This is a genomic window from Nocardia sp. NPDC049707 (genome assembly GCF_040674855.1).
GTDB lineage: Bacteria > Actinomycetota > Actinomycetes > Mycobacteriales > Mycobacteriaceae > Nocardia.
Genome location: NZ_JBFANN010000023.1, coordinates 321 through 111,155, shown reverse-complemented (window position 1 = coordinate 111,155; position 110,835 = coordinate 321). Strand labels below are relative to the sequence as shown.

At 65.0% G+C, this 110,835-nt stretch carries 110 protein-coding genes, 3 tRNA genes, 1 pseudogene and 1 riboswitch; of the genes and pseudogenes, 41 read left to right on the top strand and 73 right to left on the bottom strand.

Features of this window, described 5'->3' with window-relative positions; translation table 11 throughout:
* Positions 1–206: 206 nt before the first annotated feature.
* The 9 genes from AB0J29_RS21430 to AB0J29_RS21390 form a co-directional block, all read right to left on the bottom strand.
* A complete protein-coding gene (locus tag AB0J29_RS21430) occupies positions 207–965 on the bottom strand; it encodes an adenylate/guanylate cyclase domain-containing protein (protein ID WP_364788776.1) in 759 nt (252 codons plus the stop codon).
* A 477-nt stretch (positions 966–1,442) separates the two neighbouring features.
* On the bottom strand, positions 1,443–2,201 hold the full coding sequence (locus AB0J29_RS21425) for an ABC transporter permease (protein WP_364788748.1): 759 nt from the start codon (positions 2,199–2,201) through the stop codon (positions 1,443–1,445).
* Entirely contained in the window at positions 2,201–3,217 is a 1,017-nt protein-coding gene (locus AB0J29_RS21420) for an ATP-binding cassette domain-containing protein (protein WP_364788745.1), read from the bottom strand. Before AB0J29_RS21420 ends, AB0J29_RS21425 begins: the two co-directional genes overlap by 1 nt.
* Positions 3,218–3,670: 453 nt before the next feature.
* Entirely contained in the window at positions 3,671–3,856 is a 186-nt protein-coding gene (locus AB0J29_RS21415; RefSeq protein ID WP_364788742.1) for a hypothetical protein, read from the bottom strand.
* A complete protein-coding gene (locus tag AB0J29_RS21410) occupies positions 3,856–4,134 on the bottom strand; it encodes a hypothetical protein (protein WP_364788739.1) in 279 nt (92 codons plus the stop codon). The genes AB0J29_RS21415 and AB0J29_RS21410 overlap by 1 nt, the downstream gene beginning before the upstream one ends.
* Positions 4,131–4,256: a hypothetical protein gene (locus AB0J29_RS21405; RefSeq protein ID WP_364788736.1), complete on the bottom strand. Its 126-nt coding sequence runs from the start codon at positions 4,254–4,256 to the stop codon at positions 4,131–4,133. Before AB0J29_RS21405 ends, AB0J29_RS21410 begins: the two co-directional genes overlap by 4 nt.
* A 199-nt stretch (positions 4,257–4,455) precedes the next feature.
* Positions 4,456–5,676 carry a helix-turn-helix transcriptional regulator gene (locus AB0J29_RS21400; protein ID WP_364788733.1) on the bottom strand — a complete coding sequence of 407 codons (1,221 nt, stop codon included), beginning with the start codon at positions 5,674–5,676 and terminating at the stop codon, positions 4,456–4,458.
* A 497-nt stretch (positions 5,677–6,173) separates the two neighbouring features.
* Positions 6,174–6,659, bottom strand: coding sequence for a hypothetical protein (locus AB0J29_RS21395; RefSeq protein ID WP_364788730.1), 486 nt, complete (start codon positions 6,657–6,659; stop codon positions 6,174–6,176).
* Positions 6,626–6,847, bottom strand: coding sequence for a hypothetical protein (locus AB0J29_RS21390; RefSeq protein ID WP_364788724.1), 222 nt, complete (start codon positions 6,845–6,847; stop codon positions 6,626–6,628). Before AB0J29_RS21390 ends, AB0J29_RS21395 begins: the two co-directional genes overlap by 34 nt.
* 420 nt (positions 6,848–7,267) lie before the next feature.
* Here AB0J29_RS21390 and AB0J29_RS21385 point away from each other — a divergent pair, with 420 nt between their 5' ends.
* Positions 7,268–7,975: a DUF3800 domain-containing protein gene (locus AB0J29_RS21385; RefSeq protein WP_364788721.1), complete on the top strand. Its 708-nt coding sequence runs from the start codon at positions 7,268–7,270 to the stop codon at positions 7,973–7,975.
* A gap of 348 nt (positions 7,976–8,323) precedes the next feature.
* Here the strand turns inward: AB0J29_RS21385 and AB0J29_RS21380 are convergent, their stop codons facing one another.
* From AB0J29_RS21380 to AB0J29_RS21330, 11 genes are all read right to left on the bottom strand, one after another.
* Complete coding sequence (locus tag AB0J29_RS21380) at positions 8,324–8,770, bottom strand: hypothetical protein (protein WP_364788718.1); 447 nt, start codon at positions 8,768–8,770, stop codon at positions 8,324–8,326.
* A gap of 117 nt (positions 8,771–8,887) precedes the next feature.
* Complete coding sequence (locus AB0J29_RS21375) at positions 8,888–9,877, bottom strand: hypothetical protein (RefSeq protein WP_364788715.1); 990 nt, start codon at positions 9,875–9,877, stop codon at positions 8,888–8,890.
* Positions 9,877–10,050 carry a hypothetical protein gene (locus tag AB0J29_RS21370; protein WP_364788712.1) on the bottom strand — a complete coding sequence of 58 codons (174 nt, stop codon included), beginning with the start codon at positions 10,048–10,050 and terminating at the stop codon, positions 9,877–9,879. Before AB0J29_RS21370 ends, AB0J29_RS21375 begins: the two co-directional genes overlap by 1 nt.
* A gap of 55 nt (positions 10,051–10,105) precedes the next feature.
* A complete protein-coding gene (locus AB0J29_RS21365; protein WP_364788709.1) occupies positions 10,106–10,438 on the bottom strand; it encodes a hypothetical protein in 333 nt (110 codons plus the stop codon).
* A 607-nt stretch (positions 10,439–11,045) separates the two neighbouring features.
* A complete protein-coding gene (locus AB0J29_RS21360) occupies positions 11,046–11,363 on the bottom strand; it encodes an HNH endonuclease signature motif containing protein (RefSeq protein WP_364788706.1) in 318 nt (105 codons plus the stop codon).
* A 102-nt stretch (positions 11,364–11,465) separates the two neighbouring features.
* Entirely contained in the window at positions 11,466–11,840 is a 375-nt protein-coding gene (locus AB0J29_RS21355) for a hypothetical protein (RefSeq protein ID WP_364788703.1), read from the bottom strand.
* Between the two features lie 11 nt (positions 11,841–11,851).
* On the bottom strand, positions 11,852–12,064 hold the full coding sequence (locus tag AB0J29_RS21350; RefSeq protein WP_364788700.1) for a hypothetical protein: 213 nt from the start codon (positions 12,062–12,064) through the stop codon (positions 11,852–11,854).
* A 283-nt stretch (positions 12,065–12,347) separates the two neighbouring features.
* Positions 12,348–12,698, bottom strand: coding sequence for a hypothetical protein (locus AB0J29_RS21345; RefSeq protein WP_364788697.1), 351 nt, complete (start codon positions 12,696–12,698; stop codon positions 12,348–12,350).
* Between the two features lie 25 nt (positions 12,699–12,723).
* Positions 12,724–14,589 (bottom strand): AAA family ATPase, encoded by a 1,866-nt coding sequence (locus AB0J29_RS21340; RefSeq protein WP_364788694.1) that lies wholly within the window; start codon positions 14,587–14,589, stop codon positions 12,724–12,726.
* 366 nt (positions 14,590–14,955) lie between these two features.
* Complete coding sequence (locus tag AB0J29_RS21335) at positions 14,956–15,675, bottom strand: hypothetical protein (RefSeq protein ID WP_364788691.1); 720 nt, start codon at positions 15,673–15,675, stop codon at positions 14,956–14,958.
* Positions 15,676–15,784: 109 nt separating this feature from the next.
* Positions 15,785–15,979, bottom strand: coding sequence for a helix-turn-helix domain-containing protein (locus AB0J29_RS21330; protein ID WP_364788688.1), 195 nt, complete (start codon positions 15,977–15,979; stop codon positions 15,785–15,787).
* Positions 15,980–16,079: 100 nt separating this feature from the next.
* On the opposite strand from AB0J29_RS21330, the gene AB0J29_RS21325 reads away from it, so the two are divergent.
* The 3 genes from AB0J29_RS21325 to AB0J29_RS21315 all read left to right on the top strand — a co-directional run bounded on the left by AB0J29_RS21325 (position 16,080) and on the right by AB0J29_RS21315 (position 19,639).
* Positions 16,080–16,679 carry a helix-turn-helix transcriptional regulator gene (locus tag AB0J29_RS21325; RefSeq protein ID WP_364788685.1) on the top strand — a complete coding sequence of 200 codons (600 nt, stop codon included), beginning with the start codon at positions 16,080–16,082 and terminating at the stop codon, positions 16,677–16,679.
* A 136-nt stretch (positions 16,680–16,815) separates the two neighbouring features.
* Entirely contained in the window at positions 16,816–17,994 is a 1,179-nt protein-coding gene (locus AB0J29_RS21320) for a tyrosine-type recombinase/integrase (RefSeq protein WP_364788682.1), read from the top strand.
* Positions 17,995–18,640: 646 nt separating this feature from the next.
* Positions 18,641–19,639, top strand: a complete 999-nt coding sequence (locus AB0J29_RS21315; RefSeq protein WP_364788679.1) for a hypothetical protein — start codon at positions 18,641–18,643, stop codon at positions 19,637–19,639.
* Between the two features lie 853 nt (positions 19,640–20,492).
* Here AB0J29_RS21315 and AB0J29_RS21310 read toward each other — a convergent pair.
* Genes AB0J29_RS21310 through thiO form a run of 3 tightly spaced genes read right to left on the bottom strand, consistent with a single transcriptional unit; the run spans position 20,493 to position 22,565 of the window.
* Complete coding sequence (locus AB0J29_RS21310) at positions 20,493–21,254, bottom strand: thiazole synthase (RefSeq protein WP_364788773.1); 762 nt, start codon at positions 21,252–21,254, stop codon at positions 20,493–20,495.
* 4 nt (positions 21,255–21,258) lie between these two features.
* On the bottom strand, positions 21,259–21,471 hold the full coding sequence (gene thiS, locus AB0J29_RS21305; RefSeq protein ID WP_364499641.1) for a sulfur carrier protein ThiS: 213 nt from the start codon (positions 21,469–21,471) through the stop codon (positions 21,259–21,261).
* Positions 21,468–22,565 (bottom strand): glycine oxidase ThiO, encoded by a 1,098-nt coding sequence (gene thiO, locus AB0J29_RS21300; RefSeq protein WP_364788676.1) that lies wholly within the window; start codon positions 22,563–22,565, stop codon positions 21,468–21,470. The genes thiS and thiO overlap by 4 nt, the downstream gene beginning before the upstream one ends.
* 57 nt (positions 22,566–22,622) lie before the next feature.
* On the opposite strand from thiO, the gene thiE reads away from it, so the two are divergent.
* The gene (gene thiE, locus AB0J29_RS21295; RefSeq protein WP_364788673.1) at positions 22,623–23,330 is read left to right on the top strand and encodes a thiamine phosphate synthase; all 708 of its coding nucleotides are present in this window, start codon (positions 22,623–22,625) and stop codon (positions 23,328–23,330) included.
* A 405-nt stretch (positions 23,331–23,735) separates the two neighbouring features.
* On the opposite strand, the gene AB0J29_RS21290 is transcribed toward thiE, so the two are convergent.
* Positions 23,736–24,440: an NUDIX hydrolase gene (locus AB0J29_RS21290; RefSeq protein WP_364788670.1), complete on the bottom strand. Its 705-nt coding sequence runs from the start codon at positions 24,438–24,440 to the stop codon at positions 23,736–23,738.
* Between the two features lie 115 nt (positions 24,441–24,555).
* Between AB0J29_RS21290 and AB0J29_RS21285 the strand changes: the two genes are divergently transcribed.
* Genes AB0J29_RS21285 through AB0J29_RS21275 form a run of 3 tightly spaced genes read left to right on the top strand, consistent with a single transcriptional unit; the run spans position 24,556 to position 29,275 of the window.
* Positions 24,556–25,935 carry a hypothetical protein gene (locus AB0J29_RS21285; RefSeq protein ID WP_364788667.1) on the top strand — a complete coding sequence of 460 codons (1,380 nt, stop codon included), beginning with the start codon at positions 24,556–24,558 and terminating at the stop codon, positions 25,933–25,935.
* Complete coding sequence (locus tag AB0J29_RS21280; protein WP_364788664.1) at positions 25,932–26,909, top strand: glutamate ABC transporter substrate-binding protein; 978 nt, start codon at positions 25,932–25,934, stop codon at positions 26,907–26,909. The genes AB0J29_RS21285 and AB0J29_RS21280 overlap by 4 nt, the downstream gene beginning before the upstream one ends.
* A 5-nt stretch (positions 26,910–26,914) precedes the next feature.
* Positions 26,915–29,275 carry a tetratricopeptide repeat protein gene (locus AB0J29_RS21275; protein WP_364788661.1) on the top strand — a complete coding sequence of 787 codons (2,361 nt, stop codon included), beginning with the start codon at positions 26,915–26,917 and terminating at the stop codon, positions 29,273–29,275.
* A gap of 412 nt (positions 29,276–29,687) precedes the next feature.
* On the opposite strand, the gene AB0J29_RS21270 is transcribed toward AB0J29_RS21275, so the two are convergent.
* On the bottom strand, positions 29,688–30,896 hold the full coding sequence (locus AB0J29_RS21270) for an acetate kinase (protein ID WP_364788658.1): 1,209 nt from the start codon (positions 30,894–30,896) through the stop codon (positions 29,688–29,690).
* A 112-nt stretch (positions 30,897–31,008) separates the two neighbouring features.
* Positions 31,009–33,081 (bottom strand): phosphate acetyltransferase, encoded by a 2,073-nt coding sequence (gene pta, locus AB0J29_RS21265; protein ID WP_364788655.1) that lies wholly within the window; start codon positions 33,079–33,081, stop codon positions 31,009–31,011.
* A gap of 93 nt (positions 33,082–33,174) precedes the next feature.
* Here pta and AB0J29_RS21260 point away from each other — a divergent pair, with 93 nt between their 5' ends.
* A complete protein-coding gene (locus AB0J29_RS21260; protein ID WP_364788652.1) occupies positions 33,175–33,678 on the top strand; it encodes a nitroreductase family deazaflavin-dependent oxidoreductase in 504 nt (167 codons plus the stop codon).
* A gap of 113 nt (positions 33,679–33,791) precedes the next feature.
* Here AB0J29_RS21260 and fgd read toward each other — a convergent pair whose 3' ends face one another.
* Together fgd and AB0J29_RS21250 are read right to left on the bottom strand one after the other, a co-directional pair.
* Positions 33,792–34,802 (bottom strand): glucose-6-phosphate dehydrogenase (coenzyme-F420), encoded by a 1,011-nt coding sequence (fgd, locus tag AB0J29_RS21255; RefSeq protein WP_364788649.1) that lies wholly within the window; start codon positions 34,800–34,802, stop codon positions 33,792–33,794.
* Positions 34,803–35,143: 341 nt separating this feature from the next.
* Complete coding sequence (locus tag AB0J29_RS21250) at positions 35,144–36,070, bottom strand: type II CAAX endopeptidase family protein (RefSeq protein ID WP_364788646.1); 927 nt, start codon at positions 36,068–36,070, stop codon at positions 35,144–35,146.
* Between the two features lie 301 nt (positions 36,071–36,371).
* On the opposite strand from AB0J29_RS21250, the gene AB0J29_RS21245 reads away from it, so the two are divergent.
* The 3 genes from AB0J29_RS21245 to AB0J29_RS21235 all read left to right on the top strand — a co-directional run bounded on the left by AB0J29_RS21245 (position 36,372) and on the right by AB0J29_RS21235 (position 39,240).
* Positions 36,372–37,598, top strand: a complete 1,227-nt coding sequence (locus AB0J29_RS21245) for a sensor domain-containing protein (RefSeq protein ID WP_364788643.1) — start codon at positions 36,372–36,374, stop codon at positions 37,596–37,598.
* On the top strand, positions 37,589–38,221 hold the full coding sequence (locus AB0J29_RS21240; RefSeq protein WP_364788640.1) for a response regulator transcription factor: 633 nt from the start codon (positions 37,589–37,591) through the stop codon (positions 38,219–38,221). The genes AB0J29_RS21245 and AB0J29_RS21240 overlap by 10 nt, the downstream gene beginning before the upstream one ends.
* A gap of 263 nt (positions 38,222–38,484) precedes the next feature.
* Positions 38,485–39,240: an HAD-IIA family hydrolase gene (locus AB0J29_RS21235; RefSeq protein WP_364788770.1), complete on the top strand. Its 756-nt coding sequence runs from the start codon at positions 38,485–38,487 to the stop codon at positions 39,238–39,240.
* 156 nt (positions 39,241–39,396) lie between these two features.
* Here AB0J29_RS21235 and AB0J29_RS21230 read toward each other — a convergent pair whose 3' ends face one another.
* From AB0J29_RS21230 to AB0J29_RS21220, 3 genes are all read right to left on the bottom strand, one after another.
* On the bottom strand, positions 39,397–39,849 hold the full coding sequence (locus AB0J29_RS21230) for a MarR family transcriptional regulator (RefSeq protein WP_364788636.1): 453 nt from the start codon (positions 39,847–39,849) through the stop codon (positions 39,397–39,399).
* Between the two features lie 94 nt (positions 39,850–39,943).
* Positions 39,944–40,585 carry a DJ-1/PfpI family protein gene (locus tag AB0J29_RS21225; protein ID WP_364788633.1) on the bottom strand — a complete coding sequence of 214 codons (642 nt, stop codon included), beginning with the start codon at positions 40,583–40,585 and terminating at the stop codon, positions 39,944–39,946.
* 40 nt (positions 40,586–40,625) lie between these two features.
* Complete coding sequence (locus AB0J29_RS21220) at positions 40,626–41,072, bottom strand: RpiB/LacA/LacB family sugar-phosphate isomerase (protein WP_364788630.1); 447 nt, start codon at positions 41,070–41,072, stop codon at positions 40,626–40,628.
* Between the two features lie 261 nt (positions 41,073–41,333).
* Between AB0J29_RS21220 and AB0J29_RS21215 the strand changes: the two genes are divergently transcribed.
* A complete protein-coding gene (locus AB0J29_RS21215) occupies positions 41,334–42,227 on the top strand; it encodes a hypothetical protein (protein WP_364788627.1) in 894 nt (297 codons plus the stop codon).
* A 205-nt stretch (positions 42,228–42,432) separates the two neighbouring features.
* Positions 42,433–42,926, top strand: a pseudogene (locus tag AB0J29_RS21210) (DUF456 domain-containing protein).
* Between the two features lie 12 nt (positions 42,927–42,938).
* Here the strand turns inward: AB0J29_RS21210 and AB0J29_RS21205 are convergent.
* The 7 genes from AB0J29_RS21205 to AB0J29_RS21175 form a co-directional block, all read right to left on the bottom strand.
* On the bottom strand, positions 42,939–43,982 hold the full coding sequence (locus tag AB0J29_RS21205; protein ID WP_364788624.1) for an aminotransferase class I/II-fold pyridoxal phosphate-dependent enzyme: 1,044 nt from the start codon (positions 43,980–43,982) through the stop codon (positions 42,939–42,941).
* A complete protein-coding gene (locus AB0J29_RS21200; RefSeq protein WP_364788621.1) occupies positions 43,976–45,022 on the bottom strand; it encodes a 3-oxoacyl-[acyl-carrier-protein] synthase III C-terminal domain-containing protein in 1,047 nt (348 codons plus the stop codon). The genes AB0J29_RS21205 and AB0J29_RS21200 overlap by 7 nt, the downstream gene beginning before the upstream one ends.
* Positions 45,019–45,651: an ATP/GTP-binding protein gene (locus tag AB0J29_RS21195; RefSeq protein ID WP_364788618.1), complete on the bottom strand. Its 633-nt coding sequence runs from the start codon at positions 45,649–45,651 to the stop codon at positions 45,019–45,021. The genes AB0J29_RS21200 and AB0J29_RS21195 overlap by 4 nt, the downstream gene beginning before the upstream one ends.
* Complete coding sequence (locus AB0J29_RS21190) at positions 45,632–46,030, bottom strand: DUF742 domain-containing protein (RefSeq protein WP_364788615.1); 399 nt, start codon at positions 46,028–46,030, stop codon at positions 45,632–45,634. Before AB0J29_RS21190 ends, AB0J29_RS21195 begins: the two co-directional genes overlap by 20 nt.
* Positions 46,031–46,042: 12 nt before the next feature.
* Positions 46,043–46,447 (bottom strand): roadblock/LC7 domain-containing protein, encoded by a 405-nt coding sequence (locus AB0J29_RS21185; RefSeq protein WP_364788612.1) that lies wholly within the window; start codon positions 46,445–46,447, stop codon positions 46,043–46,045.
* A 14-nt stretch (positions 46,448–46,461) separates the two neighbouring features.
* Positions 46,462–49,128, bottom strand: coding sequence for a nitrate- and nitrite sensing domain-containing protein (locus AB0J29_RS21180; RefSeq protein ID WP_364788609.1), 2,667 nt, complete (start codon positions 49,126–49,128; stop codon positions 46,462–46,464).
* A 205-nt stretch (positions 49,129–49,333) separates the two neighbouring features.
* Positions 49,334–49,966 (bottom strand): hemerythrin domain-containing protein, encoded by a 633-nt coding sequence (locus AB0J29_RS21175; RefSeq protein ID WP_364788606.1) that lies wholly within the window; start codon positions 49,964–49,966, stop codon positions 49,334–49,336.
* Positions 49,967–50,299: 333 nt separating this feature from the next.
* Between AB0J29_RS21175 and AB0J29_RS21170 the strand changes: the two genes are divergently transcribed.
* Both AB0J29_RS21170 and AB0J29_RS21165 read left to right on the top strand, forming a co-directional pair.
* On the top strand, positions 50,300–50,947 hold the full coding sequence (locus tag AB0J29_RS21170; RefSeq protein ID WP_364788603.1) for an SRPBCC family protein: 648 nt from the start codon (positions 50,300–50,302) through the stop codon (positions 50,945–50,947).
* 13 nt (positions 50,948–50,960) lie between these two features.
* Complete coding sequence (locus AB0J29_RS21165) at positions 50,961–52,637, top strand: thiamine pyrophosphate-binding protein (RefSeq protein ID WP_364788600.1); 1,677 nt, start codon at positions 50,961–50,963, stop codon at positions 52,635–52,637.
* Positions 52,638–52,726: 89 nt separating this feature from the next.
* On the opposite strand, the gene AB0J29_RS21160 is transcribed toward AB0J29_RS21165, so the two are convergent.
* Both AB0J29_RS21160 and AB0J29_RS21155 read right to left on the bottom strand, forming a co-directional pair.
* Positions 52,727–53,611: an amidohydrolase family protein gene (locus AB0J29_RS21160; RefSeq protein WP_364788597.1), complete on the bottom strand. Its 885-nt coding sequence runs from the start codon at positions 53,609–53,611 to the stop codon at positions 52,727–52,729.
* Positions 53,612–53,735: 124 nt separating this feature from the next.
* A complete protein-coding gene (locus AB0J29_RS21155) occupies positions 53,736–55,145 on the bottom strand; it encodes an FAD-dependent oxidoreductase (protein WP_364788594.1) in 1,410 nt (469 codons plus the stop codon).
* A gap of 364 nt (positions 55,146–55,509) precedes the next feature.
* Between AB0J29_RS21155 and AB0J29_RS21150 the strand changes: the two genes are divergently transcribed.
* The 3 genes from AB0J29_RS21150 (at position 55,510) to AB0J29_RS21140 (ending at position 57,789) form a co-directional block, all read left to right on the top strand.
* Complete coding sequence (locus tag AB0J29_RS21150; protein WP_364788591.1) at positions 55,510–55,965, top strand: hypothetical protein; 456 nt, start codon at positions 55,510–55,512, stop codon at positions 55,963–55,965.
* A gap of 65 nt (positions 55,966–56,030) precedes the next feature.
* Positions 56,031–56,147: riboswitch (SAM riboswitch) on the top strand.
* A gap of 14 nt (positions 56,148–56,161) precedes the next feature.
* Positions 56,162–56,578, top strand: a complete 417-nt coding sequence (locus AB0J29_RS21145) for a rhodanese-like domain-containing protein (RefSeq protein WP_364788588.1) — start codon at positions 56,162–56,164, stop codon at positions 56,576–56,578.
* Positions 56,575–57,789, top strand: coding sequence for an O-succinylhomoserine sulfhydrylase (locus tag AB0J29_RS21140; RefSeq protein WP_364788767.1), 1,215 nt, complete (start codon positions 56,575–56,577; stop codon positions 57,787–57,789). The genes AB0J29_RS21145 and AB0J29_RS21140 overlap by 4 nt, the downstream gene beginning before the upstream one ends.
* Before the next feature lie 254 nt (positions 57,790–58,043).
* On the opposite strand, the gene AB0J29_RS21135 is transcribed toward AB0J29_RS21140, so the two are convergent.
* Positions 58,044–58,715, bottom strand: coding sequence for an ammonium transporter (locus AB0J29_RS21135; protein ID WP_364788585.1), 672 nt, complete (start codon positions 58,713–58,715; stop codon positions 58,044–58,046).
* Between the two features lie 250 nt (positions 58,716–58,965).
* Entirely contained in the window at positions 58,966–59,709 is a 744-nt protein-coding gene (locus AB0J29_RS21130) for a hypothetical protein (protein WP_364788582.1), read from the bottom strand.
* Between the two features lie 374 nt (positions 59,710–60,083).
* Here AB0J29_RS21130 and AB0J29_RS21125 point away from each other — a divergent pair, with 374 nt between their 5' ends.
* Both AB0J29_RS21125 and AB0J29_RS21120 read left to right on the top strand, forming a co-directional pair.
* Complete coding sequence (locus tag AB0J29_RS21125; protein WP_364788579.1) at positions 60,084–60,539, top strand: hypothetical protein; 456 nt, start codon at positions 60,084–60,086, stop codon at positions 60,537–60,539.
* A gap of 190 nt (positions 60,540–60,729) precedes the next feature.
* Positions 60,730–61,827, top strand: coding sequence for a CaiB/BaiF CoA-transferase family protein (locus tag AB0J29_RS21120; protein WP_364788576.1), 1,098 nt, complete (start codon positions 60,730–60,732; stop codon positions 61,825–61,827).
* Between the two features lie 10 nt (positions 61,828–61,837).
* Here the strand turns inward: AB0J29_RS21120 and AB0J29_RS21115 are convergent, their stop codons facing one another.
* Both AB0J29_RS21115 and AB0J29_RS21110 read right to left on the bottom strand, forming a co-directional pair.
* Positions 61,838–62,539 (bottom strand): CoA pyrophosphatase, encoded by a 702-nt coding sequence (locus AB0J29_RS21115; RefSeq protein ID WP_364788573.1) that lies wholly within the window; start codon positions 62,537–62,539, stop codon positions 61,838–61,840.
* Positions 62,540–62,559: 20 nt separating this feature from the next.
* Positions 62,560–64,062, bottom strand: a complete 1,503-nt coding sequence (locus AB0J29_RS21110; RefSeq protein ID WP_364788570.1) for a PLP-dependent aminotransferase family protein — start codon at positions 64,060–64,062, stop codon at positions 62,560–62,562.
* A gap of 11 nt (positions 64,063–64,073) precedes the next feature.
* Here AB0J29_RS21110 and AB0J29_RS21105 point away from each other — a divergent pair, with 11 nt between their 5' ends.
* Genes AB0J29_RS21105 through AB0J29_RS21095 form a run of 3 tightly spaced genes read left to right on the top strand, consistent with a single transcriptional unit; the run spans position 64,074 to position 65,281 of the window.
* On the top strand, positions 64,074–64,487 hold the full coding sequence (locus AB0J29_RS21105) for a hypothetical protein (protein WP_364788567.1): 414 nt from the start codon (positions 64,074–64,076) through the stop codon (positions 64,485–64,487).
* 4 nt (positions 64,488–64,491) lie between these two features.
* Complete coding sequence (locus tag AB0J29_RS21100; RefSeq protein WP_364788564.1) at positions 64,492–65,064, top strand: methylated-DNA--[protein]-cysteine S-methyltransferase; 573 nt, start codon at positions 64,492–64,494, stop codon at positions 65,062–65,064.
* Entirely contained in the window at positions 65,045–65,281 is a 237-nt protein-coding gene (locus tag AB0J29_RS21095; RefSeq protein ID WP_364788561.1) for a cupin domain-containing protein, read from the top strand. The genes AB0J29_RS21100 and AB0J29_RS21095 overlap by 20 nt, the downstream gene beginning before the upstream one ends.
* Here AB0J29_RS21095 and AB0J29_RS21090 read toward each other — a convergent pair whose 3' ends face one another.
* On the bottom strand, positions 65,282–65,611 hold the full coding sequence (locus AB0J29_RS21090; protein ID WP_364788559.1) for a hypothetical protein: 330 nt from the start codon (positions 65,609–65,611) through the stop codon (positions 65,282–65,284).
* Complete coding sequence (locus tag AB0J29_RS21085) at positions 65,611–66,957, bottom strand: Rieske 2Fe-2S domain-containing protein (RefSeq protein WP_364788556.1); 1,347 nt, start codon at positions 66,955–66,957, stop codon at positions 65,611–65,613. The genes AB0J29_RS21090 and AB0J29_RS21085 overlap by 1 nt, the downstream gene beginning before the upstream one ends.
* A 198-nt stretch (positions 66,958–67,155) precedes the next feature.
* Here AB0J29_RS21085 and hsaA point away from each other — a divergent pair, with 198 nt between their 5' ends.
* From hsaA to hsaB, 4 genes are read left to right on the top strand one after another with little or no spacing between them, the layout of a single operon-like run.
* Positions 67,156–68,319 (top strand): 3-hydroxy-9,10-secoandrosta-1,3,5(10)-triene-9,17-dione monooxygenase oxygenase subunit, encoded by a 1,164-nt coding sequence (gene hsaA, locus AB0J29_RS21080; RefSeq protein WP_364788553.1) that lies wholly within the window; start codon positions 67,156–67,158, stop codon positions 68,317–68,319.
* Positions 68,320–68,321: 2 nt separating this feature from the next.
* The gene (gene hsaD / locus AB0J29_RS21075) at positions 68,322–69,200 is read left to right on the top strand and encodes a 4,5:9,10-diseco-3-hydroxy-5,9,17-trioxoandrosta-1(10),2-diene-4-oate hydrolase (RefSeq protein WP_364788550.1); all 879 of its coding nucleotides are present in this window, start codon (positions 68,322–68,324) and stop codon (positions 69,198–69,200) included.
* Entirely contained in the window at positions 69,200–70,105 is a 906-nt protein-coding gene (gene hsaC / locus AB0J29_RS21070) for an iron-dependent extradiol dioxygenase HsaC (RefSeq protein ID WP_364788547.1), read from the top strand. Before hsaD ends, hsaC begins: the two co-directional genes overlap by 1 nt.
* A gap of 23 nt (positions 70,106–70,128) precedes the next feature.
* Positions 70,129–70,704, top strand: a complete 576-nt coding sequence (gene hsaB, locus AB0J29_RS21065) for a 3-hydroxy-9,10-secoandrosta-1,3,5(10)-triene-9,17-dione monooxygenase reductase subunit (protein ID WP_364788763.1) — start codon at positions 70,129–70,131, stop codon at positions 70,702–70,704.
* A 42-nt stretch (positions 70,705–70,746) separates the two neighbouring features.
* Here the strand turns inward: hsaB and AB0J29_RS21060 are convergent, their stop codons facing one another.
* Complete coding sequence (locus AB0J29_RS21060; RefSeq protein WP_364788544.1) at positions 70,747–72,255, bottom strand: MFS transporter; 1,509 nt, start codon at positions 72,253–72,255, stop codon at positions 70,747–70,749.
* 125 nt (positions 72,256–72,380) lie between these two features.
* Between AB0J29_RS21060 and AB0J29_RS21055 the strand changes: the two genes are divergently transcribed.
* Entirely contained in the window at positions 72,381–72,950 is a 570-nt protein-coding gene (locus tag AB0J29_RS21055) for a TetR family transcriptional regulator (protein ID WP_364788541.1), read from the top strand.
* A 99-nt stretch (positions 72,951–73,049) separates the two neighbouring features.
* Here the strand turns inward: AB0J29_RS21055 and AB0J29_RS21050 are convergent.
* The 4 genes from AB0J29_RS21050 to AB0J29_RS21035 form a co-directional block, all read right to left on the bottom strand.
* A tRNA-Lys gene (locus AB0J29_RS21050) sits at positions 73,050–73,122 on the bottom strand.
* 4 nt (positions 73,123–73,126) lie between these two features.
* Positions 73,127–73,217, bottom strand: a tRNA-Arg gene (locus AB0J29_RS21045).
* Positions 73,218–73,259: 42 nt separating this feature from the next.
* Entirely contained in the window at positions 73,260–73,511 is a 252-nt protein-coding gene (locus AB0J29_RS21040) for a hypothetical protein (RefSeq protein WP_364788538.1), read from the bottom strand.
* A gap of 26 nt (positions 73,512–73,537) precedes the next feature.
* Entirely contained in the window at positions 73,538–73,723 is a 186-nt protein-coding gene (locus AB0J29_RS21035; protein ID WP_364788535.1) for a hypothetical protein, read from the bottom strand.
* A gap of 297 nt (positions 73,724–74,020) precedes the next feature.
* Here AB0J29_RS21035 and AB0J29_RS21030 point away from each other — a divergent pair, with 297 nt between their 5' ends.
* Positions 74,021–74,926 (top strand): helix-turn-helix transcriptional regulator, encoded by a 906-nt coding sequence (locus AB0J29_RS21030; RefSeq protein ID WP_364788532.1) that lies wholly within the window; start codon positions 74,021–74,023, stop codon positions 74,924–74,926.
* Complete coding sequence (locus AB0J29_RS21025) at positions 74,916–75,113, top strand: DUF397 domain-containing protein (protein WP_364788529.1); 198 nt, start codon at positions 74,916–74,918, stop codon at positions 75,111–75,113. Before AB0J29_RS21030 ends, AB0J29_RS21025 begins: the two co-directional genes overlap by 11 nt.
* Positions 75,114–75,214: 101 nt before the next feature.
* Here AB0J29_RS21025 and AB0J29_RS21020 read toward each other — a convergent pair.
* Positions 75,215–75,276 (bottom strand) — tRNA-Phe (locus tag AB0J29_RS21020).
* 223 nt (positions 75,277–75,499) lie between these two features.
* Between AB0J29_RS21020 and AB0J29_RS21015 the strand changes: the two genes are divergently transcribed.
* Positions 75,500–76,897 (top strand): DUF4041 domain-containing protein, encoded by a 1,398-nt coding sequence (locus AB0J29_RS21015; protein WP_364788526.1) that lies wholly within the window; start codon positions 75,500–75,502, stop codon positions 76,895–76,897.
* A gap of 26 nt (positions 76,898–76,923) precedes the next feature.
* On the opposite strand, the gene AB0J29_RS21010 is transcribed toward AB0J29_RS21015, so the two are convergent.
* From AB0J29_RS21010 to AB0J29_RS20975, 8 genes are all read right to left on the bottom strand, one after another.
* A complete protein-coding gene (locus AB0J29_RS21010; protein ID WP_364788523.1) occupies positions 76,924–78,039 on the bottom strand; it encodes a toll/interleukin-1 receptor domain-containing protein in 1,116 nt (371 codons plus the stop codon).
* Positions 78,040–78,969: a PfkB family carbohydrate kinase gene (locus AB0J29_RS21005; RefSeq protein ID WP_364788520.1), complete on the bottom strand. Its 930-nt coding sequence runs from the start codon at positions 78,967–78,969 to the stop codon at positions 78,040–78,042.
* Positions 78,945–80,210, bottom strand: coding sequence for a TIR domain-containing protein (locus AB0J29_RS21000; RefSeq protein WP_364788517.1), 1,266 nt, complete (start codon positions 80,208–80,210; stop codon positions 78,945–78,947). The genes AB0J29_RS21005 and AB0J29_RS21000 overlap by 25 nt, the downstream gene beginning before the upstream one ends.
* A gap of 89 nt (positions 80,211–80,299) precedes the next feature.
* Positions 80,300–80,746, bottom strand: coding sequence for a DUF4231 domain-containing protein (locus AB0J29_RS20995; RefSeq protein ID WP_364788514.1), 447 nt, complete (start codon positions 80,744–80,746; stop codon positions 80,300–80,302).
* Between the two features lie 722 nt (positions 80,747–81,468).
* The gene (gene dmpG, locus AB0J29_RS20990; RefSeq protein WP_364788511.1) at positions 81,469–82,503 is read right to left on the bottom strand and encodes a 4-hydroxy-2-oxovalerate aldolase; all 1,035 of its coding nucleotides are present in this window, start codon (positions 82,501–82,503) and stop codon (positions 81,469–81,471) included.
* Positions 82,504–82,515: 12 nt separating this feature from the next.
* Complete coding sequence (locus tag AB0J29_RS20985) at positions 82,516–83,427, bottom strand: acetaldehyde dehydrogenase (acetylating) (RefSeq protein ID WP_364788508.1); 912 nt, start codon at positions 83,425–83,427, stop codon at positions 82,516–82,518.
* A 10-nt stretch (positions 83,428–83,437) separates the two neighbouring features.
* On the bottom strand, positions 83,438–84,223 hold the full coding sequence (locus AB0J29_RS20980; RefSeq protein WP_364788505.1) for a 2-keto-4-pentenoate hydratase: 786 nt from the start codon (positions 84,221–84,223) through the stop codon (positions 83,438–83,440).
* A gap of 1 nt (position 84,224) precedes the next feature.
* Positions 84,225–85,937, bottom strand: a complete 1,713-nt coding sequence (locus AB0J29_RS20975; RefSeq protein ID WP_364788502.1) for an FAD-binding protein — start codon at positions 85,935–85,937, stop codon at positions 84,225–84,227.
* Positions 85,938–86,051: 114 nt separating this feature from the next.
* Between AB0J29_RS20975 and kstD the strand changes: the two genes are divergently transcribed.
* On the top strand, positions 86,052–87,767 hold the full coding sequence (kstD, locus tag AB0J29_RS20970; RefSeq protein WP_364788498.1) for a 3-oxosteroid 1-dehydrogenase: 1,716 nt from the start codon (positions 86,052–86,054) through the stop codon (positions 87,765–87,767).
* A gap of 97 nt (positions 87,768–87,864) precedes the next feature.
* Entirely contained in the window at positions 87,865–88,725 is an 861-nt protein-coding gene (locus AB0J29_RS20965) for a MaoC/PaaZ C-terminal domain-containing protein (RefSeq protein ID WP_364788495.1), read from the top strand.
* Between the two features lie 78 nt (positions 88,726–88,803).
* On the opposite strand, the gene AB0J29_RS20960 is transcribed toward AB0J29_RS20965, so the two are convergent.
* The 6 genes from AB0J29_RS20960 to zapE all read right to left on the bottom strand — a co-directional run bounded on the left by AB0J29_RS20960 (position 88,804) and on the right by zapE (position 94,287).
* Positions 88,804–89,262 (bottom strand): hypothetical protein, encoded by a 459-nt coding sequence (locus AB0J29_RS20960; RefSeq protein ID WP_364788492.1) that lies wholly within the window; start codon positions 89,260–89,262, stop codon positions 88,804–88,806.
* Positions 89,259–90,545: a DUF58 domain-containing protein gene (locus AB0J29_RS20955; RefSeq protein WP_364788760.1), complete on the bottom strand. Its 1,287-nt coding sequence runs from the start codon at positions 90,543–90,545 to the stop codon at positions 89,259–89,261. Before AB0J29_RS20955 ends, AB0J29_RS20960 begins: the two co-directional genes overlap by 4 nt.
* Positions 90,546–90,654: 109 nt before the next feature.
* Positions 90,655–91,617 (bottom strand): MoxR family ATPase, encoded by a 963-nt coding sequence (locus AB0J29_RS20950; RefSeq protein ID WP_364788489.1) that lies wholly within the window; start codon positions 91,615–91,617, stop codon positions 90,655–90,657.
* 148 nt (positions 91,618–91,765) lie between these two features.
* On the bottom strand, positions 91,766–92,263 hold the full coding sequence (locus AB0J29_RS20945) for a hypothetical protein (protein ID WP_364788486.1): 498 nt from the start codon (positions 92,261–92,263) through the stop codon (positions 91,766–91,768).
* Positions 92,260–93,177, bottom strand: coding sequence for a DUF4129 domain-containing protein (locus tag AB0J29_RS20940; RefSeq protein ID WP_364788483.1), 918 nt, complete (start codon positions 93,175–93,177; stop codon positions 92,260–92,262). Before AB0J29_RS20940 ends, AB0J29_RS20945 begins: the two co-directional genes overlap by 4 nt.
* Positions 93,178–93,333: 156 nt before the next feature.
* Complete coding sequence (gene zapE / locus AB0J29_RS20935) at positions 93,334–94,287, bottom strand: cell division protein ZapE (protein WP_364788480.1); 954 nt, start codon at positions 94,285–94,287, stop codon at positions 93,334–93,336.
* A gap of 40 nt (positions 94,288–94,327) precedes the next feature.
* Here zapE and AB0J29_RS20930 point away from each other — a divergent pair, with 40 nt between their 5' ends.
* On the top strand, positions 94,328–94,930 hold the full coding sequence (locus AB0J29_RS20930) for a TetR family transcriptional regulator (protein WP_364788477.1): 603 nt from the start codon (positions 94,328–94,330) through the stop codon (positions 94,928–94,930).
* 65 nt (positions 94,931–94,995) lie between these two features.
* Here AB0J29_RS20930 and AB0J29_RS20925 read toward each other — a convergent pair whose 3' ends face one another.
* From AB0J29_RS20925 to AB0J29_RS20895, 7 genes are read right to left on the bottom strand one after another with little or no spacing between them, the layout of a single operon-like run.
* On the bottom strand, positions 94,996–95,436 hold the full coding sequence (locus AB0J29_RS20925) for an NUDIX domain-containing protein (protein ID WP_364788475.1): 441 nt from the start codon (positions 95,434–95,436) through the stop codon (positions 94,996–94,998).
* Positions 95,437–95,481: 45 nt separating this feature from the next.
* Positions 95,482–96,669: a lipid-transfer protein gene (locus AB0J29_RS20920; RefSeq protein WP_364788757.1), complete on the bottom strand. Its 1,188-nt coding sequence runs from the start codon at positions 96,667–96,669 to the stop codon at positions 95,482–95,484.
* Complete coding sequence (locus tag AB0J29_RS20915; protein ID WP_364788472.1) at positions 96,669–97,079, bottom strand: MaoC family dehydratase; 411 nt, start codon at positions 97,077–97,079, stop codon at positions 96,669–96,671. Before AB0J29_RS20915 ends, AB0J29_RS20920 begins: the two co-directional genes overlap by 1 nt.
* Positions 97,076–97,993 carry an OB-fold domain-containing protein gene (locus AB0J29_RS20910; protein ID WP_364788754.1) on the bottom strand — a complete coding sequence of 306 codons (918 nt, stop codon included), beginning with the start codon at positions 97,991–97,993 and terminating at the stop codon, positions 97,076–97,078. The genes AB0J29_RS20915 and AB0J29_RS20910 overlap by 4 nt, the downstream gene beginning before the upstream one ends.
* A gap of 59 nt (positions 97,994–98,052) precedes the next feature.
* Positions 98,053–99,213 carry an acyl-CoA dehydrogenase family protein gene (locus tag AB0J29_RS20905; protein ID WP_364788469.1) on the bottom strand — a complete coding sequence of 387 codons (1,161 nt, stop codon included), beginning with the start codon at positions 99,211–99,213 and terminating at the stop codon, positions 98,053–98,055.
* On the bottom strand, positions 99,198–100,262 hold the full coding sequence (locus tag AB0J29_RS20900; protein WP_364788466.1) for an acyl-CoA dehydrogenase family protein: 1,065 nt from the start codon (positions 100,260–100,262) through the stop codon (positions 99,198–99,200). The genes AB0J29_RS20905 and AB0J29_RS20900 overlap by 16 nt, the downstream gene beginning before the upstream one ends.
* A 25-nt stretch (positions 100,263–100,287) precedes the next feature.
* Entirely contained in the window at positions 100,288–102,507 is a 2,220-nt protein-coding gene (locus AB0J29_RS20895) for an acyl-CoA dehydrogenase (protein WP_364788463.1), read from the bottom strand.
* Positions 102,508–102,657: 150 nt separating this feature from the next.
* On the opposite strand from AB0J29_RS20895, the gene kstR reads away from it, so the two are divergent.
* The 6 genes from kstR (at position 102,658) to AB0J29_RS20865 (ending at position 110,525) form a co-directional block, all read left to right on the top strand.
* Positions 102,658–103,317, top strand: a complete 660-nt coding sequence (gene kstR / locus AB0J29_RS20890; RefSeq protein WP_364788460.1) for a cholesterol catabolism transcriptional regulator KstR — start codon at positions 102,658–102,660, stop codon at positions 103,315–103,317.
* A 276-nt stretch (positions 103,318–103,593) separates the two neighbouring features.
* Positions 103,594–106,164, top strand: a complete 2,571-nt coding sequence (gene otsB / locus AB0J29_RS20885) for a trehalose-phosphatase (protein WP_364788456.1) — start codon at positions 103,594–103,596, stop codon at positions 106,162–106,164.
* Positions 106,165–106,356: 192 nt separating this feature from the next.
* Positions 106,357–107,238 (top strand): zinc ABC transporter substrate-binding protein, encoded by an 882-nt coding sequence (locus AB0J29_RS20880; RefSeq protein ID WP_364788452.1) that lies wholly within the window; start codon positions 106,357–106,359, stop codon positions 107,236–107,238.
* A 53-nt stretch (positions 107,239–107,291) separates the two neighbouring features.
* Positions 107,292–108,194, top strand: a complete 903-nt coding sequence (locus AB0J29_RS20875) for an ATP-binding cassette domain-containing protein (RefSeq protein WP_364788751.1) — start codon at positions 107,292–107,294, stop codon at positions 108,192–108,194.
* Positions 108,191–109,060, top strand: coding sequence for a metal ABC transporter permease (locus tag AB0J29_RS20870; RefSeq protein ID WP_364788449.1), 870 nt, complete (start codon positions 108,191–108,193; stop codon positions 109,058–109,060). The genes AB0J29_RS20875 and AB0J29_RS20870 overlap by 4 nt, the downstream gene beginning before the upstream one ends.
* Before the next feature lie 292 nt (positions 109,061–109,352).
* The gene (locus AB0J29_RS20865) at positions 109,353–110,525 is read left to right on the top strand and encodes an acyl-CoA dehydrogenase family protein (RefSeq protein WP_364788446.1); all 1,173 of its coding nucleotides are present in this window, start codon (positions 109,353–109,355) and stop codon (positions 110,523–110,525) included.
* Positions 110,526–110,835: the final 310 nt, after the last annotated feature.

Here is a 110,835-nt window from a genome sequence, read left to right as displayed (position 1 = left end):
GTCCACTTGTTAGTCGCCATGTCCACAGCAAGGCGGATTGGCATCGCGCATGCGACGAAGTCGCGAGTCTCGACGGCTCGGACGCGAGACAGAAGGGGGCCGCGAACACGCCGCGCCCGCGCGGCCAAAAACACAGGCGCGAGTCTCGACGACTCGGACGCGAGACAGCAGGGGGCCGCGAACCCGCGGCGCCGCAGGCGCCGCAATCAAACACAGCGGAAGATCCGCAGATCCTCCGGCACGCCATTCAGCGGTGCGGCGAAGAAACTGCGCCGATACGGCCTGACCGAGAACCCGAGTTCCGCTAGCGTCTCCGGCCCGAGTGACTGCAATGACGCATCCGAAAGCATGGTGTTGCCATTGCCACCGGCTTCCATCACCCGAGCGGCAATCGTCACGTCGACACCGAGCCAGTCGCCGCCGATCTCGCGCGGTGTGCCGGTGTGCAGACCGATCCGCATCTGCGGGCGATAACCGTGCACACTGACATCGGCAAGATTCCGTTTGGCCTGTGCCGCGGCGCGCAGCGCACCATCGGCCGAGGTGAACACGGCCATCACACCGTCGCCCATGCGTTTGACCACCTGACCGCCGCGATCGGCGATCGGCGGTTCGATGGCCTTGGCAACCCCACGCAACAATTCGAGGGTCGCCTCATCGCCCGCTGAGAGCGACCAACTGGAGAACGCCACCAGATCGGTGAACATCACAGTTATTTCTTCGCTATCTCGACCGCCGCCGACACGCTCCACCATGGCCTGCCAGACCTGCAGTGCACCGAACCCGATTTCGCGCGCCGCGCTCGGCGTATCGCCGACCAGCTTATCCGCCGCGCGCGCCACCGCGCGGGCGCCGCCGGGACCCGAAACCGAAAGTGGGTCACCGAAAGACGGGTCACCCGGCAGTTGTTCGCGTGCCTTCCGCAGCGCACCGATGATGTCGGGCCGCTGGCTCGCGGCATTCATCAGTGCGGAGAACTGGCCCCGTCGAATTCCCGAACCGCGACGAGCGGATCTGTCCTCGTCACCCGGCCCCGTCCCCGGCTCAGCACCGTGGGAAGGTGTTTCGGTCACGCCCCGAGCGTATCTAAGCCGACCAACCGTCGGCGGGTTACTTATTGTCGCCACCTGCGCCCCCTCGATCAGACTGAGCGGGCACTACATCGGGTCCGCCAATGGGTAACTCACTGGTTGCTGTCCCCGAGGGTAGTCAGCGCTGATTTCGGATGGAAGCGGAGCCGGTCATAGTTTCCGGGATGTTCACTTGCCGCCCGGATTGTCCCCATACACACATCGGCCCGGTGTGGAAGGAGATTCACACACCGGGCCGATGTCACATCGTCCGCCGGGCAGTGGCAGACGATGCGCGGGGTGCTCGGACCTCCCGACAAGGTCGGCACCCATCACCCGAGTGGCGAGGGAGGGCAACTCGGGCGGTATCCATCATGCGTCGCGTTGGTTGACCATAACCAGCGCGGCGCCGAAGACAATCGCGACAAAAGCCGTGAAGTAGAGCAGGCTCCCCCACGGTCCCCAGTGCCAGTTCGCCGGCGATTCGGTGGCGCTGTAGAAGTGGCTCGCATTCGCGAAAGGCAGGAACGGTTGCACATTGCGCCCGAAACTGCCGAATGCGCCGAGCAGCGGCTCGATCAGCAGCGGCCAGAGCACGATCAGCGAAATCGCCGCGGCCGACTGCCGGACCAGCACCCCGATGCCGACCGCGAGGATCACGCCGAGCAGGGCATAGATCGGAATGCCGTAGATCTCGCGCCAGGCAGCACCGCCGGAGAGCGTCAGGTTTTTGCCCGCATCGCCGCCGACCGCCTTGGCGATCGCGAAGGCGGCGAAGGCCAGCACGGTGGTGAGCACCGCGCCGTATACGCCGACCAGCCCCGCCTTGGTGGCGATCACCTTGGCGCGATGCGGCGTCGCTTGGAAGGTGGTCCGGATGATGCCGAAGCGGTATTCGCTGGTCACGGACAAGGTGGCCATGATCATCAGGACCATCACGCCGAATCCGCTGATCCCGCCGACCGCCGTGGCGACGGTCAGGTCGAGCACGTTCTCCTGGCCCGATGACGAGCGGGCCACCACCGCGAAGAGCGCGGCCAGGCCGAGGGCGAGCGCAATCACGATCGCCGAGCACCACCATGGCGACTTGGTCGAGGTGAGTTTGATACGTTCCGCTGCCAGCACGCCCATCAGAGCGCACCTCCCATCGCTGTGTAGGACGCGGCGTCCGCGGGGCCCTGCGTGGTTACGCGAGCTGCCGCCTCCGGGCCTGACGCTCCCGCCGGCTCGAAGCCTTCGCCGTGGTACTGCACCGCGCCACCGGTCATCCGCATGAAGGCCTCCTCCAGCGAGGCCCGCTGCGGTGCCAGCTCGAACAGGGTGATGTCGTTCGCGCCGGCCAGCTTGCCGACCGCGTCACTGGTCACTCCGGCCACGACCAAGGCGGCGCCGTCCTGGCCCGCACCGTCCTCGCGGACGGTCATGCCATTGGAGGTGAGCAGGCTGCGCAGCTGTTCGAGCTGCGGACTGCGCACGCGCACCGACTGCTCCGAGGCACGCTCGATGAATTCCTGTGTGGTCGAATCGGAAATCAGCTGACCACGTCCGATGACGACCAAATGCTCTGCGGTCTGGGCCATTTCGGAAAGCAGATGGCTGGAGACCAGCACGGTCCGTCCCTCGGCCGCGAGCCGCTGCATGAAGCGACGGATCCAGAGGATGCCCTCGGGGTCCAGGCCGTTCACCGGCTCGTCGAACAGCAGCACCGGCGGATCGCCGAGCAGTGCCCCGGCCAGGCCGAGCCGCTGCGACATACCGAGGGAGAAGCCACCGGCGCTCTTACCCGCCACCTCGGACAGGCCGACCAGCCGCAACACCTCGTCCACGCGGGCGGAGGCGATGCCATTGGAGGCAGCCATCCACTGCAGATGCGCGCGGGCCGAACGGTTCGGATGCACCCACTTGGCATCCAGCAGCGCACCGACGGTCCGTAGCGGATGATCCAGCTCATGATAGGGCTTGCCCTGGATCAATGCGGTGCCCGCGGTGGGCTTGTCCAGGCCGAGGATCATCCGCATGGTGGTCGATTTTCCGGCGCCATTCGGCCCAAGAAACCCAGTCACCTGTCCGGGGCGAACAGTGAAAGAGAGATCTTGAACCGCGACGGTCTGCCCATAATGTTTGGTCAGGCCTCTCAGCTCGATCATGGTGACCAGCTTTCCTCATCGCGCGGCCACGCGCGTCATTAAATGGTGCCTAGTTCGATCATCCTCGAGGATGACACACGGGCGTCCACATGGGTGCAAGCCCGTACGGGTATGTCCAGCGACCAGGCACTTTGGACTCCTGCGTACTCCTGCGAACACCCCTGAACGAATCGAATTGTGACAAGTAGGTGACACGAAAGCGCCCCGCCCGGTTCGTCCAATTTGAATTCACCAGGCGGGGCGCTGCAACTGTTGCCCTGGGGGCTACCGTCCCCAGGGATGGATCACGTCGTCCGCCTTGTCCTCGCGCGGATCGGTATTCCAGTTGTCATGGTTGCTACCATCCGGTCCAGGGCCAAGCAGAAACGCCATTGATCTACTCCCTACTCGCGGTTGTGTTAAATCCATCCCGGCCGGTGCCGGGACATCTATGCGGCGGCGGCATGAAGGCGCTCACCGGAACTCGTCTTCGATCCGGATGCGTTCGAGTGCGGCGGCCAAGCGGCGGCACGTCTGGGCGGTGCAAATGCCTTTGTCGCGGTGGACGACGACGATGCCGTGGGCGTGCTCGTAGCTGAGGCCCAGGGGGACCCTGTCGCACTTGTCCATCTCGCGGGCCTGTGCCGGGGTGAGTGCCATCAGGATTCCCCCCATGCGCGGACCGCGTCAGCGACCCGTCCGACAAGCTCGACGAACTCGACCGACGGCGCTATCGGGCGTGGCGGCCCGACGAACGCGGCGCGTTGCGGCAACTCGGTGTCGACCACGGTGGTGGCGTCGACGTCGATGAACGCCGCCCCGAGCTTGGGAGTGGTCTCCAGTTCGGGAGTGACCTCGATGGCGTCGAATTCGTCGACCCATCCGTCGTCGGCGACGAGTCCGACTGTGCCGTCGCTGAACTCGATGTAGCCGCTCATGACTCGCCCTGCTCGGGGTTTTCGCTGGGGCCGAGTTTGGGCGGGCGGCCGAGCGCCCACACGGCCCACAGCATGTACAGGGCCGGGATGACGACAACGGTGACGATGACTGGAGCGGGCATTGGGCGCTCCCCCTTGGTGTGCGTGGTCCGATGTTTGGAGGCACGCAGCGCCGAGGGCTCTTGACTGGCCAGGTTGTCAGGGCGGAAACCTGGCCATCATTTCGGGATATCAAGGGGGCTCACCCCGGCGCTACGTGCTTCTATCAGCGTCAGGGTGGAGCCCAACAGCATTTGTCCTGAAAGGACAAACCGGGACAACTCAGTTAGGGGCGATACCCAACCGCCACGCCAGGCCTCGCAGATTCCGCCCACCTGCGTCCCTGCGGGCCGTTCGCAAGTGATCGGCTACAGCCTCACGCGTGAACACGTCGGCATGTACCCGTTGGGGCGCAAGGGTTTCGGCATGCATCAACACCTGCACGCCCTCGTCTCGACGGCTCGAGTCAGTGAGCAGGGCACGGCCCATCTCCATGTAGAACTCCGCCTGCCTCGACTTGCTCGGCAATGCCTCGACATGCACCTTGCGCCCATGCTCGGCGACCTTCACTCCGTCGCCGAACTCGTTGCCGATGCTCGCACGCCACACACCAACGTTCGTCGCCCCGAACCACATTCGCCCGAAAGTGCCAACCTCTACGTCGAGCCGATTCGCGATCGCAGCGGCTTCATCGAGGTGGGTATCGGTCGTGGTGCGATCACCTTGCACAGCACACGCCAGAGCCGCGGACAAGTGAAGCATCCCGTACGCCTGAACAACTTGCGGATCGTCCAGATACGAAACGAGCTCATCCGCGGTGCGCACCGCACGCCGGTACTGATCAGGGCGGGACAATCCGCCGGTAGCGTCGCCACGCAGCCACGCTGTAAAGCCCCGCCATTCCGGGGATTCCAGCATCTCTGCGCACTGCTGTGCAGCTCGGGCAGCCAGTAGCGGTAGACCGCGACCGCCGAGACGCTTGGTCGTCCACACCGCCGAGCTGTAGCAGGTGATCATCCCCAGCAATGCCTCGCGGCGTTGGCGCGGGTCGCGGGCATAGACCGCGTGCAATTCGCCAAGCAGTCCTGGCATCAGTGCCGCCTGCCCTGCGTAATCGCCGGTGCCCTGAGCGAGTTCACCGAGGCGCTTGAGATCTGCGGCGACCAGCGGCCATTCACGAACCTCTATGCCCGGATCGTCGCCGAGTTCGTAGGCGTCCAGTGCGCTCTCGACGGCAACCAACCCGCCGTGCGCCGACTCGGTCGAGGCGGGCGCGGCCGATTGCCAAGGCGCTGGCGAGAACTCGCTCGGGGCAACCCTCAGTGCACGAGCTAACGCCTCGAGGGTGCGTCGGTTCTCCAGCGGCTTCTCGCCCCGCTCGAGCTTTCCCAGATATCCAAAGCTGATACCGGCTAGACCGGCTACGACATCGAGACTCTGCCCTCGCCATACGCGGATTTCTCGAAGTCTGCGCCCTACGTCGTTGGGTGGAATTTCCGTCATGATGTCTCGCTTGCAACCACACTCATGTGTTCCACGCTACGACTGATCGGCTCACGCGGACAGGGAGTTGACGCAAACGTTGCGGCGGTAGAATCGCGTGCGCGCGACCACACTCAAACCGCGCACCGAAACCGCTCCGGCGCCCGGGGCGGTTTCCTCGTTCCGAGGCCGTACCCGAATTGGGGCACCCCCGAACCATGACCACAACCCACAGTTCGGCCCCGAAAAGGCGTAGCTGCCTGGGTTTTTGTCGGCTCCGACAAGATGATCCGGGGTTACTCAATTCTGAGTACCCCGGGATTTTGCGGGGGTTCCGCACAATCTCGGACCCGCGAACTGTGGGCCACTGCCCGTCTACTGACACGAATGTGTCAGTAGGTCAGATCACGGGGCGTCAATGGCAAGACCTATGTCGGCACTGACTCCGATGTGCAGCGCGCCAGCGGTTCCACTCAGGTCCCAGAAGAACCCCGGTGGATCCCGCCGATATCTGGGGGTCATCTCGAATGGATAGTGAATACCATCTGAAAGTCGGCGTGACCGGGAGCGGTCGTGTGGCCGTTCTGTGCGGTAAACGCGCAGCTCATGACGAGTTTGTATTGCTTGTCGAGTTGGAGATTCGGCACCACCGAATGCCACCGATAGTCTGCGGGGATGGCGCTGTGGTTGTCCGAGTATCCGGTCTTGCCCTCGACGTAGGCACCGCACGCCATCGTGTTACCGACGATGAGCCCCTGCACGTACGGCGACAGCTGCAACGACCAGATGAGCCGGTTACCACCGTCGGGTTGCTGGCTCGCATAGACGGCGTCCCCCGTGAACGTCCCATGCTCGCCGTCATACCGATAACTCTGGGCACCGGGCCGGAAATCGGCATAGCCGGGGACGGCATTCGCCGCGCCCACCGACGTGGCGAGGATGCTCGCAGCGGCGGCCAGGGCGGCAAGGATCACTCTCTTCGGTGCACCGACTTTGCGCGACATGTGTACTCCCCCTGCGGGATCGGTTCGACATCGACATCGACCGGTAGCCCCTCGGCGATCGTGGTGATATCGAGATCCCCGCGAGCATCCGACAGGTGGAACCAAACGAGCGTGCTGTCGGCGTCATCGAGTTTGATCACGCCGGTACCGTTGCGCGGTTTCCAGCGCCACACTGTGCCGGTTTCCATCCTTTGCCCCTCTCCTGTCGCGGCCTACTCGGTCGCATTCAATGATCACTTGAAAGCACCTCACGCCGAGGCGGTTTCGTAACTACTCACAAGCCTATGACGCCAAGTCACCCGGCGCCCGGGGCGGTTTCGTCGTTCCGATGCCAATGGAAACCGTGGTTTCCACGGTTAGAAGTATCCCGGGGCACTCAGGTTCCGGCAGGACCCGAGTAGCCGGGGGCTACTGCACCACAGTCCACTCCGAAAAGGCGTAACTGCACCGCCGACAAGGTGATTCCGGGTACTCAAACCTGAGCCCCCGAACTGTGGGCCAGTGCCCCCTAATTCAGATTAGGGTCGCCGACAGACCGATGGTCTGCTTGCCCCACGACGATATGAAATCCGACTACCTCAGATGGCCGCGGCGGATAGCATCGGCCGGTGCTCCTGGCGTACATCGACGAAACCTATAAGCGCGGCAACGAGTTCTGGGTTTCCGCGCTGGTCTGCCCGGCTGACTCCATACCAGCGATCACGGATGCCTTGGACAGCGTCGTTGAAAGTGCTGTTGCCAAGTTCCCGGAGGTCGGTGAGGATGCCGAACTCCATGGGTACGAGTTAGACGCTGGGTCCGGCCACTGGGAACCGCTGAAGCAGAAGCCCCGCGCCCGGGTAGGAGTCTACCGGGATGCCGTCGAGACGATTGCGTCGTTCGACGATTTCGCGTGGTTCCGGGGCGGGCTCATTGAGAGCAAGGTCGCTTGGGGTGACAGCAACGACCCGCACGAGTGGTCGCTGAAATTCCTGTTGGAGCTGATCAATAACTACGCGACGAGCAATGATCAGCACGTGCTATGCATCTGCGATGAGGTGCAGAACAGGGATATCTACCGGGAGAAGCTCCAGCACTACCGCAAGCAGGGGACGGGTGGCAACAACCCGTCGAAGCTGCCGCGGATAGCGGACACCTTGCACTTCGCTCCGTCCTGCCACAGCAGGATGGTTCAAGCGGTCGACATGGTCACATACGTCCTCAACAGAAACAGGCATCCAGCGGAGAACGAAAGAACCAGGGCGTTCTATGCCGATCTCTGGGACGTCCTGAAGGGTCTACGACACCGCGGCGCTTCACGTCACTGGCCGTATTGAGCGGCTTTCTCCAGATGCACGTCGACCCCGCACTCTGGCGGGGTCGAAGGCCGGTGGGAATCCCCTTGAGGGGATGTCCTATCAACGAGCGTAACGGGTTACAGCTGAATCCGTGGGGCGATATCGGTAACGATCCCAGAACTGTCATGGCCGAGCCTTCGCTTCGGCCGCCCTCACGGTGTCATCAGGGCCAACTACATACGCCGCAGCACGGACAGCACGGTCATGCGGAATGACCCCCTCGAACCGCCCGCGCGCTGTGCCCGTCCAGCATCTACACCGGAACCAACACGTCCCGACCAGTGAGCATCGATCCGCCGAAGCCCGGTCTCGCGGCTGAGTACTGCATCATCGACTCACCCCATTCAGATCAGCGAAAGCCTGCCGGGGATCCGGGCCGCTCGAACGCCTACGCTCCGTCCGCTCAACCGCCTCGGTGGCCCGGCAGATCTCCCACTGCAACGTGCGCCGCGACATCGGCGTAAGACCACACTCACGCAGCAGCAACCGCACCTCCGACGCCGCATTCGAACGCGGAGTCGAGGCAACATCATCCGACCACACCAGTTGCATAAGCCGAGCGGCCATCACGAGCGTGTGCCGGTCGGATTCGGTCCACTCCGGAACCATCGGCGACGACCACGCATCGGTCCACCAGTCCAGAACCGCCGGATGCCAGTCGCAATAGTCCGGCAAATCCGGGACAACCGGGTCGGGAACCGGCGTCAGAATCGCCCGCGTAGCCGTCCGATTCTGGCGTGCACGCACCGAAGGGTGCTTAGGAAGTGGTGGCATGGACCACCTCCGCCCGAGACCTGGGGACCCGTAGGCAGGAGAATCTGCAGGCCGTTCCGATGCATCCCATGCCCCGGGGGGAGGGGTGGGTGGCCCTGGTGTCGGTCATCGGCGGGCTCATCGGTTGTTCCCGAACATCTCGACGGGCGTGGGATGCTGGCGCCGGTCGCGGAGCTTGTGCTCTGGTCCACGCTTGGGCTTGAGCCCGGCTCGGTCGCGCTCGAGTTGTTCGCGCTGGTACGGGGTGAGGGTGAGTTCGTAGGCGAGCTGGTTGTTGTGCCACATACGACTGGTGTGCAGTTGCTCGAGTTGCTGTTGGGTGGGCACCCAGAACTTGGCGCCGTGGTCGATGAACCACTTGAGCTGCATCGGTCCACGCTCCGGCCAGGGGGCATCGGAAGGATTCGCGCGGACGCCTTCGGCGGTGATGATTGTTCGCTGTGGCTGGCCGGGGCGTTCGCGCCATTCGGGGAACACGTCATCGAGGTTGGCGAAATTGGCGTCGCTGGCGGCTTCGTCGTTGCATAGGTGCGAGCGGCAGTTCTTGACCGTCTCCTGCTCGACGTAGTTGAGCATGATGCGGCTTTGTGCCTTGCGGATGTCGAGGTAGCCGGTCCAGCACTGGTCGAGGGTGTTGAAGGCGTTGACCGCGGCCATGCCGGCGCGTACGACGTCTTCGGCTTCGGTGATCTGGCCGAGTTCCTTGACGGCGGGTCGGGCGCGGTCGATGAGGTCGGCGAGTTGCTGGTGCAGGTGCCCGAGGAGTTGCGGCGTGTGGGACAGGACAGCGCTCCAGCACGCTCCGGCGGCCCTGTCGCGCAAGCCTTGCAAGGCTTGGCGTTCGGCATCGTGCTGGGCTTGGGCGTTGCTGTAGATGGTGAGCCAGGCGCGGAAGTCGTCGGGCATCTCGCCGGTGGTGATGATCTGCTGGACTGCGTCGTTGTAGTTCGCCGGTGGGGTGAGTGCCATGAGTCGTTGCTCGGCCTGCTCGGCGACGTTGAACGCGCGGTTGTACTGGTCGCCGATGGTGTCGGCGAATGCAGCGTCGAGCGACGGGATTTGGCGCAGGTGTTTGAACACTGCGAGGGAGGGGATGGCGTCGCGCATCAGCGGCCCCCTGTCGTCCGGTTGCCGGGGTGCTGCGGGTCGGCGGGTGGTCGGGCTTGGGCGACGAGCGCGGCAAAGTCCTTCGCGGACAAGGAAGCAAGGAATGCGATCACCCCGTCGACCAGGTAGTCGACGGGTGCGACCGGCATCGTGAGGGGTGCCTGGGTTGCCATATACGGAGTGTGTGCCCGGCACCCTGGGGCAGCGTTCCGCAGAGGGAATCGATGGTCAGGCGGCGTCGCGGCCTGCGGCGTACGTCTCGACGACTGCGCGGCTGAACACCCACGTTCGGCCGACGCGTACGCCGTCGAGGTCGGCGGCGATCTTGCGTATCCACCTGGTGGTGCAGCCGAGGATCGCGGCCGCGGTGTCGGTGCCGATCTCATCGCCGTGGATCCGGGGGTCTGGTTCGTCGTCGGTGCCGATGCGGATCTCATGGTCGAGGCGTTGGAACAAGACCCTGATCGCGTCGGGGATCGGTTCGCCGGTACGCCTGCGTCTGCGCATGAGCTCGGCGACGGCGTAGTAGGCGGCCCTGGTTTCGAGGTCACCGATTTTCACGGCGACTCCCTTTTGCCCCTCGAGATTGGAGAGCCGATTGGGCGACGCGGAAGCCGAGATTGGTTCGAAGGCAGTGGAGGTCGGGCACGGGCGGTACCCAATGCCGTTTGCGGCAACGTGGGCAGCGGACCCTGATGCGGGGTGGACCGGTCTTGTTCTTGCCCCACTCCAGGATCGCCGCGTAAGGCGCGGATTCGTTCATGCGCTCTCGCCTTTTTCTCCCGTACTCGGTTGCAGCTCGCCATCGGAACGGATCACCGGCCAGCCTCCCGACGATTTCGCGCGGGGAGAGAAGGGGCGCTATGTGCTGCGATCGCCCGCTTGAGCCGGAGTTGGACCCCTCCCCCACCTCCCCGTACCGCCTCACGCATGGCCGAGGCGGGCTTCCTATCCCGTACGGGCTGGCTGGCGCTATGCGGTACCGACCGACGAGGGACTACGAAGGGGGTACCGCCCCACCCCTTCGCCTGACCGAGGATCGCTGTGCGTCCTGCTGCGGGCCGATCGGCGGGTCCCATGGACGGTTGGGTGGTCGTGAGCGCATCGGGGCATACAGCGGCATTCACTCCGCATATCGTGACAATGCCCAGGTCAGGGAGTCGGCTGGTCACAGCAGACCCGGGTGTCGTCGGGTGGGGAGCTTGGCTCGCTGGGCACGCTGCCGTCGCTGTTCGTTGCTGGCTGCCGCGCCCTCGAGGGCCGTCTTCCTGGCGTGGCAACGATGGCAGGCGGCTTGCATGTTGCTGTCGTCATCGCTGCCGCCCGCTTTGACGTTGACCTTGTGGTCCATCTCGGTGGCGATGCCGATGCAGATATCGGCGTAGCGGAGCTGGCATTGCCGTTGGTCACGGCGCAGGATGCGTAGGCGTTGCTTCTGATGTCGGGCGGTGTGGGTGCGGTCTCGGGCGCCGGTTCCCCAAGCCATGATGTGGTGTCCTTCCTGCTGGTCGGTCAGGTTTTCGGCGGCGGCAACCTGGGTTGCCCCGGTGCGCGCTATCGCCAGTCAGCGTTAGCGCGCACCGGACGCTCAGCCCAGTTCGCGTTGGACGACGTCGCCGAGGTCGACGGGATCGCCGGATTGGCCGGTCTCGGCGCGGTACCGTCCGCCAGCGAGCATCTGCCGGTACGTCGACTCGATCTCGTTGAGGCTGGCATCGCGCATGTCGACGCGCTGGGTGGGGTGGACTTCCCGGTTGTGGCGTTCGATGCCTCGCTTGACGATGCGGTCGGCGTTTGCTTGGGCCATGGCGATGAGGGTGTTGCGTTCGCGTTCGTCGATGGGGTTGCCGTCCGCGTCAACCGCGACCACCTTGCCGTCGACGTTGATGACGTCGGGTCGGGAGGCGCGCTCACGCTCGCTCAGTTCTTCAATGCGTTGCATATCCGCGATGGCTGCGAGCACTCGACTGTCGATCATGCTGGTTCTCCTTCTTCCTCAAGTTGCTGGCGGATCTTCGCCAGGTGTTGCTGATGAATGGACGGCGCCCACTGGGTTTCGCCGGGAAATTGCTGTTCGTAGGTGCCGTCGCCCTTGGCGCGCTTGCGGCGTTGGGCGTCGTCGCCTACGTCAAACCAGTCGAACGGCCGCCCTCCGCCGACCAGCCGGTCTAGCCGGTCCTCGTCCATCTGTGTGCTCCTTCCTCTAGGGGTGGGGCGGGGGCCCCTTATCGCTGTGGCGTCGGTCGGTTCAGCAAAGCTGTTCGGGCTCCCTACAGGTCTGGGGCTTTCGGCGTGGCCGGCGGTGTGCGCCGTCCCTGGGGCCGGTAAGGGTGCCCAGTGACCGGACATCGGCAGGTTGGTTGAGGCGGGTGCCAGTGCCTGCGCCCGCACCATGGGCAGCGGACGCGGATCCGCGGTTTGCCGTAGCGGTTGGTGCCGCGCTCGGTGACGGGCACGGTGGGCGTGGTGGTCATGCCGCGGACTCCGGGGTCGGTTTGGCGATCAGGTCCGGCGTCCACGGTTCGAAGTCGCGGGGGCCGCTGCCGACGAGTCGCCGGTATTCGATCGGCTTGCGTGGCGGTCGGGCGGCGACGATGGGGACGGCTCCGGCGAGTGCGGCGACGCGGAGTAGTTCGGCGCGTTCGCTGGGTGGGCATCGGCCGTCGAGCTTGCATTGGACGAACACCGTGTGGCGCGGCTTGAAGCCGATAACGTCGATGGGGCTGCGGCTACCTGCCGATCGGAAGGTCTCGTAGCCCTCGGCTTGTAGGTGGTCGCGGACGGCGTACTCGAGGTCGCGGCCTCGGCGGTATTGGGTCATGCTTCGGCCCACACGTTTCGACTGCTCATGATGCTGTGCCCTCCTGGGGAATTGGGGTACCTGCGAGGCGATACAGCACCTTCCGGTGCCCCTTGTCGCCAACCGTTCGCGAGACGATCTCGCCGGATCCGAGGAGCTGTTCGAGAGCCGCGGGGAGGCCGACAGCGGACTCCTTGGACATGCGGCGCCTGCCCATGAATCGCTCGGTCAGTTCCGATCCATCGGCGAGGATCTGGAGTACCTTGACGCGGGCGCGGGCGACGGCGGTGACGTTCGGACAAACGGACACAGGCGATTCGGATGTGTCCGTTTGCGATTCACACTCTGAGCTGGGCGTATCGACGCTTTCGGACACACGGACACTTCGGACAACAGGTTGTATAGGTGGAGTTGCCGCCACCTCCACCTGGTTCGCGTAACCGGATGTGTCCGAAGTGTCCGCGTGTCCGTTTGAAGGTAATTTCAGCTGGTCAGGATCGGTTTCCGTTTCGGACACATGGCTGTCGTTCAGTGTCCGAATGACCGCCGCCGTGTCCGTTTGCTCTGACGTCGCTGGCATATAGATTCCGCGGGTCCGCTTGTCGATAAGTCCGCCGTCGTGCAGTCGCCGGAGGTACTTGCCGGCGTCGTCGGCGGAGATGCCGAGTTGCTGCGCAAGGTCGGTGGCGCGGGTGCCCATCGGCCGGGAAGCGACGAAAGCCAGGACGCTCGCCGAGCGGTCGCCGAGCCTGTCTCGCTGCTGTTCCTGCTGTCTGGTCGCGACCGTGGCAGCGGCGTCCATGAGGTCCTTGCCGTCCAGCGACCAACGCCCCTCGTCGGTGACGAGTGCGTATTCGTTTTCCGGGACATCGCGTCCGGTAACGGAGAGCACCGCCTGATCGGACTTGCGTTTGCGATTGAGGACCAGCACGAAATCGGCGCTCCCCGCAATGCCCTGGGTGCCGCTCACGGCGTCGATGAAGTCCGCGGACTCGGCTTTGCGGGTGTGGTGTACGACGAGCAAGGACGCGCCGGTCACGCTGTCGGCTACGTTCTTCAGCTTGGTGCCGAGGGCGTAGTCCTGGGCGTAGCTGTCTTCACCGCGTAGCTTCGGCGGCCGTGCCTTGCCCAAGGTGTCCAGGATGACCAGCGGTGCCGCGTCCTGGTGGCGGACCATGTACTCGGCGATCATCGCGACGACTTGGCCCTGCTCAGCCTTGATGACGACCGATATCCCCTTCGGGATGGGCTGACCTTCCATGAGGGTGCGGAACCGGGATTGCAGTCGCCGGTGACCGTCCTCGAGCGCCAGGTACAGCACGGGGCGTTGTTTGACCGGGATGCGCCCCAGCGCCATACCTCCGGTGGCGCAGGTCAGACCGATAGCGGCGACAAGCCAGGATTTGCCTGCCTTCGGCGGGGCGACGATTAACCCGAAGCCTTCGGGGACGATGCCCTCGACCGACCACGACAGCGGCGGGAATTCCTGCGCGTCGAGCCATTGGCCATCACGGAGACCGTGCAGCAGGTCGCCGGATCGGCTCGGCTGTTCCTGCCGCTTGGCGTCGGCGACTGCACGGAGGAACGATGCGCGGTTCTCCCATGCCTGGTCGCATTCGCCGCAGTCGTTGAAGTACTCGTCGTGAGCCGTGCAGTGCTGGGGTGGGGCTTCGCGTGCGAGCCAATCGCGCAGCGCCGAAGCGGGATCCGCGCCCGTAGGCGCAGCCGTGGTGGCCGCGCCTCGATCACGCAGCCACTCGGCACGCTCGTCGTCATAGGCGCGGCAGCCCAGGCATGCTCTGTCGAACTCCGGATGCCGTGGACACGATCCCGGCGGGCCACCATCAACACGGTCACGGCCCGAAGGCCCTGCCGAATCGGCAGAGCCCCGGACATCATCATGGTCACTCAAGCGGCCACACCTCCAGCTCGATGGATACGGTCGGCAAGTTCGCGCTCTCGCCCACCACGCCGGTACATCGCACGCAGCACCTCGACGGGGATAACGGGCGTAACCCCGTCTGCCGCAATGTGTTTCGCGGCCTGACACCATGCCTCGAGCTGGTGTGCGGTCGGTTGCGAATCGTCATGCGACGGCAACCATGGGTCACCGCCCCACAGTCGGTGTGCCGCTTCCGCGCGGCGTCGCAGCACTTCCGGAGAGTCGGTCATGCCCGACCCTCCCGGCATGCCCAGCAGACGACCCGCACAGCAGGCAGCGACGCCAGATAGCGGCGCAAGTTGGTGAATTCGAGGCGCACAGGCTTCGGTTCGACGCTCATCCGCGCGCCCCCTGCTCGACGGTCTCCTCGAGCCCGAGCCACACCCACACCGACACACCCAGCAGGCAGGAGAGGACGACCAGATCGGTGATATTCCACGGCTTCTTGCCCGTGAGGCGCTGCTTCAAGGCTCGGGTTGTCATGCCCAATGAAGCGGCCAAGGTGTCCAACGAACGATGGCGGGACAACCAGTGGACGTGCACCGAGGCAGCGGCCGCCTTGGCGACCTTCATGGACCAAGAGACATCGGGCGTATCGGTCTCGCAGGCAGCTCCGACCGGATCAAGCTCCGCCACCAGCTCAAGGTCTACAGGGGCGCACACCACAGGCAAGCCGATGCCGTCGAAACGGACACGGACGTAGCCGTCCGGTGCGTCGACCGAGGAGACGACCCCACGACGCTGGCCGTCACCCAGCACCGACCGCACATAATCGCCAGGGCTGAGCGCTCGACCGACGACGGCGGCACCCTGTGCAGTGGCCTGCGGGTCGCATGGGCCGCACACGAAAACGTGTGAGACCGGTCCGAACCCGGCGACGTAGAACCCCAACTCCGGGTCGGGGTCGGTCAACTGGTTGTGGCTGCATTTCACACACGCCCACCCCTGGTCCTGGTCATCGGTGAGTGTGGTTGTGGCCAGGTAATCTGCCCACCGAGCGATTCGGTCGTAGAACTCGACCTTGCGGGCATCGGCCTCGTTGATAGGGTTGTTCACGAACACTTCCTTGTGGTGAGGACTGGGTGTTTCTCGGCCCGGTGGGCGGTATGCGATGGGCGTCGCTCCGCTCCCCGGGTCGCTGCATGTCGGGGGGCAGGGGGTTGCATCAGGCAACATCCGCCCGTTCGGTCAGCCGCTCGATGAACTCGACGATTGCGGTCTCTGGGATGAGACGCCGCTTGCCGACCTTGACCGAGTTCAACTGGCCAGTGCGGATCAGGTCGAACAGCAGCGACCGACCGATGCCGAGTCGCTCGCACGCGGTCGGGATCTGATGCAGTCGAGCCTGTTGGTGCGACATTCCTTACTCCTTGCATGTTCGGTAATGCGACATTTTGTGTCGTTACTCGACACATCACGAACCGTAGCGCACGTTCCGGTACGTGTGCAAGACTGTCGCAATGCCGAACATTGACGAACAGGCCAAGCAATGGCAGCAGGACATGGCCAAGCGAGTGGGCATTGCCGTTCGCGACCTACGGCAGGACCGAGGACTAAAAGCCGCGCAGCTTGCCGAGCGAACGAAGGAACTCGGGTATCCGATCCATCGGGTGGCAATCACGAAGATCGAGACGAACGCTCGCGCCGGGAAGCTCGATCTCGCCGAGGTGATCACACTCGCCCTAGCGCTCGGCGTCCCGCCAGTCCAGTTGTTGTATCCAGACTTGCCCGCTGGTCCAGTGGAAGTCTGGCCAGAAGCTACTGCAACCAGTATCGAAGCGCTGCAATGGTTTTCGGGCGAGATTGCAGCCTTTCGTATCAAAGATGATGAGACGACACGGCACAGCACAATCGCGTACGTCCAGGGCGCGCGGCGATATTCACGGCTACGCGAGACGCTTCGGCTAGCCCGGTCGGCACTACTCGAAGCACAGTTGACGCCCGACCACTCGCCGATGACGAAAGAGCAAGCGACGCAAGCCGTAGCAGATGCTCAACGTGAACTAGCCAAGCTCAAGGAAGATTTCCAAGCACAGGGAAGAACGGTGCACGATGGCTAGGAAGAAGGCGTTACCATCGTCGATCACCTACAAGCCTGCGGGGCCGCGCGCCCCGGAGCGGTGGGTATTCCGGGGCCGCAACGGCACCGACCCAGCGACAGGCAAGCCACAGTGGACCGTCGTCACCTTCTACGCCATGGACGAGGCGATCGAGTACGACGCACAGCACAGTTTGAAGTCTGCGAAAGGATCGTTGTCGGGCCGCTCGCCGCGGTTCACTGTCGCCGAAGCTATCGATGAATGGGCCGAAGTGCAGGCGGCCGACGAGGGGACCGTCTCCGTGTACTTGGGCCTCCTTCAGCCCGTGAAGGACGCCCACGGCGACCTCCCGGTGCGGAAGCTTCATGACGTCCAGATATCGCGGCTGGCAAAGCAATTGCACGCCGGAACATTTCCCTACGTCTCGCCTGCGGGGAACAAGCGGGATCCTTGGTGCGCCGCCCTGGTCAACAAGATGCTGTCGCGGCTGACCGCGGTATTGGAACGGCTGCGCAATCAGGGCTTCACGGATCACAATGCGGCGGCATCGGTTCCACGGATGAGCACCAAGCGCACCGCCGTGGCGTCGGCCACCAAGCGCGAGACGTTCACGCTCGACGAGGTTGCCGTCATTCTGAACGCTGCCGTAGCCCGGGGCCTGAATCTGTTCATCGTGTGCCTACTGGCCTTCCTCGGCCTGCGCAAGGGTGAAATCGGCGGACTGGAGTGGGACCGCGTCGACCTCAAGAACGGCCGCATGTGGGTCCTCGAACAACGAAAGCGCAACCGCCGCAATAAGAGTGAACGCGCCGAGGGGGAAGGCGCGACCCTGACCGACGCAGTCAAGACCGAAGCGTCTGCCCGTGAGCTACCGATTCCACCGACCGTTGTGGCCGTGCTGAAGCTGGTCCGCCAGTGGCAACGAGAAATGCACCTCGCGACCGGCAAGCGATGGGGCGTCGACGGCGGACTACCGACTCACGTGGTCGTCAACCAGCGGACCGGCGGACCAGTGTGCTCTGACTACGCCTGGTACCGGTGGGCGGAACTGGTTACCAAGCTGCCGGTGGTCTATCTGACCCTGCACAAGGCACGGAAGACGTGCGGCACGCAGCTGGCGCTACAGCCGGGCATCGGTCCACACCACGTTGGCGCATGGCTGGGGCATGAGGCCCAAGGGTCGATCGCTTCACCGGTCACGGGCGTCTATATCGACGCCGACGATGAGTTCCGACAGGCGGCCTGCGAGGCCTGGGAGGTGGTTTTCGGGCCGATTGTGACATTGTGTGACACACCCGGGGTGTACCAGAGGGTTAAAGCCCAGCTCAGCGCATGAAATTAGGGGCCGCATAACAGTGGTTGTTGTCATCCTCGAGGATGACGAAGGATCCCCTCGTCCCCGAGCCTCATCAGGGAATTACCCTGACCGATGTCCCCGTTAACGAGCCGGGGCTCCGATCGGCCCGCCACATACTAGCCGCTGGACGTGAGCCGCGGCTGTGGTCCGCAAACCCATCGCTGTGTCCGGAGTAGTTGAACTCGTGAGGATCGACCACACCTGTAGCGGGGTATTTGAGTGTCGATTGCCACCGCCGAGGGACCGCAGCGTTGCCAGTTGTGGGACCACCGACGACAGCACAGAAGTGGAACAGGTTATCGCACTGTCGATCGTTCGAAGCCGCGTTACTGAACGACCGGCATGCGGCAATACAGGATGTTCTCGCTCAGATGAAGGCTGCCTAGTTGTCCTACGAAACCAAAAGCAGGACACCGACCGTCAAGAACAAACTCAGATGCGCTGGCCCCGTTGATCTTCCGGGTATCTCGCTGGCCGGTTCGGTCAGCGCGATCAGCGGCAGTAGCGGATGCTCCCTCGCCGCGTCGGTCCCGCCGCCTAGCCCTCGCTGGGCGGGTCCGAGATCGGTTGGTATCGGCAGGAACTGACACCGGAGTGTGTCGGCCCCTGCCGTTATGGTTCGCCCATGGCAGACCTACCGAGCAAATCAGTCCTCGTCCGCACGTGGTTCGGTGATGACACCGCGTGGGGTTCTCTGGTCCGAGAGACCCTGACGCCCAGCAAAGAGGGGTTCCTGGCCTATACGACTCTGGTGAACGACCCGGTGTTCGAGGGCCTGAGCCCCGAAGCGCTGAAGGCGAAGCATCCGGGCGGGGCGATCGTGTCCTTCCTCGCCGACGAGATCACCCTCACCGACCCCGAGCATCCCATCCTGGCAGTTTGGGTCCTGCCACCCCAGGATTACGACCAAGGCGACTACAAGCCGTTCCGGGTCGTGCCCGCCGAGCTGTCGAGCGTGGACACCAACATCAACGACGCGAACCTGGACTGGGAGGACTTCGCGAACAGGGTAGACACAGACGGCATCTACCGCGGCCAAGCGGTTGTAAAGGAATCGGATTTCGAGTTCAGCGTGCGGGCCATCATGGCGCAACGACTGGCACACCTCACCCCGGGTGCCGCCGAATGGGTTCGCGACGCCGAACCTCTAGACGGGATCGCGGGTATGGCGATCATCTCCCGCGAGCAGGATCCCCAGTCTGTACGCGAGCAGTTGGCATCGCTGAGCTCCTATCCCACGGCGCTGCCCTGGGATTGGTTCGCCGCCTTCGACGCCGAGCATGCCGACAACGGTCGAGCCGACTACATCAAAGCGTTCCTCGAAGAGATCGGTGAGCACGCCTTTGCCCTCGGAGCTGTCCTGGCATCGCTGGCTTCCGGCGAAGACTACTACCTGGTCTTCGTGACACCGACCCAGTTTCAAGAGCTCTCACGGCTTTTCATCGCACACGGAATGGGCGCTGAAAGCGTGCGGCGTGGCTGCTGGACGCAGCGCATCAATCCGGAACAGAGCGCCGCGATCAGAGCCTGGGCTAGGGCCCACAGCGGGAGGGTCAACGCCCGCGGGATGATCACGGCGATGGTCGCTAGCCCCGAGGAGACCGAACCGGACCCACTCGCCTGACACATTGGTTCGGCGCCCGGAAATCCCCACCCCGAGGCGGGAGTGGGTGGCAGCGATCCGCATCTGGGCCTCAGCCCAACCGCCCACGAAGGCATCTACCGCAACATTCAGGGACGATGACCATCCCATATTCGGCACTACAGGATGCCCGGCTGCTGTCGCCATGCTCAGCTCGCACAGCAAATCTGGAACATGTTCCCCGGGAGCATTACTTGTTGCCGGTGGTCCCACGACTGGCAACGTGATGGTCCCTTCACGCTGGCAGGCGACATTTGAGCCGTCACGACAGTGATGCTGGCGGTGGGACGCCGGATCTGACCCGACGCCTCACCTGATGGTTTATCTAGCCCGCATCAGCCAGCGGACCATAACGAGCGCCCCGGCGATCACGGCAGCTGCTGTCAACATGATGTCGTAGCCGACCGGGGCCTTGCTCTTCGGTCGGCGATGTTTCGCCATCCCCACCACCTCCCTCCTGGGTGCGGTGTGTGGAGCAAGTCCACCGCCCTCGGCCGGAGGTGGCACCACCCTACGTCAGTCCACCAACCGGAATTGTTGAACCCCAGCCGATTCCAGGAAAAGCGGGAGACAGGCACGTACCGAAGCCCGGTGCTCCGCTTCGTCGGCAGCATCGTTCCCGGCTTCCTGCCGTGCCTCACGAACGCAGCGGACTACTGCCGAATTCACCGGTCGTCCCGTTAACAAATTGCCGGGTCTACTCGTCCTCGTCATCGCGGGCATCGGCCGGCCAACGCACTTCGCCCGATGGCCAACGTCAAGATCTGAACTCGGCGTCAACCACAGCCGACCGTACGACCTGCGAGCGCCGATCCTGATGGGAGATGCCCCCGACTCAGCGATCCGGTGAAGAAGCCTGGGCCCAAAAGCGTTTGGGAATGCGGCCCGCGCGGCGGGCGAGGTGACCTGCGTCGACCGCCGAGCGCATGGCCGCTGCCATGAGTGCGGGGTGCTGAGCGCGGGTGACGGCGGTGGCGAGCAACACGGCCGAGCAGCCGAGTTCCATGGCCAGCACAGCATCGCTGGCTGTGCCGATGCCCGCGTCGAGGATCACAGGTACGCCCGCACCGGCCACGATCATCTCGATATTGTGCGGATTGCCGATGCCGAGTCCGGTGCCGATCGGGGCGCCGAGTGGCATGACGGCGGCACAGCCCGCATCCTCCAGGCGGCGGGCCAGGATCGGGTCGTCGGTGGTGTAGGGCAGGACGACGAATCCGGCGTCGACCAATTGTTCTGCCGCGGTGAGCAATTCGATCGGGTCCGGGAGCAGCGTGCGCTCGTCGGCGATCACCTCGAGTTTGACCCAGTTGGTGTCGAGTGCCTCCGCGGCCAATTGCGCGGTGAGCACGGCCTCGGCGGCGGTACGGCAGCCAGCGGTATTGGGCAGCGGCATGATCTCGAGGCGTTTGAGCAGGTCGAGCACGCCGGTGCCGCCGACGGCATCGACCCGGCGCATGGCGACCGTGGTCAGCTCGGTGTCGGAGGCGACCAGCGCCTCCTCCAGGACGGCGAGATTCTCGGCGCCGCCGGTGCCCATGATCAGGCGGGAACCGAACCGCTTGCCCGCAATCTCCAGTGCCTCGGGGGTTTCCAGTGCATCAGCCACCCTGAACCGCCGTCAGCACTTCGATCTCCCAGCCGCGGCCGACCGGCTCGTCCCAGCGGGACTTCGGGAAGACCGCACCGTCCACCGCGAGCGCCACCCCCTGGCACGGCAACCCGAGACGATCGAGAAGTTCGCGCACCGTGAGGGATCGGTCGAACTCGTGGTCCTGCCCGTTCACAGTGACACCGATGGGGACCGAGGTCATCGAACTCCTCCTACAGGTATGGCGACCGACAGCGGGTGCGCCGTCGAAAAACGTTGGGTGTCGGCGGCCTTCGCAGCCTCGAGCGGTGCGCCGTCGAGCAGGCTCAACACCGCGTCGACGGTGAGCGCGACCGCGAGCATGCCATTGCGGCCGTGGCCGGTGGCCGCCACGATCCGATCGGTGAGCCGCCCGATCAAAGGCAGGTTGTCGGGGGTGCCCGGCCTGGATCCGGCACTCGCCTCGGCCAATTCGTATTCGCCGATACCGGGCAGCACCGCCTCGGCGTCGGCGATCAGGTCGCGGACTCCGGCGACGGTCACCGTCGTGTCGTAGCCGGCCTCGTATTGTGTTGCGCCGACGACGATTCCGTCCGCACGCGGCACCAGGTAGACCTGCCTGCCGTGCACCCGCGCGCGAATCACGCGCCGCGGCGGTGGTGTCGCACCCGGACGATGACGCAAGCGCAGGATCTCACCCTTCACCGGGCGGACCGGGAGTCCGGGCCACAGCCGCGACGATGCCGCGCCAGCGGCGAGCACGATCTGGTCCTGCGGCAGCGCGTCCATCGCTTCGACCGTTTCCGCGCGCACCTCGACTCCGGCTGTGCCGCAAGCCTTGTGGAGGGCATCGAGCAGTTTTCGATTATCGATGGCGGGTTCGGCGGTGGCGCGCAGACCGGCGCGCACGGTGCGTGCCAGCTCGGGTTCCAACGCGCGCACCCCGGCTCGGTCGAGCACCTCGAGCTCATGGCCGCGCGCACCCACCCATTCGGCCACCGTGCGCAGGTCGGCGGCGTCCGCGCCATCCAGCGCGACGGTCAGGGTTTCTTCGGCGACGAACACCGACACACCGGTCGTCGATTCGAGTCGCGCGGCGAATTCGGGCCAGCGGGCCAGCGAAGCGGCACCGAATTCCAGCACCAGGTCCTCCCCGGGCCAGCCCTCGGACAGTGGTGCGAGCATCCCCCCGGCAACCCAGGAGGCGCCGGATCCGACGGCGGGATCGAATACGGTGACCGACCAGCCCGCCTCGGCCGCCCGCCAGGCGGTGGCGAGTCCGATGGCGCCGCCACCGACGACCGCCAGAGTCCGCATTTGTTCCACCTGCCTCACTATTCGCATCCCCACCGTAGCGCGACTACGGTCGAGCACGTGCAACCCTCCCACCTGTCCCGGTCCCTATCGCCCAGGGAGCGTTTGGCTACCGCTCGGCTGTACCTGTGCACGGACGCGCGCAGGGAGCGGGGCGATCTGGCCAAGTTCGCCGAGGCCGCACTCGCTGGCGGTGTCGACATCATTCAGCTCAGGGATAAGGGTTCACCCGGTGAGGCGAAGTTCGGTCCGCTCGAGGCCAAGGCCGAGATCGGCGCACTCGCCGAATTGAAGGCCGCGGCCCGCAGGCACGGCGCACTGGTCGCGGTGAACGACCGCGCCGATATCGCGCTCGCCGCCAGCGCCGATGTGCTGCATCTCGGACAGAACGATCTGCCGCCGTGGTATGCGCGGCGCATTCTCGGCCCCGAGGTGGTGATCGGGCGCTCCACCAACAGCCGGGCGCAGGCCGGGCTCGCGGCGATCGACGAGCACATCGACTACTTCTGCACCGGGCCGGTCTGGGCGACGCCGACCAAGCCCGGACGTCAGGCGGCCGGCCTGGATCTGGTGCGCTCCACCGCCGACGCCCACCCGATCCGGCCGTGGTTCGCGATCGGCGGCATCGATGCCGAGCGGCTACCCGAAGTGCTGGCGGCGGGAGCGGAACGCGTTGTCGTGGTGCGCGCGATAACCGAGGCGCGTGATCCGGAGGCGGCGGCGCGGCATCTCAAGGCAGCGCTGCTGGAGAACGCGCACCGCGGCTGAGAGTCCCCGCGCCCGTTCACTGCTCGACTCGGCTGCGATTGCCGAGCGCGATCTCAGCCCGGCGCTGCTCGAATCGGCCGATGTGCTGCGCGATCTCGAGGTGACGCTGCTCTGCTCAGCCCGACCGACACTTGCGCGAGCGATCTCGAAATGACGCTGCTCGCCAATGCTCAGCCCGACACAGACTTGCCGCGCGCAATCTCGAAATCACGCTGCGCGCCAATGCTCAGCCCGACACAGACTTGCCGCGCGCGATCTCGAAAAGACGCTGCCCGCGAATGCTCAGCTCAGCCGAGGCCTGCTCAGCGCGATCTCCAAGCGGTGTTGCTTCATGATCACGCTGCGGTGAGCGCATGACCTCAGCGAAATCTGACGTTTCTGCGACGCACAGGCTGAGAGCCGCCTTCAGGACAGCAACTGAACACGGGTGAGCGACAAGATCGAATCGGCCGCTGCGGTCTCCGCATTCGCATCGGGCGCGGCATTCGTCGCATCCATCTGCGCGTCGACGATACGGGCGTAGGCACCGGGTCCATCGGGATCCGCGTGCAACCAGACGAAGCCCTGATCGGCGAGGTCGACGGTGCGGGGCAGCGCGGCCGCCACCGTATCGGTGTCGTCCACAGCTATTTCGTCGAGGCGGACGCGTGCCGGAGCCGCGCGCAGCGTCGGCCAGGAGGCGGCGAAGCCGGGGTGCAGCGGATGACTGTCGACCTCATCCTCGGGGACCCAGGCCAGCGCACTGCTCTCCCGATTGCAACTCGTCGGCAGCGTCATCAAGGCATCGGCCACGACAGTGGTGTACGTCCAGCCGCTCGATGCCGTCGTGGTGACTCGCTCGCCGCGCACCCGAACATCGGCGGGATCGATGCCCGCTTCCTCCCATGCCTCGCGGACCGCCGCGTGCACCGGGGTCTCGTGGCTGTCGCGGGCGCCGCCGGGCAGCGCCCAGGTACCGCCCTGATGACTCCACAGCGCGCGGTGCTGCAATAACACCGCCGAACCGCCGCCCGCGAGCGGGGCGCGCAGCAGCAGTCCGGCGGCGCCGAAGCGGCCCCAATGCCGTAATCCGTCCGAATCGTGTGACCAACCGTCACCGTCACCACGCATCTGGTTACCATCCTCATCCAGCCGTAGCGAAGGTATTCCACACGCCACGGCGCCGGTAAGACCACAATAAGCTCCCAGCAAGAGCACCACGTGCGCACCAACCGGGGAGGTGGAGATGGCAGCGCTCGAGTCGACGACGGCCCCGCGGCCGCCGTCGGTCACGGCCGATGGCGGACCCGAGCGGGTGGACGTCCCGCGCGAAGCAGGGTTACGCGCCCATCTGGACCCAGCCAACCTACGATCCTTCGCACTGTCGACCCCAGGCCGGCTCATTGCCATCGGCCTACTGCTCATCGGTGTGTGCCTGGCCGCGGGCACGATGACCGCCGCGACAGTGAGCGATCGCCAACAGGCACTCGACATCCTGCTCGACAACACCGAGCCGGACGCGAACTCGTCCCATCACCTCTACACCTCGCTGTCCATCGCCGACGCCGCGGCGAGTACCGCATTCATCGCGGGCGGCCTGGAACCGGAGGCCGTGCGCGATCGCTACAGCCAGGCGCTCGGCGAGGCTTCCGCGGAATTGGTGACGCAAACGGGTCATACGGGCAGCAACGGCACCGACGATGGTCCCGATGCCCGACTGCGCACCGGCATCGCCACCGGCCTGCCGGTCTATTCTGGTCTGGTCGAAACCGCCCGAGCGAACAATCGCAACGGGTACCCGGTCGGCGCCGCGTATTTGAGCGAGGCATCGAATCACATGCAGACCGTCCTGCTGCCGATGGCCGCACAGCTGCAGGGCCATCGATCCGATGCCGTCAGCGCGGCGCAGCGGCATCACGTACAGCCGCCGTGGGGCCCGATCGGCTTGCTGATCCTGGCGCTGGGCGCGCTGGTCTGGGCGCAGTTCGATCTGTCGAAGCGCTGGCACCGCGTGCTCAACCCGGGACTGCTGCTCGCCTCGGCCGCGATGCTGATCCTCTTGGCCTGGACGGTGACCGCCGGATCCGTTTCGGCCACGGATATGATCGCTGGCCGCGACCACGGCGCGGTGCCGAGCTCCCGTTTGACCGAAAGCCGCATCCTGACCCAGCAGGCCCGGGCGGCGGAGACGCTGAAGTTGGTGCGCCGCGACGCCACCGGCGACTACGACCGGACCTACGAGTCGAGTGTCACCCGGCTCGACGAGCTACTCAGCGGCTATCCCTCGGATGCGCCGGCGTCCGAGGAGATCACGCAGGCCCGTGCGGCACTCACCCGTTGGCGAGCGGCCCATCAGCGCATGAACGATTCTCTCGCGCGCGGCGACTTCGTCGGGGCGGCGACGGTGACGACCGGGCCGGGCGCGGCGGATGCCGCGGCACAGGTGGACTCGCTGGACCGCGCCCTTGGAGTGGGTTTGGACGCGACGCGCAAAACGTTGCGCGACAACATCTCCGGTGCGGCTCGAGCACTGGACTTCCTGGCACCGGGCGCGATGGTGCTGGGGATACTCGCCGCGGGCTATGTCGGCCTCGGTATCTGGCCGCGACTTCGGGAGTACCGATGAACCGTGTGCGCGGGCTGCTCGCCGCGCTCGCCGCAATCACCCTGCTCGCCGGGTGCGCCGCGGGCGCGGACACGATCGATGCCAAGACCGCCAAATACACCGAACCACCGCTGCCCGCCAAGGCCGTTTCGATTCCGACCGACGCGCCGATTCCACCGGTGCGCGACGAGTACTGCGGCGATCCGACCGCGAGCCTGCGGCCCACCGGGGCGGGCGCGGCCGCCCGCGGACCGACCATCGATGCGATTCGCGCCCGCGGTCGGCTGGTGGTCGGCTTGGATACCGGAAGTAACCTCTTCAGCTTCCGGGATCCGGTCAGCGGCACGATTATCGGTTTCGATGCCGATATCGCCAGGGAGGTCGCCCGCGATCTGCTCGGCAGCCCGGACCAGGTCGAGTACCGCAGTCTCGGATCGGCGGAGCGTGAGTCCGCGCTGCAGAATCATGTCGTCGATATCGTCGTAAAAACGATGACGGTCAATTGTGAACGGCGACAGAAGGTCAGCTTCTCCACCGTCTATCTCCACGCGAATCAGCGCGTGCTGGCCGTGAAGAACTCCGGCATCCGAAGTCTGGCCGATTTGGCGGGTAAGCGGGTGTGCATCGTATCCGGCACCACCTCGTTGGACCACATGCGCCGCGAACAGCCCGCCGCGACCATCCTCACCGTACCCACCTGGGCCGACTGTTTGGTGGTACTGCAACAGCGTCAAGTCGACGCGATCAGCACCGACGACGCCATCCTGGCGGGTCTCGCCACGCAGGACTCGTCGTACACCGAGTTGGTCGGCCCCAGCATCAGCGTCGAGCCCTACGGCATCGGAATACCCAAGGGCAAGGACGATCTCGTCCGCTTCGTCAACGGCACGCTGGAGCGTATCCGCACCGACGGCACCTGGGTTCGGCTATACCAGCAATACCTGATCGCTCTTGGGCCGGTCCCCACCCCGCCCGCCCCGACCTATCAGGACTGACGGCGATGACATCACGACACGATGCCGCCGATTCGACCGAAAGCGAGCCGCAGGAAACCACCGAATACACCGTGACAACGGCGCGGCAGTACCGCGCCGCCGCCGAGACGATCCGCCAGCAATCCACCTACCGCGAAACCATTCGCCGCGATGATATGGCCGCCGAATTCACCGTCGGCGCATGGAATGCCCCGGAGCCGACCTCGGCCGCCACCATGCGCACCTCCGGCCGCAGCGTGCGCACCGCACGCTCGCGACCGACGACGCGCAAACTCGGCGCCGGACTGGTCACGATTCCGAATATCGCGCCCGCCGATCCACGCACCGCGGTGCTCGCCGATCCCGTTGTCTCCGAGGGCAGGCGCTTCTGCTGGCGCTGCGGCAACCCGGTCGGCCGCGCCACCGCGACCCGCCCCGCGACAACCGCGGGGACCTGCGAAACCTGCGGTGCGCCATACGATTTTCGCCCGTCGCTGCACGAGGGCGATATCGTGTCGAGCCAGTACGAGGTCCAGGGCTGTATCGCGCACGGCGGGCTCGGCTGGGTCTACCTCGCGATCGACCGCAATGTCAGCGACCGCTGGGTGGTGCTGAAGGGATTGCTGCATGCGGGCGATACCGAGGCGCAGGCCGTGGCCGTGGCCGAACGGCAATTCCTCGCCGAGGTGGCACATCCCAGCATCGTCAAGATCCACAACTTCGTCGAGCACACCGGCCCGGACGGCGAGTCGATCGGCTACATCGTCATGGAGTACGTCGGCGGCCGCTCACTGCGCGATATCCTCTACACCTACCCGCGGCCGCAGCGCATGCCGGTGCCCGAGGCGATCGCTTATCTCCTGGAAATCCTGCCCGCGCTGGAGTATCTGCATTCGATCGGATTGGCCTACAACGACCTCAAACCCGACAACATCATGGTCACCGAGGATCAGGTCGAACTCATCGACCTCGGTGCCGTCACCACCCTCGATGCCTACGGAAACCTCTACGGCACCAGGGGTTTTCAGGCACCTGAGATCGCCAGGACCGGACCGACGGTGGCCTCGGACATTTACACCGTCGGACGGACGCTGGCCGCGCTGACGCTGAGCATGCCGATGGAACAGGGCCGCTATCTCGACGGTATTCCCGACCCCGCCGACCATCCGGTACTCGAACGCTACGAGTTCTTCCATCGCCTGCTGCTGTGCGCGACCGATCCGGATCCCGAGCGCCGCTTTCCCTCCGCACGGGTCATGTCGGCCCAGTTGGCCGGGGTACTGCGCGAGATCCTGTCCGCGGAGACCGGTGTCGACCATCCACAGTTGTCCACAGTTTTCAGTCCACAGCGCGGCAGCTTCGGCACCGAGGAGTTGATCAGCCAGACCGACGCGTATGCCGATGGCATTGCCAGGAGCAACCTGCTGCGCGCCCGCGAAGTGGCTGTGGCACTCGCGGTTCCGCTCATCGATCCAACAGACGCGTCGGTGCCGGTGCTCGCGGCCCTGGCACATCCGCAGCCGCGCGACGCGCTGGCGGCGTTGCAGGAGGCACATGAACGCACTGTGACCGATCCCGAAAAGGCCCCGGAGAAACGGGATCTGGAGCTGACACTGGCCGAGGCCAGGCTACGGCTCGAACTCGGCGAATCGGCGGAGGTGCTGGATATGCTGTCGCGGCTGCCCGACGATCACGATTGGCGCATCGACTGGTACCTGGGCCAAGCCCGGCTGCTGGAGTTGGATTATCAGCGGGCCTATGACAGCTTCGACGCGGTGCTGCGGGTACTTCCGGGCGAGATCGCACCGAAGCTCGCACTCGCGGCGACCGCGGAACTCGTTCTACAGCACTGGGATTCGGCCGATCCGGAGCAATGGCGAACGCATGCGGAGAAGTTCTACGCCACCGTCTGGCGCACCGACCGCGCCGCGGTGAGCGCGGCATTCGGCCTGGCCAGACAGTCGGCCGCGGTGGGGCGGGTCGACGAGGCGGTGCGTGCACTCGACGAGGTGCCCGCCGCCGCCCGGCACTACACAACGGCCCGGATGACCGCGGTGTGGCTGCTGCTGACCGCCGCCCCGATCGCCGAACTCCCCGAATCCACCCTGCACATCGCGGCCTCGCGCGTCGCCGGCCTGCCCAGCGGGGAGGGCCGCGCGACCCAGTTGCGCGTGCTCGTTTTCGGCGCCGCCCTGGCCTGGCTGCAATCGGGCAATACGCCCGCCAACGACGAGGCGACCCTCTTCGGCGCGCCGTTCACCGAGCGCCAGCTGCGCGCGGGCACCGAGGCCGGACTGCGCGCACTGGCCCGCAGCGCCCCCGGCCGCAATCACCGCTACGCCCTGGTCGACCTGGCGAACTCGATCCGCGCCAAGACCTGGATCTAGATTCGCGGCCGGAAAACTGGTCTCGTATGAGCATGGGTAACTCATCGGGTACCCCGGAGAACCGAGCGACACTCGCAGCCGCCGGCCCGCGACGACAGGTCCCGCCTCGCAACGACCGGCAAAGGCCTGGGGAGGCGGGGAGCACCCGGCCGGGAGGGAAGGCCGGCCGGGCTCGGATCCGGCTTCGCGCAGCAGTCGAAACGCCACTGAATCCCCCGGGTTCCGCGCGCTCGCGGCCCGCACCGGGGGCAGCCAGCGCGGGCATATCGAGAGTGGCGAGGGCATCGCGGTCCCGATAGCGGCGGTTGGACCGGCACCGGTTTCGGCGTCCGGCGCGAACCCGATCCGACACCAATGCTGCCGCACCGTCTGTGAGGATTCCGTGAGGTTTGCCAAGGGCGCTCCCCTAGCCTCAGCCAGCGCCCTGAGCTGTGACAACACGGTGCGCGGCCTGCGCGATCGCCAATTCCTCATTGGTCGGCACCACCAGCACGGCGATCTCGGCACCCGGTGCCGAGATATACCGGGCAACACGGTCCTCGGCGACATTGCGGTCCGGATCGACGTCGATACCGAAGCGGGACAGCCCGGCGAGCGCGTCGGCGCGGACCTGCGGGCTGTTCTCACCGACGCCCGCGGTGAAGGTGATGGCGTCGACACCGCCGAGCTCGATCAGGTAGGCGCCGAGATAGCGGCGCATGCGGTGGATGTACACGTCGTAGGCCAGGCGGGCCGCGGCGTCGCCCGCGTCGATGAGCCGCTGCAACTCACGGAAGTCGTTGACCCCGGATAGGCCCTTGAGTCCGGCATTGCGGTTCAGCATTTCGTCGATCTGGTCGATACTCAGCTGAGCCGAGCGGGCCAGATGCGCGATGATCCCGGGATCGAGATCGCCGCCCCTGGTGCCCATCACCAACCCCTCCAGCGGGGTGAGGCCCATGGTGGTATCGATCGGGTGTCCGCCGCGGATGGCCGATGCCGATGCGCCGTTGCCGAGGTGGAAGATGATCTGGTTCAGCTCGGCCGGATCTCGCTCGAGCAGCGCGGCGACCCGGCCCGAAACGTACTCATGCGAAGTGCCATGGAATCCGTACTTCCGAATGCCATGCGCGGCAGCGAGTTTCGCGTCGATGGCATAGGTCTTGGCGGCACCGGGCAGGCCATGGAAGAACGCGGTATCGAAGACCGCCACCTGCGGTACGCCGGGCAGCAGTGCACGCGCGCTCTCGATGCCCGCCACATTCGCCGGATTGTGCAGCGGTGCAAGCGAAGACAACTCGGAGATGGCCGCGACAACAGCGTCATCGATCAGCGTCGGCTGGTAGAACACCTCGCCGCCGTGCACCACCCGGTGCCCGACCGCGCGCACACCGGCCGCGGCCAGATCGTGGCCGGATTCGGCGAACATCTGGAAAACCAGCCGCAGCCCCGCGGCGTGATCGGCGATCGGCCCGCGATGTTCGAAGATTCGGCCATCGACCTGATGCTCGATCCCGGCGTGCTCCTCGCCGATCCGATCGACCATGCCGGACGCGGCGACCACACCCGACTCCGGGTCCAACAGTTGGTATTTGATCGACGACGAACCGGAATTGAGCACCAGCACCATGTCATCGTTCATACCAGTACCTCCTGCATCGCGCGCGTCGCCCGCACTCGATCAGCAACCGCGGATCGGGCCGCATTGTTCCGCTCTGTGCCGCACGACACCGACACCCGGCACCCCGCGCACATCAGCCCTCCTGCGCCTGGATCGCCGTGATGGCCACCGTATTGACGATGTCGGCGACGAGGGCACCGCGGGACAGATCGTTGACCGGTTTGCGCAGCCCCTGCAGCACCGGGCCGATCGCGATCGCACCGGCGCTGCGCTGGACCGCCTTGTAGGTGTTGTTACCGGTGTTGAGGTCCGGAAATATGAAGACCGTTGCGCGCCCGGCCACTTCGGAGTCCGGAAGTTTGGTGGTGGCCACGGCGGGTTCGATCGCGGCGTCGTACTGGATCGGGCCCTCCACCAGCAGTTCCGGCGCGCGCTCGCGGACCAGTTTGGTCGCTACCCGCACCTTGTCCACATCGACGCCGCTGCCGGATTCACCGGTCGAATAGGACAGCATCGCGACGCGCGGGTCGATGCCGAAGCGGGCCGCGGTGTGTGCGGAGGAGATCGCGATATCGGCCAGCTGCTCCGAGGTCGGATCGGGCACGACGGCGCAGTCACCGTAGGCGAGCACGCGATCGGCCAGGCACATGAGGAACACACTGGAGACCGTGGAGACACCGGGCACGGTCCTGATGATCTCGAAGGACGGCCGGATGGTGTGCGCCGTGGTGTGCGCGGCACCGGAGACCATGCCGTCGGCTATGCCCTTGTGCACCATCATGGTGCCGAAATACGAGATATCGGCGATGGTTTCGCGGGCGCGCTCCAGTGTCATGCCCTTGTGCTTGCGCAGTTCGGTGTATTCCGAGGCGAATTCGTCGAGGTAATCGGAGGTGCGTGGATCCAGTACCCGCGCGGCCGAGATATCGACGCCGAGTTCCGCGGCACGGGCGCGCACCGCCGCCTCGTCGCCGAGAATGACCAGATCCGCGATCTTGCGCTGCAATACGCGTCCGGCAGCGCGCAGAATTCGGTCGTCGTCGCCCTCGGGCAGCACAATGGTCTTGCGGTCGGCCCTGGCGCGTTCGATCAGCTGATATTCGAACATCTGCGGTGTCACCACCGACGTACCCCGAATCTCGATGCGCTGCAACAACTCCGACGCATCGACATGCTGTTCCATCAGGGCAAGCGCGGTATCGACCTTGCGCGGGCTGCCCGCCGACATGCGGCCCCGGGTGCGGTAGGCGGCGCTGGCGGTGTCGTAGGTGCCCAGGTCGGTGGTGAGGATCGGCAGCTTGGGTTTGAGGCCGTCCATCAGCCTGGCGACGGCCGGATGCGGCAGCATGCCACCGTTCATGATGATGCCCGACAGCGACGGAAAGCCTTCCGCCTCATGCGCATTCACGACACTGAGCAGCACGTCGGGTCGATCGCCCGGCGCGATGACGACGACACCGTCGACCAACCGCTCCAGAATATGTTCGGCCGTCATGCCACCGACCATGACTTTCAAGGCCTCACGCTGCAGCAATTCCACATCGCCGCTGTACATTTCGCCGCCGATCGCGGTACACAGCTCGGCCATGGTCGGCGAAATCAGCAGCGGCACTTCGGGTAGCGTCCAAGACGGGACGTCGAAGCCGGTCAGCGCGGCACCGACCGCATCCAATTGCTCCGGTACGCAACGGTTCGCGATGATGGCCACCAGGTGCGCGTGTTCGAGGGACAGCTCGTTCGCGCACAGCTCGGCCAGCTGTTTGACCTCGTCCGGGGTCCGGCCCGCACCGCGCAGCACCAGCAGTACGGGCGCGCCGAGGTTCACCGCGATACGCGCATTGAAGCGCAGCTCGCTCGGACTGGCCACATCGGTGTAGTCGCTGCCGACGATCACCACCGCATCGCACTGCTTCGCGACCTCGTGGAAGCGCATCACGATCTCACTGATCGCGGCATCCGGATCCGCGTGCACCTGCTCGTAGGTGACGCCGACGGCTTGCGCGTAATCGATATCAGCGGTGCTGTGCTCGAGCAGCAGTTCCAGGATGTAATCCGGCTCGGTGGTCGAGCGGGTGATCGGCCGGAATACGCCGACCCGGGCGGTCGTCGCGCACAGCATCTGGAGCATGCCGAGGGCCACCGTCGATTTTCCGGTGTCACCCTCCGGAGATGCGATGTACACAGCGGATGGAGCGGAATCGGCCATGTTCGAGAGCTTAGTAAACCCGCGGCTACGTGGACCGGGCGGCGAGACGCGATCAGGAATTCCTATTCGCACCGATCCGGATATAGTCCGGGGATGGCTGAGGAGTTCCCGAAACGGCAGTGGGGTTCGAACACCAATTTTCTTGCCCGCCTGGCGACCGAACTCGCGTCCACCAAACCCGGTTCGTGGCTGATTCGGACGGTCGCACCGCTGGATCGGGTCATCCTCGAGCGCACTGCCGCCAAGTACACGCTGCTCGGCCCGATCGGCGCCCCGGTCATGCTGCTGACCACCACCGGCCGCAAATCCGGTGAACCGCGCACCCAGCCGCTGCTCTGCCTGCACGACGGCGACACGATCTACGTGATCGGTAGCAACTTCGGTCAACACCACCATCCGGCCTGGACCGCCAACCTGCTGGCCAACCCGAATGCCACCGTCGCGATCGCGGGCCAACGCATCCCCGTACGCGCCACCCTGGTCGAATCCGACAAGGACGCCGTCTTCGCCCGCTTCGTCGAGATCACCAGCGCCTACCGCGTCTACCGCACTCGCACCACCCGAGACCTCCGCATCTTCGCCCTCACCCGCACCTGACCAGCCGCATCCTGCCGACCGGCGGACTGGCCGGGCTGCGGCGTCCGGCCGAGTGTCGGCGGGCGGGCCCATCGATACTCGGCCGGAACGACCGAGGCAGGAACGATCCCGACTCAGCCCAGGGCGCGCAGGCGCGGAGCCAGATCGCGCTGGAAGAGGTCGAGGAAGCGGGACTGGTCATGGCCGGGGGCGTGGAAGACCAGATGGTTGAGGCCGGCGTCGAGGTACGGCTTGATCTGTTCGACGGCCTGGTCCGGATCATTGGCGACGATCCAGCGCTTGGCGATCTGCTCGATCGGCAGGGCGTCGGCGGCGGCCTCCATCTCGATCGGGTCGGTGATGGAGTGCTTCTGCTCAGCGGTGAGCGAGAGCGGGGCCCAGAAGCGCGTATTCTCCAGGGCCAGTTCGGGATCGGTGTCGTAGGAGATCTTGATCTCGATCATCCGGTCGATCTGCTCGACAGCGCGGCCGGCCTTGGCGGCGCCCTCCGCGACGGCGGGCATCAACTTCTCGGTGTAGAGGTCCATACCCTTGCCGGAGGTGCAGATGAAACCGTCACCGGCACGGCCCGCGTAACGCGCGACCAGCGGTCCGCCCGCGGCGATATAGATCGGAATGCCGCCCTTGGGCACGTCGTAGATCGAGGCGCCGACGGTCTTGTAGTACTCGCCATCGAAGTCGGTGCGCTCACCGGTCCACAGTGCGCGCATGAGGTCGACGGATTCGCGCAGCCGAGCGAAACGCTCCTTGAATTCCGGCCATTCGCCGGTGTAGCCGGTGGCGATCTCATTGAGCGCCTCACCGGTGCCGACACCGAGCATGATGCGGTCCGGGTACAGACACCCCATGGTCGCGAAGGCCTGCGCGATCACGGCGGGGTTGTAGCGGAAGGTCGGGGTGAGCACCGAGGTGCCGAGTTGGATGCGCTTGGTGCGCTCACCGACCGCGGCCATCCAGGCCAGCGAGAACGGCGCATGTCCGCCCTTGTGCCGCCACGGCTGGAAATGGTCGCTCACGGTCGCGCTGTCGAGGCCGTGTTCCTCGGCCAGCACGGCGATTTCCACCAATTCCCGCGGCCCGAACTGTTCTGCCGACGCCTTGTATCCGAGCTTGAGATCACCCATATGCGCCACTCCTGTCACTTCGCTCAACGGTCCGTGCGGGAGGGTTCCGCACACCTTCGGCCGCCTGAATCCCACGACCGCAACCCGGTACAACCGCAAGCGCGACACCGGAGTTCCCGCGCCTCGATCGGCCTACCTGAGCGCTGCGCGATCGTTCCTCACACGGCCTCCCCTTGACCATAGTCAGCGCACCACCTCGACGTGTGCATGGTCACCTCCTGCTGTCGCATACCCCGCGAACACGGCAGCAAGCCTCTGCTCCATCGTGACTACTTTCTGGCCTATCGAGACACACTCACCGACAGGCCGGTCAGTGTCCGGGATGTCCTGTCACCGGTGTGTCAGGGATTGCGCTCGCCGCCCCGGCGGAGCCGTTTCCTGTCACTGATGGTGTACAAGGCCACACCGGCGACGATCATCAGGATCGGCCAGGTGATCAATCCAAGGGGACCGACGAACAGCGGATCGGGCACGTGATCGGCGGCAGAGATGAGCCGAGGCAACGGTAGCGCGAACTCGTTCAGCCCCAGATGGGCTGCGACTGCGGGCCACACCGAATGTGTCCGTATCCGGATCACGGCGATCACGGCGCCGGTGCCGACTGCCACTGCCACGGCCATCGGCACCGCAAGGTACAGCGGGTGGCCAGGATAGCTGCCGCCAAGGGCGGTCATCGGAAGATGCCACAAACCCCACAGCACGCCGCCGAGGCAGATACCGGCCACCGGGCCGAAGCGTAATGTCAACCGCGGCATCATGTATCCCTGCCAACCGATCTCCTCGCCGAGGTACAGCGGCAGCGAGATCACCGCCGACAGCGGCAGGACCAGCAGCGACCACCACGACTGCGGCCACGCCGGGTGGTACGCACCGAGCAGCGCGGCGGCTATCAAGCCCAGGGCCGTGATCGCAGGGAGCGTCGCGGTCGCGCGGAGACTTTGAACAAGTACACGCCGCCGGGAACCGGAATCGGGCACACCCAGTGACAGCAACCGGGGCACGCTCCGCCACGGATGGCGCAGACGGGTCAGCACGATCGCCACCACGGCGGGCACCACCATCATGGTGAACAGGCAGGCCGCCACCAGCGGTCCCGCGTGCTGTGCAGGTGCCGCCCGCCGAAATCCCGTCAGCCACAGCGGCGCTGCCACCAGCCACGCTCCGATATATGTCGCGGGGAGGAAATACCACAGTTCCCGGACGGCCCGACTGCGCGCATCGTGCCGGTGATGTGTTGCGGGCGAACGTAATCCATTGCTCTGTGTCACAGTCCGCAACGGTAGGCACGTCACCGCGGGGGCGCGGTGGGGCGATTACCCCGATCGATGGTGTAGCTCACTACACCGCGCCACCTTGACAGATATGCGTGCCGACAGTTGTATCGGCCCGACCGGGCGGAAGCCGGGCACGCCTAAGGGACACCCGGCCGATGCCGAGCGTGATCCATTACTGTTCGTCACGCCCGGCAACGTAGGTGCCGCACCGCGCCTACACAGTGTGATCATCACCCCGGTCGATGGTGGAGCCTGCTACACCGTCTCGGTATGTCGGGGATGAGAGACTCACGGGGTGGCTGGTGGCTGGTGGTATCGGGTGTGGGGAGCAGCCCGGTCCAGCCTCGTCACGTTCGGGTTGGGGTTGTACGCGATTATCGCGATACCGCTGCTGGTCTACAGCGCCGTTAGCTGCGTCGTGGGCATCGGATTCCTGCTTGTACCACCCCAGCTGTGGCTGCTCGGCCGGGTCGCGGATGCCGAACGGGTCCGTCTGAGCCACTCGTTGGGCAGCACACTCGAACCGCCGACGAACCGGCCTTTCCGATGGCTTCCCGCGCTTATTGTCGACCGAACTGTATGGCGCGAACTGCGCTGGGCTGTCGTCATGCTGTTCGGCGGAACATTGCTCGGTGCGGTGGGAATCGCCCTCGCCGTACTGCCGCTGCTCTGCTTCGCAGCGATATGGCTGTGGTGGTTGTTCCCCGCCGACGACCCGATTCGGATCGTCGCCAATGTGCCGATCACCGGATGGCTGTCCGCGTTCACGGTGGGAGTCGCCCAGTTGACGATCACCACGGCGGCGGCGATCGTGTGCGGGCCGTTCCTCGCTCGCTCGGGGTTGTGGATATCGCGGTCGGCCATGCGGGCAAGTGCGCGAATTCAACTGGCACAACAGGTCGCCGCGTTGCAACGCACCCGCTCGGGGGCGGTCGACGCGCACGCTGCCGATCTGCGCCGTATCGAGCGCGACCTGCACGACGGCACCCAGGCGCACCTGGTAGCCCTCGCGCTGCGGCTGGGTCTGGCCATGCGTGTGCTGCAACGGGATCCGGCAGCGGTCGCTCCGCTGCTGGAACAGGCCCGCGAGGGCGCGGAGGCCGCGATGAGCGACCTGCGGACGGTACTGCGATCCACCTATCCACCGATCCTGTCCGATCAGGGCCTCGACGGTGCGCTCGCCGCTGTGGCGGCGCGCTGCACCGTTCCGACCCGAATACTGGTCGCGATCGGCGACGGCATCCCCGCACCAGTGGAGGCGGCGGTGTATTTCGTTGTGACCGAGGCGCTGACCAATATCGACCGGCACTCGGGGGCCACCAGAGCACACGTCGACGTACGGATGGCCGACGACCACATCGTGGTCGAGATACACGACAACGGGCGCGGCGGCATCGATGAGTCAAGGGGCACCGGCGTGGCCGGCATGCGGCGCCGCCTGGAGGCGCTCGACGGCGTTCTCACCGTGGACAGCCCACCGGGGGGACCGACAATTCTGCAGGTAGCGTGCCCATGCGGATAGTGATCGCCGAGGACAATGCCGTTCTCGCCCAAGGGCTCGTGCTGCTGTTGCGTGCGGAAGGCCATGAGGTCGCCGCGGTCACCACCGACGGCGACTCGTTCGTCGACGCCGTGGTCGAACATCGGCCAGACGTCACCATCGTCGACGTACGACTGCCACCCACCTTCCGCCACGAGGGCATCCGTGCGGCGCTGCGAGTGCGTTCCCGCATCAGGGGACAACCGGTGCTCGTCTTCTCACAATATGTCGAGCACAGTTACGCGCGCGATCTGCTACGCGACGGTGGTGGTGTCGGCTACCTCTTGAAGGACCGCGTCGCACGAGTGGATGACTTTCTGCGTGCGTTGCACCACATCGCCGAAGGCGGCACCGTCATGGATCCCGAAGTGCTGGAACAACTCATGACCCGCCACGACCCGGTCGCCACCCTCACCGCCAGAGAACGCGAAGTCCTGGAACTGATGGCCCAGGGCTACGCCAACGGCGAAATCGCCCGCCTGCTGACCGTCACCGAGCGCGGCATCCACAAACACATCGGCAATATCTTCGCCAAGCTCGACCTCTCGACCGAGGACACCGGTCACCGCAGAGTCCTCGCCGTACTCGCCTACCTCAGGCGCTGACTGATTGATGTGCATTGGGTCCCCTACCTGCGCACGCGATGGAACGAGGGCTGCACCAATGCCACCGAGCTGTTCCACGCGTGCCGTTGACAGCGCACTGGATATGTGACCAGAAGTTCTGGTGCTCGAATTGGTGCGGGTGTGAGCAGCGCGGTGTGGGGATGGTCGCATCGAGGTCGGTATTCGCGCGCTGAGCGCGGGGATAGCTGACAATTTGACTTGTGAGCACAGCAAATGACGTGATTCTGTCCTACCTCACCGATATGGACGGGGTGTTGGTGCACGAGGACCATCTGGTGCCCGGCGCCGATAAGTTCCTTGCCGAACTGCGTAGCAAGGAGATCCCGTTTCTGGTGCTCACCAATAACTCCATCCGCACGCCGCGCGATCTGCAGGCCCGGCTGCGGCACACCGGACTCGATATTCCGGAGGAGGCGATCTGGACCTCGGCGCTGGCCACCGCGACCTTCCTCAACGACCAGCGCCCCCATGGCACCGCCTACGTGGTTGGCGAATCCGGACTCACCACCGCACTGCACGAAATCGGCTATGTGCTGACCGATAGCGACCCGGATTACGTGGTGCTCGGCGAAACCCGCACCTACTCCTTCGAGGCGATCACCACCGCGATCCGCCTGGTCGATCGGGGCGCGCGCTTCATCGCCACCAACCCGGACGCGACCGGACCGTCCCGCGAGGGTCTGCTCCCCGCAACCGGTTCGGTCGCCGCGCTCATCACCCGCGCGACCGGCAAGGAGCCGTACTACGTCGGCAAGCCGAACCCGCTGATGATGCGCTCGGCACTGCGCCGGATCGGCGCGCATTCGCAGTCGACCGTCATGATCGGCGACCGCATGGACACCGATATCGTCTCGGGCTTGGAGGCGGGCATGCGCACCGTCTTGGTCACCACCGGCATCTCCACCCGCGAATCCGTCGAGCAATTCCCCTACCGCCCAACCCTCGTCGTCGACTCCGTGGCCGACCTGGTCGGCCGAACCGACAACCCCTTCGCCTGACCGGCACGGATTCGCATGCCCACAAGCTGATGAGGGCGAAGTGGGTCGAGTGAGCGGATTCGCCCCCGCCTCGGTCCCGCAATGCTTACGGGCGCCGAGTATGAATCCTGAGAACCGGGTCGGGCGATCGTCGACGGGCGGGACCGCAGCCGGTGATCAGGTTTCTTCGGTGATTGCGTCCAGGGCAGCTGAGAGTCGAGTCAAGACCTGGACGGTCAGGGCGAATTGTTCGGGGCCGAGTTCGTCGGCGAGCCGTTTCGCCATGACCGCGTGGTGTGGGTTGATGCGTTTGATCGCCGCGCGGCCCGTGTCGGTAACCGCGACGAGTTTGGCGCGGCGATGGGCCGGATTCGGTTGGTATTCGGCAAGTCCCTTGTCCACCAAAAGGTCCGCGATGCGCTGCACGCTCTGCCGGGTGATTCCCATGGCTCGGGCGATTCCGGCCACCGGCAGCGGTTCGCGCAGCACCGCGCCGAGCACCTGCCACCACGCCGCGGTAATTCCGCCGGGAGCGGCCAATTCCTCTGCGATGGCAAGGAATTGACCGTTCAACTGGAATGAGGTGATAGCGACCGTCGCGAAGAGTTCCTGTTCGGGTGTGTCACTCATGTGACTTCCTTCTCGGCCGCACTACGTTCCATGACGATCGGAACTCCTCTTCTCCGTGCCCTTCCCGGATCGGCGGGTTGCCCCGGATTCTTCCTTACCTGGAAGCGGTGGCCCTTTGCGCCTCGTATTCGGAAAGTGCGGCGAAGCCCGCCGGATCGCTCTGGCCGAACAAGCGGTACCACGCATCCAGCACATGCGGCTCATAGACGTCGAGCCTGCGCAGCACCTCGCGGGCGAATTCGAAGGGCGCGGTCGGGCCCGCAGTAATGAGATCGCCGTCCAGTACCGCCGCCTGGTCGAGATAGCTATTGCTGCCCGAATATCCGCTGTAGGCAAGGTATTCCGCGGCGGCGCTGGTGTGCGCGTGCTTATCGAGCAGCCCTTCCTTCGCCAATCCGAAGGTGGCGCCGCAGATCGCCGCGACCGGAACGCCCGCGTCCAGGAACTCCCGCGCCTTGTGCGCGAAGGGCGCGAGTTCGCCCGTCTCCCAGGTGTCGGCGCCGGGCAGAATCAGCATTGCGCTCGCGGCGGGGATGAGATCGGCGAGCACCACATCCGGCACAATGCGCATCCCGCCGGTCGTGATGATCGGATCGGCAGTGCGCCCGACGGTCCGCACTTGGAAGGTTCCAGGCGCTTTCTGCCAGAGGGGCCTATTGATATGCGCGGTCGCGGCGCCGACCTCCCAGTCGGCCAGGGTGTCGTAGACGGCCATATGAACGATTTTCGAAGACATGACAGCATGCTGTCTTATTTGACAGCAGACTGTCAAGTGCTCAGCGTACCCGCTCGATTTTCGCCAAATGCGCGATATTCGCGCGATCCTCCACATCCGTACTCGGCTCACCACCGAACCACGCGTCCAGAATCTCGGTCAGCTCCGCCCTGGAAGTCGAACGCAGGCTCAGCGCAAGCACATTCGCGTCATTCCACTTCCGCGCACCAGCCGCCGTCACCGCATCACCGCACAGCGCGGCCCTGACCCCCGCGACCTTATTGGCGGCAATGGACGCACCCGTCCCGGTCCAACAGCACACCACCCCCTGCTCCGCCCGCCCCTCGGCCACATCCCGCGCCGCCGCCTCACTGGCCCAAGCCCAGTCGTCCCGCTCACTGTCCGACAGCGCGCCGTGCACCAGCGTCTCCAACCCGCGCCGCCCGAGCTCCTCCACCAGCTCCTCGGCCACCCCAACCCGCTCATCCGCCGCAACCGAAATTCGCATACCCCAAGCGTAATAACGCCCCTACTGCACAGCCCCGAAACCAGCGAGCGGCTCGTCCTCATGACCGTTCTTCGTCGCTTATCGCGCCAGTCGTGCTGTCCTCGAGATCAATTGCTATCGGGTTGCGATCGGCGGCAGTAGTTGGACAGTCCGCACACAGCCATAGTCTTCAGCGCCCCTGCGAGGAGTGCTGCACCATCCAAGATGCCCCCGTGATCCGAATGCGAATCAACAAGGTCTCTGCACGGTGAAAGGTTATCGATGGGCAAGCACAGAAAAGTCAGTCCGCGTCAACAGAAGGTGGGGTCGATGGTTGCGGCGGGCGCGGTTCCCGTTGTTCTCACTCTGGTGGGTAGCAACGGTACCGCGAACGCCGAGCCCGACATTGCGGTGAGCCAGACCGAGCGCGTCGCCCACGCTGCCCTCGTGGCCGACGACACGGATTCAGGCGAGGGGACCGTGCAGACAGCGCAGTCCCCGAACTGGCCCGCGGCCCAAGCGCCGAATGTGCGCCCCTACCGTGGAATGCGAATCCCGGACGACACGGATAGTTCGCTGCAGTGGGCGCGGCCGGTACCGAAAAGCGAGTATCTCTCGCCGGTCGAGTTCCTGCACGGACCGGTCCCGGTCGCGCCGGTGCCGCCGATCGCACCGCCGCCGGGCATGCTGCGGTTCGGCGACGTGCAGGTCGAGGCGCCGGATTGGCTGCCACGGGAGCCCGCCATCCAACTCAACGACGCCGCGGCGGTTACCGAGGCCGATCTCGCGACGTTCTTCGACTCGGTCGGTATGGAACGCACTCGCTCCGATCGTATTGCGAGTCAGACCGTCGGCTCCGCGGCGCTCGGTGCTGCCGCAGGCGCAGCGGTGGCGAGCCCGTTCGCACTGATCGGCGCGGGTGTCGGCGGTGCGCTCGGACTGGCGATCGGCTTGCCGTTCGCACCGATCGGTCTGGCCGCGGCGCCCGCCGGCGCGGCATACGGCGCCGCCCTGATGGCGGCACCGCTCGCCGCCATCGGCGCGGGAATCGGCGCAGGCCTCGGCGCGACGCAGGCCCTCACCGCACCCCCACGCGCCCTCGGCCCAGCTCCCGATGCCGCCACAGACGAATCCGCGACCGATGGACAGATGTTCACTGTGTCGAACAGGTGGTGATACCAGCTGAGATGGACCGACAGATAGCTCGGCTGCGGCAGCCGGCCCCCTTTGGCCTGTCGATTTGTGACACGTCAAAGGGGCCGAGGCCGAGCGGAGAAATCGCAGGCGCGCCTAGTCATCGACCCAGTGATTCGACTGAGACGTATCGAGGGTTGCGTACTCGGCTCGCGGCTCGGCTCGCGCGCGCATAGGGTTTTGACCCGTGGAAACGTACGCCCACCAGGGGTGGTTTTTAGTACTCGTCGGCCTGGTAATTCTGGTCGGGCTGGTCGGGATCATCATCCCGATTCTGCCGGGGGTCATCTTGATCTTCGGGGCCATTGCCGTGTGGGCGTTCTTGACCGGGGTGCGACGGCGTGGATCGTATTCGCCATCAGCACAGCGTTTCTGGTGCTCTCCGGCATCATCAAGTACATCTGGCCGGGGCGGAAGATGAAGGATGCGGGTGTATCCAATCGCGCGCTGTTCGTCGGCGCGATCTTCGGCATCGTGGGCTTCTTCATCATCCCGATAGTCGGGTTGTTGGTGGGATTCGTACTGGGCGTTTACCTTTCGGAGCTGCACCGGCTGCGCGACAACCAACCCGCTTGGCAGGCAACGGTGCACGCGCTCAAGGGTGTCGGCCTGTCCATGCTCATCGAACTCTGCGGCGCGCTACTGGCCGCCGGGGTGTGGGTCATCGGTGCGATAGGCTAGGCCGGGTTTCACTCAACTAGTGACACTTGCGAGGCTGGTGATGACGGCATCGTTGGCAGCGCCATCACCGACTGTTATACGCATACCCGTCGAATACCGTTTGACTCGGATCTCTGCACGGTTGAATGCGTCGGTGATGCGACGAGCCTGCACGAGATCGCCCAGCGGAAGAAATATGTGGTTCGCGGAACTGCTCGGTACCGCATATCCGAGTCGCCGTAGCGCGACCAAGAGTCGATCTCGTTCGCTCGTGATCGCGTGGATGCGTTCATTCAGCTCATCTTCGGCCTCATAGCACGCATGCACGCCGACTTCGGCGAGCATGTTCATGCCGAAAGGTACCTGCCAGTGGGCGATACGGGCAGCGGTCTGCCGACTGGCAACGGCATATCCGACTCGCAGGCCCGCCAAACCGAATGCCTTGGAGAACGTGCGCACCACGATGACATTCGGGTATGCCGCCAGTATTGTCGCCGTGTCGATGCGCTGATCGGCCGGGACGAACTCGATGTAGGCCTCGTCGAGTATGACGGCGATCCGAGGGTCGAGCCGGTCGAGAAATTCGACCAGTTCGAGATATCGCAGCCGCGTGCCGGTGGGATTGTGTGGATTGCACAACACAACTACCTTGGTGTGTTCCTCGACCGCTGCCGCCATCGCGTCCAGATCCTGCGATCCGTCTGGCATCAGCGGGACCATCACCGGTTGGCCACCGACTGTTGTGGTCAGCAGCGGATAACCGTCGAATGTCGGCTCCGCCAACACCACCCGAGCACCACCGAGCCTGCGAGACTGTTTCGAGTCACCGGTCGACGCGACGAACGCCTGCAGAATGTGCATGATTACGCCGGTGGCCCCGGCACCAACAACGATCTGATCGGGCAAACAACCGATACGTGCTGCGATGAGCTGCGGCAGCCGGTGCGGCAGAAACTCCGGATAGCGATTCGCCGACCCCAGTGCCATCGTCAAGGCTCGGCGAACCGACGGGAGCGGACCATACGGGTTTTCGTTGAGTGCGAGTGGGAACCGCACGGAATTGCGCGTGCTCAGCATGACGCGCCACGAGGCGAGACCCGTCCGCCCCATCGAACGGCAGCCGCGGCGGCGAAGTCTCCTGCATGCGCGAAACCTGCGAACATGACTACGGCTCCCTCCGGTACCAGCCCGGATGTCACGGCATAGTCGAAGGTCAGCGGCATAGCGGTGCCAAATAGGTTGCCACACTCTTCGAAGGTGTCCGGGTGGCGCTGCGCGGGCACCTCCAATGAGTCGCGCCAGTTCTGCAGAAACGTCCGGTTGGGTTGATTGGTCACCAGCAGATCCAACTGACTCGGCTGCATATCGATCCGCTCGCAGACGGTGCGAACGACTTCCGGGACGATCTGGTTTCCTCGGTGCAGCACCTTGGCGATATTCGATTCGGTGAATCCGATGTGATGCTGGCCGGTGCCTGCCTCCCAGTATCGGCGTGGCGGGTCGGCGACCGATATCATTTCACCCGCATATTGGGGCAAGTGCCGCGTCTCGATGTCGAGTATCGGGGATTGGTCCGATTTGGTCAGCCAGGCCACGCCCGCACCATCTCCGGGAATGGCGGACTGTGGCATGGCCAGCACACGGTCTTGAGCGAACATCTGTCCGGCCGTGTTCGTCACGTTGACGACAAGAGCGCTGTTCGCCTTGGTGCTCTGCAGAATCTCTCGTGCCAATTTCATCCCGTGGATGAAACTGGCGCAGCCGCCATTGCTCAGATCTATCAGCCATTCCGGCACGATGCCGAATCGGGCGGCGATCTCACCGCCATTGCCGACGAACCAGTTCTCGGGCAGTGGTGTGTTCACAATCAAGACATCCACGTCGTCCAATAGGTCCGCCCCGTGGCGTGCGAGCATCGGTGCGATTGCCCGCTCGGCCATGTCGGCCGGGGTTTCGCCCGCACCGACATGGTGCCGGAAGCGGGGCGGATTGAACATGACAGCCGATGCGGTATCGGCGGCATCGCGGAACTGGGCGAAGTACTCGGCCGGAATAGGTTCTCCGGGACGGTAACTGGACACGTCGGCCAGACTGACGGTGACGGTCACGTCGATCATCCAATCGGATCTGTGGCGGGGCTGGTTTCGGACATCGGCCGGTCGTCGACGTCATCGAACCGTTCGAGCAGGTGCTCGGTCAGCCCGAGAAGCAGCCGTTTGGCCGAGTCGCGATTGCGCGCGTCGCAATATCTCAGCGGCACATCGTCGTCGAGATCGAGCGCGGCCCGTAGGTCCGCGAGGCGATAGCGATGTGCACCCTCGAAATAGTTGACCCCGACCACGAACGGCAGCTTCCTGCGTTCGAAGAAGTCGATCGCGGCGAAGGATTGGTCGAGGCGGCGGCTATCGACCAGGACTACGGCACCGAGTGCCCCAGTCGCGAGTTCGTCCCAGAAGAACCAGAACCGATCCTGTCCAGGGGTGCCGAACAGGTAGAGGATCAGATTCGGGTTTATCGTAATTCGCCCGAAATCGAGGGCGACCGTGGTGGTCACCTTCGATTCCACACCGGAGAGATCATCGACTTCGCTGCTCTTGTCGCTGATCAACTCTTCGGTGGACAGCGGCGCGATCTCGCTGACCGCGCCGACCAAGGTGGTCTTGCCGACACCGAATCCTCCTGCGATGAGGATCTTTGCCGACGTGATCTGCGGCGGTGCCACAGTGTCAGAGTCTGAGAAGGCCATCACGTATCGCCCTTAGCAAATCCGCGGTTTCACGGTTCTTGTCGTAGTTGTCTGCGGCGTTTCTGGCCTGCGTCGAGCTGATGCTGAGATAGCCGTCCGCAATCAGGTCGCCGATCAGAATCCTGCTCACCCTCAGCGGAAGTCCAAGCCTTGCCGCGATTTCGGCTATCGCCCGTGGTTTTCGCGCCATCGCAAAGATTCGCCGGTACTCCGGATCCATTTGGCGTAGCCGGGTATCCGCGGTGCCGGGGATCGCGACCACGATCGTGATCATGCTCAGTTCGGGCGTGACATCGCGGGTGCGTCCGCGCGTGACGCCATACAGGCGGACAAGCGGGCCTGCCGCCTCGTCGTACCAGGAGTTCCGTTCGCGAACCATGACGGCGTCACATCATTTGACTTGTTTGCTGTGGCGCGGTTTGGTGGAAAGCCAGGTGCTCATGCGCTGTACTGTCAGGTTCATCTCGTGCGCGATCAAGCCCCAGTCCGCGGTGGCTTCGCCGAGGACCGCTAGCGAGGCATTCGCACCCGCCGAGGTGACGAATAGCATCGCCTCGTCGAGTTCCACCATGACCTGTTGCAGATTGCCTGCCGAGAACTGCCTTCCCGCACTGGCTCCCAGGCTGTGCAATGCCGACGCCAGCGCACTGAAGCGTTCGGCGTCTTCCCGGCGAATTTGCGCGCAGTGTCCGAGCATCAATCCGTCGTTGGACAGCATCACGACGTAGCGAACACCGTTCAGGCGCTCCGCCAGTTCGTCAAGGATCCAGCTGAACTTACCGAAGCCGTCGTTCATTCCATTGTCCTTCATCATCGGTCGAGGTCTTCACTGCGCGTTCCGGCCGGGACGCCTGAGCGACCGAGTTTGGTTCCGGCCTGCAACGCGGTCCAAAGGTCGACTGGCCGCCCCTGCCCCGATACTCGGTCCCGCTGAATACGGACGCTGGGGTGGTCGTCGGGCATGGGGGCCGGAGGTTCGGAGAGCTGGGGGACTATATGAGTCTGTCGCTTGCGCTGCGGAAGCGGAGGTCCGTCGTCATACGGGATGTGCTCCAGCTCAACGTCATTGGAGTGCGCTCTCGCTGTCTCGGCCAATGTTCGGCTTCTGAACGCATCGACGTGAGCAACCGGTTGTGCACTCGGTGACACCAGTACCTCTGCCGGCTCGCCCGGAGTGTCCACCGCAACCGACTTGTGCTCCCGGTTGAGCCGTTCCGACCAGCGCCGCACCTCACCGAGGTCGTCATCGAGGGTGTCATCGTCGGGCTCGGCCTGGGAAATCGCCTCGTCGCCATCCTCCGACTCGGCCGAACTGGGCCGCCGAATGACCTTGCGCGACCGGTGCCTCAGGTCACCGGCGTCCTCTTCGACGGTTTCGTCGCTGGCCTCGGCCTGCGAAGTCGGCTCAACGGGCTGGTCCTCGGCAACCAGTTCGTAAGGCAGTCGCACGACGCTGCGGATACCGCCATAATCGGACTCGTTCAGGCGCACCACGACGTCGTGGCGCTTCGCCAGCTGCGCCACCACGAACAGACCGAGCCGCGGGTCACTGGAGAGCGCAGCGACATTGAAGTCCGGCGGGTTGGTCAACGTCTCGTTGATCTGGGCGATTTCATTTCTGGTCAAACCCACCCCCAGGTCGGAGATCTCGACGATCACGCCGGACCCTCCCAAGGCCCCGCTGATTTCAACGCGGGTTTTCGGCGGCGAGAAGGTCGCTGCGTTGTCGATCAGCTCGGCGATGAGATGGATAAGGTCTGCCACGGCCGAACCGGCAATGGCTACGTCGGGCAGCCGGACGGTGTGGATCCGCGGATAGTGTTCGGTCTCGGTAACTGCGCTCCGCACCAGATCACGCAGCGGCACCGGGTTACGCCACTGCCTGCCGGGTTGTTCGCCGCCCAGGATCACCAGGTTCTCGGCGTTGCGCCGCTCCCGCGTGGCGAGATTGTCGAACTCGAACAGCATTTTCAGCGTATCCGGATCATCGTGGCGATGCTCGGCAGTGTCCAACAGCGATAGCAATTGGTGCATCGTCACCTGACTCCGGTGGGCGATGTTGACAAAGACCGCACGAACACCCTGCCTGGTTTGAGCCTCGTTCACCGCAGCGGTCGTAGCGGCCATGTGTGCCCGATTGAACGCATCAGCGACTTGCCCGATTTCGTCACGGCCGAAGTCGAGCTTCGGCAAATCCCGGCTCAGGTCGACCGGTTCGGCTCGTCCGAGTTGAGCCATGATCTTGGGCAATCGTGTCTCGCTGACCGCCAGGGTTTCCGCCCGCAGCCTGCGCAGCCGCCCGATCAGCCGCTGCGACAGCCACGCTGCGGCGATGAATGCGATCAGCGACAACCCCAACACGGCCACGCCACCCTCGATGGATTGACGGGATAACCGATTGCCTTCCCGCTCGGCCACGCCTCCGGCATAGCGCAAGTGCGAGTTCCACAACCCGCGCAGCTCAGAGCTGACCTCCTCGGCCGCATCCTTCCACCCGGCGAGGGGCGGCATCGGTGGCGTCGACGCGGGTCCGGTGGCATTCACCGAGGTTCCAACTTGGTTTGTGCTGCCATTCGAGGAATTCCCCGTCGCGGACGCAGTCCCTTGACCAGTGGAATTCCCTGTCGACGAGGAAGGCCCCGGAGCGGACAAAGTCCCTGGAGCGGTCGCAGTCCCAGGAACAGACGCAGCCCCAGGAACAGACGCAGCCCCAGGAACAGACGCACCCGCTGGAACAGAAGGAATCTCAGTCACGATCGCGCGTCGGAGCAGGCCGTCCTCGAGCGTTCCCATCCGCAGCCACGCTGGACTCGACACCAGCGCTTGATATTTGGCCATCTCGTCTGGGGGCAACTGAACTTGCCGATTGTCGAGTTCTGCGCGGTAGAACCCGACGAGTTTGCTGTACTCCACTTGTTGCGAAGGAGCGAATCCGCCCTGGATCGCCGCCGCAGCCGCCAAAGCGCTACTGCGGGACATCGCCTCGGCGCTTTCGAAAAGGCCTACCTGCGTGTCCTGTTCATTGGCGGCCTCGGGCACCTTGGCCGTGCGCGCTGCCAGTCGCCCAGCGACGATGACCGTTTGGATGACCTTGTTGTAGTAGTCGTAGACCTCGTCGACCTGAGCTGCCTTCAGGTCGACGCGCTGCCGTATCAGCGGTAGCTGACCGAACGTCGCCTGCATCTGCACAACGGCATCGCCCACCGACCCCTCGAACAGTTTGATCAAGGCGTCGCCTGCGACCATCATCGGGGGAATCGCGCCGTCGAGTCGACCCCGCTCGGCCGCAAGGCCCGCGGCGGCCGACTCATCGCCTGCCAGCACAAGCATGCTGGTGCGGCGCTCCTGCTGCACCGCTTCGACGAAGTTCAATGCAGGACCGGCTGTTTGGGTGGCGGCGGTCGACCAGGACTTGATGTCGTTGGCTTTGTTCAACAGGTATCCGGCCGTGCCGCCGCCGACAAGCAGCAGCGACAAGCTGGGTATGAGCGCTATCGCGAGAACGCGGAATCGCACACTTGGCGTAAACCGGATGGCGCGATTGACTTTGTGCATAGTCTGTCCACAAATCATCTATTCCCATCCCCGGAAGGGCTTGGGATGCTGTCGGATTCGGTAATGGACCCGCGGGAGCGGGCTCGGCCTTGGTGTCGAATTGTGGTGCGAGATGCCGTCGTACGGCCTAGCCGAGGGCGGCGCGCTGCTGGCGTTCGAGCCAGCCGCGGAAGAGCCGCGCCACCGGCAGGGCGGGCACTCCGGTCTGTTCGTCCGGTGCGGCCACGGTCAGTAGCCAGGCAGGCATGAATCGCAGCGTCCAGAGCGGGGCCGTCTTGCGCATGTGGGTCTCGAAGCCCTTCCACACGGCATTGTCGAGAACCGGGGCGAGCCTGCCTGCCAACTCCTCCTCCTCGTCCGCGGCATGGACGACCAGTCGTTGGTGCACCTCCAGTGTGCGGCGAGCCAGCTCGGTCGCCGCAGTACCACCGTCGCCCAAATGCTCTGCCGCCCGGTGCCATTCGACAAGAAACTTGTCCAACTCTTCGTGCTCGGCAGTGAGGCGGCCGATCGCGTCCTCGTCGGCACCGAGGCTTCGCAACCGGGGCCAGAGGAACCCATCCTCGCCCTCGTGGTGGTGGGCGATCAGTGCATGCACCCGATCGACATAGCCACGCAGTGCGGCGGCACGCGTCGGATCCGGGGTCTCGGCCAACCGCGAAGCGGAATCGGCGATCCGTGGTAGATCGGTCACCATGGCACGGTGAGCCAACAGCATCGTCTGATGGCCGGTCGGCAAGTCGGAAAAGGACGGACTCACTATCAGCTCCTAGGGATTTCCGAATCTTATTGCAGGCTTGTGCACGGCATGACAAAGTCTGCACATCGGCATTACGTTGCCGTTCAATTAAATTTTCTTGAACTTCTCGGTATATCGGTCGGCGCGCCCCGTGCGAGAGCGGTACTGCGGGATATTAGCCCCATGGATCGACCGTTCCCATTCACGGGAAGGGGCTGGCTTGCCGCCGAACGGCATCGGCATGTGCGAGTCGAATCCCGGTCCCTACTAGGGGGTTTCATGCCATCCAGCTCTCAAACCGACCTACTGACGACAACCGCACATTCCACTCGATAGCGGTGTACTCTGCGGCGCATGAAGATCGATGAGCAACAGCTTTCCGACATTCCAGGACTGGTTCGGGGAGAACAGATCGGTGCCGAAGAGCTAATGGCAAGATGCGCCGCCCTGACGCAGGACGCTTACTCGTATGACGATATCTATGGCAAATACTGCACTGTCCAGAACTACATCGATTGCCCGCCGCAAGATACCTACGAATACCTCGCAAATATTCATAGCTTGTCGGAATGGACCTACAGCACGCGCGATTTCGAACCGACCGATGTGCCGGATCTATACCAAGGCGTTGACTCGCTCGGCGTCGATACCAAGATCTTCATGAAAGTTGTCGCCAACGCCGAGGCTCTGACCGTCGACTACCACTGCGCGTGGGATCAGGGGCGCGACCTCTGGATGATCTACTTGATGCGAGTCGTCCCGGCCGAACTGGTCCTCAAACGCCCCGGCTCCGTGGTGATGTGGACCAACTGCCGGCACCCCTACTACAGCGAAAACCCTTATCCGCAAACAGCCCCGGCAGACCGCAAGGGGTGGGTCGGCGACATGTGGGGAATCTTCGGCGCGGGCCATACCATCGAATTCGACAATCTCAAGGCCATTCTGGAGTACCGACACAGTAGTCGGCTGCCGGTCGGCCCACACCTTCTTCTCGACAGCTGACGGCCTACTCGGCATGGAAGACTGGCGAGTGGCCGACTACCTCGTGCGTGGATGCGCCGAGTTGGGTGTTCGGCACTTCTTCGGGATGGACGGCGCGAATATCGAGGACGTCTACGATGCGGCCGCCTATTACGCCCCGGACAGCGGCGCCGGTGTCCATGGTGTGGTCGCCAAGCACGAATTCGCGGCAGCCACGATGGCCGACGGATACGCCCGCGCCACCGGCGGGTTGGGCGTCGTGGTGGCGACGTCCGGCGGTGGCGCGATGAACCTCGTTGCCGGGCTGGCGGAATCGTTCGCTTCGCAGGTGCCGGTACTCGCGCTGGTCGGGCAGCCGCCACGGAATCTAGAGGGCAACGGCGCTTTCCAAGACACAAGCGGTCGGGCGGGCAGCATCGATGCGGTGCGACTGTTCGGCGCAGTGTCGCGCTATTGCGCGCGCGTTGACAACGCGACGGACCTTCCACAACAGTTCGTGGCCGCGGTCGAAGCTGCCTACGGCGGCGGACCGGCGGTGCTGTTGCTGCCGAAGGACATACAACGCTCGCCGATCGGAGCGCGACCGGGGCAGTTGCGGCTGCCATCGCGCCCGGCCGGGGATCCGTCCGACTTGGCCGCGGTATGCGCGGCACTGGACACAGCGCGGGCGACCGGCAAGATCCTGGTGATTGCGGGAGATCAGGTGGCGCGTGACGACGCGCGTGACGCGCTGCGCGATCTGGTGGCGACGTTGGACGCCGCGGTCGGTGTGACTCCGGATGGAAAGGATGTCTATGGTCCGCGCGAGCCGGGTTACTGCGGTGTCGTGGGGACAATGGGTCACCCGGAATTGGTCCATATGGCGCAGACAGCCGCCTTGTGTCTGCTGGTGGGCACCCAGTTGCCGGTGGTAGCGCAGATCCCGCTCGGTGATGCCCCGGTCGCCTGTGTCGGAGCGCAGCCGCCCTACGTACCCGCCGTCTACGCCGCCGCCCCGGATTTGGCTGCCGCTTTGCCACAGCTCACTGCGGCATTGCGGCAAAGGGCAAGCAGCGCAATCGAATCAGAGCAGGCTTTCAGTTCCGACCTACCCGCTGCTCCGGTCCGGTTGCGCGCGCCCGCCACGCATGGGCCGGGGCTACGTTACCGGGAGGCGATGGAGGCAATTTCCGAACTGTTGCCCGCAAGCAGTGCGATCTTCGCGGACGCGGGCAACACCGGTGCGGCGGCGGTGCACTACCTCGACCTACCCGTAGACGCCCGGTTCGGACTGGCGTTGGGCATGGGCGGCATGGGTTACAGCTTCGGCGCCGCGATCGGCGCCGCGTTCGCCACCCGACGCCCGACCTACGTTATCGCCGGTGACGGCTCGTTTTTCATGCACGGCATGGAAGTGCACACCGCAATAGAGCATGCGTTGCCGATCACGTTCGTGATATTCAATAACAACGCGCATGCCATGTGTGTGGTGCGGGAGCGGCTGTACGGTCGAAACGACGACGACCGCAACCGTTTCACCCACGCAATGCTGGCCGAAGGGATGGCAGCGATGTTCCCAGGGCTGCCTTGTCATGCGGTGCGTGGGTTGGATGAGTTGCGCGCCGCGCTGTCCGGGCATACCGGGCATGCCGGGCCCCGTTTCGTCGCGATCGAGTGCGATCCCGACGAGATTCCCCCATTCGTACCGTTTTTGACAGCAGCATCAGCCTGAGTCGCTCCGGGCCATCAGCGACAGCACCGGACTCGCGTCCGGACTGGTCACGGCTATCCGCGGACGGTGAACAGCGAGACGACCCGTCCTCACTCGATGATCGGGAACGGAATCGTAAACGGAATCGTATCCGCCGGTTCGAGTTTCGGCAGTTCATCACGCCGCAGCGGCAACGTCGGCAGTTCGGTGCGATGGATCGGCAGGGTCGGCGTCGGATCGGCCGGAATCGCGCGCTCGCGGGCGGGCAGTCGATAGAACGCCCGCGCGTTGTCCTCGAGCACCTTGATCATATCGCTGCCGACCACATCGCAGATCAGATCGACATCGGAATCCCGGAACGGCCGTCCCGCGCGAGTGCCGGGCAGATCGGTACCGAACATCAGCGCCTCGGGATTGACCGCGTGGATCCGGCGCAGCGTACGAGCCACCTTCATCTGCACCCGCCCGAAACCCGTCGCCTTGACCCGCGCCCCACGATCCACCAGACCCAGCAGATAGGGCAGCCCCTCCTCGGACATACCGAGGTGGTCGATGGAGAGCACCGGCAGCTTCGAGATCACCGGCTCCATCGAGCGGAGCATGGTGCCGTCGATATAGACCTCGACATGCCAGCCGACGAGGTCGTGCGCACGCAATGCCTGCAGCGTCATCGCGGTGATATCCGCGGCCGCGCGCTTGACATTGAACCGCAGCCCCCGCACACCGATCCGATCGAGTTCGATGATCTCGTCATCGGTGGCGTCCGGGTCCAGCGAGGTGACGCCGACCCAGCCCTCGCCGAGCTCCGCCAGCGCCGCCTTCAGATAGGTCTGGTCGGTGCCTTGGAAAGATCCGCTGACCACGGCACCGCCGCCGATATCGAAGCGCGACATGCGCTTTCGATAATCGGCGATGGTGAACGGGTCGGGCAGGTAGCCCTCGTTCTCGGCCAGCGGGAACCGCGGGTCGAAGATGTGGAGATGGGCATCGAACACTTGTACAGAATGCCTCAGTGACGGAATTTTTGCTGCCGCGGACCCGACAGATTTTGCGCTGCGGCGGCTGGGTCGGATTGTGCAGCGCCACAGGAGGTCACGGTCACCCCCGGTGGCATTCGCACTAGACCTTGTGCGGCTCGCTGGCGCGCAGCATGTCCTCCCGCTCGACGACCTTGACGCGCTCGCGGCCCTCCGGCTCACCGAGGGCGCGCTCGTGGGCGTCGAGGCGGTACCAGCCCTGCCAGGTGGTGAACGGGATGCCCTTGCCCTCGAGGAAGTCGGTGACCGCATCCAGTTCCGGCTTGGCGGCCGGGGTGAAGTTCACGCTGTCGTCGAGCAGGCAGGCCACGGTCTCGTTGGCGTCGCCCTTGGTGTGGCCGATGAGGCCGACCGGACCGCGCTTGATCCAGCCGGTGACGTAGGTGGCGGGCAGGTAGCGGTCCGGACCGTCGGCGGCCTCATCGGCGAGGACGCGTCCGGCCTCGTTCGGGACGACACCGGCCTGATCGTCGAACGGCAGGTTGGTGAGGTTCTGCGACAGGTAACCCACGGCGCGGTAGACGGACTGCACCTCCCAGTCCTTGAACACGCCGGTGCCCTTGACATTGCCGGTGCCGTCGAGCTGGGTGCGCTCGGTGCGCAGGCCGACGACCTTGCCGTCCTCGCCGAGGATCTCGGCGGGGGATTCGAAGAAGTGCAGGAACAGCTTGTGCGGCCGATTGCCGACATCGCGGATGGCCCACTGCTCCAGGGTGTTGGAGATCATGTCGACCTGCTTGGAGTGCCGACGCGCGGCCTCGGAGCCCTCGTCGTAGTCGATGTCCTCGGGATCGACGATGACCTCGATGGTCGGGGAATGATCGAGCTCGCGCAGCTCGAGCGGGGTGAACTTGGCCTGAGCAGGCCCGCGGCGACCGAAGACGTGCACCTCGATCGCCTTATTGGCCTTCAGACCGTTGTAGACGTTCGGCGGGATCTCGGTCGGCAGCAGCTCGTCGCCGGTCTTGGCGAGCACACGCGCCACATCGAGCGCGACATTGCCGACACCGAGGACCGCGACCTTCTCCGCCTCCAGCGGCCAGGTGCGGGGCACATCCGGATGGCCGTCGTACCAGGACACGAAGTCCGCCGCACCGTAGCTGCCGTCCAGGTCGATACCGGGAATCGGCAGTGCGCGGTCGGCATTGGCGCCGGTGGAGAAGATCACCGCGTCATAGAACGCGCGCAGATCGTCGAGGGTGATATCGGTGCCGTAGTCGATATTGCCGAGCAGGCGGACCTGGGGCTTGTCCAGCACCTTGTGCAGCGCGGTGATGATGCCCTTGATGCGCGGGTGGTCCGGCGCGACGCCATAACGGATCAGCCCGAACGGCGCCGGCATGCGCTCGTACAGGTCGATGCTCACCTCGGCATCGGACTTCATCAACGCGTCGGCGGCATAGATACCGGCCGGTCCCGCGCCTACGATCGCGATGCGAAGCGGGCGAGTCCCAGCGGTGTGCGCGTCAGGCCGGGCAGCCTGCGTAACCACGGAGGGCCCGTGTGCACCGCTAGTCGACTCTGCACTGTGTTCGGTCATCTTTACGCGCACCCTTATGGTCGAAGCGTTCAACAGCGTCAGTCTTAGCTTAGGCTAACTTGACGCATCCTTTCGGTCGCACCTGACGATGCGGGCAGGCGGCCATCTCGGCTATGACAGCAGGACCGCAGCCTCGCGATTCTATCGGTGGCATACCGCGCACCCTGCGGCAGTGCGTACACCGGGTGTTCGCTGCCCGACTCACCTACCGTGACTACCCGCTCCGCCGACATCTATCGAATCCGCGCGTGCCGGATATCCGGGGCGGCCAGGGGCCGAATGCCGGATACCGCCGCCCACCAGGGATGATCGACCCATGACAGAGCAGCAGGGCACCGATGCAGAACCGGTAATCGAGGTCGATCAGACCGATCGTCGCTCCATCGCGCCGTTCATGGCAGCGGCCGTCTTCGCCGCTGTCGTACTGATCGCGATCGTGCTCGGTGCAGTGCTCTCGCCCGCTGAGAAAAATGTCACAGAATCGGACAAGATCGCCGCCGCGGTGCAGCGCTACGCGGAGGCCCGCGCCACCACCGACAACACGCCGCCACCCGGTGTTGCCTGTCCAGGATTCGACGAGAGCAAGACACCGCTCATGCATCAGTTCGGTGGCGCCGCGGCCGGAAAGTCGATCAAAGTCACCAAGATTGAGCATGCGATGGTCGACGGCGATAAGGCCAAGGCGACGGTGACCATCGCGGTCGACGGCCGCGAAACACCGGCGACCTGGGATCTGACCCGTTCCGGAGACCGCTGGATCGTCTGCGGTTGATTGCGCACGCGCGACGCGAACTGGGGTTTGACATGGCCGCCCATGCCCAGGCAATCTCATTTTCAGGTCATGAGTACCAGCGCCAAGCCCCGGCTGGCTGGTCGGCAACCCTCCTCCGCGGTGGGGTGCTCCGGGTGACGACCTGGCCGCGCACCGAAACCCAGGTGCGGCAAGCGTGGATTCACAGGAGGATCGCATGACATATGCCGGTGACATCACCCCGCGGCAGGCGTGGGAGTTGTTGCAAGACAACCCCGAAGCCGTCTTGGTCGACGTGCGCACCGAGGCCGAATGGCGTTTCGTCGGTGTTCCGGATACGAGTTCGATCGAGCGACCGACGGTGCTGATCGAATGGGTCGACAGCTCAGGCGCCCGCAACGGTCAGTTCGTCGAGCAGCTGACCACGGCGCTCGAGGGTCGCGATCCGGCGGCACCCGTCGTCTTCCTCTGTCGCTCCGGACAGCGTTCCATCGGTGCGGCGAAAGCCGCGACCGGCGCGGGCATCGCCCCGTCGTTCAATGTGCTGGAGGGCTTCGAAGGCCCGATCGACGAGTTCGGACATCGTGGCGGCTCGGGGTGGCGCGCCACCGGCCTGCCGTGGCGGCAGTCATGATCACCGGCGGTGCGTTCGATAAGCCGCTGCCCGAAGGCGTCGGTCCCGCGACGCTCGGCGTGCGAGGTGGCCTGCGCCGCTCGGGATTCGAGGAAACCGCCGAGGCACTGTATCTGTCCTCGGGTTTCGTCTACGAGAGCGCCGAAGCGGCCGAGGCCGCGTTCACCGGCGATATCGAACATTTCGTCTATTCCCGCTACGGCAACCCGACGGTGGCCATGTTCGAGGAGCGGCTGCGGCTGCTCGACGGCGCCGAAGCCTGTTTCGCGACCGCGAGCGGTATGTCCGCGGTATTCACCGCACTCGGTGCGCTTTTGGGCGCCGGTGACCGACTTGTGGCCGCGCGCAGCCTGTTCGGCTCGTGCTTCGTGGTGTGCAACGAGATTCTGCCGCGCTGGGGTGTGGAAACGGTCTTCGTCGACGGCGATGATCTGGATCAGTGGGAGCAGGCGCTTTCGGTGCCGACCCAGGCCGTCTTCTTCGAGACACCGGCCAATCCGATGCAGACGCTTGTCGACGTGCGTCGGGTGACCGAACTCGCCCATGCCGCCGGCGCGAAAGTCGTGCTGGACAATGTCTTTGCCACGCCGCTGCTGCAGCGCGGTTTCGAACTCGGTGCGGATGTGCTGGTGTATTCGGGCACCAAGCACATCGATGGTCAGGGCCGGGTACTCGGTGGTGCGATCCTCGGCGCCCATGACTACATCGACGGTCCGGTGAAAAACCTGATGCGCCATACCGGTCCGGCATTGAGCCCGTTCAATGCCTGGACCCTGCTCAAGGGGTTGGAGACCATGCCGCTGCGCGTGCGTCATTCGACCGAATCCGCACTGCGCATCGCGCGCTTCCTCGAGGGCAACAAATCCGTCTCGTGGGTGCGCTACCCGTATCTGGAATCGCATCCACAGCACGACGTGGCGACCAGCCAGATGAGCGGCGGCGGCACCGTGGTCACCTTCGAACTGAACGCGCCCGCCAGCGAGGCCAAGAAGCGCGCTTTCGAGGTCCTCAACCGCCTGCGCATCATCGATATCTCCAATAACCTCGGCGACGCCAAAAGCCTCATCACCCATCCAGCCACCACAACCCACCGCGCCATGGGCCCCGAAGGTCGCGCCACCATCGGGCTCTCCGACGGCGTCGTCCGGATATCGGTGGGACTCGAGGATGTCGAGGATCTGCTCAGCGATCTGGACAACGCGCTCAGCTGAACGTATGAGCAGCGAGGTTGGTGACGCCGACGTGGAGTCGGCTGACTGGTCGCCGGTTTCCGGCGCCAGCCGACTCCGTCAGGGATGCTGCCGACCTTTTTCACATCGAGGTGGATCATGCGGGCGATGATCGCTGCGTTGCCGTTTGCGGCAGCCCACGGTGGTCGCCGCAGTATTCGCCGAGAATCGGGCAAATACCTGGCTGCCCCCTGTCGGCGCTATATCGCTTCTGATGACATCGCGCAGCCGATCAACTAACTCGCAGGTTTCAGCGAAGAGTTCTGCGCCCATTTACTCGTACCGTCGGGCGCGTTGAGCGTTTCGAGCAGCTCCATGGCCGAAAGCGCCAGGACCGGTCCCCCGGCAGCGATTGTCCCCAGAACGCCGCCGATCCCCGCACCAGCGATCGCGGCAGGTATGCAGCCCACCGCGAACAGCGGCAAACCGATAAGGCATCCGGTAACGCCTCCGACGACCAGGCCGATCGCGGTGCCGACGAATGTGCCGATCGTGGTGGCGAGCCCGAATCGGGTCGCGAACTCCGACAGCGCGGCCTGGTTCTCGACGGGCGATGCGACCGGCTTCGCGGTCGGCGCGGCGGCGGGACGCAGCTCACCGGGCGTCAACCGCAGCTCCTTCGCGTCTTTGCTGAGTGCTGAGTCGACCGTGAGCACCTTGTCGCCCACGGTGAATCGTGTTGGCACGACCATCACGGGGGCGCCGCTCTCATTACGAATCGTGAACGAGTTGTGATCGTGGTCGAGCGCGAAGGTCCCTCCCGATAGCGTGGTTGTCACAACACGGTCCACCGAGGTGACCTTGTACTCGATGTCATGTTCGGCGGGTGCTTCCGCGCGGGCGGTTACCGGCGCGATTGCTGCAACGCATGCGATAGCGATCGCCGCGATGCGCGAGATTTCGATCACGAAATGTCCTTTTCTATTTCATGGACCAGGCAAACGAGACGGACCTACTGAAGTGCGCGGCCGTAGGCCGGCGGCTATGAGCCAACACACAAGCACAGCCGCAATGTCCTGACCAGCTTCACGCCGAGAATTAGGTGATGGGTGCGAGCAAATGTCGGGAAATCAGGCAACGTGCATACCGGAAGTTCGCTTCTTCGCCAGCGTTCGCTGACATCGGATTGCGATGCGGGATGGCATCGATGTCCGCGCCTCAGTCGCCATCGTGCCCATCCGAGAAATAACTGGGGACGCACGCGCGGTCCAGCCGGGCGGGATAGGGGTCGCCCAATTGGACCGGTAGGTGACCCTTTCGGTATGCACGGTCCACGTGGATCTGCGATAGCGGTTCGGACCCGAATGCCTGGAACTCCCAGCGTGTTCCTGTGGCATCATGCTGCCAACCGTCTGGGTCGATCGCGTATACCCGCTGGACCAGTCGGTCGACGACAACGATGGCGTAGTGGGCGTTGCGTCTCGCGGCGCTGCTCACCCGCCACCATCGCCGATCTCGCTCGTAGAGCGCTTCGGGGGACCGGAGGGCAGACGGCCCGGCATCCGGCCACGGCTGCGAGATGATGAGCGCAATACGTTCACCGACCGCGGTGAGGGCGCCCCAGCGCTGATACGCATGCGCCCGGTCCAGACCCGTGACGGAGGCGACGTCGCCCAGCCCGGCCGTATGGTCGAGGGCGGCAGCGGCAGCTTCCAACATCCCGGCGTCGATCTCGCTCGCTAGCACACTGTGCACTCGCAGCAGGGCTAGTTGGAACTCACGCGCCTCCACGAATTCCAGCTCACCGTCTTCATAGCGAGTCGATGCCTGTGGTCCGAGCCCGCTCAGTTGGCCGGCGAGTCCGACGAGGATGGCTCGCACGGACCGTGACAGCCATAACCGTTCAGTTGCCCACATATCTCGCGCAAAGGCATACCCGCCGCCTACCTGCACATCAGTCATAGCCAGAGACTCTAGCTGGGAGGTACATCCAGTTCACAGATTTACCGGATCGATCTTAATTAAATTTCTTTCAATGACTCATTTGATAGCCATGCATTAGCGACGTGCCGAGCGGTTGGTTCTGAGCTACCGTTTGCTCGATTTCGAAGACATCAGCCGAAACGGGTCTTCCGGTCCACGAAATCCGCTCGAACGAAACCTGGACTCCAGATAGCAGACCTGGGGCGAGGCGAATGCCCGATGCTCTCCCCCAACCGATCGGCCAGCGTAACAATATGGCGTCCCACCACCGACGTCTGGGCATATGCGCGTTCCACGAACACTGTCGATGCCCGAAAAGGGAGTAAACACTGATTACGACACCGACGAATCCATTGACATCCACGGCCGCCGAACCCACCACCACCACGGCCAACCGGTTCGATTGGTCGATCAGCCACGCCGGCGACACGCTCGTGGTGACATTCGGAGTGGACCGCGCCGGAATCGAGCTACCCGCTCCGCTGCGAATCGGGGTGGAGTTGTTTTTCCAGGACAACGGCCTGTCGGGACCCACCATCGCTATCGATGGTCCGGTCGGGCGCCATATCCGGCTCGTCACCGGCGTCAGCAAAGCCGACCGGGCCATTGAGTACCTCCAACACTGTGGCGCGGTGCTCCACGTCGGCCGCGCCGCATGGCCCCTGCCCCCCGTTTCGGGACCCGGCCTCGCATGGTCGGCGAACGGCGGACACGGCCATCGCATACCCCCGCTCGTAGCGGTCGCCGCCGCGGTTCGAGCGGTACGTCTGTATACCCCCGACGGACTCGAGCAACTCACATCCGATTAGCGAACCAACACCTCGGGGCTCGAGAGCAATGCACCGTTTCCGGAGGTGTTGTCGTTGGGCCGCAGGCGATGTCGTTGAAGGCCGCGCGGAACAGGGCGGTGATGCGGCTTCAGCGTTATTGTCATACAGTCAATACAGCCTCGCGGGCGCGCCCGGGGAGCGCTTGATCAACGACGAACCGAGGTAGCGCGTGAGCACACCATCCACCGCCGAACTGGGCCCGCTCGCGGGCATCAAGGTCATCGAGCTGGCCGGCATCGGCCCCGGTCCGCATGCGGCACTGCTGCTGGCCGACCTCGGCGCCGATGTGGTGCGGATTCAGCGGCCCAATATGCTGCCCGGCTTCATGGAGCGGCCGCAGTGGCGCGGGCGCACCATCGTCGAGGCCAATCTGAAGGATCCGGCGGATATCGAAAAGGTACTCACGCTCGCCGAGAAGGCCGATGTGCTGATCGAGGGCTTTCGGCCCGGTGTCACCGAGCGCATGGGCCTCGGCCCGGATGCCGTACTCGCGCGCAATCCGCGGTTGGTCTACGGGCGGATGACCGGCTGGGGTCAGCACGGCCCGCTGGCCGATCGCGCCGGACACGACATCAACTACATCTCGCTGACCGGTGTGCTGCACGCCATCGGCCGCAAGGGTGAGCGTCCGGTGCCGCCGCTGAATATGGTCGGCGACTTCGGTGGCGGTTCGATGTTCCTGGTATTCGGCATTCTCGCGGCCCTGGTCGAGCGGCAGAGTTCCGGTAAGGGACAGGTCATCGATTCGGCGATGATCGATGGGGCGCTTGCCCTTTCGCACATGATCTGGGGTATGCGCGGCGTGGGCCTGTGGTCCGACGAGCGTGGCACCAATCTGCTCGATACCGGTATGTCGTTCTACGACACGTACGAGACTTCGGACGGCAAGTACATGGCGGTCGGGGCGATCGAGCCGCAGTTCTACGCGGAACTGTTGCAGGGCTTGGAGATCGATCCCGAGGGCCTGCCGGCGCAGCTCGATCCGAATGGCCAGGATCAGCTGAAGAAGCTGTTCTCGGAGAAGTTCAAGACCAAGACCCGGGACGAATGGGCCGCGATCTTCGATGGTACCGATGCGTGCACGACGCCGGTGCTGACATTCACCGAGGCAGAACAGAATCCGCACATTGTCGCCCGCACCGGGTTGATCGAGATCGACGGTGTCGTCCAGCATGCGCCGGCACCGCGCTTCTCCCGCACCCCCACCGGTACGCCCACCCCGCCGCCCAGTGCGGCGACGCCGTTCGAATCCGTCTGGACGGATTGACAATTCGCGATCAGTGGCGCGTCCAGTCCGGCTGGGCGAAGTGCGCGATGCGGGCGGCGGCGGGTTCGCGGCCCAGCAGCAGGAGTTCGCGGAACTGCCAGAGCATCGCGCCGGTCGGCGCGTGGATGGTCATGTTCTCCGCAAGGCGCATCTGTAGTAGACCTGGGCCTTCGGCGGTGACCGAAGGGGCTTCGGCCCGCAGATCCTGTTGTCGCACCGCATCTTTCGGGTGCACCCAGTGCGGGACATCAGCGGCGGCCAGCCGGGCGAGATCCACCAGATGAACCGAGTGGACCTCGTCCGGGCTCGGCCGCAGCCCGGACGCGTCGGCGAGGGCCGCCACGATCGGGGTAATGACGAAGCCCGATGCGGCGGGGAAGTCGTCGAGCCGGCCGAGCAGATCGGCCGGGGTCGCGGTCAGTCCGAGTTCTTCATGTAGCTCACGTATCGCCGCCTGTTCAACCGTTTCCCCCTCGTCGACCCGCCCACCCGGCAATGCCCATTGCCCGGCATTGCGGCCGCGATGCGCGCGCATGATGACCATCACCGACGGCGGACCCTCTACCGTCACCACGCACAGCAACACCGCCGCCCGACGAATACCCGGTGCGTCGGCAATTTCCGTAAACGGAAATGCGCCCAACCGTGCGCCCGCCAACTCGCGGAAACCGTCGACACTATCGGGGACGCACGGTCCCGAAATGAGATCCATGACTTCGATCTTGCACCCGGTCAGTAACAGGTGATGGGTTGGAGCGGGTCAGCGGCGCGGGGTGTGAGGGCTTCGTAGGCGGCGGCAATGGACTTCACCGCGAGGCGGAGTTCGGGTTCGGAGTGGGTGAATGGCAGGCGGATGAAGCGTTCGAAGGCGCCCTGGACACCGAACCTCGGTCCGGCGGCGAGCAATACACCGTGGTTGGGGGCGGTGGCGGCCAGTGCCGTCGAGACCGGGGCCGGTAGTTGCGCCCACACCGACATGCCGCCGTCGCCGACGATTGTGCGCCAGTCCGGGAGGTGTTCGGCGAGCGTGGCGAGCAGGGTCGCACGCTGGGCATGGAGTTGGTCGCGCCGGCGGGTGAGGACGGTGTCGGCATGTTCGAGCAGGTGGATGGTGGCCAACTGGTCCATGACGGGCGTACCGAGGTCGACGGTGGAGCGGATGCCGAGCAGTTTCGTTATCAATGTTTGGTTCGTGCGTATCCAGCCGACGCGCAGACCACCCCAGAAGGATTTCGAGGCCGAGCCGATGGTGATGATCTCGCTGCCCTTGGCGAAGGCCGCGACCGGCGGGGGCGCGGTCCGGTCGGTCAGGCTCAGATCCACCATCGATTCGTCGATCACCACGGTCATCCGGGTCTCGCGGGCGATGGCGGCCAGTTCGGCGCGGCCTTCGGCATCGAGCAGCAGGCCGGTCGGGTTATTGAAGTCCGGCACCAGGTAGGCCAGGGTGGCCGCGGTTTGTCTTGCGGCACTGCGGATTCCATCGAGATCCCAGCCGGATTCCGGAGATTCGGGGCGCAGCGGCACCGGCACCGGACGGGCGCCGACATCGCGGATCGCCTCGATGGCATTGGGATAGGTCGGGTGGTCGATGAGCACCCGGGCCGCGGGTGCGGTGAGCACATTCAGCAGCAGACGCAGGCCGTGTTGAGCGCCGAGGGTGACCAGGATATGGTCCGGTTCGGTGGGCAGGCCGCGCTCGGTGTAGCGGCGGGCCACTGCTTCGCGTAGCGCGAGCACGCCGATCGGATCCATACCGTGCGTGCCGAGATAGGCCGGAATCCCCTGCAGCGCAACGGAGTACGCCTCCTGCATTTCCAGCGGCGCGGCCATCGCGGCATAGGTCATATCGACGGTCGGCAGTTCCGGTTGCGCCATCATCGCGAGGATGCTGCGGGCCGGTTTGCTGCCGTCGTGCTGCACGTCGCGCGGGAGGGCGACGGTGCTTCGCGAACCCTGGCGGCTGATCAGATAACCGTGTTCGCGCAGCAGGCTGTAGGTAGAGGTGATGGTGGTACGGCTGACGCGGAGGGTCGCGGCCAGGTCGCGCTCACTCGGCAGGGCGACGCCGAGCGGTGCGCGGCCATCGTGGATGAGCAGACGGATACCTTCGGCGAGAGCCAGATAGGCCGGGCGCGTCGACCGGCGCTCCCCCGGTTCGCCGTTCTCGTCGGCACTGCGCCAGCTCCCCAGATCACGGGCAAGGCTGGCGGCACCGATAACTCTCGTCGACATAAAGTCCAGTATTGGCCGAGTGGATATTTAATGGCAAGGCCAGTGGGCGCACCCTGGCTCGCATGACCGCCCTCGCCACCCTGCTCGTGATCGCTGCCTTCGCCTATCTCGTCCACCGGTTCGGACCGCGACGCCCGAGCGATGGCTTCCGCCTCGATCGGTTCCGCGCGCCGGGACCGTTGACCGAATGGTCGCCCTCGTACTACGAAAACCAGCGCCAATACGCGGATCTCACGGCAATCTACGGCCGTGGCGACGTGCCGGATCCGGATGTTGCCGCCCGCGCGCATCCCGAACGGGCCGGGCAGCGCCGGATCTCGAACCCGGGTTGCGGTGCCGTGAAGTCGACCGTCGGTGGGGCCAAGGCCAGTTCCGGAAAACTGGACTGGTCTGCTCGAAGTTGTCGGACCCGCAGTGCACACTGACCGTATGAGTGCTTCCGCTCGCTCGGTCACCGGGTCGGCGCTGTTCGACACCGCGATCGGCACCTGCGCGATCGCCTGGACCGACGACTTCGTCTTCCGATTCGGACTGCCGGAGGCGAGCCCCGCCGCGACGCGGACCCGGATCATGCGTCCGAGCAGCCGAATTCCGGACGCCGAGAAAATTCCGGAGGCGACACCCACCGGCCCGATCGCCGATGCTATCGCGCACATCCGGGCCCACCTCGCCGGCGAACTCGACGATCTGCGCTGGATTCCCGTGACCATCAAGGGAATTCCGGAATTCCACCGCGCCGTCTACGAAGTCACCCGCGCCATCGATCCGGGCCGCACCCTCAGCTACGGCCAGATCGCCGACCGCATCGGCGCCCCCGGCGCAGCCCAAGCCGTCGGACAGGCCCTCGGCCGCAACCCGATTCCCCTGATCATCCCCTGCCACCGCGTCCTGGCCGCCGATCACGCCCTCACCGGGTTCTCCGCTCCCGGCGGCATCACCACCAAACAACGTCTTCTGGAAATCGAACGCACCCCCGGCTTCGGTGAACCCACCCTCTTCTGACCTGACCGCGGGCCAGCGCGACCGCGATCTACTTTTATCGCTGCTGGGTGCGCAGTCGGCACGGCATACGGTGCGCTCGGATGAGTTGGGGCTACGGCATCGGGTGGGGCGTTGGTGCTGGGTCAGTCAGGCCGCGCGCCCGGCCGGCGCTGATCACACGCTCATGAGCTGCATCGTTTCGCCGGGATTCGACTTCGCCGACTGCACCATCGACTGATCAGTCGATTTCCAGTACACCCTCGTCGACGGCCCATTTGATCGTCTTCTCCAACTGCGCGCAGGATTCCGGGCGCCCCGGCCCGTAACCCTGCGCGCTGAGCCTGGCGAAGACCGGGCAGCGCGCGGCCGGATTCTCGGTCCACTGCACCGAAGTCTGGTGCGTCGAACTTTTCCGGACCAACACTTCGATTTGGCATGACTGACACCGCAGCGGTGTCAGTCCCTCCTCCAGATAGCGCTGCTTGTCGACGACGGTCTGGGCCTGCACCGCGGCCCGCCGCGCCGGTTGGTCAGCGAAGTCGGGTGCTTTTGCCCAGGTCGGCGCCATCAGACTCCTGCTTCCGCTTCCGTTTCCCGCTTGCGCCGCAGATTCTCGGCGACCTCGGCCTCCCATGCCTCATTCGCCTTGGTGGTATCCACCTCGAATTCGAAGCGCTGGGTCATCTTGTCGGTCACGTCGGCCAGATCCACATAGAACTGGTCGTACCATCGACGCAACTGGTAGACGGGGCCGTCCTCCTCGCACAGCAGGGGATTCTCGACCTTGGATTTATGCTTCCAGATCTCGACATCCTGGAGGAACCCAACGCTGATCCCATCGGTCATCTTCGCGGCCAGCTTGTCGGCCATCTCACTGTCGACGCCCTTCGGCTTCTCCAACGAGACGCCCCATTGCAGCACGAACGAATCCTGCGTCACCGGATAGTGGCAGTTGATCAGGACACTCTTGACCTCGTATCCGCTGTAGATATTGACCAGCGGATTGATCATGTAAGACGGCCCGAAGTACGACGCCTCCGACTTCAACAGGGTGTCGCCGCCGTACTTCGAGGCCATGCCGATATCGGGACGACCCTTGGTCTCCAGGAACTGAGTGGCGATATGCCCCTCGAAGACGTTCTTGAAGTACGTCGGGAAGGCGAAGTGGATATAGAAGAAGTGGGCCATGTCCACCACGTTGTCGATGATTTCGCGGCAGTTCGCGCCCTCGATCAGCAGGGAGTTCCAGGTCCATTCGGTCCACCCGCTGTCGAGTTGTTCGCTCGGGTTGCCATCCGCGTCGGTGTACGGACCGACGATGTGCGGAATGGTCACCTCCGGCGACGGCTGGCTGCCCTCGACATCGTGCCAGACGAACAGTTGGCCGTTGCGCTCCAGCGTGGTCCACTTGCGGGTCCGCGCCAGCGGCGGAACGCGCCGCGCATAGGGAATCGCGGTGCATTTGCCGGTGGTGCCGGACCAGCGCCAGTCGTGGAATGGGCAGGCGATATCGCCGTTCTTGACTTCACCCATGGTCAGGTCGCCACCCATATGCCTGCAGTAGGCGTCCAGCACCCGGATTTCGTCATTGCTGTCGACCCAGACGACGAGCTTGGTTCCGAACACCTCGACCGCGTGCGGCTTGCCGTCGCGGAACGACTTCGCCAAACCGAGGCAATGCCATCCCCGCGCGTATCGGGTGGGCGTGGAGCCCACATCGAGCTCGCGAACCTTCGCACCGCTCCGCAGTGCCGGATTTGCCGCCTCCCGGGTCCCTCCGGGGTTACGCGCGCTGCCGCCTCCGGGCCCGTCGCTCGGCGGCGGTGTCGGATTTGCCGCCTCCCGGGTCCCTCCGGGGTTACGCGCGCTGCCGCCTCCGGGCCCGTCGCTCGGCGGCGGTGGGGTAACTGCCATCGCGATTCCTCCTCATTCTGTACTAGAACACGTTACAAAAATGTCGCGTTCCACGCCAGCGATTCAGTCGACCACCTGCGAATCGGTGACGAATGGCCCTAATGGTCACCCGTTCTCGACATAAATAAGAACCTGTTCTAGTCTCAGAGGCAAATGAGTACCGGTTACCAATCCGACCAGGCAGGAGCGGCTCCCGCGATGACGCAAGAAGTGACCGAACGGGTCGAAGCACTGTTGCCGATGCTGCGCGAGCGCGCACAGGAGGCCGAGGACCTGCGGCGCATCCCCGACGAAACGATGAAGGCACTGCAGGAGACCGGCTTCTTCCGTCTGCTGCAGCCCAAGCAGTGGGGTGGCCATGCGGCCGATCCGGTCGTGTTCTACGACACGGTTCGCAAGCTCGCCAGCGCCTGCGGTTCCACCGGCTGGGTGGCGGGCATCGTCGGCGTGCACAACTGGCACCTCGCATTGTTCGCGCAGCAGGCGCAGGAGGATGTGTGGGGCGAGGACAACGAGGTCCGGATCTCCTCGTCGTACGCCCCGATGGGTGCGGGCACGGTCGTCGACGGCGGCTACCTCGTCAAGGGCGCGTGGGCCTGGTCCTCGGGCTCGGATCACGCCACCTGGGCAGTGCTCGGCGGTCCGGTGATCAAGGACGGCAAGCCGGTCGACTTCGGCAGCTTCCTGATCCCGCGCACCGACTACCGCATCGATGACGTGTGGAATGTGGTCGGCCTGCGCGGCACCGGCTCCAACACCGTTGTGGTGGAAGATGTTTTCGTGCCGTCGCATCGGTTCCTCAGCTTCCGCGCGATGAGCGAGCTGAAATCCCCCGGTCTGGAACAGAACTCCGATCCGGTGTACAAGATGCCTTGGGGCACCATTCATCCCACGACCATCTCGACACCGATCGTCGGCATGGCGTACGGCGCGTATGCCGCCCATGTCGAACATCAGGGAAAGCGGGTGCGGGCAGCCTTCGCCGGTGAGAAGGCCAAGGACGATCCGTTCACCAAGGTGCGCGTCGCCGAAGCATCCAGCGATATCGATGCGGCCTGGCGTCAGCTGTCGGGCAATGTCGCCGACGAATACGCATTGCTGGTGGCGGGCAAGGAGATTCCGTTCGACCTGCGGGTGCGGGCCCGCCGCGACCAGGTGCGCGCGACCGGCCGGGCGATCGCATCGATCGATAAGCTCTTCGAGGCCTCCGGTGCCACCGCGCTCGCGAACGGCACTCCGCTGCAGCGCTTCTGGCGGGACGCGCACGCCGGTCGGGTGCACGCGGCCAATGATCCCGAGCGCGCGTATGTCATGTACGGCACGCACGAGTTCGGGCTTCCGGTTACCGACGGCATGGTCTAGGCATGACCGCGACAGCCGAACTCACCTACGAATCGACCTCGCGATACGCGCAGGCGCGGCCCGATCTGCGCCTGCACTATCACGAGGCCGGAGTCGGCAACGGCCCGACGATCGTGCTGCTGCACGGCGGGGGGCCCGGTGCCTCTTCGTGGTCGAACTTCGCCCGCAATATCCCGGTGCTGGCGCGCGACTTTCATGTGCTCGCCGTGGATCAACCGGGATTCGGGCGCTCGGATAAGCCGACCGAGCATCCGCAATACTTCACGCACAGCGCCGCGGCGCTGAAGGATCTGCTCGATGCGCTGGAGATCACCGAACGCGTACACCTGCTGGGCAATTCGCTCGGCGGCGGTACCGCGGTGCGATTCGCGCTGGACTATCCGGATCGGGCGGGCAAGCTGGTGCTGATGGGTCCGGGCGGGTTGAGCGTCAACCTGTTCGCACCGGATCCGACCGAGGGGGTGAAGCACCTCGCGAAGTTCAACCACGAGCCGACCAGGGAAAACCTGGAGGCATTCCTGCGGATCATGGTCTTCGATCAGTCGCTGATCACCGATGAGCTGATCGGTGAGCGCTTTGCCTCGGCGAGTACGCCCGAGGCACTGGCCGCAACCAGGGCGATGGGAAAGTCCTTCGCCGGAGCCGATTTCGAGCAGGGCATGATCTGGCGCGACGCCTATACGCTGCGCCAGCCGGTGCTGCTCATCTGGGGCCGGGAGGATCGGGTGAATCCACTCGACGGCGCGCTGGTTGCGACGAAGATGATTCCACGGGTGCAGCTGCACGTCTTCGGTGGTTGCGGGCACTGGGCCCAGCTGGAGAAGTTCGACGAATTCAACCAGCTGACAACGGACTTCCTTGCCGGCGTGAAGGAGAAGTGATGGGTATTCGATCACTGGCGTATCTGCGCATCGAGGCCACCGATATGGCGGCCTGGCGTGAATACGGCCTCAAGGTGCTCGGCATGGTCGAGGGCAAGGGTACTGATCCCGAGACGCTGTACCTGCGCATGGACGACTTCCCGGCTCGGCTGGTCATCGTGCCCGGCGAGCAGGATCGGCTGCGGGCCTCCGGCTGGGAGACCGCCAATGCCGCTGAGCTACAGGATATTCGGGACCGGCTGGATGCGGCCGGGGTGCCGTTCAAGGAGGGCACCGCACAGGAGAAGGCAGATCGCCGGGTCTACGAGCTGATCTCGTTCGAGGATCCCTCCGGCAACACCCTGGAGGCGTTTCACGGTGCGGCACTGGAACATCGGCGGGTGGTCAGCCCCTACGGGCACCGATTCGTCACGGGCGAACAGGGACTCGGCCACGTGGTGCTCAGCACCTCCGACGATGCGGCCGCGCTGACCTTCTACCGTGATGTGCTCGGCTTCCGGCTGCGCGATTCGATGCGGCTGCCACCGCAGATGGTCGGGCGGCCCGCCGACGGTGAACCGGCCTGGCTGCGCTTCTTCGGCTGCAACCCGCGCCACCACTCGCTGGCCTTCCTACCCATGCCGACGCCGAGCGGCATCGTGCACCTGATGCTCGAGGTCGAGGGCTCCGACGATGTCGGGCTCTGCCTGGACCGCGCACTGCGCAAGAAGGTGAAGATGTCGGCGACACTGGGCCGGCACGTCAACGACAAGATGCTGTCCTTCTATATGAAGACACCGGGCGGCTTCGACGTCGAATTCGGTTGTGAAGGTTTGGAAGTCGACGACGCCGACTGGATCGCGCGGGAATCCACCGCGGTCAGCCTGTGGGGTCACGACTTCACGGTCGGACAGCGGCAGCAGTAATGTACCGGGCGAGCGGGGAGATGATGACGACCGACGAATATCCGGCGATCGACGGGCGGCAGTTCCGAAATGTACTGGGGCAGTTCTGCACCGGCATCACGGTGATCACCACCTTCGATACCGACAGCGCCCCGATCGGCTTCGCCTGCCAATCATTCGCCGCCCTGTCCCTGGAACCACCGCTCGTGCTGTTCTGCCCCACCAAGACCTCCCGGTCCTGGGCGGCCATCGAACAGTCCGGACGTTTCTGTGTGAACGTCCTCGCCGAGGAACAGCAGCAACTGTGTGCCCGCTTCGGTTCCCGCGAACCCGATAAGTTCGCCGAAACCAAGTGGCACACCTCGGAACTGGAGCTCCCGCTCCTCGACGACGCCCTGGCCACCATCCAGTGCACGGTGAACAGCGTCGTCGACGGCGGCGATCACTACATCGTGATCGGCCGAGTGCTGGCCCTGTCGGAGTCGACCAGTTCCGGCAGGCCGCTGTTGTTCTACCGCGGCCAGTACACCGCCATCGAACCGGATAAGACCGTACCGGCGCCCTGGCGGCACGATCTGGAGCATTTCCTCACCACGACGACGCTGGACACCTGGCTGTAGAAAATATGGCCCCACCCGGAATCGACCGGGCGGGGCCATATTTCAGTCCGCAGCGCGAGTGCTGCGGAAGGTGAGAGCGACGACGAAGGTCAGCGCGGCGATGACCACAGCGCCCGCGAAGGCGGCGGTGATGCCGCTGACCAGGGCGTGCTGTGCCGAACCTCCGGCATCGCGGGCCGCGGTGCCGAAAATGGTGACCAGAATGGCGAGACCGAGCGTGGAACCGGTCTGCTGCAACGTTTGCAGCGCGCCACCGGCGGCTCCGGCTTCGGTCGGCGCGACACTCGACATGATGATCACGTTGAGCGGCGAAAAGGCCAGGCCGATACCGCTTCCCATCAGGATCATGGCGATGAACAGCATCGGGAAGTACGCGGTATCAACGGTCAGCCGGGTCAGCAGCACCAAACCGGTCGCCATCAGCAATGTGCCGATTACCGTCACCGGTTTCGGGCCGAAGCGTGGCAGCAGCCGCGGGATCAGCCGGATCATGGTGAACATCAACAGCGCGGTCGGCATGAACGCGAAACCTGTTGCCAGCGCGCTCAATCCGAGCACTTCCTGCAGATATTGGGTGAGGAAGAAGAACATCGACATACCGGCCATCGGGCCGAGGAACATATTGGCGTAGGCCGCGGCGCGATTGCGATCGGCGAACAGCCGCAGCGGCAGCAGCGGCTGGGCCGTGCGCGCCTCGATGGTCAGGAAGGCGACGATCAAGATGACGCCCACAGCCAACCAGATATCGGTGCCCGCATCGCTCCAGCCGTGTGATGCGGCGCTGATGAAGCCGTAGACCAGCGCGGCAACGCCGCCGGTCGCGGTCACCGCACCTGGCAGGTCGAGGCGGGCGGGCTGGCGCCCCGCGGCGGGAGCGACGGGCTCGGAGGCGGCAGCGGAGCGTGATGACGGAGAGACCCGCGAGCGCCGCAAATCCAACCCAGCATCCGGCAGATAGCGCAGTGCGAACACGACGACGGCCAGGCCGAAGGGCACATTGATGAACAGCGCTGAGCGCCAGCTCAGCCATTCGGTCAGCAGGCCGCCGATGATGAGGCCGATCGCGAAGCCCGCGCTGGACATGCCGGAGAACAACGCGAGCACCCGCATCCGAGCCTTGGGTTCACTGAATGTGGTGGTCAGCAGTGCGAGAGTGCTGGGACCGGCCATGGCCCCGCCGATGCCCTGCACAACGCGGGCGACGAGCAGCCAGGTGGCCGACGGTGCCAGCCCGCCCGCCAGCGAGGCCAGCGTGAACAGTGCCGTACCGGCAATGAACAGGTTGCGACGGCCGAACAGATCGCCCGCCCGACCGCCGAGCAGCAGCAGACCACCGAAGACCAGGGTGTAGGCGTTCATCACCCAGGACAGATTGGTCGCGGTGAAGTGCAGGTCGGTGCGTATGCGCGGCAGCGCCACGTTCATGACGGTGATGTCGAGGATGATCATCAATTGGCAGGTCAGCAGGGTGACCAGCACTATGCCGGATCGGAGCCGACCGGCGCCGGTGGTTGCGGGCACACGGGTGTCCGCGGACGTGGTGGTGGACAAAGAACGCTCCATGAATAGGGCTCAAGCGGAGGGAGCCTCCGGTTTCGATAGAGCTATCATATGGAGGGTTCCTCCAGTTACGCAACCCTATCTGGAGGGTCCTTCCGTTTTCCAGTGGAGGGAATATGGCAGCACCGTCGACGGGACGGCCGATGCGCGCGGACGCCCGGCGCAACTACGAGCGGGTCGTGACATCCGCTCAGGAGGCATTCGCCGAACAGGGACCCGACGTCCCACTGGAAGAGATCGCCCGCCGCGCCGGTGTCGGCATCGGCACGCTCTACCGGCACTTTCCGAGCCGCGAGGTGCTGATCGAAGCCGTATACCGTTCCAGCATCGAACAATTGAGTGCCCGCGCCCACGAGCTGCTCGAAACGCATTCGGCCGTCGAGGCTTTCGAAATCTGGCTGCGCGAACAAGTGCAGTGGGTGATGGCCAACCGTAGCCTCGCAACGACGATGAAGGCCGGTATGGACAAGGGCTCACCGACCTTCACGCTGTGCCGCTCGATGATCACCGACGCGGCGGCCGCGCTGCTGAACGCGGCACAGGATGCGGGCGATATCCGTCGCGATATCGAACCGCGCGATCTGCTCAGATTCGGCCACGGCATCGGGGTCGCCTGCGAGACGGTTCCCGAAGCCGCTCCTCGGATGATCGACGTGACGCTGGACGGTATGCGCGTACCGAACTGAACCGGCAGCGGAATGCCGAGGGCACGATCCACAAGGCCGTTTGGCCTCGATTCGCTCCGCAAGCGATCCCAGACGCCCTCTGGTTGACTTTCCCGGCAGTGCGCCGGGTAGCGATCGAACCTACGACCTTCGGATTAAAAGTCCGCAACTCTGCCAGCTGAGCTACCGGCGCATCGAGACCTCGACGAGAATCGAACTCGCGTCCCGCTGTGCATGCGTCAGCGCGGAAACGGGTCGAAGCCACCTCCATCACCGACGGACAAGGCCGCGACCGAACTCGGTCGCGGCCTTTCCAGTTGAACCCCATCGTCATCCCCTGCCGTGGTCGAACATATCGATCCCGATCTCTTGGACCGCAGCGATTAGTCCGGTGTCGGATTCGATAACATCGCAGATATCCTCGCCACGAATAGCGAGCATTTGTGCGAATGAGAACGGTTCGCCGATCATTCCGTCCGGGTAGACAGCCGACCATGTCCCGTCGTCGCGCCGAAGCCAAGACGACGGGACCTCCACAGGTTCCGGGTCACGCTCGGGCAGGGCGCGCAACTCGTCCGCCAACCTGGTCAGCTCGTGTTGATCCATGGCTAGAACCCGAAGCGCATGCGCGGAGTTGACTGGGGCACAAGCCGTTTGGTGTGGACAAGGAACGTCTTGGCTTGCAACTTGACCGCGCACACCGTGATCGGGCAGCCGATATGTGCCTGCATGACATGGTGCGCGAGTTCGCGGGTCATCTCGTCGCGCGGGTGGTGGTCGAGAAGGTGGTCCATGGTCGGCCTTCCAAAGATGTTGGAGGCACCCAGAGCCGGGGCGGATGAATCGCCACTAGCCAGCGCGCTCCATGTGCGCTGACCGGTGTGCCCTAGCAGACTGCGGCGGCGGATAGCTGGGGCCTTTCCCGGTTCTGGGTGCGCGTCCAGCGTGTGCCAAGCGCCAAAGCGGTTGTGTACCAACATGACGACTTGGAAAAACTCGTCTAAATCACCTGGTCGCGTTGTGCAACGCCATCTATGATCGGCGCATTCTGCAACACGCAAAGACATCGGAATGCAACGAGAGGGGGAGGCGTGATCGATGACGACGAGCCAGAGGCAATCGGCAGCACCTTGCCGCGTAGGCAGCTCGGCCGATACCTGAAAGACGCACGCGAGGGTGCCGGACTCACTATGGAACGGGCCGCTACGCTCATGGAGTGGAACAAGTCCACCCTCAGCCGTCTAGAACGAGGATTGACCGAAAAGGTAAGAGTCCGTGATGTTTTGGGCCTGTGCGAGGTGTACGGCCTCGATCAAGAGAAGGTCGATGCAGCCAAGCAACTGGCCGAACAGACCCCGGCCCGTTCGTGGTGGCGAAGCTATGGTGACGTGATCGCGGCGAAGTTCAACACATACGTCGGGTTGGAAGGCGGCGCTAGTGAATTGGCGATCTTCCAGCCGCTGATCGTGCCTGGCATACTTCAAACCGCTGATTACGCGAGAATCCTTGATAGACAGTACTTTCCGAAAGATTCGGATGAGGAACTGGAACGCCGCGTAGCGCTCCGAATCCAGCGTCAGCACAGCGTCACGCGCCAGCGTCAGCCAGTGCAGCTCTCGGTCATCCTGCATGAGAATGTGCTGCGTACCGTCGTCGGCGGGCCGCGCGTAATGGCTGCCCAGTTGCGCCATATCGCGGACCTCAGCACCCGCGAAAACGTCCAGATACGAGTCCTGCCGTTCCGTGCAGGCTTCCCCACCGGCATCGTCGTGTCACAGTTCATCATCATGACGTTTCCCAAGGACAGCAGGGGCAAGCCGGTTGAGCCGACCATAGTGTTTGCCGAGAGTTTTACCGGAGACGTCTACCTTGAAGGCGTGGACGACGTGCGTAGGTGTCGCCAGACGTTCCGTAGCCTGCTGGCAGCGACGCTGGACGATCGCCCGAGCAGAGACTTGGTGAGAGAGATAGCAAGGGAGTATGAGCGTGAAAACTGACCTGACCGGGGCGCAGTGGTTCAAGTCCAGCCACAGTTCCGGGGGGAGCGAATGCGTTGAGGTCGCGTTCCTCGACGGAGACATGGTCGGCGTGCGGGACACTAAAAACCCGACCGGCCCAGCGCTAGTCTTCACCCCCAGCGAGTGGGATGCCTTCATCGGGGGTATCGCGGAGTTCGAGCGCTAGAGCACACGAAGGCCCGGCGCCGTTGGATTTGGCGCCGAGCTTTCTGAACGCCGAAGGCACGGGCTTGCCAGACAAGCCCGCTACCCCCGAAAATACGGTGCCCTCAGCAGGATTCGAACCTTCGACATCTCGGGCTTCAACCGAGTGCTCTGCCAGCTGAGCTGAGAAACCGTGGCGAAAACTATTGTGACGCAGATCGGAATCGAACTGCCCCGGTACGCGAACGATCATGCGGAATCGGACGCCTCACGTTGGAGTTCGAGGGCGATATCGATTCATGGCGGCGGTGCTGCCGCCTGCGTGCCATGTGCCGCAATCCCGCGTTCGGCCTCCAAGCGTCGGTCCGTCCTGGCATCCTCGAAATACCGACTGCGGCAAGGGGAATCATGGCAACTGTCCCACCGAACTGGTATCCCGACCCTCAGGACACCGCGTTCTTGCGGTACTGGAACGGCACGGAATGGACCGATACCCGAGCACCCGCCTCTGCCGAAGCGACCGCCGAGCAGCCCCAGCCCGCCGTTGCACAGGCCGGGAAAGTACCACTGCTCGGCGCCCGTGCCTACGCGAAGCGTCAGTCGCAGGTGCTGGCAGAAGCGCTCGCTGACAATCAAAGACTACGAGCGCAATTGGACAGCACCGGCGGACTTGAGATCATCGAGCTGCAACGGCTCCGAAACCAACTCGCCGCCCAGATCACCGCGGAGCAAGCGCAACTCGATGACCTGCGCTCGCAGCTGATCAAGACTCGAGAGGAGCAGGTGCTGCAGGAGGTCGGCATCTACGAATATCGCCATCCGCTGTCGGACGCGGTCGGATTCCGTGATGCTCTGACGCATCTCCAAGGTGAAATCAAGGAGATGGCCCGGCGCGATGGCGGCGCGATCCAAGCGTCAACGGCCTGGGTCGTCGGCGACTCGGCCAGCAAGGGACGCAAGATGATCCGCGAATACTCCACGCTGATGCTGCGTGCCTACAACGCCGAGGCCGACAACCTCGTTCGCGGTCTCAAGCCGCACAAACTGCCCAACGCGCAGCAGCGCCTCAACAAGGTCGCCGAGATCTTGGAGCGGCTGGGAGAGACAATGCAGCTGCAGGTAGCGCCCAAGTACCATGCGCTCCGTCACCAGGAGCTCGAACTGACCGCCGACTACCTCGAAATACTCGCACGCCAGAAAGACGAGGAACGCGAACAACGCGACAAGCTCCGAGAAGAGAACAACGTTCGTCGAGAACTTGCTCGCGAGCGAGAGGCACTCGAACGACAGCAACAGCACTGCGTCAATGACCTCACCGAACTCGAGGCCGCAGGCAACACGGACACCGCCCGTGCAGGCGACCTGCGAGCAGAGTTGGAAGACCTGGAAAGTCGCCTGACCGTCGTCAAAACCAAGGAAGAGAACATTCGCGCCGGATGCGTGTATGTCATCTCCAATATCGGCGCGTTCGGCGAGGGCGTGATCCAGATCGGTGTGACACGCCGGCACGACCCGAGAGATCGCATCCGTGAATTAAGCAGCGCAGCGGTGCCGTTCAAATACGATCTTCACACCATGTTCTTCGATTATGACGCGGTTGGCATCGAAGAAGAGATGCATCGACTGCTCGCGGACAGGAGAGTCAACAAGGTCAACAAGCGCCGTGAATTCTTCCACACCACCCCCGCCGAGGTGCGCGATCACCTCCAGAAACTGACTGGACAGCTCATCGTATTCAACGAGATCGCCGAAGCCACGGAATTTCGCCAGAGCCGCGCCGCCGAACGTGCTGCGGATCAGGAATGACGTTGCGTGGGAACCTCTTCGTCCTGTCACCGTGACTGTTTATGTGAGACTGGACCGCGAAGCTTTTCACTGGCGCGTTGCGCACGCTTATGTCCGCTGCGGTCCCACCAGGTCGATGCCTCTTCCAGTTGTCCGCGGTAGCGGAGTCGAATCGCGAGATTGTGCATCGCATCGGTATGATCGGCTTCGGCGGCGCGCCGATACCAGACGAGGGCTTCGTCGTAGCGACGCGCCTTGTCGAGCATGATAGCCAGGTTGTACATGGAGTCGGTATTGCCAGCCTCCGCAGCTCGGTGCCACCACTGTTCGGCGTCGCTAACTCTTCGTGCCGCCTGCAACAGGTTCGCCAGATTTCCCATCGCGTCGACGTTGCCGCGCTCGGCAGCTTCGCGATACCACTCGTGCGCTTGGCGGACCTGCCGCTGCGCATAGAGAAGGTTGGCGAGATTGTTCATCGCGCCGGTGTGTCCTTGCGCTGCGGCACGCCGCCACAACTGCTCCGCTTGGGCGCGGTCATCCTGCTCGGCGAAAAGCTGGCCACCCGCGAATAGCGCCTCGGTCTCGCTGCTGCCGGAGCTGAAGGAGTCCACGGTTCCATGGGGCCGGGTTGGGGTCGCGCCGAATCCGGTTGGGCTAATACCCCCGGGGAACACGGGACGCTTGGCTGGCCGTGATGTCCCTGGGAAGACCGGCGGCACAGACGGTTTTCTCCGACCGTTCCGTACCGCGTCGAGCAGTCTGCACTTCGCGCCGTCTTCGTCGGTTCCGAACAGGTCAACTGCCACCAGTTGACCCAGAAGTCCGGTCATTTCGCAGTCTTCGATCCGAAATACCAGGAGCCGTCGGTGGTTTCCATCCGGGTCAGATCGCCAGGCTGCCTGCCACTCTGCGGCAGCGTAAGGCGATTCGTGATAGGCGGCCGACAGAATGGCAATGGTGCGCTCAGCGGAAGCGGCCTTGTGCATTTCGTCAACAAAATGTGCACCCGGCCCGAAATCCCAGGCTTGGACACGCACGCTGTACCCGGCATCCTCGAGCTGCCACGCAATCCACTCCGCCCAACCCTGATCGCTACAGGTATAGCTCACGAAGAAGTTCGCTGCGTCGTCCCGCGATGCTGACCGCCGCATGGCATCAGCCACCTATCGAGCTGCCCGCTGCGCAAGATGACGTGTCAGATCCGCTGCGTGCGGGATACCGTCGTTGCCGAGGACCGCGCATTTCGAGGCTGCTGCCCATGCGGCGATGTCGAGTGTCAAAGGCAGGTCTGCTCCGGCGGCGATCGCGAATGCGAAGGCGCCGTGGAAGGTGTCTCCGGCTCCGCAGCTGTCGACGGTCGCGACTTCTGCCGCGTCGTAGGACCGTAGTCCGGTCTGGTCCATGTACAGCCCGCCAGCTTCGGCCTGCGTTGCGACGAGTGCCTTCGGCCCGAAGTCGGCGAATGTACGGGCCATTGCGTCTTCCAGGCTGAGATCCGGGTGGCGACGGCGAAAGAACTTCGCGGGGGACACGATGTAGTCCACGCCGTTGAGGAAATCCTCGCTGTAAGGCTTGTACGAGCCGGTATCGATGACTATCGGAATTCCTTGTCGCTGGCATGATTCGATGGCTGTCTTGGTGAGGATGTGGTCGGTGCAGTCAAGCAACGCCGCTGCCGCGCCGCGAAACGCGTCATCGAGGACAGTCAGAAGCCGTTCGTCGGCGCTCGGCTGGCCGATCCAGATAGTGGTTCGAGTCCCGGTGTCGGCGGCCAGAAGGCAGCAGGAATGCTGGGAGTCCTGATCCACTTCGAAGAAGTGGCAATCAAGCGACTCGGCGACCATGTTCTGCTTCAGAACGTCGGCATGTAAACCCGTCCCGCACATCGCGTAGACACGGACGTGCCCGCCCAGGCGGGCAGCGGTAATGGAACCTCGTCCGGCTGGGCCACCGACGCCAACGTAATGCTTCCTGACTTCGTTTTCCGAGTCTTCCTTGACGTGGCTGTCGAGCAGATATAGGTAGTCCATGGTTGCCATGCCGACCACGGCGACGGTAGGTGACTTGGTCAACGAAATCGGTTCAATATCCATTCGCTTCCTTCTTCCGGTGAATCGATGACGTGTGTATAAGAGATCTCCGCGGCCTCGGCGACGTGTTTGGTAGCGACGACTACCGCGCGCTCGTTACGGCGCAGCAGGGTGGCGGGGACACCGGCGGTGTCGGAGTAGCTCATCATTTGGCGAATGATTCGGGCCTTGCTTCTGTCGAACGCCAGCACCATGAGGGCCGGACACTCGATGGCGGAAGCTAGACCAATCGTCAGCACCGACTTCGAAGGCTGGTTGGGGTCGATGTACCGTCGCCCGTGCTCGCTGAGCTCGACGATTCGGCAGCCATCCGTAGTGATTCCATCCGTATCGGTGTAGGCGCCTACTTCGTAGCCCAAGACCTCGCCACTGGGTGAGATCGACACACCGTGCACCACCGATGGCCACTGGCGAAGTATCCGTTGGGTTTCCAGAATCGGGTCTCGGTCGGAGATCTGTCCGGACAGCAGGTGGAGCTGTAGCCGGTCGGGGCCGAAACCTCGCGCGGTGAGAGGTTCGATCAAGGTCTCCACGACATGTCGAGTCCTCGACGAGTAGTGCTGTGTGTGGACTCCGAATGTTTCTGTGTCGGAAAGGATTCGCGCCTCTCCGAACGGACGTGGGGCATACTGGTCGGCGATGCGGAGCATGCCGCGGAACAGCAGAGTTGCGGCACGGCCGGTGGGAAGAACCACGCTCCCGTCTGGGGATTGCTGGGCAACACGGAAGTACACATGAGCGGCGGCCTCTGCTGCTGTTCGGTCGGTGTCGAAGACGGCGATCCCGGCGGGCCAACCCGGCTCAGGCGCATTCGCTTGGGGCTGGTGGTCGGGTGCAATGGGTAATGGTCGGCCGCTCAGTGCGGGACTCTTGAGATCGCGCACCAAGGAATCCAAGGTGCTGTCGCGTCGATCCAGCCAGTCGATCCATTGGGTCGGAGCAAGGAAGTAACCCAGCTTCTCCGGCTCGAGCTCCTCGAGTCGAAGCCAGTAGATCGGTATTCTCGCCCTGTCCGCCAACAGAATTTCACGCTTCACATGGACGCTCGTGTCCGCCGCCGCGCAGAACAACAACACCAAGGCATTCGAGTTTCGGATGGCATGGGCGATCGCCTCGTCCCAATCCGAACCCGGCGGCACATCACGCGGTGCATACCATGTGGTCAGCTCATGTCGCGAGAAGTAGGCGGCCACATGTTCGACAACCAGGCGTTTGCTGCTGTGGTAGCTGATGAAAACGGCCACGACCACTCCCCGCCATCATGGTATGGAACGCACACAATTTTACTTGAAGGTCTGGAATCGGCGTTGAGCTTGACGGGTCCATGGCGGTCTCATCCGGGGGTTCTCTCGCCTTCGCCTCCGCGTTGCTGAATCTCGGACCATCGACTGTTCTCTTGCGAGACAAGGCTTTCCACCCGTTCGGCAAGGACGCGTCGCCGGTCGGGGCTGGCGTAGACGCCGATCTCGGCGGCGTAGAGAACCTGTTCGTGTTTGAGCGCTTCCGCGGTGGCTCGATAGGACAGCCAGTTGGTCTGCCATTGGAACAGCTGCTGGGCGCCTTCTGCCACGACGACGACAGCCGAGAGCACCGCTGTCGCGATCGCGGTTGTCGTCAGAGCGACCACCGGAATGGCTGCGCCAACAGCGATCTGACCGAGCTTGACCCATCGGTACGCACGTTGCGCCGAGCCACTCTTCTGCTCGTACCAGTCGCGTTGGTCAGTCAACCGGGCCCACACCGGATCTGATTCGTTCCTCCGCCCGTCTGCTGCTGTCATCGCGCCCCCTCACATCAGGGCAGCAGTGTAAACCTGGCTGGATAAAATACGCAATCATGTTGGCGCACTGACACTTCCGAATTCTGCCGGACGCCTTCGTGCAGAGCCACCCGGCCAAATCACGTCGACAGCGAGCCCAGCCGCGCAAGCGTCCGCAACAGCTGATGCGGTGCTCCCGCGACCTCCCTCCTTACCGTCCCACACGGCGAACAGTGCGTCACACGACGAAATGACCGCCAAGTTCGCCGCGCGGTAGGCCTCCGGACCAGGATCCTCGAAGTCCATAACGCAGACACCTCGAGCCTGCCGCAGCAATACATCGAACTGCGCTCTGCGCTCATCGCCAACCGCCAATTCGCGGTACCGTCGCGCAGGCAAGACCACCTCGAGCGCACCGCCCACATCGAGAACTACCTCGGCGAATACCGAATCGGCACCTCCCGCAATACAACTCACACCGACAAGGTCGGCTCCTGCCAGACACGTAAGACGAGCAGCGATAGCTCGCCGCACCAGGTCGAGCGTCCGCGCCGTGAGATCGATATGTCCAGTTATGCCGATTCGAGGCATGATCACCCCTTGGCTCCGATTCCGCAGTACGTGGCGGCTGATGTCGCCACACAACTCGCGCCAATCCGTCGTAACCGAACTATCTCACGCATCTAGCGCTATTGGCCCGAAAAGGCCGCGACCGAACTGGTCGCGGCCTTTTCGGGGAGGTATCAGGCAGAGACAGACGCCTCGCGCTGGAGTTCGAGCGCGATATCGATCAGCTGGTCCTCCTGGCCACCGACCAGCTTGCGCTTGCCCGCGCGCACCAGCATTTCGGCCGCCGAGACCCCATAGCGTTCGGCCTGACGCTCGGCATGCTTGAGGAAGCTGGAGTACACACCCGCGTAGCCCATCATCAGGGACTGGCGGTCCAGCAGGCATTCCTGTGGCATGACGGGCCGCACCACATCCTCGGCGGCATCGGCGATCGCGAAGAAATCGATACCGGTCTTGACGCCCAGCTTGTCGCAGACACCGACGAATGCCTCGACGGGTGTATTACCCGCGCCCGCACCGAACCGCCTTGCGCTGCCATCGATTTGCTTCGCACCGGCACGAACCGCGTAGACCGAGTTGGCGACCGCCAGGTCCAGGTTCTCGTGCCCGTGGAAGCCGACCTGGGCGTCGTCGCCGAGTTCGGCGACCAGTGCCGCCACCCGATCCGAAACCTGCTCGAGCACAAGCGCACCCGCGGAGTCGACCACATAAACACACTGGCATCCGGCATCGGCCATGATGCGCGCCTGCTTGGCCAGCGCCTCCGGCGGCTGGGTGTGCGACATCATCAGGAAGCCGACGGTTTCCAATCCCAGTTCCCGCGCGAGGCCGAAGTGCTGGATCGAGACGTCCGCCTCGGTGCAGTGCGTGGCGATGCGGCAGATCGACGCACCGTTGTCCTGGGAGATCTTGATGTCCTCCTTGACGCCGACGCCGGGCAGCATGAGCACCGCGATCTTGGCCTGCTTCGCTGTCTCCGCGGCGATCTTGACCAACTCCTGCTCGGGAGTGTGCGAGAAGCCGTAGTTGAACGACGAGCCGCCGAGGCCGTCGCCGTGTGTCACCTCGATGACCGGCACACCGGCGCCATCGAGCGCAGTCACGATATTGCGCACATCGTCGGCGGTGAACTGGTGGCGCTTGTGGTGCGAGCCGTCACGCAGCGAGGTGTCGGTGATGCGGATGTCGAGTTCTGCGGAATATGCCATGGTTGAGCTCCTTTACACCCGGGCCGACAGAATCTGCTGTGCCATGACCTCGCCGACCTGGGTGGCGGCCGCGGTCATGATGTCGAGGTTGCCCGCGTACGGTGGCAGGAAGTCGCCCGCACCCTCGACCTCGACGAATACCGAAACCTTCGCCATCCCACCGGAAACCACCGACGGCGGGTCGAATTGCGGTTCGTTCAGCAGCCGGTAACCGGGCACGTATTTCTGGATATCGGCGACCATCCGATGAACGGAATCCGCGATCGCCTCGGTATCGGCGTCCTCGGGAATCGCACAGAAGATGGTGTCGCGCATGATCATCGGCGGTTCAGCCGGGTTCAGGATGATAATCGCCTTGCCGCGCTGCGCACCGCCGATGGTTTCCACACCACGCGAGGTGGTCTTGGTGAACTCATCGATATTGGCGCGGGTGCCCGGTCCGGCGGACACCGACGACACCGAGGCGACGATTTCGGCATAGGGCACCGGCACCACGCGCGATACCGCCGCGACGATCGGAATGGTGGCCTGACCACCGCAGGTGATCATATTGACATTCGGCGCATCGAGATTCGCGCCGAGATTCACCGGCGGCACCACGGCGGGCCCGACCGCGGCGGGCGTGAGATCGACCGCGCGAATTCCGGCCTCGGCGTACTTCGGGGCGGCTGCCCGATGCACATACGCCGAGGTCGCCTCGAATACCAGATCCGGCAGTTCCGACTGCGTCAGCAACCAGTCGACACCCTCGTGCGAGGTTTCCAGCCCGAGCCCGCGGGCACGCTTCAAACCCTCGCTCTCCGGGTCGATTCCGATCATCCACTTCGGTTGCACCGTGGTGGAGCGCAGCAGTTTGTACAGCAGATCGGTGCTGATATTGCCGGATCCGACGATCGCGGCGGTGACGGTCCCCGTTTCGGACACGGCAAGCCTCCTACTTGAATTGCAAACGGACAGAACCGAGTCCGGTGAACTCGGCAAGGAACGAATCGCCCGCGCGGGCATCGATGGCGCGGGTGCAGGAACCGGGCAGCACGATGTCGCCCGCCTTCAACCGCACCCCGAAACCGGCGACCTTGCGCGCCAACCAGGCCACCGCGATCACCGGATCGCCGAGCACCGCATCGCTGCGGCCCTGCGCGATCACTTCGCCATTGCGGGTGAGCACCGCATCAATGGCCTTGATATCCAGGTCTTTCGGCGCGACTCGCGCCGCGCCCAGCACGAAACCGGCCGAGGACGCATTATCGGAAATGGTGTCGGCCAGCCCGATCTTCCAATCCTTGATCCGCGAATCGATCAGCTCGATGGACGGCGCGTAGGCGACCGTCGCGGCAAGGACATCGGCCTCGGTGCAATCTTCGCCGGGCAGGTCCGCGCCGAGAATGAATCCGACCTCGACCTCGACTCGCGGAATGAGATAGCGCGCGGCCTCGACCGGAACATCCTCGAAGACCTCCATATCCGCGAGCAGATGACCGTAATCGGGTTCGTCCACACCCATCATCTGCTGCATCGCCAGCGATGACAGCCCGACCTTGTGCCCGACCACCTTGGCACCGTTATCGAGTTTGCGCCGGATATTGATCAGCTGGATCTCATAGGCATCGACGACATCGATATCGGGATGCCTGGCGATGAGCGGGTCGATGCCGACCCGATCGCGTTCGGCGGCCGCTAGTTCATCGGCCAATTCGATTCGTATAGCGTCGGACAGCAAGCTAATTTCCTTCCACTGTTGTCGCTTCGGGCAGCGCCGCCCGCGAAAGCCCTACGGTGTCTGCGGCGAATCTCCCCGCACGCCGACCGGAAAAAATGCAGTCGGCCAGGGACAATCCACTGACATAGGAGTCCGAGCAGATGCCGATCGCCGTCCGCCCGGCCGCGAACAGGCCGGGAATATCGGTTCCGGCAGTGGATTTCACCGCTCCGGTGTCTTCGTCGACGACGACACCGCCGAGGGTGAGCATCGGGCACGGATTGATGACGCTCGGTTTGATACCCACATCCAACAACCAGAACGGGCCGGCCCCCACCGTTTTGGTGAATTCGGCGGGCTTACCGACCGGATCGGGCGCGCCATTCGTGATGGCGGCATTGTGCTCGGCGACGGTGGCGCGCAACCCATCGGCATTGATACCGGCCTTTGCCGCCACGGCACCCAGGGTTTCGCCGCGCACGGCACCGCGCCGCATGGCCTCGAACTGTCCGCGCTGAAACCAGGCCGACTGTGTCCGAATCTGGGAGATCGCGGTGCGCATGAGTTCGTTGTCGGCGAGCAGCCAACCCTTGCCGCCGTGCTCGGTGATCAGCGCGTGACCGACCGCGGCGCCGTAGCGGGTCTCATCGATAACCCGGCGCCCCTCCGCGTCGACCAGCACAGAACCGGTAAAAGCACTGGGCGGCAAGATGAATCGCCACGCCGAGATATTGCCCATCCGATCCGTCGCCGCACCGACCTGTTCGGCCATCCGGATGCCGCGGCCGTCATCACCGGTGGTCCCGAGCGCGAGGCCGCCGCGGTACTGCGGCCCGTATTCCCGCAGCATCTCCCGATTCGCGATGAATCCGCCCGCGCTGAGCACCACACCGCGACGAGCCCGAACCCGAATTGTCGTGCGGTACCGGCGATCCAGCTTCGCGAGCCGTCGCTCCAGCGCTTTGCGCAGCGGCGGATAGTAAATGCCCGGCTTGGCCGCGATTTTCGCTATCCGGGTGTAGCGATCCCGGATCCGCCCTGGTGCGTCGCGCAGTGACTCGCATTCGACGCCGATTACCGCGCCGTTGGCATCGGTGATCAATCGCGTTACCTGCGTGAGGGTTTCCACCCGAACCCCGCGCCGCGACGCCGACGCGGCGAGCGGACCGGTGAGCTTCTTCCCGGATGTGCCCTTGCCCTTGACCCGATGTCCGCGTTGCGCGGGCGTCGCGACCTCGCGGCCATAACCGGAGACCTCACTACCGGAGTAGTACAGGTAGTAGCTGTCATTCGGATACGAGGTCTTGTACGGACACAGCGATGCCTCGAACGGCACCCCGTGCCCCTTCAGCCACTCGATCAGCGCCGGACTCTCGGCCACGAACCGCCGCAGCGTCTCGGGCGTGACGGCCGTGCCGACCTCCCGCTCGAGGTAGGCCAGCATCTGTTCCGGCGTATCGCGTACCCCGGCGTCGTGCTGCACCGAAGTGCCACCGCCCGCGTAGATGATGCCGCCGGACAACGCCGAAGCCCCACCACCGGCGAAACGCTCCAGCACCAGCACCTGCGCACCCGCCTCGGTCGCTTCCAGTGCGGCAGCGGCCCCCGCCGCGCCGTAGCCGACAACGACCACATCCGCGGTCAGGTCCCAGTCGCCGCTGGCGACTGCTTGCAGGTCGCTCGAAACAACGCCGCTGGCGACTGCTTGCAGGTCGCTCGAAACAACACGGCCCATGTACCTCACTCCGGTCATAAACTGAAACAAGTTTTCTCGGCGAATGGAACGTCGAGTGCGTCTTCTGCCACTCAACATAGACCAAATGCGGTCCCATTCTATAACGTGTTCTACATGACTGATCCGGTTAATGATCCGCACAGCTATGACGTGGTAGTGGTCGGCAGCGGCGCCGCCGGGATGACCGCCGCCCTGGCCGCGGCCAACCACGGGCTGAGCGTGGTCGTCATCGAGAAGGCCGCGCACTACGGCGGATCGACCGCACGCTCCGGCGGTGGCGTGTGGATCCCCGGCAATAAGGCTCTGCAGGATTCCGGCCGTCCCGATGACCGCGAGGACGCCCGCACCTATCTGCACAGCATCATCGGCGACGTGGTGCCGAAGGACCGGATCGACACCTACATCGACCGTGGTGCGGAGGCCTTCGACTTCGTGCTCGAACACACCCCGCTGAAGATGAAGTGGGTGCCCGGCTACTCCGACTACTACCCGGAGGCCCCCGGCGGCCTCGGCCAGGGTCGCTCGTGCGAACCCGCGCCGTTCGATGCCAAGACCCTCGGCGCGGAGCGGTTCAACCTGGAGCCGCCGTATGCCAAGGCACCGCTCAATGTCGTCGTCATGCAGGCCGACTTCGTCCGGCTCAATCTGATCCGGCGCCACCCCAAGGGCATCATGCGGGCCATGCGCGTCGGCGCCCGCACCTACTTCGCCAAATGGACCGGCAAGCACATCCTCGGCATGGGACAGGCGATCATCGCCGCCATGCGCAAGGGGCTCATGGACGCGAAGGTACCGCTGCTGTTGAACACTCCGCTGACCAAACTCGTCGTGGAGGACGGCGTGGTCACCGGTGTCGAGGCCGAGCAGAACGGCGAGACCGTGCGGTTCACCGCGAAATACGGCGTGGTGCTCGGCAGCGGCGGTTTCGAGCACAACGCCGAGATGCGCACCAAATACCAGCGCCAGCCCATCACCACCGAGTGGACCACCGGTGCGGCCGCCAATACCGGCGACGGCATCAACGCCGGGATGGAAGTCGGCGGCGCGGTCGACTTCATGGCGGATTCCTGGTGGGGGCCGACCATCTTCAAGGGCGGTAAGCCGTGGTTCGCGCTGGCCGAACGGAATCTGCCCGGCACCATCATGGTCAACGGCGACGGTAAGCGATTCGGAAATGAGTCCGCTCCTTACGTCGAGGCCGTGCACACCATGTACGGCGGCGAATACGGGCAGGGTGAGGGTCCGGGCGAGAACATCCCCGCATGGCTGGTGTTCGACCAGCGCTACCGGAACCGCTACATCTTCGCCGGACTGCAGCCTGGTCAGCGGTTCCCATCCCGCTGGATGGAAAACGACCTGATCGTCAAGGCCGACAGCCTCGCGGAGCTGGCCACCAAGATCGGTGTGCCCGCCGAGAATCTGACCGCGACCGTCGAGCGATTCAACACCTTCGCCGCGACCGGTAAGGACGAGGATTACGGCCGCGGCAACAGCCACTACGACCGGTACTACGGCGATCCGACCGTAAAGCCGAACCCGTGCCTGGCCGGGCTGGTGCAGGGCCCGTTCTACGCGGCCAAGATCGTGCCGGGCGACCTCGGCACCAAGGGCGGCCTGGTCGCCGATACCGCCGGGCGGGTCCTGCGCGAGGACGGCACGGCGATCGAGGGCCTGTACGCCTCCGGCAATAGCGCGACACCCGTAATGGGTCATACGTACGCGGGTCCCGGCGCGACCATCGGTCCGGCGATAACCTTCGGCTACCTGGCGGTGCTGGATATCGCCGAGCGCAAGAAGCGGCTGTCGGCCGCGGACACCGCGCAGGCGTAGGCCGGGCGTGGCGTCGCACGGAACGGACGCCACCTTGCCCGCCGCGGCGCGGCCGCCGCACGATTGATACGACGAATATGCACAAGGAGAACCTGGGATGCCCATCGACCCGAATATCGCGCTCGGCGCGGAACTTCCGAGCCGGGAGTTCGCTTGGACGCCGTCGGATGTGCAGCTGTACCAGCTGGGGCTCGGGGCGGGTACGCGCTGGACCGATGCGGCCGAACTGCGCTACCTCGACGATCGCGCGCCGCAGGTGCTGCCCACTTTCGCGACCGTGGCGGCCACCTTCCACGACACCGAACCGCCGCAGGTCAAGTTCCCTGGCATCGATATCGATCTGGCGAAGGTGGTGCACGGCCATCAAGAGGTCGAGGTGCATCGCCCGATTCCGGCGTCGGGCAAAGCGACCGGCACCGGACGCATTACCGAACTCTGGGACAAGGGCTCGGCCGCGGTAGTGGTCCAGGAGCAGACGGTCACGGGTTCCGACGGTCAACCGCTCTGGACCGCACGCTCATCCATTTTCGCCAAGGGTGAGGGCGGCTTCGGCGGCGAACGCGGCCCGAGCACCAAGGCCGAACTCCCTGACCGCGCACCGGATTTCGATGTCACCACGCCGACCCTGCCCCAGCAGGCGCTGCTGTATCGCATGTGTGGCGACCGCAACCCCCTGCACTCGGACCCCGAATTCGCCCGCGCCGCCGGCTTCCCCAACCCGATCCTGCACGGCCTGTGCACCTACGGCATCGTCTGCAAAACGGCCACCGACACCGTGCTCGATTCGGATGCGAGCCGGGTCACCGGATTCCGCGCCCGCTTCGCCGGTGTGCTCTACCCGGGCGAAACCATCCGCACCAGAATCTGGCGCACCGAGGGCGAGCTGATCATCAGTGCCACCGTCGTGGACCGCGACGACGCGCCGGTACTCGCCGACGTCAGCCTGCGCTTCACCTGAGCGCCCGAACCATGTGGTGGTGGCGAACAAACCCGCCACCACCACATTTTCGTGGTATCACGAAAGCCCCAGGCCGCTTTATGCGCCCAGTCGAGCGGTCTCGTCGCTATCACGTACCCGCTTGATCGCGATGCCCTGGATTACCAGTGCATACAGCAGGATCACCAGGATCGGGGCGGCGATCGGAACCCATGCCAAGCGCAAGGGAAGCAGCGCCGCACCGACAGCCGCGGCGGCGAATGCCATCGCACCGATGACGGAGGGCACCGTGGTCGGCACAACACCGACCGGAGCGGACACCGTCGCGGTATTCAGCAGATAAGCCGTGGCCACCAAACCCGTTGCGGCTGCGGCGAGTACACCCGTGTCGGCCGCGGCGAGCACCCCGACCGCGAGAAGTACCGCGGCGACCGCGGGCAGCCGGAACCACCAGCCCGCCACCACCAATGCCACCGCCGGAATTCCCGCCCATGGCGTCACCAATGTCACCGCGGTAACCAGCAGCGCCCCGGACAATATGGCGAGGAATCGAATCATCGGCGCACCCTTACGGTTCGGCGATGATCCGGGATCAATCGCATAACCTGATCGAGTCGCGCGTCTTCGGTCCAGGCCACGATATCGACGCCGACGGTTCCCATATCCCGATACATCGAGGCCCGCTCCAGATTCCACATCCGAGCCAGGGTCGGATCGAGATGTTCGTGGAAGGGCGTGCCGCGCAAGACATCGACGACCACGACCGCATGTCCGCGCTTGCGCAGATCGATCAGCGCGAGCGCGAACTGGGTATCCAGCAGTGTGGAGAATGCGACGATGATCGCACCGAGCGGGACGGCCGCATGCGGCGCCAGGGTGCCGGTGGTCGGAAAATGCGCATCGCCGACATCGAGCACGGTATCCACGATCCGATAGAACTGCCGTCGCCCGATATCCGGACGCAGCCAGCGCGGGGACTGGCCGAGGCAGACCACCGCGGTACGATCCCCGGCCTGCAGCGTCGACTGCACCACCTGCGCCGCACCGCGCACCGACAGCTCGAGCGAATCGGTCGCCGGGCCCGGCGCCTGCTGCGAAGTATCCACCAGCACGACCACATCCGCGGATCGGTTGGTCAGCCGCTCGGTGACATACAGTCGCCCGCGTCGCGCACTCACCGGCCAGTTCACGATGCGGAGCTGGTCACCGGGCGCGTAGGCGCGGATACCGGCGTACTCCACACCCGGCCCGTGCTTGCGGGTGAGGTGGGTGCCGAGCCGTTCGGGAAGTTCGGTGCGCGGCAACTTCATTCGCTGCGGATCGGTGATCGGGTAGACGAACAGTTGGCCCGCGGGCAGCACCGCCGACGCCACGGACAGTCCCGCCGGGCTCAACGCGGTGACCCGCACCGACAGCGGATAGCGACCCCAGCGGTCCGCCGTCAGAGCCAACCGCAGCCCGGCGGGCGCCGTCCCGGAATCGATCGCCTCCTCGATGTCGATCCCGAGTCCCGCGACCTTCTCCGGCTGCAACCGAAGCAACGCGTGACCGGATTCTACGAAGGCGGCGACCGTCGTCACGACCTCCTCCGTCTCGAAACAGCGCAGCGTGCCGCCGCCGTCCACCTGGATCCGCGTCCTGGACTGCTGCCACGGCGCGGTGGCGAGCACACCGAGCAGCGGCGCCGCGAAGACGACCAACTGCCAGCGGCCGAGCAGCACCGCGAGCACCAGCGCCACGGCCGCGCTCACCGCGAGCATGAATACCAATGGTGCGGGACGCCAGCGCAATTCGGTCTCGACGGCGGCACTCACATCCCGATGCCGCGCCCCGCCGGCCATCGGCTCGTCCCGGGTCGGCGGTCGCGCCGGCGCGGCATCGTTCGCCGCGATCCCCTGGATGGCGGGAGCGGAATCAGTATCCGGCGCGGTCATGGCCTGTCTCACCGGGTCATGTCACCGACGCGCGCGGCACCGGCAGCCGGCGCAGCAGTTCGGTGATCACGTCCTCGCCGCGGATCCGGCGCACCCACATCTCGGGACGCAGGGTAATGCGGTGTGCCATGGCCGCAACCGCGAGCGCCTTGACATCTTCGGGGATCACATAATCGCGCCCGAGCAGCAGCGCCCGCGCCCGCGACATCTGCACCAGATCGAGTTCGGCGCGCGGACTCGCACCCACCTCCACCTGCGGATGCGCACGCGTCGCGCCGGCCAGCGTGACCACATAGCTGACCACATCCGGATGCACCGTGACGAATTCGACGGACTGGCGCATCTCGAGCAGGCCGTTCGCGTCCACCACCTGCCCCACCTGCGGTGTCGCCGAACCGCGCTCCAAGCGGCGGCGGATCATCTGACGTTCGTCGTCCTCCGACAGATAGCCCAGCCGCAGCTGCATCGCGAACCGGTCCAGCTGCGCCTCCGGCAACGGATAGGTGCCCTCGTATTCGATCGGGTTATCGGTGGCGAGCACGATGAAAGGCTGTGGCAGCTGGAAGGTTTCGCCGTCGATGCTGACCTGGCCCTCGGCCATCGCCTCCAGCAGCGCCGCCTGGGTCTTCGGCGGGGTCCGGTTGATCTCGTCGGCCAGCAGCACATTGGTGAAGACCGGTCCGCGCCGGAAATTGAAGCGGCCCGAGGACATGTCGTAGATGGTGGAGCCGAGCAGGTCGGCGGGGAGCAGGTCGGGCGTGAATTGCACGCGGGTGAATTCCAGGCCGAGCGCGGCGGCGAAAGACCTGGCGATGAGCGTCTTGCCGAGTCCGGGCAGATCCTCGATCAGAATGTGACCGCCGGAGAGTACGGCGATCATGATCAGCTGCAACTCATCCCGCTTGCCGACGATTACCCGGGACAGCTCCCGGAGCACCGCGTCGCTGCGCTGGATGGTCGTGTCCATCGGAATCGTCATATGTCTACTCGCACTCGCCTGAAACCCATTCTTCTGAGACTGCACTCGATATGGCATGAACGGGGCCCTACGTGGTTACGCAAGCTGCCTCCTCCGGGCCTGACCGGCTGTGTTCATTGTTCGCTCGCTCCGCTCGCTCATGCCGGGGTCACATCTTCTGCAGGCGGCGCAGTATCTCGTCCAGCGCCGCCCGCCCGGGTGCGGGAGTCGTCTGATCCCGCAGCGCCGAGTTGGCCGGATCGACCCAGCGCCACAGCTCCGGGCCGAATTGCACTATTCCGGCGGCCTCGGTCGCCTTGCGGTTCTTGGCGACCCGCAGGCCGGTGGACAACTCGAACTCCTTGGCCAGCAGCGGACGCAGATGCCGATCCCAGTCGGCTCTGCTGCCGTCCGCGCGATCGGCCAGTATCTCCGCTCTGGCATGCCACTGCCGCAGCATCTCCACGGGGCCGTTGTCGATTTCGTCCGATCCGGCATCGGTTCTCGTGGCAGCCGACCGGCCGGTCAACGACCAGATGAGCGGAATCATGGCCAGCGCCACCGGAACTCCGGCGGCGATGAGCAGTGCGTCGCGGGCCTCGCCGAGAGTGACGAGCTCGATCAGCACCACGAGGATCAGCGCACCGATCACGATCGCGCGGTTCAAATCATCTCCCCTTGCAGATCGGCGAGCACGATACGCAGCAGTTGTTCGGCCCGCATCCGCTGCCATTCCAGCATCGAATGCGGACTGAACCTGGCCTCCTCGAACAGCGCGACCAACTCGCGGGCCGACGCGTCGTGCAACGCGCCGCGCTCGAAAGCCCTGGCCAGCACCTCCATCGGGGTATCCGAAGCCAGTGGTGCGGCCGCGCGATCGAAGGACAACCCGCGTTCCATCGCGACATAACAGGCGATGATGGCCTCGCGCGGATCCTGGCCGGGCATATTCATGGCGGCCAGGCCCATCTCGGCCGCTCTGGCCAGCGAGCCAACGACCGTCGGAACGGCCGGGGGCACCGGAACCGGCACGGCGCGCGGCTTGCGCTGTCCGGCCACCGCGACCACGATCAGCCCAACCAATGCCACGCCGACCAATGCGATGGCGGCGATGCTGGCCACCAGCAGTGCCGTACCGGTGAGATGCTGCGTGGGTGCGCTATCGGGGGTCGCGGGGCTGGTGACGACTTCCTGCGGGGTGTGGGTGGTGGTTTCGCGCGGCGCCGACGACGATGCCGGTTCACCCTCGCGGCGGAACCCGACGAAGAAGATCGCCGATGCCGCCGCGATGATCAAGGAAACGACCGCCAGCGCGCCCAGCACCAGTAGGCCGGTGCGGCCGAGCAGTCCCGGCCTGTGCTCAGCGTCACGATCTGCCTCCGGCATGGCCAGCGGCAGTCGATGTTGGCTGGCTATCACCCCGGCGATCAGGATCACCATCGATACGGTGAGCAGCACCGGCATCAGCGCCACCGAAATCGCCGATGGCACGGTGCGGTGATCGCCGGAATCATCGGCCCCGGGAATGTGGCCGCGCAGCGCGATCGCGGCACACGCCAGCAGCGTGATCAGCACTATCACGCGCGATATCGGCGCTCCCGCACTGGCCACCTGCTACCACCACATCCGAGTACAGCTCTGAACAGGCACATAGTTGCATGCCGAGTGGTCCGCTCGGGATGAAATCGAATACTTCGGCTCGCCTCTTCTTACCGACCAGTATCGGGCGATGCGCTGCTAGCGGAGCACGGCGGATTCGGGCTGACGGAGTTCGCTCAGGCGGCTAGCGGTCCGGGCCAGGTCGGGGATGGCGGGGACACCGGCCACCAGGTCGGATAGTGAAGTGCGGGCCGCGAGGGTGAGTTCGAGATCGGCGTCGTAGAGCACGTCGACCAGATTGACCAAGCGCATGGCCCAGTCGGGTGGGACCTCGCGCAGGGGTGGGACGTTGCGCACGGTCCAGCGGCGAAAGCGGCGGGCGAGTTCGACGTAGTCCGCGGCGGCGGTGGCGGTGCCGCACAGCGCCGCGAAGTCGAAGGTGACGGCGGAGCCGTCGACGGCGCTGGCCTGGATCTCGCGGGTGCCCGCGAGAACAACCTCTGCGGTCTCGACGTCTCGCACGTCGTCGATTCGGTAACACCCGGCGGCGAAGCCGGTGCCGCCGTGCGCGGCGCGGGTGCGGTAGTCGAGTGGGCCGTCGACCGCCACGATTTCCAGATGCGTGCGGATGCGCGCGATGGTCGGGAGGAAGCGGTCATGGAACAGCGGGTTCGGCAGCAGCTGCTCCGGCGAGTAGTTCGAGGTCACCACCAGCACGATGCGGCGGGTGAACAGGGCGTCGAGCATGCGGGCGATCAGCATGGCGTCGCCGATATCGTGCACGTGGAATTCGTCGAAGCAGACCAGTTCGGCCCGGCCGAGCAGGTTGTCGATGGCTTTATCGATGGAGCCGGATTCATGTGCCGCGGTGTGTAATTGGGCGAAGAAGCTGTGGAAGTGGAAGCGGCGCTTACGGTTCGACGCCAGGCCCGCGAAGAAGTGGTCCATCAGCATCGTTTTGCCGCGACCGGGTCGGCCGTGCAGGTAGATGCCGCGATGCCGTTTTATCGGCCTGCCGTGCCGGCCGAGCAGTTCGAGCAAGCGCGCTCGAGCCCGTAGTTGGTCGGCATCCAGCGTGACATCGTCTTTCATGACACCCTCCTGATCCTCTACAGTTGTAGAGGATCAGGAGATGCGACCGCCAGAGAAGGTGATGATGTCCACAACCGACCGCCGCGCGGCCCTCGTCGACGCCGCCATCGATATGATTGCCACCCAGGGCATTCGAGCGCTCACCCACCGCGCTCTCGATACCGCTCTCGAACTGCCCGGCGGGTCGGCCTCCTATTACTTCCGCACCAAACGCGCGCTCATCGAGGCGATCGCGGACCGGATCGCCACCCGCTCCCGCGACGACTTCACCGCCGCCCAGCTCGCCCCGACGGCACTCATCGCCCCTGAAGCCGTCGCGCGGGGCATTGCCAGCTGGCTCGACCGGCTACTCGTCGACCGGCGCAATCACCTGATCGTCCGGCATGCGCTGATCATCGATCCGCTCGTCGACCCCGAATTGCACCGGCGGCTGGCACACAGCCTGTTCTCGACCGAGCGGGCACGAGATCTCTTCCAGGCATTGGGTTTTCCCGAGCCCGATGCGGCCGCCGCGGACTTCGTCGCGGTGCTCGATGGCGTGGTCTTCGATAGATTCGCGGGCGCGCGGGCGCATGTTCCGGCAGGTACTCAGGACAGTATCGACCAGCTTGCGGCTGTGTTGTCCCGCCAGCTCACCCCGTAGACCCCAGGTGTTACCACGCTCAGCCACACGCGCGCGGGAGGGCCTGCCCGTCGCAAACCCCGGAGCTACTTCGCCCAGCCCAACTCGCTATAAGGCGTACCCGTCGTAAACCCACGGATTCCGGTGGCGGAATACCGGATCAGCGACTCTTCCGGCAGCGCATCGAGCGAAAACCAGTGCAGCCCATAGCTCTTATCGGGCTCGCGATTCACCGGCTCACCGGCCCAACGCAGCGCGTGGAAGAACAGCCCGAGCCGGGCTTCCCGCCCGGAGCCGATCACATGGGCGGTATGAATCAGCCGCAGATCCGCCGGGTCGATGACAACCCCGATCTCCTCCCCCGCCTCACGCGCGGCAGCGGCGGTGGCGGACTCGCCGGACTCCAACTTCCCCGCGGGCAGATGCCACAACCCGTCGAACTCGTCCGCGCTGCGCCGCCTGCTGAGCAACAGCTCACCGTCGCGTACCAGCAAGATATGTACGTCGACAAGATGTCGCTCAGCCATCGGATTCCCTCCGCTCCCGCGCAGGTCCAACCTACGCCGGGGCGGTCAGTTGGCGCTGAGTACCAACCCCGAGGTCGGGACGCCCGTGCCCGCGGTGACCAAGATATTCTCCAGATTCGCCACCGGGTTTACGGAAGTACCGCGGATCTGCCGGACCGCCTCGGCGATCCCGTTCATACCGTGGATATAGGCCTCGCCGAGCTGGCCGCCGTGGGTATTGAGCGGCAGGCGTCCGCCGATTTCGATGGCGCCGTCGGCAATGAAATCCTTGGCCTCGCCGCGGCCACAGAAACCGAGTTCCTCCAATTGCATGAGGACGAACGGGGTGAAGTGGTCGTAGAGGATGGCGGCCTGCATATCCTCTGGTCGCAAACCACTCTGTTCCCAGAGCTGATCGCCGACCAGCCCCATCTCCGGCAAACCGGTGAGAGCATCGCGGTAGTAGCTCGTCATGACATATTGGTCCGCACCGGAACCCTGTGCGGCGGCGGCGATTACCGCCGGACGCTGCGGCAGATCCCGGGCCCGCTCGACACTGGTGACCACGATCGCGATACCACCGTCGGATTCCTGGCAGCAGTCGAGCAGATGCAGCGGTTCGGCGATCCAGCGCGAATTCTGATGGTCTTCCAGGGTGATCGGCTTGCCGTAGAAGAAGGCGGCCGGATTCACCGCGGCATGTTTGCGGTCGGCGACGGCGACGCGACCGAAGTCCGCGCTCGTCGCGCCGTAGACGTGCATATACCTGCGGGCCACCATGGCCACCTGCGCGGCCGGTGTCCCGAGCCCCTGTGGATAGGACCAGCCCGCATCGATGCCCGATGAAGTGGGCGCGGTGGCCAACGCCGTGGAGAATTGGCCGAAGCGCGAGACCGAACGCTCGTTGAAGGCACGGTAGGCGACAACGACATCGGCCACGCCGGTCGCGACCGCCATGGCGGCCTGCTGGATGGTGGCGCAGGCCGCGCCGCCGCCATATCCGATGTGGCTGAAGAACTTCAGCTGCGGGATACCGACGGCACGTGCCACGGCCGCCTGGGTGTTGGTATCCATGGTGAAGGTGGTCAGGCCATCGACATCGGCCGGGGTGAGGCCCGCGTCGGCGAGCGCCGCGGTGACCGCCTCGGCGGCCAAACGCAATTCGCTGCGGCCGGAGTCCTTGGAGAAGTCGGTGGCGCCGATGCCGACAATGGCGGCGCGGCCGGAAAGCCCGGTGTTGCTGTCAGCGGTCATCATGGCCTCCGCAGTGCGATAACGGCTTTCGCCGTGATGTGGTCACCGAGGCTGTCGCGGCCGACGATATCGATATGGATGTCATCGCCCTGGATCGCGGCGACGGTGCCGGAAAGGGTCAGGGTGTCACCGGCATACAGCGGCACGCCCAAGCGCAGCGCGACCGATTTGACGATGGCGCGCGGTCCGGCCCAGTCGGTGACGAAGCGCTGCACCAGCCCGGTATCGGTGAGGATATTGACGAAGATGTCCTTGGAACCGCGGGCGACCGCCTTGTCCCTGTCGTGGTGCACATCCTGAAAGTCCCTGGTAGCCAGGGCAGTACTGATCACGAAGGTGGGATCGGCGGTGATGACCAGCTCGGGCAGTGCGGTGCCGACCTCGATCGTGGCCGGTTCGACGTAGGTCATGCGATCACCTGCCAGACCGGCAGTACGGCCTCGTCATCGAGCTTCTCGAACTCCACCTGCACCGGCAGACCGATCTTCACCTCGGCCGGATCGATGCCGCGCAGTTCCCCGAGCATCCGCACACCCTCTTCCAATTCGACCAGCGCGACCACGAAAGGCAGCTGCCGCCCGGGCACTTTCGGCGCGTGATGCACGACGTAACTGAACACCTCACCCCGCCCGGAGGCGACGACATAGTCGGTCTGCTCCGACTTGTCCTGCCACAGCGCCGGAATCGGCGGATGCCGCAGCGTGCCGTCGGGCAGCCGCTGGATCCGCAACTCCCCGACCTTGGTGCCCTCCCAGAAGAATTCGGTATCCCAGGAGACAAGCGGTTTGACCCGTTCGCCCGCGGGCACCTTCGGCGCGGTGGCGGTGCCGGTCCCAGGTGCGAATTTCAGCAGCCGGAACAGCATTTCGGCGACGACCTCGTCGCCGACGTGCCAGCTGGTCTGGAAGGTGACGAACCACCCCTCACCGAGCGCGGTCTTCTTCGGGCCGCGAATCTCGGACAGCCTGCTCGTCACCGAGATCTGCTCGCCGACATTCACATACCGGTGATAGGTCTGCTGACAGTCGGTGGCGACCACGGAGGTGTAGCCCGCGCTGTCGAGCAGTTCGGTGACCTGCGCCATCGGATCATCGGCCGGACGCGAACCATTGAGCCCGAACATGGTCCACACCTGCGCCATGGCCGGTGGGGCCACGGTGCCGGGATGTCCGGCGGCGCGGGCGGCATCCTCGTCGACGTAGATCGGATTGCGGTCCCCGAGCGCCTCCACCCAGTTGTTGATCATCGGCTGGTTCACCGGATCACGCCCGAGGCGTGGCGCGCAATCACCCGCCGCGCTGATCTTCTCGGCGGCGTCGGTAATCGCTTCCGGAGTCATGGTTTCCGGCACGCGCGGCTCCTTGTCGTGGCGTATCGCGGGATTCATCGAGGTACCCGGGGCAGTTTCAGCCCGGAGGAGGCGACCAGTTCGCGCATCACCTCATTGACGCCGCCGCCGAAGGTCACCACCAGATTCTGTTTGGTTCTGCGGTCCAGCCAGCTCAGCAGTTCGGCGGTGTCCGGATCGGCCGGATCGCCGTAATGCCCGACGATCTCTTCGGCCAGCCGACCGGCCTCCTGTAGCGATTCGGTGGAGTACACCTTGGTGGCCGAGGCATCGGCGATCACGGTGGCCTGGTCACCGTCGACGGTCGCCGCGACCTGCCAGTTCAACAGTTCGTTGAGCCGACCCATGGCATGCAAGCGCCCGAGTGCGCGGCGCACATCGGCCTCGGCGAGCACACCCCGCGCCTGGGCCCATTCGCGCACCCGGTCGTAGAGCTGTTCGATCTTGCCGGATGGACCGAGGCTCACCCGCTCGTGATTGAGCTGGGTGGTGATCAGCCGCCACCCCTTGTTCTCCTCGCCCACCAGCATGCTCGCGGGCACCCGGACATTGTCGAAATAGGTGGCATTGGTGTGATGCGCACCATCGCAGGTGATGATCGGGGTCCAGGAGTAGCCGGGATCCTTGGTGTCCACGATCAGGATCGTGATGCCCCGGTGCCGCGATTCGACCGAGCCCGTACGGCAGGCCAGCCAGACATAGTCGGCCTCGTGCGCACCGGTGGTGAAGATCTTCTGCCCGTTGACGATCCAGTCGCCGGACGCGTCGCGCACCGCACTCGTGCGCAGTGCGGCGAGGTCGGTGCCAGCCTCGGGTTCGGAGTAGCCGATCGCGAAATGGATATCGCCGGAAAGGATTCCGGGCAGGAATTTCGCCTTCTGCTCATCGGTGCCGAAGCTCTGCAGCGTCGGGCCGACCGTCAACAATGTCACCAGCGGCAGCGGAACATCCGCGCGCACCGCCTCATTGAAGAAGATCTGCTGCTCCATCGGGCCGAAACCCTGGCCGCCGAACTCCTTCGGCCAACCGACCCCGAGCCAACCGTCTGCCCCCATCCGGCGCACCACCGCGCGATAGGCGTCACCGTGCCGGTTGATCGCCATCTCGGCCTCTTCTTCGGGAGTCACGAGATCGGCGAAGTAGGTACGCAATTCATCGCGCAGCTTGCGCTGCTCCGCGGTCAGATCGATGAACATCTGGCCCCCAATCGATCAAGTCGGAACGATTCGCCGCCGAGCCAGCGGGCGAGGTCCTTGGCCTGTGAGTAGTAGCGGTGCATCGGATGGGTCACATCGACCCCGAGGCCGCCGTGCAGGTGATGGCATTTCTGCATGGCGGCGGGCAGTTCCGATGCCACGGTGTAGGCGAGCACATCGAGGTCGTCATCGATGCGCTCCTGATGCCGCGGCGTCGAATCGGACTGTGCCAGTGCCCAGTTCGCCGAAACGGCGGCCGCGTGCAGGGTCCGCGAAACGACGTACACATCGGCGATCTGCTGTGCGACGGCCTGGAATTCGGCGAGCGGCCGATTGAACTGACGGCGGGTCCGCAGATGCACGGCCGTGAGCGCAAGCGCACCTTTGAGCAGTCCGTCCGCGGTCGCGCCGATCGAGGCGATGGCCAACCGATGCAGTTCACCGATGCCGCCGGGCAACAGTTGCTCGGCCGGAATCGCGACCTGGTCCAGGCGCACCGTATATTCCGGAATCCCGCCGGAGGCCGGTGACGGCGTCACGGTGAGCCCGGCCGACCCCGAATCGACCAGTGCGATACCGGAATTCGTCGGAATCAATAACCAGCGCGCCTGCTCCGCATAAGGCACCGCCACCTTGTGGCCGGTGATGCGCACGGTGTCGCCATCGGAAACCGCGGTGGTCTCCGGCTTGACCACGAACGGATTCGCCCGCTCGCTGAGCGCGGCGGTGAGCACCGCGCCCTTGGCGACCTCCGGATAGACCCGATCGGCGACACTGTCCGGCAATGCGGCCAGCAGCGGCAGCAGCCCGAAGCCGAGGGTCGGCAGGGCCGGCACCGCCACCGCATCAGTGGCCAATTCGGTCAGCAGAACCGAGACCTCCGGCAGCCCCATGTCGTCACCGCCGAACCGCTCCGGTAGCGCCAGCGACAGCAGTCCGGTCTCGACCAGACTCGGCCACAGCTCGATATCGCGTGCCGGTTCACGCTCCAGCAAACTCACAACGACTTCGGCCACAGCATCCTGGCCCTCGTCTCGGGTGAAGTCCACGCTTTACTCCCAGTTGGTTCTTCGACTAGCTGTCGGCATCGCGAGGCAGTCCGAGGATTCGCTCACCGGCCACGGTCAACAAAATCTGCTCGGTTCCACCAGCAATCGACAAACAGCGCGTGAGCAGGAACTCCTTTACCACTTCCGAGTCCTGCGCACCGGTAGGACCTGCCGTCTCCATCGCGAATTCGGCAACCGCCTGGCGGTGCCGGACACCGACGAGCTTGCGCACACTGCTCTGCGCTCCCGGATCGCCGCCCGCCAGCATCCGAACCGCGGCACGCTGTTCCAGCAACAGTCCAGCGATCGCATTGGCGATGAAGCCGCCGAGCCGATCGTTCACAAGCTCCGCGCCGGGCCCGGTGGCGGGCAGTTTGGCGATGAGCTCCTCCAGCACCGGTCCGATTCCGTTGCCGCCCATGGCGACGCGTTCGGTCGACAGGGTCGAGCGGGCGATCTTCCAGCCGTTGTTCAGCGCGCCGACCAGACAGTCGTCGGGTACGAAGACATCGTCGAGGAAGACCTCGCTGAAGTGCGCCTCCCCGGTGATCTGCACCAGCGGACGCACTTCGAGTCCGGCACTGTGCATATCGACGAGGAAGTAGCTGATGCCGCGATGTTTCGGTGCGTCCGGATCGGTGCGGGCCAGGCAGATCGCCCAATTCGCGGTATCGCCGAGCGACGTCCACACCTTCTGTCCGCTCAGCACCCAGCCGCCGTCGACCTTCTTGGCGGTGGTGCGCAGCGCGGCCAGATCCGAACCGGCCTCCGGCTCACTGAACAGCTGGCACCAGACAACCTCGCCGCGCAGCGTCGGCCACGCGAACCGATCGATTTGCTGCTGCGTGCCGTGCTGGAGCAGGGTCGGGATGGCCCAGCCGCCGATCGCCAGATCCGGCAACTTCAGGCCCGCGCGGCGCAGTTCCTCCGAAATCACCAGGCCCGTCATGGGGTTCGCGCCGCGCCCGTACGGTGCGGGCCAGTGCGGCATGGCGAGCCCGGCGTCGACCAACGCATCGCGCCGCTGATCGACCGGCAGCGCGGCGATCGCGGCCACCTCGGCGGCCAGTTCGTTCACATTGCTGTCGTCGGCCCCGACACCGGCCGTTTCCGATTGGCGACGCTCACTGCCCCCTCCGTGGGCCCGCTCCGCGGAAGCGAAGACCCGGTCCGCACCGGTGGTCCGCCGCTGCCCGGCCCTGGTCAGCTCGGTGACCCTGGCGCGCCAGCGCGCCGATCCACCCAGCAGTTGCCGCAGTGCGGTGGCCCGGCGCAGATAGAAGTGCGCATCGTGCTCCCAGGTGAAACCGATGCCGCCGAGCACCTGAATGCAGTCCTTGGCGGTCTCGACCGCGGCATCCAGCGATATCGCGGCGGCGATGGCGGCCGCGATGGGCAGTTCCGCACCGCCCTCGTCGACGGCGGCCGCGGCATCGGCCGCGACGGAACGGATCAGCTCCGTCCGGCAGAGCATCCACGCGCAAATGTGTTTGAGGGCTTGGAAAGAGCCGATCTTGCGGCCGAATTGCTCACGTACCTTGGCATATTCGACGGCGGTCTCCAGACACCAACCGGCCACCCCGGCGAGTTCGGCCGAAACCAGTACCGCGAGAAGATCTTCCACCGCGTGCGGCGACTCGAACACCCGCTCCGCGGGCACCCGCACCTCGGCGCAGCGCACCCGCGCCAGTGGCGTGCTCGGGTCGGCGGATGCCAGCGCCTCGATGCGCAGACCTTCGGCATCGGGTCCGATTACGCACCAGCGCAACCCATCCGGCGTCCGCACCGGCAACAGCACCGAGGTCCCCGGCGCCGCGCCGAGTACCGATTCCCAGACACCCGTGAGCAACAACTCCTCGGATGCGCCCGGTACGCTCGCTCTTTCGCCGCGCGGGTGCTCGGCCTCGTCGACAACGAAGTCGAGCGCGACACCGCACGGCATATCCTCGGCAAGCGCGCCCGCGGTGACCAGGTTCGCCAATGCGGTGGACAGCACCGGCCCACCCACCAGATCGTGTGCCGCCTGCTCGACCAATACCGCGAGGTCGGCGACCGATCCGCCGTGGCCACCGGCGGCTTCGGCAATCGCGACCCGGAAAATTCCGAAGTCCGCCAAGGCCGGCCAATATGCGCGCCAGAAGTCGGCCGGTTCGTCCCGCATTGTTGCAATCGGACGTACCGATCCAGCCCATCCGCGCATCGACTCCTGAACGGCTTTATGCTCGTCAGTGGTGGCGATGGTCACAGTCCATACCGCCTTTCCGGCGTGACTCCCACACCTAGAACATGTTCTAATATCCTAGCTGGGCGGAAGTCAAGAGACGACTGATGCCCGTTGCCGGAATGCGCACGCAGCCGACGCGAAACCCGATAGTGCAGGAAAGGACTCTGATCAATGGCCAGCCCGTCCCGATCGCAGCCAACCGATTCGAATGCGGCCGGGCGAGCATCGACTACTGCGACAGTCACGACACTGAGCGAGGACGAACTCAGCTCGGCCGCGCAGCGGGAACGGCGTAAACGAATCCTGGACGCGACGCTCGCACTGGCCTCCAAGGGCGGTTACGACGCCGTGCAGATGCGCGCGGTCGCCGAACGCGCCGACGTCGCGGTCGGCACGCTCTACCGGTATTTCCCGTCCAAGGTGCATCTGCTCGTTTCCGCGCTGTCGCGGGAATTCGAGCAGATCGAGGGCAAACGCAAACCGCTTGCCGGCCAGACGCCGAACGAGCGCATGCATCTGCTGCTGACCCAGATCACCCGGATGATGCAGCGCGACCCCTTGCTCACCGAGGCGATGACGCGCGCGTTCATGTTCGCCGACGCCTCGGCCGCCGCCGAGGTCGACCGGGTCGGCAAGGTGATGGACCGGGTGTTCGCCAGGGCCATGAACGACGGCGAGCCCACCGAACACCAGTTGGCGATCGCGCGGGTGATAAGCGATGTCTGGTTGTCGAATCTGGTGGCCTGGCTGACCAGGCGCGCCTCGGCCACCGATGTGACCGCGCGACTGGAGCTCACCGTGGATCTACTGCTCGGCAGCAGTGGCAGTTAGCAGGCCATTCGACGAGGTCGGCGGCTGCCACCGGCCAGCTCGTGCCCGGCAGATCAGCCCGGCCGGTCGGACAGCGTCGATCGGATCCGCCGACGTGAGCCTGCACACGTCGGCGGTCGGGTCGAGGATGCGTCAACTGGGCAGATCCGGCAGCGGGCGGCTGGACGCGTCCGCAATCATTCGCACGCGACACGGCGCACTTCAGTGCGGCAAATTCAACAAAGTATTGTCACGCGTGCCCCTGAAAAAAACTCCTCCGATCACGAGGTTGGATGCGTGAGCGCACAGGATCTGCCACTGGAACTTCGCCGTGCACTGTCGACGGTCGCGCGAGTGCCACGACTTTTGGTCGCATCGGACTACGACGGGACAATCGCCCCCATCGTGTCCGACCCGACGAAAGCTTTTCCACATCGAGAATCGGTTAGCGCGTTACGCGCGCTCGCCGGTCTCACCGGAACGACGGCCGCCGTGATCTCCGGCCGTGCCCTGCGAGATCTCGCGGCATTGTCGCGACTTCCGGTCGAAGTGCAACTCATCGGTAGTCATGGTTCGGAATTCGACGTGGGTTTCGTGCACGCCATCGACAATGACGCCAAACAGCTGCTGGTCGAAGTGCAGACGAGTCTGTCACGGATCGCCGCGGAAAATCCCGGCGCCAGCGTCGAGATCAAACCGGCCAGCGTCGCGCTGCATGTACGCAATGCGAGTCCGGAAATCGGGCTGCGCGCACTGATGACGGTGCGGCAGGGTCCGGCCTGCTGGGTCGGCGTGCAGGTGACCGAGGGTAAATCGGTGATCGAACTCGCGGTGATCCAGACCGACAAGGGCGTCGCGCTCAATACCGTCCGGCATCAGGAGGGCGCGTCGGCCGCGGTGTTCTTCGGCGACGATGTCACCGACGAGAAGGCCTTCCGCATGCTGTCCGGCCCCGATGTCGGCATCAAGGTCGGCGAGGGGGAGAGCCTGGCCAAATACCGGGTGGCCAGCACCGAGGCCGTGTCCTGGGCGCTGGCCTACCTGCTCGAGGAGCGACGCACCTGGTTGGCCGGCGCGAGCGCCCCGCGCATCGAGCGGCTGAGCATGCTGGCCAGTCCGCGTTCGGTGGCACTGCTCACGCCCGACGCGACCGTCACCTGGTTCTGCCATCCCGAGCCGGATTCGGCCGCGGTCTTCGCCCATCTGCTCGGCGGACCGCAGGCCGGCCATTTCACCATCCAACCGGAACGTCCCGGCCTGCCGCTCTCACAGCGCTATATCGACGGCACCATGACCGTCGAAACCCGCTGGGCCAGTTTGCAAGTGGTGGATTACCTGCCGCACGATGTGGCCCCGAACCGCACCGACCTGACCCGGGTTATCACCGGCGATGCGAAGGCGGTCGTCACCTTCGCGCCCCGACCGGAATTCGGCCAGGTACCGGTCAGCATCGAATGCGAACCGGCCGGATTGCGCGTGCTCGGCACCAACGATCCGATGGTGCTGCGCTCCCCCGGTGTGCACTGGGAGATCCAGTCCGACGGTATGCACAGCTCCGCGCGCGCCGTCATCGATCCGTCCCGTGGCCCGATCGTGCTGGAAATGCGCTGCGGCACTCAGGATCTCGCGCCCGCCATGAGCAGCGAGCCGGAGCGACGCCGGGATGCCGAGCACTACTGGTCGAAGTGGGCGGCCACATTGAACCTGCCGCCGCTGAAGCCGGATCTGATGAAGCGTTCGGCACTCACACTGCGCGGATTGGTGCACGCGCCGTCGGGTTCCATCCTGGCCGCCGCCACCACCTCGCTGCCGGAAGATATTGGCGGCGTACGTAACTGGGACTACCGCTATTGCTGGCTGCGAGATGCCTCGCTGACCGCGCAGGCATTGGTTTCGCTCGGCTCGCTGACCGAGGCCGAGGAATTCCTCGGCTGGGTGCATCGGGTTCTGGAGACGCTGCCCGGCCCGGAGCGACTGCACCCGCTGTACACGCTCTACGGCGAAACCCTGCCGCCGGAGGCATCGATCGATCAGCTGCCGGGCTATGCGGGTTCACGGCCGGTCCGCGTCGGCAATGCCGCGAATATGCAAGTGCAGCTCGATGTTTTCGGTCCGATCGTCGATCTGATCGCATCGCTGGCGCACGGCCGCGAGGCGAAGGGGTTGACCGATCCGGCCAAGGCGCTGCCGGACGCCGACTGGGAACTGGTGCACGCCATGGTCGCCGCGGTGCAGCGGCGCTGGCACGAACCCGACCACGGCATCTGGGAAATCCGCGGCAACCCGCGCCACCACGTGTACTCGAAGGTGATGGGCTGGCTGACCGTGGACCGGGCGATCACCTTGGCGCAGCGGTTCCAGCGTCAGATCGATCCGACCTGGATCATGTTGCGCGACACCATCGCCGACGAGGTGAAGACCAAGGGCTGGAACGATGACGTCCAGTCCTACACCGCCGCCTACGACGGCACCGATCTGGACGCGGCCACGCTGCACATCGGCCTCAGCGGACTGATCGAACCGTCGGATCCGCGATTCGCTGCGACGGTCGTGGCCACCGAGGCAGAGCTGCGCAGCGGTTCGACGGTGTACCGGTACCATCACGACGACGGCCTGCCCGGTGGCGAGGGCGGCTTCCACCTGTGCGCGGCCTGGTTGGTCGAGGCGTATCTGCTGATCGGTAAGCGCTCGGACGCCGAGGCGCTGTTCGCGCAATTGATCGATGTCGCCGGACCGACGGGTCTGCTCAGCGAGGAGTACGACCCGGTCGCCGAACGCTCGCTCGGCAATCATCCACAGGCCTACAGCCATCTCGGCCTGCTGCGCTGTGCACAGCTGTTGGGTAAGCCGGTGGAAGCGTTCGTCTGAGCCGACCGCCACCGGAGTTCCGGGCCCGCGCACCGATCGGTGCGCGGGCCTGGTCCGTATCCGGCGGCGAGGTGATGCGGGAACCGTCGACTCGTGCCGAGCGCGGGCTCCTGCTACAGTTCAAATGGTAACGATTTCCATTATGATCTAGAGCAAGCTCAGATCTGCCGCTTTACCAGGAGTACCCCGCGCGTGAGCACACGGATTGCCATCAGATTCGCCGGTATCGCCGTGGGGGTGGCCACGGCCGTGGCTCTCACTGCTTGCGGTAGTTCCAAGCATTCGGATAAGCCGAACGTCGTCGCGGCCACCAGTGTCTGGGGCAATATCGCCGCAACCATCGCGGGCCCGGACGCCACGGTGACCGCGCTGATCGCCGATCCCGCCGCCGATCCACATTCGCATGAGACTTCGGCGGTGGAATCGGCGAAGATCAGCGACGCCGATCTGATCGTCTTCAATGGCGGCGGCTACGACGAGTTCATCGAGAAGGCGATCCAGGGCAAGGACAAGCGCACCGTCGACGCATTCGAATCCCGCACCGACAAGAGCGATGAAAACGAGCACGTCTTCTACGACATTGCCACAGTGAGCACGGTCGCCGATCGGATCGCGAGCGCACTCGGCGAAATCGACTCCGCGCACGCCGCCGCCTACACCGACCGCGCCGCCGCATTCAAGAGTCAACTGGGCACTATCACCGAAATCGCCACAAAGATCGCCGGTGCACACCCCAAGACGCCGGTACTACAGACCGAACCGCTGGCGCACTACCTGCTGGTCGCCGCCGGCACCCAGGATCTGACCCCGCACGAATTCCAGGAGGCGATCGAGCAGGAGACCGATCCGGCTCCCGCTGCCGTCGCCGCCACCCAGGATCTGCTGACCAGCAAAAAGGTCCGCGCACTGATCTACAACATCCAGACCGAGGACAAGATCACCAAGGATTTGCGGACGCTCGCGCAGTCGAATGGCGTATCTATCGTCGAGGTAACCGAAACGCTGCCCAGCGGTGTCGATTACATTCAGTGGCAGACCAAGAACGCCCAGGCGCTGGCCGCGGCGCTGGCTTGATCGCGTGATGAGACGATTCGATGAGGAGTGGTAGCCGGGTGCCGGGTGAGACCATGGGAGCCGGACTCACCGACGAGGTCGAGCGGCGCTCCGAGACACGCTCCGCCGCCGTGAAGCTCGACTCCGCCAGCCTGGCATTCGCCGAACGCACGCTCTGGCAGGGGCTGGATCTCGAGATCGCGCCCGGTGAATTCGTCGCGGTGCTCGGGCCGAACGGATCCGGTAAGACCTCGCTGCTACGGGTGCTGCTCGGTCAGCTCGCGCTCAGCTCTGGCACCGCCGATATCGCGGGCGGGCCCGCACGGGCCGGCAATCCCGATATCGGCTATGTGCCGCAACAGAAGACGATCGATGCCGGTGTGCAGTTACGCGGGGTCGATCTGGTCGGACTCGGCGTCGACGGGCACCGCTGGGGCCTCGGCCTGCGGCACCGCGCCGAGCGCAAACGCAGGGTCCGCGCCGCCATTGCCGATGTGGGCGCCGAGAAATTCGCTTACGCCCCATTGGAATCCATGTCCGGTGGTGAACAGCAACGGCTTCGGGTCGCGCAGGCGCTGGTCGGCGATCCCAAGGTGCTGCTCTGCGATGAACCGCTATTGAGCCTCGATCTGGCCAATCAGCGGCTGGTGTCGGAGCTGATCGATCGACGCACGCGAACCCATGACACCGCAGTGCTTTTCGTGACGCACGAGATCAATCCCATTCTGCCGCTGGTGGACCGGGTGCTGTATCTGGTCGACGGGAAGTTCCGGATCGGCACGCCCGACGAGGTGATGACCTCAGCGGTGCTCTCTGAGCTGTACCAGACCGAGGTCGACGTGCTGCGGGTGCGCGGACGGCTGGTCGTCGTCGGCACCGGTGACACCATGGACGCCCTCGGTGCTGCCGGAGCCCAGCACTGTCACGGCGCAACGCTTTCCGATGAGCTGCCCGAATCGAGTGGGGTCCGTTCGTGATCGACAAGCTGTCCGATGTCGGATCGAAGATGTTCGACTTCACCACCACCGCGGACCTGCTCTCCTATTCCTTCGTCCAGCAGGCGGTGCTCGCGGCCGCGCTACTCGGACTGATGGCCGGTGTGATCGGGCCATTGATCATCAGCAGGCAGATGTCGTTCGCGGTGCACGGCACCAGCGAGCTCTCGCTGACCGGTGCCGCCGCCGCGCTGCTCGCCGGAATCGGTGTCGGGCTCGGCGCGATCGTCGGCTCGGTGGTGGCGGCGGTGCTGTTCGGCCTGCTCGGCACCAAAGCCAGAGAACGCGATTCGGTGATCGCTGTGGTGCTGTCCTTCGGACTCGGCCTATCGGTGTTGTTCCTATGGCTCGGCCCCGAACGCGCCGGTTCGAAATTCTCGCTGCTGACCGGTCAGGTGGTCAGCGTCGGCTATAACGGCCTCGCCCTCCTGCTGACCTGCACCGTATTGGTACTCGCCGTGCTCGCGATGGTCTACCGCCCACTGCTTTTCGCAAGTTCGGACCCCGAAGTCGCACTCGCGCGCGGGGTTCCGGTACGCGCGCTTTCGGTGGTATTCGCAGTCATGCTCGGCATAACCGCCGCCTTCGGTGTACAGATCGTCGGCGCCCTACTGGTCCTCGCACTGCTCATCACCCCCGCCGCCGCAGCAGCACAGCTGACCGCGAATCCAGTGCGCGCCACGGTGCTCGCCGTCCTATTCGCAGAAACGGCCGCAGTAGGCGGCATCTTGTTATCTCTCGCCCCCGGCGTCCCGGTCTCCACCTTCGTCACCACCATCTCCTTCCTGATATACCTGCTCTGCCGCATCCTCGGCCCCCGGCGCCGCCAAGCCGCCCGCACCCACTGAATCCCACCCCGTCGATTGTTCGGCTCCGGGGCGCTCAGGGCAGATACCCGACCAGAGCATCGCTGAGACGACGCGCCGCAACACACGGTTCTTGGGGCGCATCGGGCTGTAACAGTCCAGGTAGTCGGTGCGTTTGTCCGGCTCGATCAGCAGCGACATCATCGGCGCGAACGGCAGCATGGTCAGCCGGGCTCCAGCCGTTGATACCCCATGTTTGATGGCAGTCGCCTTCAGTCGAACACCCGAGTTTCGTATGCTCGACCCACGCGCCCCATCGGAAGAATGGTGACCAATGATCGACTTCACGATTCCCGCCGAACTCGCCGCCGAACGCGACCGGGTCCGACAGTTCGTCATCGATAAGATCGTCCCCTTCGAGCGCGACCCGCGACTCACTTCGCACGGCCCCAGCGACGAACTGCGCCAGGAACTCGTCGAGCTGGCCCGCGCGGAAGAACTGCTGACCGTGCAGGCCCCGAAGGCCCTCGGTGGACGCGGCCTCACCCATATCGAACAGGCCGTGATCTACGAGGCGGCGGGCTGGTCCACCCTCGGTCCGGTAGCCATGAACTGCGCCGCACCGGACGAGGGCAATATGTTCCTGCTCTCCAAGATCGCCAACCCGGAGCAGATCGAGCGTCACCTCGCCCCCGCGGTCGCCGGACACCGCCGCACCGTCTTCGCCATGACCGAACCGGGCGGCGCGGGTTCGGATCCGAACCAGCTGGCCACCGAGGCCGTCTTCGACGGCGAGAACTTCACCATCAACGGCCGCAAATGGCTCATCACCGGCGCGGACGGCGCGAAGACCTGGATCATCATGGCGCGCGTCGCACCGAATCCGCAGGTGCCCGCGGGTCCGACGCTGTTCCTCACCGAGGGCGACCAGCCCGGCATCATTATCGAACGCACCATGAACACCATGGACCGCAACTACGTCGGCGGTCACGGCGTGGTGCGCTTCGAGAATCTGGTACTGCCCAAGGATGCGCTGCTCGGCGAGACTGGTCAGGCGCTGCGCTACGCCCAACTGCGACTGGCCCCGGCCCGACTCACCCACTGCATGCGCTGGCTCGGCGCGGCCGAACGCGCGCAGTCCATCGCGGTCGAATACGCCAAGACCCGTACCGCCTTCGGCAAGCCGATCGGCGACCACGAGGGCGTTTCGTTCATGCTGGCCGATAACGAGATCGCACTGCACCAATGCCGCCTCACCATCTGGCACGCCTGCTGGCTGATGGACCAGGGTGCGAAGGCCAGGCACGAGAGCTCGATCGCGAAGGCATACGTCTCCGAGGAACTGTTCAAGGTCGCCGACCGCTGCGTACAGGTGCTCGGCGGCATCGGCATCAGCGATGAGACAGTCGTCGAAATGATCTTCCGCGACATGCGCGCCTTCCGCCTCTACGACGGCCCGACCGAGGTGCACAAGTACGCCATCGGCCGCCATGTACTGCGGGCCTGAGATAGTCAGCACAGCGATCGAACAGGCACGCACCGCGACAGACGACCACCACGGAGCGAGCCTTACGAGCGACGTTCGCGGCCCGTCTCGCATCCGAGCCGTCGAAGCACATGCACCACACGCGCAAGTCTCGACGCGCGTGCACCAAGTGCCGAACGACCCGCCCTCAACGCCCCCCACGGAGCGAGTCATACGAGCGACCCGTTCGCGGCCCATCTCGCATCCGAGCCGTCGAAGCACATGCACCACACGCGCAAGTCTCGACGCGCGTGCACCAAGTGCCGAACGACCCGCCCTCAACGCCCCCCAC

What these genes read in the sequence shown, in the direction of transcription:
- AB0J29_RS21430 (WP_364788776.1), bottom strand. Translation starts at nt 965, where the DNA reads ATGAATGCCGCGAGCCAGCGGCCCGACATCATCGGTGCGCTGCGGAAG.
- AB0J29_RS21425 (WP_364788748.1), bottom strand. Translation starts at nt 2,201, where the DNA reads ATGGGCGTGCTGGCAGCGGAACGTATCAAACTCACCTCGACCAAGTCG.
- AB0J29_RS21420 (WP_364788745.1), bottom strand. Translation starts at nt 3,217, where the DNA reads ATGATCGAGCTGAGAGGCCTGACCAAACATTATGGGCAGACCGTCGCG.
- AB0J29_RS21415 (WP_364788742.1), bottom strand. Translation starts at nt 3,856, where the DNA reads ATGGCACTCACCCCGGCACAGGCCCGCGAGATGGACAAGTGCGACAGG.
- AB0J29_RS21410 (WP_364788739.1), bottom strand. Translation starts at nt 4,134, where the DNA reads ATGAGCGGCTACATCGAGTTCAGCGACGGCACAGTCGGACTCGTCGCC.
- AB0J29_RS21405 (WP_364788736.1), bottom strand. Translation starts at nt 4,256, where the DNA reads ATGCCCGCTCCAGTCATCGTCACCGTTGTCGTCATCCCGGCCCTGTAC.
- AB0J29_RS21400 (WP_364788733.1), bottom strand. Translation starts at nt 5,676, where the DNA reads ATGACGGAAATTCCACCCAACGACGTAGGGCGCAGACTTCGAGAAATC.
- AB0J29_RS21395 (WP_364788730.1), bottom strand. Translation starts at nt 6,659, where the DNA reads ATGTCGCGCAAAGTCGGTGCACCGAAGAGAGTGATCCTTGCCGCCCTG.
- AB0J29_RS21390 (WP_364788724.1), bottom strand. Translation starts at nt 6,847, where the DNA reads ATGGAAACCGGCACAGTGTGGCGCTGGAAACCGCGCAACGGTACCGGC.
- AB0J29_RS21380 (WP_364788718.1), bottom strand. Translation starts at nt 8,770, where the DNA reads ATGCCACCACTTCCTAAGCACCCTTCGGTGCGTGCACGCCAGAATCGG.
- AB0J29_RS21375 (WP_364788715.1), bottom strand. Translation starts at nt 9,877, where the DNA reads ATGCGCGACGCCATCCCCTCCCTCGCAGTGTTCAAACACCTGCGCCAA.
- AB0J29_RS21370 (WP_364788712.1), bottom strand. Translation starts at nt 10,050, where the DNA reads ATGGCAACCCAGGCACCCCTCACGATGCCGGTCGCACCCGTCGACTAC.
- AB0J29_RS21360 (WP_364788706.1), bottom strand. Translation starts at nt 11,363, where the DNA reads ATGGCTTGGGGAACCGGCGCCCGAGACCGCACCCACACCGCCCGACAT.
- AB0J29_RS21350 (WP_364788700.1), bottom strand. Translation starts at nt 12,064, where the DNA reads ATGGACGAGGACCGGCTAGACCGGCTGGTCGGCGGAGGGCGGCCGTTC.
- AB0J29_RS21345 (WP_364788697.1), bottom strand. Translation starts at nt 12,698, where the DNA reads ATGACCCAATACCGCCGAGGCCGCGACCTCGAGTACGCCGTCCGCGAC.
- AB0J29_RS21330 (WP_364788688.1), bottom strand. Translation starts at nt 15,979, where the DNA reads ATGTCGCACCAACAGGCTCGACTGCATCAGATCCCGACCGCGTGCGAG.
- AB0J29_RS21325 (WP_364788685.1), top strand. Translation starts at nt 16,080, where the DNA reads ATGCCGAACATTGACGAACAGGCCAAGCAATGGCAGCAGGACATGGCC.
- AB0J29_RS21320 (WP_364788682.1), top strand. Translation starts at nt 16,816, where the DNA reads ATGGACGAGGCGATCGAGTACGACGCACAGCACAGTTTGAAGTCTGCG.
- AB0J29_RS21315 (WP_364788679.1), top strand. Translation starts at nt 18,641, where the DNA reads ATGGCAGACCTACCGAGCAAATCAGTCCTCGTCCGCACGTGGTTCGGT.
- thiS (WP_364499641.1), bottom strand. Translation starts at nt 21,471, where the DNA reads ATGACCTCGGTCCCCATCGGTGTCACTGTGAACGGGCAGGACCACGAG.
- thiO (WP_364788676.1), bottom strand. Translation starts at nt 22,565, where the DNA reads ATGCGGACTCTGGCGGTCGTCGGTGGCGGCGCCATCGGACTCGCCACC.
- AB0J29_RS21290 (WP_364788670.1), bottom strand. Translation starts at nt 24,440, where the DNA reads ATGCGTGGTGACGGTGACGGTTGGTCACACGATTCGGACGGATTACGG.
- AB0J29_RS21285 (WP_364788667.1), top strand. Translation starts at nt 24,556, where the DNA reads ATGGCAGCGCTCGAGTCGACGACGGCCCCGCGGCCGCCGTCGGTCACG.
- AB0J29_RS21280 (WP_364788664.1), top strand. Translation starts at nt 25,932, where the DNA reads ATGAACCGTGTGCGCGGGCTGCTCGCCGCGCTCGCCGCAATCACCCTG.
- AB0J29_RS21275 (WP_364788661.1), top strand. Translation starts at nt 26,915, where the DNA reads ATGACATCACGACACGATGCCGCCGATTCGACCGAAAGCGAGCCGCAG.
- AB0J29_RS21270 (WP_364788658.1), bottom strand. Translation starts at nt 30,896, where the DNA reads ATGAACGATGACATGGTGCTGGTGCTCAATTCCGGTTCGTCGTCGATC.
- pta (WP_364788655.1), bottom strand. Translation starts at nt 33,081, where the DNA reads ATGGCCGATTCCGCTCCATCCGCTGTGTACATCGCATCTCCGGAGGGT.
- AB0J29_RS21260 (WP_364788652.1), top strand. Translation starts at nt 33,175, where the DNA reads ATGGCTGAGGAGTTCCCGAAACGGCAGTGGGGTTCGAACACCAATTTT.
- fgd (WP_364788649.1), bottom strand. Translation starts at nt 34,802, where the DNA reads ATGGGTGATCTCAAGCTCGGATACAAGGCGTCGGCAGAACAGTTCGGG.
- AB0J29_RS21240 (WP_364788640.1), top strand. Translation starts at nt 37,589, where the DNA reads ATGCGGATAGTGATCGCCGAGGACAATGCCGTTCTCGCCCAAGGGCTC.
- AB0J29_RS21235 (WP_364788770.1), top strand. Translation starts at nt 38,485, where the DNA reads ATGGACGGGGTGTTGGTGCACGAGGACCATCTGGTGCCCGGCGCCGAT.
- AB0J29_RS21230 (WP_364788636.1), bottom strand. Translation starts at nt 39,849, where the DNA reads ATGAGTGACACACCCGAACAGGAACTCTTCGCGACGGTCGCTATCACC.
- AB0J29_RS21225 (WP_364788633.1), bottom strand. Translation starts at nt 40,585, where the DNA reads ATGTCTTCGAAAATCGTTCATATGGCCGTCTACGACACCCTGGCCGAC.
- AB0J29_RS21220 (WP_364788630.1), bottom strand. Translation starts at nt 41,072, where the DNA reads ATGCGAATTTCGGTTGCGGCGGATGAGCGGGTTGGGGTGGCCGAGGAG.
- AB0J29_RS21215 (WP_364788627.1), top strand. Translation starts at nt 41,334, where the DNA reads ATGGGCAAGCACAGAAAAGTCAGTCCGCGTCAACAGAAGGTGGGGTCG.
- AB0J29_RS21205 (WP_364788624.1), bottom strand. Translation starts at nt 43,982, where the DNA reads ATGCTGAGCACGCGCAATTCCGTGCGGTTCCCACTCGCACTCAACGAA.
- AB0J29_RS21200 (WP_364788621.1), bottom strand. Translation starts at nt 45,022, where the DNA reads ATGATCGACGTGACCGTCACCGTCAGTCTGGCCGACGTGTCCAGTTAC.
- AB0J29_RS21195 (WP_364788618.1), bottom strand. Translation starts at nt 45,651, where the DNA reads ATGGCCTTCTCAGACTCTGACACTGTGGCACCGCCGCAGATCACGTCG.
- AB0J29_RS21190 (WP_364788615.1), bottom strand. Translation starts at nt 46,030, where the DNA reads ATGGTTCGCGAACGGAACTCCTGGTACGACGAGGCGGCAGGCCCGCTT.
- AB0J29_RS21185 (WP_364788612.1), bottom strand. Translation starts at nt 46,447, where the DNA reads ATGAACGACGGCTTCGGTAAGTTCAGCTGGATCCTTGACGAACTGGCG.
- AB0J29_RS21170 (WP_364788603.1), top strand. Translation starts at nt 50,300, where the DNA reads ATGAAGATCGATGAGCAACAGCTTTCCGACATTCCAGGACTGGTTCGG.
- AB0J29_RS21165 (WP_364788600.1), top strand. Translation starts at nt 50,961, where the DNA reads ATGGAAGACTGGCGAGTGGCCGACTACCTCGTGCGTGGATGCGCCGAG.
- AB0J29_RS21150 (WP_364788591.1), top strand. Translation starts at nt 55,510, where the DNA reads ATGACAGAGCAGCAGGGCACCGATGCAGAACCGGTAATCGAGGTCGAT.
- AB0J29_RS21145 (WP_364788588.1), top strand. Translation starts at nt 56,162, where the DNA reads ATGACATATGCCGGTGACATCACCCCGCGGCAGGCGTGGGAGTTGTTG.
- AB0J29_RS21140 (WP_364788767.1), top strand. Translation starts at nt 56,575, where the DNA reads ATGATCACCGGCGGTGCGTTCGATAAGCCGCTGCCCGAAGGCGTCGGT.
- AB0J29_RS21130 (WP_364788582.1), bottom strand. Translation starts at nt 59,709, where the DNA reads ATGACTGATGTGCAGGTAGGCGGCGGGTATGCCTTTGCGCGAGATATG.
- AB0J29_RS21115 (WP_364788573.1), bottom strand. Translation starts at nt 62,539, where the DNA reads ATGGATCTCATTTCGGGACCGTGCGTCCCCGATAGTGTCGACGGTTTC.
- AB0J29_RS21110 (WP_364788570.1), bottom strand. Translation starts at nt 64,062, where the DNA reads ATGTCGACGAGAGTTATCGGTGCCGCCAGCCTTGCCCGTGATCTGGGG.
- AB0J29_RS21100 (WP_364788564.1), top strand. Translation starts at nt 64,492, where the DNA reads ATGAGTGCTTCCGCTCGCTCGGTCACCGGGTCGGCGCTGTTCGACACC.
- AB0J29_RS21090 (WP_364788559.1), bottom strand. Translation starts at nt 65,611, where the DNA reads ATGGCGCCGACCTGGGCAAAAGCACCCGACTTCGCTGACCAACCGGCG.
- AB0J29_RS21085 (WP_364788556.1), bottom strand. Translation starts at nt 66,957, where the DNA reads ATGGCAGTTACCCCACCGCCGCCGAGCGACGGGCCCGGAGGCGGCAGC.
- hsaA (WP_364788553.1), top strand. Translation starts at nt 67,156, where the DNA reads ATGACGCAAGAAGTGACCGAACGGGTCGAAGCACTGTTGCCGATGCTG.
- hsaD (WP_364788550.1), top strand. Translation starts at nt 68,322, where the DNA reads ATGACCGCGACAGCCGAACTCACCTACGAATCGACCTCGCGATACGCG.
- hsaC (WP_364788547.1), top strand. Translation starts at nt 69,200, where the DNA reads ATGGGTATTCGATCACTGGCGTATCTGCGCATCGAGGCCACCGATATG.
- hsaB (WP_364788763.1), top strand. Translation starts at nt 70,129, where the DNA reads ATGACGACCGACGAATATCCGGCGATCGACGGGCGGCAGTTCCGAAAT.
- AB0J29_RS21055 (WP_364788541.1), top strand. Translation starts at nt 72,381, where the DNA reads ATGGCAGCACCGTCGACGGGACGGCCGATGCGCGCGGACGCCCGGCGC.
- AB0J29_RS21035 (WP_364788535.1), bottom strand. Translation starts at nt 73,723, where the DNA reads ATGGACCACCTTCTCGACCACCACCCGCGCGACGAGATGACCCGCGAA.
- AB0J29_RS21015 (WP_364788526.1), top strand. Translation starts at nt 75,500, where the DNA reads ATGGCAACTGTCCCACCGAACTGGTATCCCGACCCTCAGGACACCGCG.
- AB0J29_RS21005 (WP_364788520.1), bottom strand. Translation starts at nt 78,969, where the DNA reads ATGGATATTGAACCGATTTCGTTGACCAAGTCACCTACCGTCGCCGTG.
- AB0J29_RS20995 (WP_364788514.1), bottom strand. Translation starts at nt 80,746, where the DNA reads ATGACAGCAGCAGACGGGCGGAGGAACGAATCAGATCCGGTGTGGGCC.
- dmpG (WP_364788511.1), bottom strand. Translation starts at nt 82,503, where the DNA reads ATGGCATATTCCGCAGAACTCGACATCCGCATCACCGACACCTCGCTG.
- AB0J29_RS20975 (WP_364788502.1), bottom strand. Translation starts at nt 85,937, where the DNA reads ATGGGCCGTGTTGTTTCGAGCGACCTGCAAGCAGTCGCCAGCGGCGTT.
- kstD (WP_364788498.1), top strand. Translation starts at nt 86,052, where the DNA reads ATGACTGATCCGGTTAATGATCCGCACAGCTATGACGTGGTAGTGGTC.
- AB0J29_RS20965 (WP_364788495.1), top strand. Translation starts at nt 87,865, where the DNA reads ATGCCCATCGACCCGAATATCGCGCTCGGCGCGGAACTTCCGAGCCGG.
- AB0J29_RS20960 (WP_364788492.1), bottom strand. Translation starts at nt 89,262, where the DNA reads ATGATTCGATTCCTCGCCATATTGTCCGGGGCGCTGCTGGTTACCGCG.
- AB0J29_RS20955 (WP_364788760.1), bottom strand. Translation starts at nt 90,545, where the DNA reads ATGGCCGGCGGGGCGCGGCATCGGGATGTGAGTGCCGCCGTCGAGACC.
- AB0J29_RS20950 (WP_364788489.1), bottom strand. Translation starts at nt 91,617, where the DNA reads ATGACGATTCCGATGGACACGACCATCCAGCGCAGCGACGCGGTGCTC.
- zapE (WP_364788480.1), bottom strand. Translation starts at nt 94,287, where the DNA reads ATGAAAGACGATGTCACGCTGGATGCCGACCAACTACGGGCTCGAGCG.
- AB0J29_RS20930 (WP_364788477.1), top strand. Translation starts at nt 94,328, where the DNA reads ATGCGACCGCCAGAGAAGGTGATGATGTCCACAACCGACCGCCGCGCG.
- AB0J29_RS20925 (WP_364788475.1), bottom strand. Translation starts at nt 95,436, where the DNA reads ATGGCTGAGCGACATCTTGTCGACGTACATATCTTGCTGGTACGCGAC.
- AB0J29_RS20920 (WP_364788757.1), bottom strand. Translation starts at nt 96,669, where the DNA reads ATGACCGCTGACAGCAACACCGGGCTTTCCGGCCGCGCCGCCATTGTC.
- AB0J29_RS20915 (WP_364788472.1), bottom strand. Translation starts at nt 97,079, where the DNA reads ATGACCTACGTCGAACCGGCCACGATCGAGGTCGGCACCGCACTGCCC.
- AB0J29_RS20905 (WP_364788469.1), bottom strand. Translation starts at nt 99,213, where the DNA reads ATGTTCATCGATCTGACCGCGGAGCAGCGCAAGCTGCGCGATGAATTG.
- kstR (WP_364788460.1), top strand. Translation starts at nt 102,658, where the DNA reads ATGGCCAGCCCGTCCCGATCGCAGCCAACCGATTCGAATGCGGCCGGG.
- AB0J29_RS20875 (WP_364788751.1), top strand. Translation starts at nt 107,292, where the DNA reads ATGGGAGCCGGACTCACCGACGAGGTCGAGCGGCGCTCCGAGACACGC.
- AB0J29_RS20865 (WP_364788446.1), top strand. Translation starts at nt 109,353, where the DNA reads ATGATCGACTTCACGATTCCCGCCGAACTCGCCGCCGAACGCGACCGG.